The sequence below is a fragment of the Stenotrophomonas sp. SAU14A_NAIMI4_5 genome (genome assembly GCF_003086795.1).
Taxonomy (GTDB): domain Bacteria; phylum Pseudomonadota; class Gammaproteobacteria; order Xanthomonadales; family Xanthomonadaceae; genus Stenotrophomonas.
Genome location: NZ_CP026003.1, coordinates 19,430 through 134,772, shown reverse-complemented (window position 1 = coordinate 134,772; position 115,343 = coordinate 19,430). Strand labels below are relative to the sequence as shown.

At 67.5% G+C, this 115,343-nt stretch carries 92 protein-coding genes and 3 pseudogenes (1 of these 95 cut by a window edge); 36 read left to right on the top strand and 59 right to left on the bottom strand.

Going from position 1 to position 115,343, the window contains the following annotated elements; all coding sequences use genetic code 11:
• A protein-coding gene (locus C1925_RS00555) for an ATP-binding protein (RefSeq protein WP_343125659.1) crosses the window boundary here: on the bottom strand, positions 1-1,923 show its 5' portion. It extends 102 nt beyond the left edge of the window; only the first 1,923 of its 2,025 coding nucleotides appear in the window; the start codon lies at positions 1,921-1,923; its stop codon lies off the left edge, out of view.
• A gap of 210 nt (positions 1,924-2,133) precedes the next feature.
• Between C1925_RS00555 and C1925_RS00550 the strand changes: the two genes are divergently transcribed.
• Positions 2,134-3,006 carry a methylglyoxal synthase gene (locus tag C1925_RS00550; protein WP_108767228.1) on the top strand — a complete coding sequence of 291 codons (873 nt, stop codon included), beginning with the start codon at positions 2,134-2,136 and terminating at the stop codon, positions 3,004-3,006.
• Between the two features lie 579 nt (positions 3,007-3,585).
• The gene (locus C1925_RS00545; protein ID WP_108767227.1) at positions 3,586-3,987 is read left to right on the top strand and encodes a hypothetical protein; all 402 of its coding nucleotides are present in this window, start codon (positions 3,586-3,588) and stop codon (positions 3,985-3,987) included.
• Positions 3,988-4,046: 59 nt separating this feature from the next.
• Here the strand turns inward: C1925_RS00545 and C1925_RS00540 are convergent, their stop codons facing one another.
• Genes C1925_RS00540 through ttcA form a run of 3 tightly spaced genes read right to left on the bottom strand, consistent with a single transcriptional unit; the run spans position 4,047 to position 6,748 of the window.
• Positions 4,047-4,826 carry a SprT family zinc-dependent metalloprotease gene (locus C1925_RS00540; RefSeq protein WP_108767226.1) on the bottom strand — a complete coding sequence of 260 codons (780 nt, stop codon included), beginning with the start codon at positions 4,824-4,826 and terminating at the stop codon, positions 4,047-4,049.
• A 59-nt stretch (positions 4,827-4,885) separates the two neighbouring features.
• Positions 4,886-5,791: a recombination-associated protein RdgC gene (locus C1925_RS00535; protein ID WP_005411825.1), complete on the bottom strand. Its 906-nt coding sequence runs from the start codon at positions 5,789-5,791 to the stop codon at positions 4,886-4,888.
• Positions 5,792-5,827: 36 nt separating this feature from the next.
• Positions 5,828-6,748: a tRNA 2-thiocytidine(32) synthetase TtcA gene (gene ttcA / locus C1925_RS00530; RefSeq protein WP_174213472.1), complete on the bottom strand. Its 921-nt coding sequence runs from the start codon at positions 6,746-6,748 to the stop codon at positions 5,828-5,830.
• 92 nt (positions 6,749-6,840) lie between these two features.
• Here ttcA and C1925_RS00525 point away from each other — a divergent pair, with 92 nt between their 5' ends.
• The gene (locus C1925_RS00525; RefSeq protein ID WP_079224582.1) at positions 6,841-7,044 is read left to right on the top strand and encodes a YdcH family protein; all 204 of its coding nucleotides are present in this window, start codon (positions 6,841-6,843) and stop codon (positions 7,042-7,044) included.
• 68 nt (positions 7,045-7,112) lie between these two features.
• Here C1925_RS00525 and C1925_RS00520 read toward each other — a convergent pair whose 3' ends face one another.
• From C1925_RS00520 to C1925_RS00495, 6 genes are all read right to left on the bottom strand, one after another.
• Complete coding sequence (locus C1925_RS00520; RefSeq protein ID WP_108767224.1) at positions 7,113-7,478, bottom strand: hypothetical protein; 366 nt, start codon at positions 7,476-7,478, stop codon at positions 7,113-7,115.
• Entirely contained in the window at positions 7,475-10,111 is a 2,637-nt protein-coding gene (gene plsB, locus C1925_RS00515; RefSeq protein WP_108767223.1) for a glycerol-3-phosphate 1-O-acyltransferase PlsB, read from the bottom strand. Before plsB ends, C1925_RS00520 begins: the two co-directional genes overlap by 4 nt.
• Complete coding sequence (locus C1925_RS00510) at positions 10,111-11,064, bottom strand: hypothetical protein (RefSeq protein WP_108767222.1); 954 nt, start codon at positions 11,062-11,064, stop codon at positions 10,111-10,113. The genes plsB and C1925_RS00510 overlap by 1 nt, the downstream gene beginning before the upstream one ends.
• Before the next feature lie 315 nt (positions 11,065-11,379).
• A complete protein-coding gene (locus tag C1925_RS00505) occupies positions 11,380-12,198 on the bottom strand; it encodes a serine protease (RefSeq protein WP_108767221.1) in 819 nt (272 codons plus the stop codon).
• A 219-nt stretch (positions 12,199-12,417) separates the two neighbouring features.
• Positions 12,418-13,143, bottom strand: coding sequence for an orotidine-5'-phosphate decarboxylase (pyrF, locus tag C1925_RS00500; RefSeq protein ID WP_108767220.1), 726 nt, complete (start codon positions 13,141-13,143; stop codon positions 12,418-12,420).
• Positions 13,140-14,063, bottom strand: a complete 924-nt coding sequence (locus C1925_RS00495) for a 5'-nucleotidase, lipoprotein e(P4) family (RefSeq protein WP_108767219.1) — start codon at positions 14,061-14,063, stop codon at positions 13,140-13,142. Before C1925_RS00495 ends, pyrF begins: the two co-directional genes overlap by 4 nt.
• A 102-nt stretch (positions 14,064-14,165) precedes the next feature.
• On the opposite strand from C1925_RS00495, the gene C1925_RS00490 reads away from it, so the two are divergent.
• Positions 14,166-14,822 carry a DUF480 domain-containing protein gene (locus C1925_RS00490; RefSeq protein WP_108767218.1) on the top strand — a complete coding sequence of 219 codons (657 nt, stop codon included), beginning with the start codon at positions 14,166-14,168 and terminating at the stop codon, positions 14,820-14,822.
• 71 nt (positions 14,823-14,893) lie between these two features.
• On the opposite strand, the gene C1925_RS00485 is transcribed toward C1925_RS00490, so the two are convergent.
• Together C1925_RS00485 and C1925_RS00480 are read right to left on the bottom strand one after the other, a co-directional pair.
• The gene (locus C1925_RS00485) at positions 14,894-15,418 is read right to left on the bottom strand and encodes a GNAT family N-acetyltransferase (RefSeq protein ID WP_108767217.1); all 525 of its coding nucleotides are present in this window, start codon (positions 15,416-15,418) and stop codon (positions 14,894-14,896) included.
• A 106-nt stretch (positions 15,419-15,524) separates the two neighbouring features.
• Positions 15,525-17,501 carry a UvrD-helicase domain-containing protein gene (locus tag C1925_RS00480; RefSeq protein WP_108767216.1) on the bottom strand — a complete coding sequence of 659 codons (1,977 nt, stop codon included), beginning with the start codon at positions 17,499-17,501 and terminating at the stop codon, positions 15,525-15,527.
• Between the two features lie 101 nt (positions 17,502-17,602).
• Here C1925_RS00480 and C1925_RS00475 point away from each other — a divergent pair, with 101 nt between their 5' ends.
• The gene (locus C1925_RS00475) at positions 17,603-18,223 is read left to right on the top strand and encodes a thymidine kinase (protein WP_108767215.1); all 621 of its coding nucleotides are present in this window, start codon (positions 17,603-17,605) and stop codon (positions 18,221-18,223) included.
• 433 nt (positions 18,224-18,656) lie between these two features.
• Here C1925_RS00475 and C1925_RS00465 read toward each other — a convergent pair whose 3' ends face one another.
• The 6 genes from C1925_RS00465 to C1925_RS00440 form a co-directional block, all read right to left on the bottom strand.
• The gene (locus tag C1925_RS00465) at positions 18,657-20,261 is read right to left on the bottom strand and encodes a glucan biosynthesis protein D (RefSeq protein WP_108767214.1); all 1,605 of its coding nucleotides are present in this window, start codon (positions 20,259-20,261) and stop codon (positions 18,657-18,659) included.
• A 48-nt stretch (positions 20,262-20,309) separates the two neighbouring features.
• Positions 20,310-22,775 carry a serine/threonine-protein kinase gene (locus C1925_RS00460; RefSeq protein WP_108767213.1) on the bottom strand — a complete coding sequence of 822 codons (2,466 nt, stop codon included), beginning with the start codon at positions 22,773-22,775 and terminating at the stop codon, positions 20,310-20,312.
• Positions 22,776-22,791: 16 nt separating this feature from the next.
• Positions 22,792-23,358: an ECF-type sigma factor gene (locus tag C1925_RS00455; RefSeq protein ID WP_108767212.1), complete on the bottom strand. Its 567-nt coding sequence runs from the start codon at positions 23,356-23,358 to the stop codon at positions 22,792-22,794.
• Positions 23,359-23,426: 68 nt separating this feature from the next.
• Positions 23,427-24,239 carry a bifunctional DNA-formamidopyrimidine glycosylase/DNA-(apurinic or apyrimidinic site) lyase gene (gene mutM / locus C1925_RS00450; RefSeq protein ID WP_108767211.1) on the bottom strand — a complete coding sequence of 271 codons (813 nt, stop codon included), beginning with the start codon at positions 24,237-24,239 and terminating at the stop codon, positions 23,427-23,429.
• 139 nt (positions 24,240-24,378) lie between these two features.
• On the bottom strand, positions 24,379-24,708 hold the full coding sequence (locus C1925_RS00445) for an EF-hand domain-containing protein (protein WP_108767210.1): 330 nt from the start codon (positions 24,706-24,708) through the stop codon (positions 24,379-24,381).
• A complete protein-coding gene (locus C1925_RS00440) occupies positions 24,705-25,907 on the bottom strand; it encodes a fatty acid desaturase (protein WP_108767209.1) in 1,203 nt (400 codons plus the stop codon). Before C1925_RS00440 ends, C1925_RS00445 begins: the two co-directional genes overlap by 4 nt.
• A gap of 189 nt (positions 25,908-26,096) precedes the next feature.
• Here C1925_RS00440 and C1925_RS00435 point away from each other — a divergent pair, with 189 nt between their 5' ends.
• A complete protein-coding gene (locus C1925_RS00435) occupies positions 26,097-26,882 on the top strand; it encodes an ATP-binding cassette domain-containing protein (protein WP_108770568.1) in 786 nt (261 codons plus the stop codon).
• Positions 26,883-27,050: 168 nt separating this feature from the next.
• Here the strand turns inward: C1925_RS00435 and C1925_RS00430 are convergent, their stop codons facing one another.
• Positions 27,051-28,253, bottom strand: a complete 1,203-nt coding sequence (locus C1925_RS00430; protein ID WP_108770567.1) for a DUF4785 domain-containing protein — start codon at positions 28,251-28,253, stop codon at positions 27,051-27,053.
• Positions 28,254-28,264: 11 nt separating this feature from the next.
• On the bottom strand, positions 28,265-29,143 hold the full coding sequence (locus C1925_RS00425) for a hypothetical protein (RefSeq protein ID WP_108767208.1): 879 nt from the start codon (positions 29,141-29,143) through the stop codon (positions 28,265-28,267).
• A gap of 242 nt (positions 29,144-29,385) precedes the next feature.
• Here C1925_RS00425 and C1925_RS00420 point away from each other — a divergent pair, with 242 nt between their 5' ends.
• Positions 29,386-30,225, top strand: a complete 840-nt coding sequence (locus C1925_RS00420) for a phosphatase PAP2 family protein (protein ID WP_108770566.1) — start codon at positions 29,386-29,388, stop codon at positions 30,223-30,225.
• A gap of 32 nt (positions 30,226-30,257) precedes the next feature.
• Here the strand turns inward: C1925_RS00420 and C1925_RS00415 are convergent, their stop codons facing one another.
• The 3 genes from C1925_RS00415 to C1925_RS00405 all read right to left on the bottom strand — a co-directional run bounded on the left by C1925_RS00415 (position 30,258) and on the right by C1925_RS00405 (position 34,248).
• Positions 30,258-31,208, bottom strand: a complete 951-nt coding sequence (locus tag C1925_RS00415) for a hypothetical protein (protein WP_108767207.1) — start codon at positions 31,206-31,208, stop codon at positions 30,258-30,260.
• Complete coding sequence (locus tag C1925_RS00410) at positions 31,190-31,747, bottom strand: hypothetical protein (RefSeq protein WP_108767206.1); 558 nt, start codon at positions 31,745-31,747, stop codon at positions 31,190-31,192. Before C1925_RS00410 ends, C1925_RS00415 begins: the two co-directional genes overlap by 19 nt.
• Positions 31,748-31,980: 233 nt before the next feature.
• On the bottom strand, positions 31,981-34,248 hold the full coding sequence (locus C1925_RS00405) for a TonB-dependent receptor (RefSeq protein ID WP_108767205.1): 2,268 nt from the start codon (positions 34,246-34,248) through the stop codon (positions 31,981-31,983).
• Positions 34,249-34,409: 161 nt separating this feature from the next.
• Here C1925_RS00405 and C1925_RS00400 point away from each other — a divergent pair, with 161 nt between their 5' ends.
• Both C1925_RS00400 and C1925_RS00395 read left to right on the top strand, forming a co-directional pair.
• The gene (locus tag C1925_RS00400) at positions 34,410-35,462 is read left to right on the top strand and encodes a TIGR00266 family protein (protein ID WP_108767204.1); all 1,053 of its coding nucleotides are present in this window, start codon (positions 34,410-34,412) and stop codon (positions 35,460-35,462) included.
• A gap of 146 nt (positions 35,463-35,608) precedes the next feature.
• Positions 35,609-36,601 carry a patatin-like phospholipase family protein gene (locus tag C1925_RS00395; RefSeq protein ID WP_108767203.1) on the top strand — a complete coding sequence of 331 codons (993 nt, stop codon included), beginning with the start codon at positions 35,609-35,611 and terminating at the stop codon, positions 36,599-36,601.
• Positions 36,602-36,642: 41 nt separating this feature from the next.
• On the opposite strand, the gene C1925_RS00390 is transcribed toward C1925_RS00395, so the two are convergent.
• Both C1925_RS00390 and C1925_RS00385 read right to left on the bottom strand, forming a co-directional pair.
• Entirely contained in the window at positions 36,643-38,640 is a 1,998-nt protein-coding gene (locus C1925_RS00390; protein ID WP_108767202.1) for a hypothetical protein, read from the bottom strand.
• Positions 38,641-38,726: 86 nt separating this feature from the next.
• Positions 38,727-39,209 carry an Lrp/AsnC family transcriptional regulator gene (locus tag C1925_RS00385; RefSeq protein WP_079224542.1) on the bottom strand — a complete coding sequence of 161 codons (483 nt, stop codon included), beginning with the start codon at positions 39,207-39,209 and terminating at the stop codon, positions 38,727-38,729.
• A gap of 125 nt (positions 39,210-39,334) precedes the next feature.
• Between C1925_RS00385 and phhA the strand changes: the two genes are divergently transcribed.
• Positions 39,335-40,228 (top strand): phenylalanine 4-monooxygenase, encoded by an 894-nt coding sequence (gene phhA, locus C1925_RS00380; RefSeq protein WP_108767201.1) that lies wholly within the window; start codon positions 39,335-39,337, stop codon positions 40,226-40,228.
• Between the two features lie 9 nt (positions 40,229-40,237).
• Here phhA and C1925_RS00375 read toward each other — a convergent pair whose 3' ends face one another.
• Positions 40,238-41,440, bottom strand: a complete 1,203-nt coding sequence (locus tag C1925_RS00375; protein ID WP_108767200.1) for a Fic/DOC family N-terminal domain-containing protein — start codon at positions 41,438-41,440, stop codon at positions 40,238-40,240.
• Positions 41,441-41,575: 135 nt separating this feature from the next.
• Here C1925_RS00375 and C1925_RS00370 point away from each other — a divergent pair, with 135 nt between their 5' ends.
• Positions 41,576-42,244: a DUF4375 domain-containing protein gene (locus tag C1925_RS00370; protein WP_108767199.1), complete on the top strand. Its 669-nt coding sequence runs from the start codon at positions 41,576-41,578 to the stop codon at positions 42,242-42,244.
• Between the two features lie 46 nt (positions 42,245-42,290).
• Here the strand turns inward: C1925_RS00370 and C1925_RS00365 are convergent, their stop codons facing one another.
• From C1925_RS00365 to C1925_RS00320, 10 genes are all read right to left on the bottom strand, one after another.
• Positions 42,291-43,388, bottom strand: coding sequence for a GDSL-type esterase/lipase family protein (locus tag C1925_RS00365; protein WP_108767198.1), 1,098 nt, complete (start codon positions 43,386-43,388; stop codon positions 42,291-42,293).
• 103 nt (positions 43,389-43,491) lie between these two features.
• Positions 43,492-44,247, bottom strand: a complete 756-nt coding sequence (gene kduD / locus C1925_RS00360) for a 2-dehydro-3-deoxy-D-gluconate 5-dehydrogenase KduD (RefSeq protein WP_108745609.1) — start codon at positions 44,245-44,247, stop codon at positions 43,492-43,494.
• Positions 44,248-44,328: 81 nt separating this feature from the next.
• Positions 44,329-45,177 (bottom strand): 5-dehydro-4-deoxy-D-glucuronate isomerase, encoded by an 849-nt coding sequence (gene kduI, locus C1925_RS00355; protein ID WP_108767197.1) that lies wholly within the window; start codon positions 45,175-45,177, stop codon positions 44,329-44,331.
• A gap of 241 nt (positions 45,178-45,418) precedes the next feature.
• Positions 45,419-46,477: a LacI family DNA-binding transcriptional regulator gene (locus C1925_RS00350; RefSeq protein WP_108767196.1), complete on the bottom strand. Its 1,059-nt coding sequence runs from the start codon at positions 46,475-46,477 to the stop codon at positions 45,419-45,421.
• Between the two features lie 38 nt (positions 46,478-46,515).
• Entirely contained in the window at positions 46,516-48,066 is a 1,551-nt protein-coding gene (locus tag C1925_RS00345; protein ID WP_343125662.1) for a family 43 glycosylhydrolase, read from the bottom strand.
• A gap of 76 nt (positions 48,067-48,142) precedes the next feature.
• Complete coding sequence (gene pelA, locus C1925_RS00340; RefSeq protein ID WP_108770565.1) at positions 48,143-49,291, bottom strand: pectate lyase; 1,149 nt, start codon at positions 49,289-49,291, stop codon at positions 48,143-48,145.
• The gene (locus C1925_RS00335; protein WP_108767194.1) at positions 49,288-50,571 is read right to left on the bottom strand and encodes a TRAP transporter large permease; all 1,284 of its coding nucleotides are present in this window, start codon (positions 50,569-50,571) and stop codon (positions 49,288-49,290) included. The genes pelA and C1925_RS00335 overlap by 4 nt, the downstream gene beginning before the upstream one ends.
• Positions 50,572-50,574: 3 nt before the next feature.
• Complete coding sequence (locus C1925_RS00330; RefSeq protein WP_108767193.1) at positions 50,575-51,105, bottom strand: TRAP transporter small permease; 531 nt, start codon at positions 51,103-51,105, stop codon at positions 50,575-50,577.
• 10 nt (positions 51,106-51,115) lie between these two features.
• Positions 51,116-52,117, bottom strand: coding sequence for a TRAP transporter substrate-binding protein (locus C1925_RS00325; RefSeq protein WP_108767192.1), 1,002 nt, complete (start codon positions 52,115-52,117; stop codon positions 51,116-51,118).
• A 40-nt stretch (positions 52,118-52,157) separates the two neighbouring features.
• A complete protein-coding gene (locus C1925_RS00320) occupies positions 52,158-52,985 on the bottom strand; it encodes a 2-keto-4-pentenoate hydratase (protein WP_108767191.1) in 828 nt (275 codons plus the stop codon).
• Between the two features lie 174 nt (positions 52,986-53,159).
• On the opposite strand from C1925_RS00320, the gene C1925_RS00315 reads away from it, so the two are divergent.
• The 4 genes from C1925_RS00315 to C1925_RS00300 all read left to right on the top strand — a co-directional run bounded on the left by C1925_RS00315 (position 53,160) and on the right by C1925_RS00300 (position 57,367).
• On the top strand, positions 53,160-54,179 hold the full coding sequence (locus C1925_RS00315) for an alpha/beta hydrolase (RefSeq protein WP_108770564.1): 1,020 nt from the start codon (positions 53,160-53,162) through the stop codon (positions 54,177-54,179).
• Complete coding sequence (locus C1925_RS00310) at positions 54,176-55,801, top strand: carboxylesterase family protein (protein ID WP_108767190.1); 1,626 nt, start codon at positions 54,176-54,178, stop codon at positions 55,799-55,801. The genes C1925_RS00315 and C1925_RS00310 overlap by 4 nt, the downstream gene beginning before the upstream one ends.
• Before the next feature lies 1 nt (position 55,802).
• The gene (locus tag C1925_RS00305) at positions 55,803-56,660 is read left to right on the top strand and encodes a rhamnogalacturonan acetylesterase (RefSeq protein WP_108767189.1); all 858 of its coding nucleotides are present in this window, start codon (positions 55,803-55,805) and stop codon (positions 56,658-56,660) included.
• Between the two features lie 119 nt (positions 56,661-56,779).
• Positions 56,780-57,367, top strand: a complete 588-nt coding sequence (locus C1925_RS00300) for a cysteine dioxygenase family protein (RefSeq protein WP_108767188.1) — start codon at positions 56,780-56,782, stop codon at positions 57,365-57,367.
• Positions 57,368-57,633: 266 nt separating this feature from the next.
• Here the strand turns inward: C1925_RS00300 and C1925_RS00295 are convergent, their stop codons facing one another.
• The 3 genes from C1925_RS00295 to C1925_RS00285 all read right to left on the bottom strand — a co-directional run bounded on the left by C1925_RS00295 (position 57,634) and on the right by C1925_RS00285 (position 67,698).
• Positions 57,634-61,452: a LamG-like jellyroll fold domain-containing protein gene (locus C1925_RS00295; RefSeq protein ID WP_108767187.1), complete on the bottom strand. Its 3,819-nt coding sequence runs from the start codon at positions 61,450-61,452 to the stop codon at positions 57,634-57,636.
• A 75-nt stretch (positions 61,453-61,527) separates the two neighbouring features.
• On the bottom strand, positions 61,528-64,710 hold the full coding sequence (locus tag C1925_RS00290) for a TonB-dependent receptor (protein ID WP_108767186.1): 3,183 nt from the start codon (positions 64,708-64,710) through the stop codon (positions 61,528-61,530).
• A gap of 225 nt (positions 64,711-64,935) precedes the next feature.
• Positions 64,936-67,698 (bottom strand): TonB-dependent receptor, encoded by a 2,763-nt coding sequence (locus tag C1925_RS00285; protein ID WP_108767185.1) that lies wholly within the window; start codon positions 67,696-67,698, stop codon positions 64,936-64,938.
• A gap of 285 nt (positions 67,699-67,983) precedes the next feature.
• Between C1925_RS00285 and C1925_RS00280 the strand changes: the two genes are divergently transcribed.
• Positions 67,984-69,003 (top strand): sugar kinase, encoded by a 1,020-nt coding sequence (locus tag C1925_RS00280; protein WP_108767184.1) that lies wholly within the window; start codon positions 67,984-67,986, stop codon positions 69,001-69,003.
• Entirely contained in the window at positions 68,990-69,628 is a 639-nt protein-coding gene (gene eda, locus C1925_RS00275) for a bifunctional 4-hydroxy-2-oxoglutarate aldolase/2-dehydro-3-deoxy-phosphogluconate aldolase (RefSeq protein ID WP_108767183.1), read from the top strand. The genes C1925_RS00280 and eda overlap by 14 nt, the downstream gene beginning before the upstream one ends.
• 125 nt (positions 69,629-69,753) lie before the next feature.
• Here eda and C1925_RS00270 read toward each other — a convergent pair whose 3' ends face one another.
• A complete protein-coding gene (locus C1925_RS00270; RefSeq protein WP_254051361.1) occupies positions 69,754-71,640 on the bottom strand; it encodes a sigma-54-dependent Fis family transcriptional regulator in 1,887 nt (628 codons plus the stop codon).
• 238 nt (positions 71,641-71,878) lie between these two features.
• On the opposite strand from C1925_RS00270, the gene adh reads away from it, so the two are divergent.
• The 5 genes from adh to C1925_RS00245 all read left to right on the top strand — a co-directional run bounded on the left by adh (position 71,879) and on the right by C1925_RS00245 (position 78,445).
• A complete protein-coding gene (gene adh, locus C1925_RS00265) occupies positions 71,879-73,417 on the top strand; it encodes an aldehyde dehydrogenase (protein ID WP_108767181.1) in 1,539 nt (512 codons plus the stop codon).
• 75 nt (positions 73,418-73,492) lie between these two features.
• The gene (adhP, locus tag C1925_RS00260) at positions 73,493-74,521 is read left to right on the top strand and encodes an alcohol dehydrogenase AdhP (RefSeq protein WP_108767180.1); all 1,029 of its coding nucleotides are present in this window, start codon (positions 73,493-73,495) and stop codon (positions 74,519-74,521) included.
• A gap of 133 nt (positions 74,522-74,654) precedes the next feature.
• Positions 74,655-75,032: a DUF779 domain-containing protein gene (locus C1925_RS00255; RefSeq protein ID WP_108767179.1), complete on the top strand. Its 378-nt coding sequence runs from the start codon at positions 74,655-74,657 to the stop codon at positions 75,030-75,032.
• A gap of 98 nt (positions 75,033-75,130) precedes the next feature.
• On the top strand, positions 75,131-75,526 hold the full coding sequence (locus tag C1925_RS00250; protein WP_108767178.1) for a hypothetical protein: 396 nt from the start codon (positions 75,131-75,133) through the stop codon (positions 75,524-75,526).
• Between the two features lie 117 nt (positions 75,527-75,643).
• Positions 75,644-78,445 (top strand): TonB-dependent receptor, encoded by a 2,802-nt coding sequence (locus C1925_RS00245; RefSeq protein WP_108767177.1) that lies wholly within the window; start codon positions 75,644-75,646, stop codon positions 78,443-78,445.
• An 88-nt stretch (positions 78,446-78,533) separates the two neighbouring features.
• Here C1925_RS00245 and ligD read toward each other — a convergent pair whose 3' ends face one another.
• From ligD to C1925_RS00230, 3 genes are all read right to left on the bottom strand, one after another.
• On the bottom strand, positions 78,534-80,996 hold the full coding sequence (ligD, locus tag C1925_RS00240) for a DNA ligase D (RefSeq protein ID WP_108767176.1): 2,463 nt from the start codon (positions 80,994-80,996) through the stop codon (positions 78,534-78,536).
• Positions 80,997-80,999: 3 nt separating this feature from the next.
• On the bottom strand, positions 81,000-81,929 hold the full coding sequence (locus C1925_RS00235; RefSeq protein WP_108770563.1) for a Ku protein: 930 nt from the start codon (positions 81,927-81,929) through the stop codon (positions 81,000-81,002).
• A gap of 98 nt (positions 81,930-82,027) precedes the next feature.
• Entirely contained in the window at positions 82,028-82,426 is a 399-nt protein-coding gene (locus tag C1925_RS00230; protein ID WP_108767175.1) for a hypothetical protein, read from the bottom strand.
• 147 nt (positions 82,427-82,573) lie between these two features.
• On the opposite strand from C1925_RS00230, the gene C1925_RS00225 reads away from it, so the two are divergent.
• Positions 82,574-82,897 carry a hypothetical protein gene (locus tag C1925_RS00225; RefSeq protein ID WP_108767174.1) on the top strand — a complete coding sequence of 108 codons (324 nt, stop codon included), beginning with the start codon at positions 82,574-82,576 and terminating at the stop codon, positions 82,895-82,897.
• 104 nt (positions 82,898-83,001) lie between these two features.
• Here the strand turns inward: C1925_RS00225 and C1925_RS00220 are convergent, their stop codons facing one another.
• The 4 genes from C1925_RS00220 to C1925_RS00205 form a co-directional block, all read right to left on the bottom strand.
• Positions 83,002-84,390, bottom strand: coding sequence for an ATP-binding protein (locus C1925_RS00220; protein ID WP_108767173.1), 1,389 nt, complete (start codon positions 84,388-84,390; stop codon positions 83,002-83,004).
• On the bottom strand, positions 84,383-85,120 hold the full coding sequence (locus C1925_RS00215) for a response regulator transcription factor (protein ID WP_108767172.1): 738 nt from the start codon (positions 85,118-85,120) through the stop codon (positions 84,383-84,385). The genes C1925_RS00220 and C1925_RS00215 overlap by 8 nt, the downstream gene beginning before the upstream one ends.
• A gap of 62 nt (positions 85,121-85,182) precedes the next feature.
• Positions 85,183-87,498: a TonB-dependent siderophore receptor gene (locus tag C1925_RS00210; protein WP_216821984.1), complete on the bottom strand. Its 2,316-nt coding sequence runs from the start codon at positions 87,496-87,498 to the stop codon at positions 85,183-85,185.
• 122 nt (positions 87,499-87,620) lie between these two features.
• Entirely contained in the window at positions 87,621-89,744 is a 2,124-nt protein-coding gene (locus tag C1925_RS00205) for a TonB-dependent receptor (RefSeq protein ID WP_108767171.1), read from the bottom strand.
• 168 nt (positions 89,745-89,912) lie between these two features.
• Here C1925_RS00205 and C1925_RS00200 point away from each other — a divergent pair, with 168 nt between their 5' ends.
• Positions 89,913-91,115: an amino acid aminotransferase gene (locus C1925_RS00200; RefSeq protein ID WP_108767170.1), complete on the top strand. Its 1,203-nt coding sequence runs from the start codon at positions 89,913-89,915 to the stop codon at positions 91,113-91,115.
• Between the two features lie 191 nt (positions 91,116-91,306).
• A protein-coding gene (locus tag C1925_RS00195) for an IS3 family transposase (RefSeq protein ID WP_108767169.1) occupies positions 91,307-92,658 on the top strand; the annotation gives its coding sequence in 2 pieces (ribosomal slippage) (positions 91,307-91,754 and positions 91,754-92,658; 1,353 coding nt in all).
• 86 nt (positions 92,659-92,744) lie between these two features.
• Here C1925_RS00195 and C1925_RS00190 read toward each other — a convergent pair.
• Positions 92,745-93,979, bottom strand: a protein-coding gene (locus tag C1925_RS00190; RefSeq protein WP_254051360.1) for an IS3 family transposase whose coding sequence is annotated in 2 segments (ribosomal slippage) — positions 92,745-93,616 and positions 93,616-93,979 — 1,236 coding nt in all. Because the reading frame shifts where the segments join, the coding sequence is not laid out codon by codon here.
• A 53-nt stretch (positions 93,980-94,032) separates the two neighbouring features.
• Between C1925_RS00190 and C1925_RS00185 the strand changes: the two are divergent.
• From C1925_RS00185 to C1925_RS00170, 7 genes and pseudogenes are all read left to right on the top strand, one after another.
• Positions 94,033-95,988, top strand: a pseudogene (locus C1925_RS00185) (RHS repeat-associated core domain-containing protein); the annotation flags it as partial.
• Between the two features lie 117 nt (positions 95,989-96,105).
• Positions 96,106-96,471 carry a polymorphic toxin type 37 domain-containing protein gene (locus tag C1925_RS21260; protein ID WP_174213527.1) on the top strand — a complete coding sequence of 122 codons (366 nt, stop codon included), beginning with the start codon at positions 96,106-96,108 and terminating at the stop codon, positions 96,469-96,471.
• Entirely contained in the window at positions 96,468-96,779 is a 312-nt protein-coding gene (locus C1925_RS20845) for a hypothetical protein (protein ID WP_159097448.1), read from the top strand. Before C1925_RS21260 ends, C1925_RS20845 begins: the two co-directional genes overlap by 4 nt.
• Positions 96,780-96,807: 28 nt before the next feature.
• Positions 96,808-98,050: pseudogene (locus tag C1925_RS00180) on the top strand (RHS repeat-associated core domain-containing protein); the annotation flags it as partial.
• Positions 98,051-98,552: 502 nt separating this feature from the next.
• Positions 98,553-98,957, top strand: coding sequence for a hypothetical protein (locus C1925_RS20840; protein WP_159097447.1), 405 nt, complete (start codon positions 98,553-98,555; stop codon positions 98,955-98,957).
• Positions 98,958-99,497: 540 nt separating this feature from the next.
• Positions 99,498-99,989, top strand: coding sequence for a hypothetical protein (locus tag C1925_RS00175; RefSeq protein ID WP_254051359.1), 492 nt, complete (start codon positions 99,498-99,500; stop codon positions 99,987-99,989).
• A gap of 277 nt (positions 99,990-100,266) precedes the next feature.
• Complete coding sequence (locus C1925_RS00170; RefSeq protein WP_108767167.1) at positions 100,267-100,578, top strand: hypothetical protein; 312 nt, start codon at positions 100,267-100,269, stop codon at positions 100,576-100,578.
• 1,127 nt (positions 100,579-101,705) lie between these two features.
• Here C1925_RS00170 and C1925_RS00165 read toward each other — a convergent pair.
• The 11 genes from C1925_RS00165 to C1925_RS00115 form a co-directional block, all read right to left on the bottom strand.
• Positions 101,706-102,332: a hypothetical protein gene (locus C1925_RS00165; RefSeq protein WP_108767166.1), complete on the bottom strand. Its 627-nt coding sequence runs from the start codon at positions 102,330-102,332 to the stop codon at positions 101,706-101,708.
• Between the two features lie 154 nt (positions 102,333-102,486).
• The gene (locus C1925_RS00160) at positions 102,487-103,041 is read right to left on the bottom strand and encodes a hypothetical protein (protein WP_254051358.1); all 555 of its coding nucleotides are present in this window, start codon (positions 103,039-103,041) and stop codon (positions 102,487-102,489) included.
• 19 nt (positions 103,042-103,060) lie between these two features.
• Positions 103,061-104,323 carry a hypothetical protein gene (locus C1925_RS00155; RefSeq protein ID WP_108767164.1) on the bottom strand — a complete coding sequence of 421 codons (1,263 nt, stop codon included), beginning with the start codon at positions 104,321-104,323 and terminating at the stop codon, positions 103,061-103,063.
• A 115-nt stretch (positions 104,324-104,438) separates the two neighbouring features.
• On the bottom strand, positions 104,439-104,825 hold the full coding sequence (pcaC, locus tag C1925_RS00150; RefSeq protein ID WP_108767163.1) for a 4-carboxymuconolactone decarboxylase: 387 nt from the start codon (positions 104,823-104,825) through the stop codon (positions 104,439-104,441).
• Positions 104,822-106,279, bottom strand: a complete 1,458-nt coding sequence (locus C1925_RS00145) for an NAD-dependent succinate-semialdehyde dehydrogenase (protein WP_108767162.1) — start codon at positions 106,277-106,279, stop codon at positions 104,822-104,824. Before C1925_RS00145 ends, pcaC begins: the two co-directional genes overlap by 4 nt.
• 56 nt (positions 106,280-106,335) lie before the next feature.
• Positions 106,336-107,727, bottom strand: a complete 1,392-nt coding sequence (locus C1925_RS00140) for a cytosine permease (RefSeq protein ID WP_108767161.1) — start codon at positions 107,725-107,727, stop codon at positions 106,336-106,338.
• 195 nt (positions 107,728-107,922) lie between these two features.
• On the bottom strand, positions 107,923-109,392 hold the full coding sequence (locus C1925_RS00135; protein ID WP_108767160.1) for an aldehyde dehydrogenase: 1,470 nt from the start codon (positions 109,390-109,392) through the stop codon (positions 107,923-107,925).
• A 2-nt stretch (positions 109,393-109,394) separates the two neighbouring features.
• Positions 109,395-110,438 (bottom strand): LLM class flavin-dependent oxidoreductase, encoded by a 1,044-nt coding sequence (locus C1925_RS00130; RefSeq protein ID WP_108767159.1) that lies wholly within the window; start codon positions 110,436-110,438, stop codon positions 109,395-109,397.
• 1 nt (position 110,439) lies between these two features.
• Positions 110,440-111,357 carry a flavin reductase family protein gene (locus tag C1925_RS00125; RefSeq protein WP_108767158.1) on the bottom strand — a complete coding sequence of 306 codons (918 nt, stop codon included), beginning with the start codon at positions 111,355-111,357 and terminating at the stop codon, positions 110,440-110,442.
• A gap of 36 nt (positions 111,358-111,393) precedes the next feature.
• Positions 111,394-112,188, bottom strand: coding sequence for an alpha/beta hydrolase (locus C1925_RS00120; RefSeq protein WP_108767157.1), 795 nt, complete (start codon positions 112,186-112,188; stop codon positions 111,394-111,396).
• Positions 112,157-112,759 (bottom strand): amino acid synthesis family protein, encoded by a 603-nt coding sequence (locus tag C1925_RS00115; protein WP_108767156.1) that lies wholly within the window; start codon positions 112,757-112,759, stop codon positions 112,157-112,159. Before C1925_RS00115 ends, C1925_RS00120 begins: the two co-directional genes overlap by 32 nt.
• A gap of 284 nt (positions 112,760-113,043) precedes the next feature.
• Between C1925_RS00115 and C1925_RS00110 the strand changes: the two genes are divergently transcribed.
• The 4 genes and pseudogenes from C1925_RS00110 to C1925_RS00095 all read left to right on the top strand — a co-directional run.
• Entirely contained in the window at positions 113,044-113,715 is a 672-nt protein-coding gene (locus C1925_RS00110; RefSeq protein WP_108767155.1) for a GntR family transcriptional regulator, read from the top strand.
• Positions 113,715-113,996 (top strand): DUF1330 domain-containing protein, encoded by a 282-nt coding sequence (locus tag C1925_RS00105; RefSeq protein WP_108767154.1) that lies wholly within the window; start codon positions 113,715-113,717, stop codon positions 113,994-113,996. The genes C1925_RS00110 and C1925_RS00105 overlap by 1 nt, the downstream gene beginning before the upstream one ends.
• A gap of 220 nt (positions 113,997-114,216) precedes the next feature.
• Positions 114,217-114,861 (top strand): hypothetical protein, encoded by a 645-nt coding sequence (locus tag C1925_RS00100; protein ID WP_108767153.1) that lies wholly within the window; start codon positions 114,217-114,219, stop codon positions 114,859-114,861.
• 369 nt (positions 114,862-115,230) lie between these two features.
• Positions 115,231-115,343, top strand: a pseudogene (locus tag C1925_RS00095) (IS110 family transposase); the annotation flags it as partial.

Here is a 115,343-nt window from a genome sequence, read left to right as displayed (position 1 = left end):
GGTGCCCTCGTCGGGGACGCTGTGCAGCTGCAGTTCGCCGCCGAGCGCGGCGGCCAGTTCGCGGCAGATGGCCAGACCCAGGCCACTGCCACCGAAGCGGCGGGTGGTCGAGGCCTCGGCCTGGGTGTAAGGCGCGAACACCGCCCGCTGCCGCGCCGGGCTGATGCCCACGCCGGTGTCGGCCACCTGCAGCCGCAGATGCTGGCCGGCCGCCGCCTGGCGCAGCACCTGCAGGCGCAGCTCGACCCCGCCATGCGCGGTGAACTTGAGCGCGTTGCCCGCCAGGTTGAACAGGATCTGCCGCAGGCGCAGGCCGTCGACCAGCGAGCCGGCCTGCAGCGCCGGGTCCAGCACGCAGTGCAGGTGCAGGCCCTTGCTGGCGGCCAGCGGCGCCAGCAGGCGCTGCACGCCCCGCAGCAGCGCGGCCAGATCGGTCGGCACCGCCTGGGAGGGCCGGCCGCCACCGCGCTGCCGCTCGCTGTCCAGCACCTCGTCGAGGATCTGCCGCAGCATGACGGCCGCCTCGTCGAGGGTGGCCAGCAGCTGGCGCTGGCGCGCGTCCAGAGGCGTTCCCGCCAGGCCATCGAGCATGCCCATCAGGGTGTTCATCGGCGCACCGATCTCCTGGCTCATGCTGGCCAGGAAGTGGGCCTTGGCCACCACCGCCTGCTCGGCTTCGCGCCGTGCGTCGTTCAAGGTGGCCGCACGCATCTGCGCCTCGGTCACGTCCATCCAATAGCCTGTCCATTCGACGCTGCTGCCATCGCCGTCGCTGCTGGCCACCGGCCGCCCGTGGGAACGCACCCAGCGCCAGCCCATCCGCCCGCGGGCGCGGAAGGTGACGTCGATCGGCCCGCGCACCAGCGCCGCCGCATCGACATGGGCCATCACCGGACCGCGGTCGTCCGGGTGTACGGCCGCCAGCAGCCGCCAGTGCTCGACGCGCGCGGTGTCCACGCTCATGCCGAACAGCGCCTGCACGTCGCCGGTCAGGTAGAGCACGCTGTACTCACCCGTGGCGCTGCGCCGGGTCCGATAGACCACTGCGGGCAGACCCGCGCTGACCTCCTGCAGACGCTGCTGCAGGGCACGGCGGCGCTGCGCTTCGCGATGCAGCCGCCAGTAGCCGAGGGCATGCACCAGGCCCAGCCCGAGCAGGGCCAGCAAGGCAGCCGCCAGGCCGCGCAGCCACGGCGGCATCGCTATGTCCGTCGACCTCGATGCAGGTTTGCCCGGTGTGGCCAAGGCAATGCCGCGCACGCTGGACAGCGGTGCCAGCTGAGGATCGAACACGCCCAGCCAGTGCCGGCAGGCCGGCGTCGTGGCCAGCACCAGGGCATCGTCGAAGCCGGCCGGCGCGGCGACCTGCAGCGCGTTGTCGTTGCCCTCCCGCAGCAGGCGCTCGACGTCGACCAGGTTGGCCACCACCGCATCCACCTGCGAGGCCACCAGCAGGCGCAGGGCGGTGTCCACCGCCATCGGTGGCAGCAGCAGCGCGCCGGGCGCCTGCCGCTGCAGCAGGGGCGACAGCGATGCCGGATCGGGTGTGGCCACGGTCTGCCCGCGCAGGCCGCCCAGGTCGAGGATGGGCGGGGCATCGCGGCGGCGCACGATCACCTGCGGTATCTCGAGGTAGGTGGCGCTGGCCGGCCACGCCAGAGGCAGCTGCCCACGCGACCAGCCCAGCACGGCCTGCGTGCCGGGCGGCAGCTGGCCCTCGCCGAGCAGATCGGCGGCCACCGGCTGCACCTGCAGCGTCGGCTCTGCAGTGCGCAGCGCGGCCAGCATCGCGGCGATGCCCCCATGCACCGGCCCGGCCTGGCCGGCGGGCACCGACGACGGTGCCGAAGCATGCACCAGCCGCAGCGGGCCGCTGCAATCATCGGCGCGCACCGGCAGCGCCGCCAGCAGGGCCAGCAGCACGCCGCCACACCGCCAGCGGCGGCGCGCAGCGGCGACATCAGGACAAGCAGCGACACTCACGATTACTCCTCAGGCCGCAGGCTGCACGAAGCAGCGGCCACCTGCCACGCTAGCGACGCGGCCCGCAGCGACAATGAGGAAAATTGCAAAACGCTCCAGTGATACTGATAGCGACATACACTGCCGCTTCCACCACTGAGGACGCCCGCGATGCGCATCGGCCTGGCCGCCAACCGCCTGCACCACCATGACGCGCGTGCCGCGCTGTTCCGCTGGCTGCGTGCCAGCGAGCCGGGCCTGCGCGAGCTGGGCGTGTCCCTGCATGCGGTCGGCCGTACCCACGACGCGATCGAGCGCAACGGCTTCCTGTCCGGTTATGCGGGCCTGCATCGCTATCCCTACGGCCGCCAGGGCGGCCTGATGAAGCTGGTGGCCGAAGTGGTCGGCATGGGACCGGAACGCACCCTCGATGGCGCGATCTACCTGATCGATCCGGTCGACCCGTCATCGGTGTTCCCCGAGGCGACCGCGCTCAAGCGTCAGTGCGTGATCCACGGCAAGCCGTTCATTTCGACCGTGGCCACCGCGCGCGACTGGATCGAGATCGAACGCGTCCACGCCGGGTTGGCCGCCGATGCCGGTGCTGATGACCTGCACGCGTTCGAAGGACAGACCCTGGCGCTGATCGCCCACGATGCGATGAAGCCGGCGATGCTGGCCTTCGCCGACGAGCATTTCGATGTGCTGGCCCGCTTCGGCGAGCGCGTGGCCACCGGCACCACCGGCCAGCGCCTCAACGAGCTGGCGTGGAGCCGCGGCTGGCCCACCGATACGCCGTGGGTGACGCGCTACCAGAGCGGCCCGATGGGCGGCGATGCGCAGATTGCCGACCGGGTGTTGGAGGGTCGTTGCCAGCGCGCGATCTTCTTCGAGGATCCGCATGTGGCGCGCCAGCATGAGGCCGATATCCAGCTGCTGGAGCGGGCGGTGACGACGGTGACCGACGAGGCGGTGTGCATTACCGCACCGCGGGTGGCGGCGCGTTGGGCGGCGGCGGCGGCGTTGCGCGCAGCCCGGTCTTGATTGCGGCCAACGGTCGGTAGAGTCGACTGTCAGTCGACTGGCGTTGTGGCGTGGCAGGGCGGGGTGGGCTGCGCTGCGCGCGCTCCTGTAGAGCCGAGCCCATGCTCGGCTGCTTCTCGTCGGGCTGACTGAACACCCCGCGCTTGGCGCGTAAGCCGAGCGTGGGCTCGGCTCTACGCACTGCGTTCGGCTGCGCTGCGCGATGTCGCGATTCGCTTGTTCGCGGGCGGGTTCGTTCACAGGCGGAAGCCTGCGGTGATCTGCAAACTTTTCGAACTTTCCAACAATTCTCATTGGCAGCACGGGCGCTGCATGCAAATCATTCTGCGCCACCGACAACGGGTGGCGCGGGACTCCAATCCCGTTCTGATCTGAAGGTTGTTTACGCTTGTCAGCTGGCGTCGCTCATTCACCGTGGGCGACGCCGGCTGGCAATCCGTCTGCATTTCCATGGCGGGCGGTGCGTGGAGGGCTTCGGCCCGCCGGGTTCCTTCAGATCACCGGTATTGGAGCCACGCATCGTCCGCCACCTCCGCAGCTGCGGGGTGGCTCTCTCTGCAACATGCACAGGAGACCGCCATGAGCGCCCATCGTTATCCCTTCCTGTTCGCCGCATTGGGCGAGGCTGCCAATCAGCTGCCCAACGAAATCGCCCAGCCGCTGGAATCCACCCTGGCCGCCAACCAGACCGCCGACAGCATCTCGCTGCTGGGCAGCCTGCAGCGCATCGGCCAGAGCGAGGGCGCGGATGGTCAGCCACTGCAGCGCACAGGTCGTTCCCCTGGGCAATGCGTGGCCTTGTCCCGCATCCAGCGTGCCAGTGCAGGGCTGACCTTCCTGCTGGAGCTGGCGCATGCCATCGAGCGTGTCCGTGTGAGCGGCGACATCAGCCAGCAGTTGGGCGATGGAGCGAGGGACAGCCTGCTGCTGGCCTGCCGGGGGCTGTCGGAATACGTGGACATGCAGGTGGATGCCGCCTGACGGTGAACCGTTATTGGCCGCGCTTCGCGCGTCAGCCGAGCGTGGGCTCGGCTCTACCGTTACAGCAGCTGGCGAAGCATCGCCTTCAGGCGCCGGCCTTCAAGCTGGAAGTAATCGCGCTGTTCGCGCCACGCGGGGAAGCGTTGTTCCACTTCCTGCCAGAACGCGGGCGAGTGGTTGGCCTGGATCAGGTGGCAGAGCTCGTGCACCAGCACGTACTCGAAGGCCTCCGGGCGGCCCAGCACCAGCGCCAGGTCCAGCGCCATGCTGCCGTCCGGTGCCAGCGAGCCCCATTGCGAGGACATCACCTTCAGCCGTACGCGGCTGGGTGCGCGCGGCAGGCCGGGCAGGTACTTCGGCAGCCAGCGGCCGACGTCGGCGCGGGTCTGTGCTTCGTAGAACTCACGCAGCAGGCGGCGCAGGGTGGCGTCGCCGGCACGGGTCGGCCACTGCACGCAGGCGCCGTGCTCGTCGATCTCCAGGCGCGCGAAGCGGCCTTCCTGCCAGCGCACCGGCAGCAGCTCGCCACGCAGCGGCAGCAGGCCGTCCTCGCCCGGCTGCAGTGGTGCCGGCAGGCCGTTGTCCTGGTAGACGCGCAGCTGCAGCGCCAGCCAGTCGCGGTGCTGCTCGAGGAAGCGCTCGCCCATCACCAGGCTGGCCCGCGGCGGCAACGTCAGGCGCGCGCCGCGTTCGTCCACGCTCAGCTTGATGCGTCGCGCGCGCGGATCGCGCACGCGCAGCACCTCGATCTCGGCATCGTCCAGGCGCAGGCGGACGGTGTCGCGCTGCACGGTGGCGGGCGGGGTCGGGCTGATCAGGCGGCGCAGCAGGCGGCTCATGTGCCCAGCATAGCGCTGCGCGGGGCCGCTGGATGACCGGCGGCCCGCGCAGTGCCTGTTCAGTCAGCCTTGCTGAGCTTGAAGGCTTCTTCCAGCAGCAGGAACAGCCGACGGATCTCGGCGCTCTGCAGGGCGAAGCGGGCGTCGAACTCGGCGCGGCGGCCGTCTTCGTCGGCATGCTCCAGCTGGTCCAGGGCGCCGTCGAGGAACTTCAGCTTGCGCACGATCAGGTCGTCGCCGATGACGAAGGACAGGTTGTCCTCGAAGATCAGCGCCAGCTTGGTCACCTGCTTGCCGGCGTCCAGGTGCTTGTCGATCTCGTCGCAGCGCAGTTCCTGGTGCTGGCACTTGACCACCGCGCCACCCTCCACCGGGTCCTTCATCTCGCACTCTTCGCCCAGGCTCAGGCCGGTCGGCAGCGGCTCGCCGGCGATCCAGCCGGTCAAGATCGAGCGCGGTGCGACTTCGGCGTTCAGCGGCATCGCCGGGAAGCTGCCGAGCAGGCCGCGGATGTCGGACATGAAGTACTCGCCGGTCTTGCGGCTGGAGGTGTCCACCGCGACGTAGCCGTGCTGCAGGTCGATGAAGGCGTCGTTGCGCGAGGACTTCACGAAGGCGCGCGGCAGCAGTTCATGCAGCAGGTCGTCCTTCATGCGCTTGCGCTCGCGGCCACCGGGGCGGCGGCCTTCCTTCTCCTCGATCTCCTCCAGCTTGCGCTCGAGCAGGTCGTTGACCACCGCCGCCGGCAGGATCTTGTCCTCGCCGCCCACGGTCAGCCACAGGTGTTCGGCGATGCGGTGCGACAGCAGTTCCTTCTCCTCGCGGCCGAAGGGCGAGATGAAGCCACGCGAATTCATTTCCAGCGCACCGACCGGCTTGAGCAGGGCGTGCGGCAGCAGGGTGTCCACTTCGGAGAAATCGGTGGTGGTCGGGAAGCGGAAGAACGTCAGGTTGCGAAAGAACATGGAATTCCGGATGGCGAAGAGGAAGGGCGTCCCACCTTAAAGGGCGGGCGTCTCGGGTGCTGCGTCGGCATCGGCCGGTGAACCGGCCAGCCAGGCATGGGCATCGGACAAGGGTGCCTCGTCGCGACGGCCCAGCGCCATGAAATCGAACAGACTGGCATCGGCCAGCTGCGAGGGGTGGATCTGGCCCATGGCCCGGGCGATCTGGTCGATGCGGCCGGGATGGTCCTTTTCCCACTGCTGGAGCATCAGCCCGACCTGGCGGCGTTGCAGGTTTTCCTGGCTGCCACACAGGTTGCACGGGATGATCGGGAAATCACGTGCCTGGGCGTACTCGACGATGTCGCGCTCGCGTACGTAGGCCAGTGGGCGGATGACCACGTGGCGGCCGTCGTCGCTGCGCAGTTTCGGCGGCATGCCCGACAGCTTGGCGTGGTGGAACAGGTTCATGAAGAAGGTGGCCACCATGTCGTCGCGGTGGTGGCCCAGCGCGATGCGGGTGAAGCCGTGCTTCTCGGCATGGTTGTACAGCGCGCCGCGGCGCAGGCGCGAGCACAGCGAACACATCGTGCGGCCTTCCGGGATGACCCGGCTGACCACCGAATAGGTGTCCTGCTCGATGATCTGGTACGCCACGCCCAGGCTGGCCAGGTACTCCGGCAGCACGTGTTCGGGGAAGCCGGGCTGCTTCTGGTCCAGGTTCACCGCCACCAGCTCGAACGGCACCGGGGCCTTCTTCTGCAGCTGCAGCAGGAGGTCCAGCAGGGTGTAGCTGTCCTTGCCGCCGGACAGGCAGACCATCACCTTGTCGCCGGCCTCGATCATGCCGTAATCGGCAATGGCCTGGCCGACCTGGCGGCGCAGGCGCCGGCCCAGTGGGTGTTCCGCGCGCGGGCCCACGCGCGGTGCGACAGGCGCACGCGGCAAGGGATCGGGCAGGGAAATCACGGCGCTCATGGCTGCCATTCTACCGGCTTGGGACCGGCGTCGGCCGCGGCGCGGGGTTGCCCTCTCCCGATGGTCATCGGCGCTGTGTATGCTCGGAGGCTGTGGATACCTACAGCCCCGCCGAGATCGTCGAACGCCTCGTCGCCCTGCGCGCCGAACACCGCGTGCTGGATGAACAGATCACCCGGATGGCCGCCAATGGCGAGGACGAGCTGGAGTCGAAACGGCTGAAGCGGCGCAAGCTGCAGTTGAAGGACTGCATCGCGAAGCTGGAGAGCCTGCAGATTCCGGACGAGCCGGCGTAAGCGGGGGCCCATCCACGCGTGGCGTGGATCCATCGCCGGGCATGGCCCGGCGCTACCGTGTCGGGGCGTTACCCGTTCGGGATGACCACGTCGGCGTTCCAGGCCGGTTCGCCGTCGACACTCAGGTCGCAGCGGCGCACGGCGCCCTCCGCGCGGCAGTGCAGGCGCAGCGGGTGGCCGTACCAGTCCCCCTGCAGGCCCGTGCCGACCACCGCGTCTTCCTCGCCGGCGATGCGTTCGGCATCGGCCAGCCACAGCGTGTAGCGCGGCGCGCTGCCGTCAGTGGCGTCCACGCACAGGCGCACCGGTGCATCGGCCAGCCGGCCCGGCAGGGTGTCCTCCACGCAGGCCGGCGCGGCCTGGGCCGTCACCGCGGCGAGCAGCATGGCCGGCAGCAGCCACGCGGGGCTGATCCACCGGCCAGGGCGGCTCATGCCTGCGGCGTCGGCTCGTCGGGGCGTGCCGCTTCCGGGCTGACGCGCTCGATGGTGTGGCGCAGTTCGCGGCCGAGGATGAACTTGGCATCCTTGGCCCAGCTGTCCAGGCGGTCGTCGAACAACAGCTTGCTGTTCTCGTCCGGCCACACCAGGCGCAGCTCGCGCAGCTTCTGGATGAAGCCACGGAACAGCGACTTGTCGAAGAACTCCGGCGCGGCCGGCGCGTACAGCAGGCTGAGGCGCTGCGCGGCCTGCTGGCACAGGCTTTCCAGCTCGGCGGTACCGAGCGTGCCCGGGCCGTTCTTCACCAGCACCGAAATGGCGATGTAGTAACGCTCGAACGCCTGCTGCAGCGAATGGCCGATGGCACGCAGGCGGAACACCTCGTCGGTCTGCCCGGTATTGCGGGTCAGCATGCCGCCGTCATCGTCGGCGACCTGCTGCAGCAGGCCTTCGCGGATGAACACGTCGATGGTCTGCTCGATGCGCTGGGCGAACTCGTCCTCGCTCCACGGCAGGAACAGCTCGGCCTGCAGGAACGGGTACACGGTGCGGCCCAGGCGGACCAGGCCGGTGCGGCTCATGCGGCGGTTGTTCTGGAAGCAGCAGGCCACCCACGACGAGGCGGTGAACAGGTGCACCACGTTGTTGCGGAAGTAGCTGAGCAGCACCGCGGTATCGCCACTGACGCTGAGCACGTCGCCCAGCGGGTGCTTGATGCGGGTGAGGACGTTGATTTCCTCGGCGTGGGCGATGATCCGCTCCGGCGAGTGCGGGGTCACCGTCACCCGGCCCGAATACGGCATCTCTTCCAGCAGGGTCTTGCACAGCTCGATCTGCGCGATCAGGTCGGCCTCGCCCATCGCGTGCTTGGGCGTGGACAGCAGCGCCAGCGCCAGCAGGTTGATCGGGTTGACGTCGGCGGCGCCGTTGATGCGCACCTGGATGCGGTCGGCCAGGGTGTCGACGGTGGTCGACAGCCACGACGGCTTCTCGTCCTCCGGCACCGCCTCGCCGTTCCACTCCGGCGCCTTCTCGGCCAGCACGTCGTTCAGGGCGATCGGTTCGCCGAAGTTCACCACCACCTGGCCGTAGTTCTGCTTGAGCACCTTCGGGATGCCCCACAGCAGCGACCAGATCGACTCCTTCTCCTTCGGCCGCCCGGACAGTTCGTCCAGGTAGCTGCCACCTTCCATCAGCTTCTCGTAGCCGATGTAGATGGGCTGGAACAGCACCGGCTTGCGCGGCTGGCGCAGGAACGCGCGCAGGGTCATCGAGATCATGCCGCCCTTGGGCTGCAGCAGGCGCCCGGTGCGCGAACGGCCACCCTCGACGAAGTACTCGATGGAATAGCCACCGGCCACCAGCTGCGCGACGTATTCGCTGAGCACGGCCGAGTACAGCGCGTTGCCGCGGATCGAACGGCGGATGAAGAACGCACCGCCCTTGCGCAGCAGGGTGCCGACCACCGGCAGGTTCAGGTTGATGCCGGCCACGATGTGCGGCGGCACGATGCCACGGTCGTACAGCAGGTAGGACAGCAGCAGGTAGTCCATGTGGCTGCGGTGGCTGGGCACGTACACCACTTCGTGGCCCGGCGCGGCGGCCTTGAACTTGTCCAGGTGGTGCACCAGCACGCCGGCGTAGATGCGGTTCCACACGTGGCTGAGCATGAAGCTGGCCGAACGCACTACCGGGCTGGAATAGTCCGCGGCGATTTCCCAGGCGTAGGCGTGCGCCTTCTTCCAGGCGTCGGCCGGCTTGGAGTTGTCGCGCTTGGCCTGGGCGGCGATCGCCTCGCGCACCGGTTCAGCGGCCAGCACCTGGTCCACCAGCAGGCGGCGGGTGGACAGGTCGGGGCCGATGACCGATTCACGGATGCGGCGGAAATGGGTACGCAGCACGCGCTGCAGCTTGCGCACGGTGCGCTCGGGCTCCAGGCCCTCGTCCACGGTGCTGCGCAGCGAGATCGGCGGGGCGAAGCGCACGATGGTGCTGCGGCCGTTCAGCAGCAGGCCCAGCAGGCGGCGGAAGCGGCCGACCAGCGCCCAGTTTTCCGAGAACAGCACAGCGAACCAGCCGCTCTGCTTGTCCGGCGCGCGGCCAACGAAGATCGACACCGGCACCAGGTGCACGTCCAGGTCGTCGCGCACGCGGTGCGCCTGCAGGACCTTGGCCAGCGAATCGGAGTGGGTCTTGGCGCCGCGCTGTTCAGGGATCAGCGAATTGCTGGAACTGCGCCGCGACAGGGCCAGGTAGGCGCGCTTGCGGCCGGTCGGGTCACCGGCCAGCGGCACCAGCGGCGAGGGCAGACCGGCCTGGCGGCAGGCCTTGTCCAGGATCAGCGCGTTGGACAGGCCGTAGTCTTCCAGCACATACACGACCGGGCGGCCGTCGTTGTACTGGCCCGGGTCCTCCGGCTCGATCTTCAGCGCCAGCCACGGCTCGACTAGGCGGCCCAGCAGGCGCGCCCAGAAGGGGCGACGGCCAGCGGGACGGGCGTGCGCGGGCGGCGGCACCGGATTGGGGCCGGTGCCGGTCGAGGGAGACGCCGCGGCCGGATCGGCGGGCGTCTGCTGGGGTTCTTCGCCGGGGAACGGCAGCGGGTTCTGTTTCGACATCGGCGCCATTATGGCTTAGGCGGCGTGGTTGCCGCTTCCCCGCCGGCGGCGGGGGCCTCTGCGGGCTCCGGCGCGGCAGCCGCGCGGGCCGCATCGGCCTTGCGCAGCAGGGCATCGGTATCGGCCAGGGTGCGGGTCAGGTACCAGTGGCCTTCGCGCCGGCTCAGCGGCAGCTGCAGCTGCAGGGTGCGCCCGGCCAGCTCGTATTCCATGCGGACCAGGGCGTTGTCGCCTTCCACCGAAAGCAGCTCCCCGCGCAGGCTGCGCAGGGCGTCGTCCACGCCCAGCCCGTAGCTGGCCAGGACGGCCTTGACGGTGTGCAGGAACGGCGCCAGCTGCTGCAGGCTGCCCTCCATGCCGGCTGCACGCAGGCCGTCCTCGTTGTCGAAGCCGACCTTGGCGGCGGCCTCGACCAGCGCGGCGATGCTGCTGCGGGCGCGGGCCCGGTCGCTGATCGGCGCGCCCTGTGCCCAACCGGCCAGGGTTTCGACCAGGGCGATGTAATGCGTCTGCTGGCTGGGGGTGTAGCCCTTCTGGTGACGCAGATACTGCACGCCGAAGTTGCCCATCGACTGCGCCGCCTGGCGCACCGCGCTGGCCTGGCCGGCCAACTGGCGGTCGAAGCTGCGCTGCAGCTGGGCGGCGGCCTGGGGCTCGCGCAGCGCGGCCAGCATCGGCAGCATCTGGTCACCCAGCGGCAGTTCGCCCAGCGGCCACTGGCTGTGGCCGTCGGTCCAGGCCTGCTGCAGCCGCTGGTACTGGCCCGGCGGCACCGACAGGCGCGCGTAGCCGACCAGGTCATCCTCGACCAGGCGCTGGGCCATGGCCTGCACCGCCGCCACCGGCTCGGCCGCCGGCTTGGCCGGGTCGCTGCCGGATTGGCGGCACGCCGCCACCGCCAGCAGCACCATGGCTGCCAGCCCCCATCCACGCGCGGACCTTCCTCGCACTGCCAGGCTCATGCAATCGGACTCCCCGTACCGGCCCGCATCTTGCGGCCTGCAAGGTGACAGCGGCAAGCCGTGCGGTCACGGTTCCGCCAGGAAAGGGGGCCGATCGGCGGGGTCAGAGCCCTTTCGCGCGCGCAAGGGATCCGACCCCGGCGATAAAAAAAGAGCCCGGATCACAGGGATCGCAGGCTCTTCAAACCGGCGCGAGGCCGGTGGACAGTTGTGGCACATCTCCGGCCCAGGGACCGGATGGCGGCGATGCTACGCCGCCTCCGAAGTTAAGGCAATACGTCATGTAACATGACTTAAATATTTGATTTTATTGAATCAATCCTTCTGCCAGACCGCTTCAATGAAATCTACGGCATGTTTTTCGGCGATTCGGGCATAAACGCCGGGGTAGCCGGACCGCGCGCAGCCCTCGCCCCAGCTGACGATGCCGAACTGGGTCCAGCCGTCGCGCAGCTTGAGCATCAGCGGGCCGCCGGAATCGCCCTGGCAGCTGTCCAGGCCCTCGCGCCCGGCACAGATGACCTTGCCCCGCGCGAGCTCGCCGGCGTAGGCCTGCTGGCACTCGGCAAATGGCACGAACGGCACCTGCACCGTCTGCAGTTGGGTGGGCGACGTGTCGGCGCCCTCCTCGGTGGTGCCCCAGCCGATCACGGTGAAGTCGCGGCCCGGCTTGAGGTAGCTGGCGTCGGGGCGCAGGCGCAGGGTCACCGGCTGCGCGTCGGCCAGCGGCGCGTCCAGCTGGATCAGGGCGAGGTCGTGTTCCAGCGAATTGCCGCTGTTGAAGGCCGGATGCATATGGATGGCCTTGACGTTGGAGGCCCGCGGCGCGGCATCGGTGGACAGCGCGGTGAGGTTGCCGATGATGGTCAGGCCGGCGGGCGAATTGCCCTGCACGCAGTGCGCGGCGGTCAGCACCCACGACGGCGAGATGAGGGTGCCACCGCAGAAGTGGCGGTCGTGATCGGTGTCGCCGAAGGCCAGGCCCTGCAGGCTGACCATGAACGGGTACTGCCCCGGCTGGGCGTCCTCGCCGCCGATGATGCGCGGCGTTTCGCGCGGTTGCGATGCGGCGAAGGCGGGTGCCGCGAACGCCAGCAACAGGCCGGCAAGAACTGCAGAGGTGCTGCGATACATATCCGTGTACTCCCTCTTGGATGATTGGAACCGGCACGGCCGCGAGCGGCGCCGGTACATCGATTGGGAGGGAGGGACATCCGGATCCAGTGCGACCGCGCGCACGGTTCTTCGCTGCGGGGTCGACTGCGACAGCGCCGGGCGCACAAATGCGAACGCCATCCCGCACGGAGCGGGATGGCGTTCGGTATTGCGGTGTGACCGGCAGCGCCGGCCGGATCAGCGTGCAGCCAGAGCCGACGCGATTTCCTGCTGGATGGCCCGCGCAGCCGCCTGCGGATCGGCGGCCAGGCGGATCGGACGACCGACCACGATGGCATCGGCGCCGTCGGCGAAGGCCTGGGCCACGCCGACGGTACGCTTCTGGTCATCGCCGACCGGGCCACCCGGACGGATGCCCGGGCAGACGATCGAGAACCCGGCGCCGGTGGCGGCACGGATCGGGCCGGCCTCCTGGCCGGAGGCGATCACGCCATCAATGCCGGCGGCCTGGGCGGCCAGCGCGCGCTCGACCACCACGTCCACCGGCTCGCGGTCGATGCCCATCTGCGCCAGGTCCGGGCGCCCCATCGAGGTCAGCACGGTCACCGCCAGCAGGCGCATGTCGCTGCTGTTGGCGGCCGCGCAGGCCTCCATCATCGCCGGGTGCCAGCCATGGATGGTGGCGTAGCTGACCGGCCACTGCGACAGGCGCTTGATGACCGCCGCGGCGGTAGCCGGGATGTCGAAGAACTTCAGGTCGACGAACACGCGCTTGTCGCGGCGGGCCAGCTCGTCCAGCACCTGGAAATACTCGCCGGAGGCGAGCAGTTCCATGCCGATCTTGTAGAACGCCACGCTGTCGCCCAGGCGATCGACCCATTCCAGCGCCTGCACGCGGTCAGGCACGTCCAGGGCGAAGATCAGCCGTTCGTCATCGCGCAGCGGCAGCGGTACGCGGCTCACGGTGCGTAATCCAGCGCAGCGCGCTTGGCGTCATGGCGGGCCTGGCGCGACTGGGTGTAGTCGTTGTTGAACTGGGCCGGCTCGAAACCGCCGTAGGTCGGGTTCGGCAGCATCCACCAGCGCTCGCCGAACCAGTCGTGGTACTGCTGCAGCAGCGCATCGCGGCCTTCGTTGGTGTTGGCGGTCACTTCCACGAAGTCACCCATCTGGTCGCCGAACTGCATCAGCACGCGGTACTGCTGGCCGGCCAGGCGGCGGCGGCAGTTCTTCTCGCTGCCGTTCTGCTCGCAGTCCTTGACCACGGTGCCCAGGCCGAGGAACACGCTGTCGTCGGCCACCGGCAGGCCCTGCTCGCGCAGGTTGGCCAGGGTCGCGTCCTTCAGGTGCACGGCGCGGTTGGAGATGTACAGCAGGGTCACGCCCTTGGCGTTGGCGGCCTTGGCGAAATCAACCACGCCGGGGATGGCCTTGGCCTTCTTCTCGGCCACCCACTGGTCCCAGGTCAGCTCGTCGTATTCCTTGCCGTCGCGCACCAGGCGCGCCTGGTAGGGCGAGTTGTCCAGCACGGTTTCATCCACGTCCAGCACCACGGCCGGCTTCAGGCCCTTGGCCGCGTTGCCGCGTTCTTCCGGCACCAGCGCGTCCCAGTGGGCTTCCTTCAGCGCGGCGTCCAGGTGGTCGGCGGCGGCGCGGTAGGTCTGTTCGGTGATCGCCTTGTACTCCTGCGCGCGCTGCATCCACAGCACGGCATTGAGGTTGTCGTTGGCGGTCGCATCAAGCGCACCGTCGGCCTTGGCGGCCGCGGCCGGGGCGTCGGGGGCGGGGGCCTCGGCGGCAGGCGCATCGACGCGCTTGCAGGCAGACAGGCCGATCGCCGCAGTGGCGAGCAGGGTCAGGGACAGGGAAACGGGACGACGCATCAGGATTCACCGGCAATCAGATATACCCCGCCATTTTACCGGCAAAGATGACCGTGGCACGGCTATGCTTCGGGGTTGACCCGTTGCCTTGCGGAGGCCGCCATGACCGATCCCGTCCAGACCCCCGACGTCCCCCTGCTCGATGCCGTCCAGGCCCGCCTGCTGGGCTGCCTGGTGGAAAAGGAGGCGACCACCCCGGACACCTACCCGCTGACGGTCAACGCCGCGCAGTCGGCGGCCAACCAGAAGACCGCCCGCGAGCCGGTGATGAACGTCGATGCCGGCAGCGTGCAGCATGCCCTGCGCCAGCTGGAGACGCTGGGCCTGGCCCGCCAGCACTTCTCCTCGCGCGCCGACCGCTACGAGCACCGCCTGCAGGGCGCGCTGGACCTGACGCGGCAGCAGACCGTGCTGCTGGCCATGCTGCTGCTGCGCGGGCCGCAGACCCTGGGCGAGCTGGTCACCCGCAGCGAGCGCCTGTACCGCTTCACCGATGTGGACGAAGCCCGCCACGCCATCGAGCGCCTGCAGCAGCGCGCCCTGCTGGTGGTGCTGCCGCGCGCCAGCGGTCAGCGCGAGGACCGCTACATGCACCTGCTGTGCGGTGAGGTGGACGGTGCGGCACTGGCCGCCAAGTACGCGAGCAGCGGCGGTGGCAGCAGCGAAGCGGCCGACCCCGGCCTGGCCGAGCGCGTGGCCCAGCTGGAAGCCGCGGTGGCCGAGCTGCAGGCGCAGCTGGCGGAACTGCGCGGCGGTTGAGGGGGTGGGTGCCGACCGTTGGTCGGCACTGCATTTGAATCGTGCCGACCAACGGTCGGCACCCACCACAATCAAACCTCGGCCGCCCCCGGCGTGGCGTACAACCGGCTCGCGCTGTCCACGTTCGGCAGCTGGATCACGCCGCGTTCGTGCATGCCCAGCCCCAGCAGGATGCGCCCGGAGGCCACGTTGTCCAGGTCGGTGATGCCGTACAGATCCTCGATGTCCAGCTGCGAGCGCGCATGCGTGAACACTGCCCGCGCCGCCTCGCTGGCGTAGCCCTGCCCCGCGAATTCGGACAGCACCGCATAGCCGATATCCGGCCCCGGCAGGCCATCGCGCCGCACCAGGCCGGCGTTGCCCAGCCACGCGCCATCGGCCAGGCGCTCGATCGCGTACATGCCGAAGCCGTTCAGCGCATAGCTGTGCAGCACCCGCAGCGCGATGTACTCCCGCGCCTGCTCCTCGCTGCGCACGTTGCGGTCACCGATGAAGCGCATGAAACCGGGATCATTGAGCAGTGCCAGCATCGGCAGCGCATCCCGATCCGGCTCGATGCGGCGCAGCCGCAGGCGTTCGCTTTCGATGGGATGCACGCGAGGATCTCCGCTGGGATAGGCCGATTGTAGAGCCGAGCCCATGCTCGGCTTGCGCATCGACGGATCAGCCGAGCATGGGCTCGGCTCTACAGCTGCACTCCGCTCAATCAAACAGCGCCTCGATCGCCGCCAACCCCGCCGTCGCGCGCTCCTTCTTCCGCGCAGCATCGGCCACCGGGTCCGCGCCATCGCGCTGAATCTCCTCGGCCGGAATCTCCTCGAAGAACCGGCTCGGCTTCAGCCGCACATGCTCGCCGAACTTGCGCGTCAGCTTGCTGTAGCTCATCCACAGCTGGATCTTCGCGCGGGTGATGCCCACGTACAGCAGGCGCCGCTCTTCCTGCAGGTTGCCTTCGTCCAGGCTGACCTGGTGCGGCAGCACGCCGTCCTCGCAGCCGACGATGAAGACGTAGGGAAATTCCAGGCCCTTGGACGCGTGCATGGTCATCATGCGTACCTGGTTGCCGCCCTCGTCCTTGTCGCTGCGCGAGAGCAGCGCCAGCTGGCCGGCCAGGTCGGCCGCGGTGGCACCGCGCGGGCCGCCCTCGAACCACTGCGCCAGTTCCTCGATGTTGTTCGCCCGGCGCTGGTAGCTGGCCTCTTCCTTGGCCTGCTGGCGCAGCTCGCTGAGCAGGCCCGATTCCTTGGCGACCTTGCGGATCATGTCGCCGGAGCTGATCTGCCGGGTCTGCGCGCGCAGGTCACGCAGGATGTCGGTGAAGCGCGCCAGGCTGTTGGCCGCGCGCGGCGGCAGCTGCTGCAGCGCGCCGATCGACTCGGCGGCATGCGCCATCGGGATGTCTTTTTCCTGTGCCAACTCGGCCAGCTTGGCCAGCGTGCCGGCGCCAACATCGCGCTTGGGCGACTGCACCGCACGCATGAACGCGGTATCGTCGTCCGGGTTCACCAGCAGCCGCAGCCAGGCCAGCGTGTCCTTCACTTCCTGGCGCTCCAGGAACATGGTGCCGCCGGTCAGATGGTAGGGAATGCGCAGCAGCTGCATTGCCTTTTCCAGCGGCCGCGACTGGAAGTTGCCGCGGAACAGGATGCAGAAATCACTCCACGGCACCTTGCGCGACTGCGCCACGAAGGCGATCTCGGCGGCGACCTTCTCTGCTTCGTGCTCGCTGTTGCGGCACTCCCACACGCGGATGCGCTCGCCGTCGGCCTGGTCGCTCCACAGCTTCTTCAGGTGTTCGTGCGGATTGTTGGCGATGAGCGCATTGGCAGCGCGCAGCACGCGGTTGGAGCAGCGGTAGTTCTGCTCCAGCTTGATGATTTCCAGCGCGGGATAGTCGCGCCCCATCTGCTGCAGGTTCTCCGGGTTGGCGCCGCGCCAGGCGTAGATCGACTGGTCATCGTCGCCCACGCAGGTGAAGTTGCCCTTGTCGCCGGCCAGCTGCTTGAGCAGCCGGTACTGCGCATCGTTGGTGTCCTGGCATTCGTCCACCAGCAGGTAGCCGATGCGTTCGCGCCAGGCCACGGCGATGTCCGGGTTCTCTTCCAGCACCTGCACCGGCAGGCGGATCAGGTCGTCGAAGTCCACCGCATTGAACGCGGTCAGGCGCAGCTGGTAGCGCTCGTAGACGCTGGCCGCTTCCTTCTCGCGGTTGCTGCGCGCGGCGGCCATCGCCTGCTCGGGCGACAGGCCGGCGTTCTTCGCGCGCGACACCAGATTCTTCATGTCCTCGATGTCATCGGGTTTGGCGCCGGACATCAGATCCTTGATCTGCGCAGCGGCATCATCGGCATCGAAGATCGAGAAGCCGCGCTTGAGGCCGACGGCGGCGTGTTCGATCTGCAGGAACTTCAGGCCCAGGGCGTGGAAGGTGCAGATGGTCACCTCGTCGGCATCCTGCTCGCGCAGACGCTTGGCCACGCGCTCGCGCATTTCCTTGGCCGACTTGTTGGTGAAGGTGATCGCCGCGATCCGGCGCGCGGGATAGCGCCCGCAGCTGATCAGGTGGGCGATCTTCTCGACGATCACGCGCGTCTTGCCGCTGCCCGCACCGGCGAGCACCAGCAGGGGGCCCTCGATGTGGAGAACGGCGGCAGCTTGGGGAGGATTCAGACCGTGCATTGGAGGGGGATTGTAACGGGCCCGGGTAACGGCCACAGCCGGCGAGCGGTGGGGATGCTGAACGGCTTCGGCGTGCCGGGGCGGCGGCGTACAATCGGCCGATGGCCAAGCTCTATTTCTACTATTCGGCGATGAATGCCGGCAAGACCACCACCCTGCTGCAGAGCGCGCACAACTACCGCGAGCGCGGCATGCGGGTGGCGATCCTGACCCCGCGCCTGGACGACCGTGCCGGTGCCGGCGTGGTTGCCTCGCGCATCGGCCTGCGCGCCGAGGGCATGGCCTTCGACCGCGACAGCGACCTGCAGCTCTGGGTGGCCCAGGACCTGGCCGACAAGGGCCCGATGGGCTGCGTGCTGGTGGACGAGGCACAGTTCCTGACCCGCGCGCAGGTCTGGCAGCTGAGCGAGGTGGTCGACCAGCTGCGCATTCCGGTGCTGTGCTACGGCCTGCGCACCGATTTCCGCGGCGAGCTGTTCGAGGGCAGCCAGTACCTGCTGGCCTGGGCCGACGAGATGCAGGAGATCAAGACGATCTGCCACAGCGGCAAGAAGGCGACGATGACGGTGCGCGTGGATGAGCACGGCCACGCGGTGCAGGACGGCCCGCAGGTCGAGATCGGCGGCAACGAACGCTACGTGTCGGTGAGCCGTGCCGAGTTCAAGAAGATCACCCGTGGTGAAGGCCGCATCGACCCGGCGCAGGCGCCCCTGCCTCTGTAAGGAGGGGGTCTTCTGCAGGGCTTGCAGCCCTGCACCTGCTCAATGCAACGGCAACGTCAAAAGCCGGAGCGGCATTCCGTGGGATGGCGGGGCGGTGTGGGTGGGTGCCGACCGTTGGTCGGCACATCTGTCAGATATCGAAATTCATCTGGGGTCAGAGCCCGTGCCGACCAACGGTCGGCACCCACCAGACAGAACACCGCTCCGACAGATCGCGGAGAACTGTCGAAGGCGGGGTGGGTCCGGTTGAGGGGGTGTGAGCGCCATGGATGGCGCGACCAAGCCCCCATGGATGGGTTTACGGCGTCCCCCTCAACCGGACCCACCCCGCCATCCCACGGAAAGCCAGCTTTTGACGTTGAGGTTGCCGGCCAGCGGCCGGCACTACCGCTTCGGCGGGTGCAGGGCTGCAAGCCCTGCAATCCCAAACCACTCAGTACAGCGTGCGCTCCGGCGCGCCCGCCGGCGGCGGGGTGTACTGGTACAGCCAGGTCTCGGTGAGCGGCTTGCCACCACTGCGCAGGTACAGGCGGATGTCGATCTGCTCGGTACTGCCCTCCGGCGGCACCAGGTCGAACATCGCGCGGTAGCCCTTGATCTCGCGCAGCGGCCGCGCCGACACGATCTCCACCCGGCCGCGGCTGGCTTCCACCACCGCCTCCACCTCGCCCTTGTCGATCAGGCTGGCCAGCTCGCCGCCTTCGAAATCCACCGCGAAGCGCCAGCTGAAGTACTCGCGCTTCTTGCCCACCACGCCACCCAGGCCGGTGTGGGTCGCCACGCAGTGCGCCAGCGGCGTGCGTGCCGGCGGTTCGGCACCCCAGAACAGGCGGTAGCCGACCAGCAGCTCCTGCCCCGGCTGCGGCTTTTCCTTCGGGTTCCAGAACGCCACGATGTTGTCGAAGGTCTCATCCACGGTGGGAATCTCCACCAGCTGCACCGAGCCATCGCCCCACTCGCCCTTCGGTTCCACCCACAGGCACGGGCGTTTCTCGTAGAACACGCCGTCATCCTGGTAATGGTCGAAATTGCGGTCACGCTGCAGCAGGCCGAAGCCGCGCGGGCTGTGGTCGACGAACATGTTGAAGCGCAGGTTGCGCGGGTTCACCAGCGGGCGCCAGATCCATTCGCCGGCGCCGGTCCACATCGACAGGCCATCGGTGTCGTGGATTTCCGGGCGCCAGTCCCAGCCCATGCGGCGGTCGTTCTCGCCCACCTGGTACATGCTGGTGCACGGGGCGATGCCCAGGCGTTCGATGGCCTTGCGCGGGTACAGTGCGCTGTCGATGTCCATGAGCAGCACGTCGCCGTTGGTGATGGCGAAGCGGTAGGCGCCGGCCACGCTGGGCGAATCGAGCAGGCCGTAGACCACGATCGTGTCCGAGTCGGCCGAAGGCTGCTCCAGGTAGTAGGCGATGAAATCAGGGAATTCCTCCGGCTTGCCCATGCCGGTATCGATGGCCAGCGCGCGCGCGGACTGGCCGTACTGGCCTTCCTTGCCGACGGCGCGGAAGTAGCTGGCGCCGAGGAAGGCGGCGAAGTCGCGGTCGGCGTCCTTGCGGGTGTTCAGGCGGAAGCCGGCAAAGCCCAGGTCCGCCGGCAGCTCGCCGTTCTTCAGGCCGCTCTTGCCGTAGTTGAACGCCGCACCGTCGTAGGCCAGTTCCTGCGCCTTGCCATCGACCACGTCGAACATCCGCACCGGCGAATGGAAGTACAGGCCCAGGTGGAAGAACTTCGCCTGGAACTTGCCGGGCTGGTCGGCCCACAGCGCATGGTCCTGGCGGTAGCCAATCGACTGGTACTGGTCCCAGTCCAGGGCTTCCAGCGGCTTGGGCAGCACCCGCTTGTGGCTCTGGTAGGGCGCCTGCGCCAGCGCGCGGGCCTGGCCCTTCAGGGTGGCGAAATCGAACGGCTGCGGCTGGCCGAGCCGGCGCAGGCCGAGCTGTCCACTCTTCCCGGCCGCGCAGGCCGGCAGGGTCGGCAGGCCGAAGGCGGCCAGGGCCAGGGAGGCATTGCGGAGGAAGTCGCGTCGTTGCATGCAGGCGCGGAAGCAAGGGGAAGGTCGGCCATCATAGGCAGACAAACGTTAACGGGCAGCGGAGGGCTGTACGGCTGGTTCAGCCTGCGCCAGCGCGGCCAGCCTCGCATCCAGCTCACGCAGGGCCGGGGCCTGTGCCCCGCGCTGGGCCAGCAGCAGCTGGCGTGCTTCGGCCAGCGCAGCGTGTGCCGCGTCCTGCTGCCCGGCCTGCTGCAGCGCGCCTGCCTGCGCCAGCAGCGCCTGCGGCAGCAGGGCCATATGGTCGGGCTGGCGCCAGATCGCCACCGCCCGCGCGTAGTGCCTGGCCGCCAGGGCAGCATCGCCGTGATCGCTGGCCCACTGCCCCAGCGCGAACTCACCCTGGCCGACCTCGCGGTGGGCCGGGCCCAGCGCGGCCAGCAGCTGTGCCTGTACCTGCTGCAGTTCCTGTCCGGCGTGCTCGCCCTGCCCGCGCTGCAGGGCCAGCATCGCGCGCGCGCGGCGCACCACCAGCGCCTCGGGATGGCGCGGGCCCCAGGCATCCTGTGCCGCCTGCCAGGCCAGTTCCAGTTCGGTGGCGGCCGCCTCGGTCTGGCCCTGGCGTGCCAGCACCTCGCCCAGCTGGCGGTGCAGACCGATCACCTGCGGGCTGCGGCCATCGGCCGGCTGGTCCAGCAGCGCCAGTGCCTGCTGGTAACCGGCCAGCGCGGCAGCCAGGTGCCCGGCGCCGGCATCCAGGCCGGCGAGGTCGGCCAGCGACTCGGCGCGGCCAAAGCGCTGGCCGATGCCCTGGTGGCGTAGGGCGAGCGCTTGTTCGAACGAGGCACGCGCGGCGTCCGCGTTGCCCAGCTGCGCCTGGCAGCGGCCCAGCTGGCTGTGGAACTCGGCCACCGTCGCCGGCAATGCATCGGCCTCGCGGGCAGCCAACGGCTGCAGCGGCTGCAGGTGCGCCAGGCAATCGCGGTCACGGCCCAGCATGCGCAGCGCGCGACCACGCTGGGTCACCGCTTCCAGCTGCAGGGCCGGTGGTACTTCATCCACCTGCTGCAGCAGCCGGCGCTGCTGGTCCAGGGTCTGCAGGGCCAGCTGGTAATCGCCCAGACCGATCCGCAGGCGGCCGATCACGCCTTCCAGCTCGGCCAGCGCCAGCGGCTGGTCGGCCAGTTCGGCCTCGCCACGCTGCTGCCCGGTGGCCAGCAGCTGCGGCACGTCGAAATGGCCGTGGCGCTCACTGGCCGCCTTGTCGAACAGGCTGACGGTGAAATCCTGCATGGCCTGCGCGCGGGCCATTTCCACCTGCGCCTGGCGCGCCTGCCACAGCGCGATGGAGGTGGTGCCGAGCAGGGCCAGCACGGCCACCGAGGCCAGCGCCACGCCCCAGCGGTGGCGGCCGATGTATTTGTTCACGCGGTAGCCCACGCCGGGCGGCCGGGCCTGGATCGGCCGGCCCTGCAGGTAGCTCTGCAGGTCGCCGGCCAGCGCCTCGGCCGAGGCGTAGCGCTGCGCGGGATCCTTCTGCAGGGCCTTTTCCAGCAGCACGTCGAGGTCACCGCGCAGCTGCCGGGCCTGACGCTGCAGCGCGCGCCGCGCGGCGCCGGGCTGGTCGGCGAGCCGCAGCAGCAGTGACGATGCACGCGGCACCTGCACGTCGAGGATCGAGCGCTCCCATTCGGCATCGCTGTGCCGGCGCAGGCGGTAGGGCTTGTGCCCGGTAACCACTTCGAACAGCACCACGCCCAGCGAATAGACGTCGGTGAGGGTGGTGACCGCCTCGCCGCGTACCTGTTCCGGCGCGGCGTAGTGCAGGGTGAACGCACGTACTTCGGTGGGCGGGTGGGTGGCATCGGCGGCGTCGTGGTCGAGCAGCGCGGCGATGCCGAAATCCAGCAGCTTCACCGTGCCGTCGGCGCGGACCAGGATGTTGGAAGGCTTCAGGTCGCGGTGCACCACCAGGTTGGCGTGGGCGTGGCTGACCACCGCGCAGACCTGCAGCATCAGCTGCAGGCGCGTTTCCAGCGACGGTTCCAGGCGCCGGCAGTAATCACTGATCGGCTCGCCTTCCACGTAGTCCAGTGCCAGATAGGGCTGGCCATGCTGGTCCACGCCGGCATCCAGCAGCTGGGCCAGGTGCGGGTGCTGCAGCCGGGCGAGGATCTGCCGTTCGCGGCCGAAGCGCTGGCGCAGCCCGGGGTCGGCCACGCCGCTGCGCAGCAGCTTCAGCGCCACCTGGCGCTGGTACAGGCCATCACAGCGCTCGGCCAGCCAGACCTCGCCCATGCCGCCCTCGCCCAACGAGCTCAGCAGGCGGTAGGGGCCCACCTGGCTGCCCGCGCGCCCGGGGGGCGCCGCAGTCCACAGCGGCTGGGCCATGAACTCCTGGCTGTCGGCCTCCTGCAGCAGCAGGTGTTCCAGGTCGCGGCCCAGGGTCGGGTCGTGCTCGGCCAGGCGCTGCAGGCGCAGCTGCCGCGCCTCCGGGGCCAGCTCCAGCAGCTGGTCCAGCCAGGACGAAAGCAGCTGCCAGCGCGCGGCATCCATGGTCGGCCTGCGCGCCTCAGTCGCCGCGCATCGCCGCCAGCAGGAACAGCCGCGCCTTCTGCCAGTCGCGGCGGATGCTGCGCTCCGAGCGCTGGCTGAGTTCGGCGATCTCCTGTTCGGACAGGCCCGCGAAATAGCGCAGCTCGACCACCCGTGCCAGGTGCGCATCGACCGCCTGCAGGCGCTCCAGGGCCACGTCCAGGGCCAGCAGGTCCTCGTCCAGGCGCACGCCGCTGCTGCTGTTCTCGGGAATCTCGGCCACCCGTTTCAGGTCCCCGCCGCGCTTGCGCGCCAGCCGGTTGCGCGCGTAGTCGACCACCACGCTGCGCATGGCCGAGGCGGCATAGGCGAAGAAATGCGCGCGGTCCTCGAAGCGCGCCGCGCCGCGGCTGCCGAGCAGTTTCAGGTAGGACTCGTGCACCAGCGAGGTGGCGTCCAGGGTACGTCCCTGCTGGCCGGCCAACTGGCGCCGGGCCATTCCGTGCAGCTCCTGGTACAGCGTGGTCAGCACGCGGTCCAGCGCCGTGCGGTCACCGCCGCGCGCGGCGTCCAGCCAGACGGTGATATCCGGTCCTTCGTCCATCGCAACGTCCCCCCGCAGCGGATGCTGAGCGGACTATAGCGCTGCCGGTGTGCGCTGCATGAAGAGATTCAGCGCTGGCAGCGGCTGCACCACACGCTGGCGCGCTGGCCGATCATCGCGTGCTTGAGGGGGCGACCGCACTGCGGGCACGGCAGGCCGTCGCGGCCATAGACCAGCAGTTCCTGCTCGAAGTAGCCCGGAGCACCATCGGGGCTGATGAAATCACGCAGGGTGGTGCCACCGCGGGTGATGGCATAGCCGAGGGTGTCCTTCACTTCGCGGGCCAGCCGACGATAGCGTTCGCGCGAGACCTTGCCGGCTTCACGCAGCGGACTGATGCCGGCCTTGAACAGGCTTTCGGCGGCGTAGATGTTGCCCACCCCGACCACCACCGCCTGGTCCATCAGGAAGGTCTTCACCGGGGCGCTGCGGCCCCGGCCGCGCTCGAACAGGTAATCGCCGTCGAAGGCCTCGTCCAGCGGCTCCGGGCCCAGCCCCTGCAGCAGCGGATGCACCTCACCGGCCGGCTGCCAGAGCAGGCTGCCAAAGCGGCGCGGGTCGTTGAAACGCAGCAGGCGGCCGTTGTCCAGGCTGATGTCCACGTGGTCGTGGGTGCGCAGCGGGGTGTCGCCGGGCAGCACGCGCAGGCTGCCGGACATGCCCAGGTGCAGCACGGCGCTGCCCACGGCGGTGTCCAGCAGCAGGTACTTGGCCCGCCGGCGCACCGCGTCGATGCGCTGCCCCGGCAGCAGATCGGCCACCTCCGGCGGAATCGGCCAGCGCAGGTCGGCGCGGCGCAGGATCACGCCATGGACGCGGCGGCCTTCCAGATGCGGCGCCAGGCCGCGGCGGGTGGTTTCTACTTCGGGCAGTTCAGGCATGGGCTGATTCTACGCCGGCGCACCGCGCGATCCGTCACCGACCGGTGGCGCCGGGCCATGCCCGGCGGCGGGCCTTTCGCCCGCGCCCTGCGCTCGCCGGGCATGGCCCGGCGCTACCGGCGATCGCGGAACTGCAGATTCAGCGTGGCGGCGCAGAAAGTTCACGTGCATCCAGGTAGCCATCGCCGTTGGCATCCTGCTTGTGGAAGCGCTGCACGATCACCTGGCGCTGCTGTTCGCGGGTGATCGGCCTGCCCTTGCCACCCGGCAGTTCGTCGGCGGTCAGCACGCCGTCGCCGTTGCGGTCCATGTGGTCGAAGGCATACAGCATCCACTGCACGTACTCGGCTTCGCTGACCTTGCCGTCGCCGTCGCTGTCCATGCGCTGCAGGTAAGTGGCGGTGTCGGCGACCTGCGCGGAGGCGACCAGCGGCAGCAGGCACAGCAGCGGAACCAGCAGCTCCCTCATGCGCCCACCAGGGTGTAGCCCTTCAACCGCGCGGCGTAGGCCTGCAGGGCGGCAATGCCGCTTTCCTCGGCCTCGTGGCACCACGCCTGGAGGTGGCGCAGGCGCTCGGCGGCATCATGGCCGCGGGCTTCCAGCAGCGCGGCCAGGCGCGCGCGGTACTCCACCAGGGTGCGGATGCGCGGGCGCTGCGCGACCCATTCGCTGAGCTGGGCACGGCTGTCCGGCTGCAGCCAGCGGCCATCGTTGACCAGGCCCCGGCGCAGGCGGCGCGGCAGCAGGCGGCGCAGCTTGGCCCCGGCCTGGGTGGCTTCTTCGCGCAGGGCCGGCATGAACACGTTGCGCTGGTAATCGGTCATTGCCTGGAAGCGGTGCGACAGCAGCGCCTTCAGGGTCTCTGCATCGGGCACGGCGATGTTCGGGCGCACGTCCATGGCTGGCGCCACCCGCAGCACCTTGGCCAGGCGCAGTGCCTGCAGCAGGCGGATCGCGCTCCAGCCGATGTCGAACTCCCAGCGGCGCATCGCAAAGCGCGCCGAGCTGGGGAAAGCATGGTGGTTGTTGTGCAGTTCCTCGCCACCGATCCAGAACGCCCACGGCGTCAGGTTGGTGGAGGTGTCGGCCGACTCGTAGTTGCGGTAGCCCCACCAGTGACCCAGGCCGTTGACCACACCCGCCGCCCAGAACGGAATCCAGGCCATCTGGATCGCCCACAGGGCCACGCCGGGCAGGCCGAACAGCACGCTGTTGATGACCAGCAGCAGCACCGGGCCAAGGGTGGCGCGCGGGGTGTAGAGGTGGCGCTCGATGGCATCGTCCGGCGTGCCGCGGCCGTACTGATCGATGTCCGCACGCATGCCGCGGGCTTCGCGGTACAGCTCCACGCCATGCCAGAACACCTTGCCGATGCCGCGGGTGACCGGGCTGTGCGGGTCATCCTCGGTTTCCACCTTGGCGTGGTGCTTGCGGTGGATGGCCACCCACTCGCGGGTGATCATCGAGGTGGTCAGCCACAGCCAGAAGCGGAAGACATGTGCGACCGCCGGATGGAAATCGACCCCGCGATGGGCCTGGCTGCGGTGCAGGTACAAGGTGACCGAGAAGATGGTGAGCTGGGTGAATACCAGCAGCACCGCCAGCATGGCCCAGCCGCCCAGGCCGAGCACGCCACCGGTGAGCAGGGAGATCAGGGCATCGGGCATGGCGGCACTCCAGATCGACGCGGGGATGGCAGACATGATGGGCGCTTAAGTTGCAAACTGCACCCTCGCGGCGGTGTTCGTGCACCGTCATAAAGTGCCACCGTTCACAGTTGGGGACCTGAGTTGTCGAGCCTTGATCCGCGCGCCCATGCCGTTACCGCTGCCCCGTCCACCGGGGCGCTGCCCCCGCTGATCGAACTGGACCACGCCAGCGTGGTCCGCGGACAGGTGAAGGTCCTGCACGGGCTCAGCCTGCGCATCGCCCAGGGCCAGCACACCGCGCTGCTGGGCCCGAACGGCTGCGGCAAATCGACCTTCATCAAGCTGATCACCCGCGAGCTGTACCCGCTGGCCCAGGCCGACGGGCGGGTTGCGGTGAAGGTGCTGGGGCAGAACCGCTGGCAGGTTGATCGGCTGCGCTCGCAGCTGGGCATCGTCACCGGCGACCTCAGCAGCAACCTGTCCGATATGCCGGGCCTGACCGTGGAACAGGCCGTGCTGTCCGGCTTCTTCGCCAGCTATGTGGTGCCGGCGTTCCGCGAGGTGACGGCGGACATGCGGGCACGGGTGGGCGAGACGCTGGCGATGACCGGCGCGCTGGCCCTGCGCGAGCGTGCCTATGCCGAACTGTCGGCCGGCGAGACCCGCCGCGTGCTGATCGCCCGCGCCCTGGTCAACCGGCCGCAGGCGTTGCTGCTGGACGAGCCGTCGACCGGCCTGGACCTGGTGGCGCGCCAGCAGCTGGTGGCGACCATGCGCGTGCTGGCCCAGCAGGGCATCACCCTGGTGCTGGTCACCCACCATATCGAGGAAGTGATTCCCGAGATCGAGAGGGTGGTGCTGCTGCGCGATGGCCGCGTGCTGGCCGATGGCACCCGCGAGGAACTGCTGCGCGACGAGCCGCTGTCGGCGGTGTTTGGCGGTGCGATCAGCGTGGTGGAACAGAATGGGGTCTTGACCGCGTACGCGGGGTAATCCGGCGGGACGGCGGGACGGCGGTAGAGTCGACTGTTAGTCGACTATCGCGCGCAGCGCGGGGTTCTCGCGGTCTGTTGGGAGGGCAGTCGACTAACAGTCGACTCTACCCCGCGGTCATGTCATGCCGGTGCGGCGGGCCGGTGTATCCGGCCCGCCACGTTCTGCTCAGAACCGCAGCGCCAACGCGCGCGATTCGATCGGCGCCATCCGGCTCTGGTCCTGCAGCTGCAGGTCACGCAGCTCATACGGTGCGCCGAAGCCGGCCGGCAGCGCGGCCTGGTCGAACGGCAGCACCAGCACGCCACGGCCTGCACCTTCGAACCACGCCGCCGCATGCGCCTGTGCCACCGGCTTCAACTGGCCATCGGCGCCGGTGGCGTACAGCGTGCCGCGCGCCTCGTAACGGCCCGCGGCGGCCACCTGCAGCGGCAGGCTCACCTGGCGGCTGGCCGCATCGGGCGTGGCCTGGCCGCTGAAGCGTGCCGTAGGCTGCGCCACTGCGAAGGCAACCTTGCCATCGCGCAGCACGCCATCGGCCTGGGCAAACACCTGCAGTTCCCACAGGCCCTGCACCGTGCTGGCCTCTGCCGGAATGCGCACCTGCGCGCGCAGGCTGCCATCGGTGGTGCGCAGCAGGCGTTGCGGCCAGCTGCGGCCATCGGGTGCCACCAGCAGGGCTTCACCGCCCAGGCTGCCGCGGCGCGTGGCCAGCTTCGCGGTGCTGGCACCATCCTCCAGCAGGCGGGCCTGCAGCTGCACGCTGCCGCCGGCCAGTACCTGCGCCTGATTGGCCTGAACTTCCAGCCGCACCGGGCTGTTGGGTTCCAGCACCTGCACCACGTAGCGGCCCTGCGCCTGCGCGCTCTGCAGCCGGTAGGCGCCCACTGCGCTGCTGGCACCGGTGCGCAGCATGCTGCTGCCATCGTTCACCGCCATGCCCGCGGCCTGCAGCTGCCGCGCATCGACGCTGCGCGCCACGCTGGTGCGGCCGGCCGCATCGCGCACCTGCAGGGCGTCGGCGGGCAGCGCGCGGGCACCGGCGCCCGGACTGACCTGGATCACCGCATCCGGCGCGGTCAGCGGCAGGTCCAGGCCGCGTTGCAGCTCGGCGGCGTCGACCTGCTGCCAGTAGCTGCGGCTGACCGCGGCGTAGGCGCCTGGTGCCTGCAGCGGCTGCGCCGGGTCGAGCGCCCAGGCGAAGGCAAGCGGCACACGCTCGCTGTCATCGGCCGGCAGCGGCGCGGCCACCAGTGACGCGGGCACCTGGTCACCGGCAGCGGCGGCACGCAGCGCCTGCGCGGCATGCACCGGCGCGACAGCAAGTGCGGCCAGTACGGCCGCGGCCAGCAGGGTGGAATGGATCTTCATGGTCATCTCCCTCACTGGGTCAGGTCGTTGCGCAGGATCGTGCCGAGGCCGAAGCACTCGCGGCGGCTCTGGTTGTGGCTCAGCGGCTCGGCGCCCTGGGTGCGCGCCTTGTCGGTGAACCACAGGCTGCCCGCCGCCTTCTGGCTGCTGCATTCCAGGAAGCCGTCCGAGCAGGACGACAGCCAGTTCTGGGTGAACTCCAGGCCGACGTTGGCCGCGTAGCCGCCGCAGTAGCTGTTGCTGTCCCACACAGCCGATTCGACATCGCTGCCGACCACCGCGCGGAAGGGCTTGGGCAGTGCCGGGCGGCCTGCGGTGCCGTACAGGTTCTGCGCGTTGTAGGTGGCCATGTGACCGACCTGCTGCATGCGCACCGCATCGTTCTTGTAGCCCAGCAGCCAGCCCAGCGAGGTTTCGAAGGTGTTGCCGTTGAGCACCGCGTCGGCCAGCGGCGTGCCCGCCGAGGACGGCGCCAGCGCGGTGACCTTGCGCACCGTGCTGATGATCTTCGGGTAGCGGCTGTCGTAGGTGGGGTTGGACAGGATCCAGCGCACCACGTTGCCGCCGTTGGAATGGGTGATGACCACCAGCTGGGTGATGCCGCGGCTGTCGATGAAGCTGGTCAGCTGGTTGGCCAGGCAGCCGGCAGCTTCCGGCTTCCACATGTACTGGGTGAAATCGCAGTTGATGACCACGTAGTTGCTGCTGTTCGGCAGGCCCTGGCGCACGGTGTCGATGATCGCCGGCTGCCAGTAGTCCTGGGTGGCATCGGTCTGGGCGCCGGTGCCGTGCACGAAGGCCACGCCGTAGACATCGGCGGCCTGCGCCGGGGTGCAGGCCAGGCCCAGCAGCAGGGCCAGGGCGGTACTTCCTGTTGCGGTGCTGCGCATCGCATCTCTCCCTCGTCAGCGGATCCCCCCGGCCCGGCTGTGGCCCGATGCTGGCGCGAACGCGCGTGAAAGTCCGTGCGCTGCGCCCGTATTCGGGAGATTGGCGAAGATGGATGATCTTGTTGCAGGATAATGACTACCCAGAGCCACCATGCCGGGTCTGGCCGTATGACCCATGGACGCTGCGGGCGGCAGGAGGGGCTGCGATCATGGCCGCTGTGTTTCCTGTCTCGAGCCTGCCCATGTCTTTGCCTGCCCTCCCCGCCCGCCCCCTGCTCGGCCTGGCCATCGCCCTGTCGCTGGCCGGTTGCGCGTCCACCGCCACCGCACCGACCGCGGTGGAATCCAACGTCACCACCAAGGCGGTGGGCTACCTCGACAAGGCCGCCGTGCCGGCCAGCATCGCCCTGGTGCCGGCGCCGCCGGCAGCCGGTTCGGCCGGCTTCGCGCTGGATGAGCAAGTCAGCCGCGAAGCCCGCGCCCTGCGTGGCACGCCGCGCTTCACCCAGGCGACCCGCGATGCCGAACTCGGTTTCCCGGCCGGCGCCAACCAGTTCTCCTGCGCCGCCGACATCGACGTGGACGCGGTGAAGACCCCCGCCCTGTACCGCCTGCTGGAGCGCAGCCGCATCGATGCCAGCGCGGCCACCAAGGCCGCCAAGAACCAGTACCAGCGTCCGCGCCCCTTCATGGTCAACGGCGAGCCGACCTGCACGCCGGACGATGAAGCGGGGCTGCGCAGGAACGGCTCCTATCCGTCCGGCCACACCTCCATCGGTTGGGCGTGGGCGCTGATTCTTTCGGAGATCGCGCCGGACCGCGCCGACGCCATCCAGGCGCGTGGCCGCAACTACGGCGAGAGCCGCCTGGTGTGCAACGTGCACTGGCAGAGCGACATCCTCGAAGGGCGTTTCATGGGCGCCGCCGCGGTGGCGCGCCTGCATGACAACGCGGCGTTCAACAAGGATCTGCTGGCCGCGCGCAAGGAGATCGCCGACGCTCGCAAGGCCGGCCTGCATTCCAGCCGCGACTGCGCGGCCGAGGAAGCGCTGCTGAAGGTGCGGCCGGAAAGCGCGCTGTAAGGCATCGCCGCTGCGCTCGCCGTTCCGCGGCGCTACCGACTGCGCTGCGGAACGGCGGCATCGGCGATGGCCTTTGTCAGCGTCGCCTTGTTGCCGCCGCGTGGCCAGCCCACCACCCGCGCGGCGACCCCGCCGTCGCGCAGGATGTAGAACGTGGGTGTTCCCCAGTAGCCGACCTCTGAAAAGCCGGACTGACGGGCCACAATGTGGATCGGCAGGTCAGGATGACGGTCGTTCCAATCCCTGAAGATGCGCGGATCGAGCGTTCCATCCTGTGGCGACAGCCACAGGGCGCGTGGACCGGAAAGCACCCGCATGAGCTCGGGGTCTGTGCGGGCGGCTTCTGCGGCCGCCCGCGTGAAGCCGCAGGCAGGATGCGCGATGACGATGATGTCCAAAGACGCCAGGTCAGCCTGAGCGGAGCTGAAGCGCTCGCCATCGGGACCAGGCGTCCAGTACTCGAGCGGCCTGATGACATCGGGAAATCGCGGCACGGGACGACCATTGAACGCCGCCAGCCACGGCGATGCGGGCGTCAACGCAGTGGCATCACGGCTCAGCATGGCAATGGCTGCTCCGGCGCGTGCGTCGGCAGGATGCAGCTCGCCTCGCCTGCGCAGCTCGACGCCCACGCGCAGTGCAATGGTCGAGTAGCGCGGCTGTTTGCTTGCCACAGCGGCCGCGTGGGTCGCCCGCAGCAGTACCCGCAGGTCAGATGCAGCCAGCGAGGACAGCGTACCGGTGTGAGGCAGGACACTGGAGTCGAATGCACGATCAACCTGTGCCCCGCGCTCGCGCCAGTCATGATCCGGCCCCGAGAGGCTTTCCCACGTTTTCTGCACGATGGCGTGGCCCTCCTCCAGGGATTCGCCGGCAGCACAGGGAAAGGACAGGATCACCGCCATCAGGGTGGCGACGGGGAGCAACCCACGCGTGACGGTGCGTGGGTGCCGCAGGGCCCTGATCAGCAGTTGGACGTGCATATGTGCGCCGTCGATTCCTCGCAGGTCGCGTGCGAGATGCACTTGTAGCCGGGATAGTCCGCCTCGTTGCAGTGTTCTCCCACACCACAACGCAGGCTGCGTGCGGTGTCCAGTATCTGCAGAACCGTCTGGTCTTCCTCTGAATTGACCCTGACATCGGGCATGACCGCCACCAGATGCTCAAACCCAAACGGCTTCAGCACGCGATGGAGATCGGCCGCCCCCAGTTCCCGTGCCAGATCGGAGTAATCGAAAGTGGTCAGTCCGAGGTCATTGAACCGTAGCGATGCGGTGAAGCGCGCGCGCGATGCAGGCGTCAGTTTGTACAGGGGAAAGGTATCGGTATCCCCGAATGTCTTCGCATACGCATCGAATGATCGCTGATCGGTGATGGATGCTGTTCGCTTTTCCAGCTGCAGTCGCTGGTCGTCCAGGCGCGTCGTTGGTGCCGCTCCGTCAGCCTTGAACCCTGCAGATGCCTGCGTCGACAGCAGGAGCATGACGAAGCCGACTGTCAGCCGCGACGTTTTCCTCTTCATTGCAGTACCCCGGTTGCCCGGAAGATTCCGGTAGCCACGGTTGTACGCCGGTTCTGTCCGAGCGCGCCGACCCAGGGTCAGGTTCGCGGCAATTGAGACATATCTTTGCCTCCGCTCACACTTTTCAAGCCCTACCCGCATTGCGGACATGTCCATTTGCGACATGGTCGCGCATCAAAAGAAAGGGCCGGCATTGCGCCGGCCCTCTTCATTGCATCACGCCATCAACCGCATCAGAACTTCGCGGTGAACTCGACGCCGAACGTGCGCGGCTCGTTGAGGAAGCCGGTCAGGTTGTTGAAGTCGATCGCGCCGACCACGCGGGTCTGGTTGGTCAGGTTGCGGCCGAACACGGCCACGTCGTACTGGCCGTAATCCCAGTTGTAGCCCACGCGCAGGCCGCCTTCCAGCGAGCTGCGGCTGCGGAACTCCGGCGACTCGTACAGGAAGAAGTTCACCGCGCTCTTGTACGCCCAGTCGGTGTAGACGTAGACCTCGCTGGCATCGTTCACCGGGAAGCCGGCACGCAGGGTCAGGTTGTGGATCCACTTCGGCGCCTGCGGCAGCGGGTTGCCGTTGACCAGCGCGTAGGTGCCACCGTTGATGATGGTGGTCGGGTCGGTGATGGTGCAGCCACCGCCACAGATCGCCACGGCCAGATCCTTGTCCTTGATCTCGGTGTCGTTGTAGCTGCTGCCCAGGGTCATCAGCACGTGGTCGGTCAGGTACGCCTCGAAGTCCAGCTCGAAGCCTTGGCCGATGGTCTTGTCGGCGTTGAGCAGGGTGGCGGTGTTGTTGCTGCCACCCACCGCGATCAGCTGCTGGCCATCGACGTTGTAGCGGAACACGTTGAAGCCCAGGCGGGCGCGACGGTCGAACAGGTCGGCCTTGATGCCGGCTTCATACGAGATCACCTTCTCCGAATCGGCCTGGGTGACGCCGCCGAAGGCCAGGCGGCCCTGGATCGACGGTGCACGGAAGCCCTTGGCCACGCGCGCATAGGCGTTGATGTTGTCGGTGATCTGGTAGACGCCGCTCAGGTCCCAGCTGACATCGTCGACATCGCTGTTGGCCAGATACGGGCCGCTGACCGGCGTACCGCCCGGCACGGCCTGCAGCACGCTGGCGGTGAAATCCTTCTTGTCCTGGGTGTAACGCACGCCGGCGCGCAGCTTGAAGCGATCGGTCACGTCCAGGTCGCCCGAGGCGAACGCGGCCCAGGCCTTGTTGCGCTGGCTCTGCACGGCGTGGCCGGTCTGCGGGTTGCCCGGGGTCAGCGAGTCGTAGTTGAAGCTGTCGATGGTCACGTCTTCATCGAAGTAGAAGACGCCGGCCTGCCAGTCGAAGCGGCCCCACTCGTTGGATTCGACGCGGAATTCCTGCGTCCACTGGCGGTGGTGCGGCAGGCCGTCAGCCGATTCGGACGGGAACGGAATCAGGCCCGGGCCGGAGTTGCCGGCGCCCAGGAAGGCCGCACCGTAGCCGCCATCGACGTCGCCGTGGTTCAGCGATTCGGCGGTTTCATAGCCGGTGATCGAATGCAGGGTGACGCGGCCCAGGTCCCACTTGATGCGTGCGCTGCCGCCCCAGGTTTCCAGGTTGGAGAAGTTCAGGCCGTCGGTGGAGACCTTGTCGCGGTCGAAATTCTCGACCAGCGCGTTGCTGCCCTTCTGGATGATGTTGGCGCGGAACAGGCGCGCAGTGCCGTTGAGCTTGCGCTTGTGCAGGTTGAACAGCGCTTCGACATCATCGCCTTCGTACAGGAACTGCACGCGGCCAGCGGCTTCGTCATAGCCTTCGAAGCCCGAGCTCGGCGCGTTGGCGACGGTGTTGTCGACGTAGTTCTCGCGGCGCTGGTACAGCGCCGACACGCGCGCCGACCAGCGGCTGGTCAGCGGACCGCCGTAGGCGCCCTGCACGTTCCAGGTGTCATACGTGCCGTAGGACATCTTCACGTAGCCGTCGGCGTCCTGCGACGGACGGGCCGAATCGAACTTCACCACGCCGGCCGGGGTATTGCGGCCGAACAGCGTGCCCTGCGGGCCACGCAGCACTTCCACGCCGGCCAGGTCGAACAGCGGGAAGCCCTTCAGCAGCGGGCTTTCCTGCACCACGTCGTCATACACCAGCGACACCGGCTGCGAAGCGTTGAGATCGAAGTCGGTGTTGCCCAGGCCGCGGATGTAGAAGCGCGGGAAGGCACGGCCGTACGACGATTCGATGTTCAGGCTCGGCACGCGCGCGGACAGGAAGCGGATGTCGTCGCCAGCGGAGCCGAGCACATCCAGCTTCTCGCCCTGGATCGCGGTGATCGCGACCGGCACGTCCTTGGCGTTCTCGACGCGGCGCTGCGCGGTGACCTGGAGGGCATCGAGGGCAACCGGATCCTTGGCAGCGGGGGTTTCCTGGGCGGCTGCTACCAGCGGCAGCAGGGCGGAAAGAGCGGCAACGAGGGGACGCGCGACCGGAGTGCGGCCACGGAAAGTGCGGGTCGGAGACATGGCGGTAGGCTGTGTTTGGAGGGGTGGTGAAACGGCGCTACCAGATAATTGTTGCAATACAGCACCTACGCCGCAAATGCCGATCGTTCATGGCCCCTCACCGGCAGTGCCCCCGGCGGGCCGCTACACTCGGCATTTCCCCTTGCCACAGAGCTGCTGCGATGACCCAGTGGTACTTCCATGCCGCCGGCCAGGCCGAGCGGATCGGCCCGCTCGACGAGGACGCTGCGCGCCATTTTGCGCAGGCCAACCCGCACGCGCTGGCCTGGCGCCAGGGCATGGAAGGGTGGACACCCGTGTCCGAAATCAGCGTCCTGCATGGGTCTGCGGCAGCGCCTGCCGCACCCGCCCCGGCACCGCCGGTCCTGCCCGCTGCCGCACCGGCCACGACTGAAACCGTCAGCAGCAGCGGCGGCCACGGCGATCCGATCGATTTCCGCATCGTCGGCCATGAAATGCAGTTCGTGGAAATCGGCCTGGACCCGGGTGAAAGCGCGATCGCCGAAGCCGGCGCGCTGATGTTCAAGGAATCCACGGTGCAGATGGACACCGTGTTCGGCGACGGCTCGCAGGCCAGCAGCGGCTTCATGGGCAAGGTGATGGCCGCCGGCCGCCGCGTGGTGACCGGCGAAAGCCTGTTCGCCACCGTCTACACCCAGACCGGCACCGGCCGCGGCAAGGTCGCCTTCGCCGCGCCCTACCCCGGCACGGTGCTGCCGATGAAGCTGGACCAGCACGGCGGACGCCTGATCTGCCAGAAGGACAGCTTCCTGGCCGGCGCGCGCGGCGTGCGCATCGGCGTGCAGTTCCAGCGCAGGATCATGACCGGCCTGTTCGGCGGCGAGGGCTTCATCATGCAGAAGCTGGAAGGCGACGGCTGGGTCTTCATCCATGCCGGCGGCTGCGTGGTCGAGCGCGAGCTGGCGGCCGGCGAGCGTCTGGACGTCGATACCGGCTGCGTGGTGGCCTACCACCCGACGGTGGAGATGGACGTGCGCCGGGTCAGCGGCATCAAGAGCATGCTGTTCGGTGGCGAAGGCGTCTTCCTGGCCACCCTGACCGGACCGGGCAAGGTCTGGCTGCAGTCGCTGCCGTTCTCGCGCCTGGCCGGGCGCATGTGGATGGCCGCGCCGCAGGGTGGCGGGCAGAGCCGTGGCGAAGGCTCGATCCTGGGCGGCCTGGGCCGCACGCTGGGCGGCGACAACCGGTTCTGACCCTGCACGGTAGCGCCGGGCCATGCCCGGCGAGCACAGCGGCACCTGAACCATCCGCCGGACATGGCCCGGCGCTACCCATGGATTTTGCATCCTTCGGTATGCTGGCGCCCTTTCCTGAATCCGGCGCCCCGAGCGCATTGCCGATGAGCCTGTTCCGCCCCCGCGTGCTGCTGTCCGTCGCCCTGCTCGGCCTGCTGGCCGGTTGCGGTGGCGAAGAGGTCCGCCCCACTCCGCCGCCGCAGCCGACCATGGTGCCGCAGGCCAAGCCGATCAAGATCGGCATCGCCCTCGGTGGTGGTGCGGCCAAGGGCTTTGCCCACATCGGCGTGATCAAGATGCTGGAAGCCAACGGCTTCGAGCCGGTGGTGGTGTCGGGCACCAGCGCCGGCAGCGTGGTCGGCGCGCTGTATGCCAGCGGCATGGACGCGTTCCAGATGCAGAGCAAGGCCGTGGCACTGGATGAAGCCAGCATCCGCGACGTGCGCCTGTTCTCCGGCGGCCTGGTGCAGGGCCAGAAGCTGCAGGACTACGTCAACGAACAGGTGGCCAACCGCCCGGCCGAGAAGCTGAAGAAGCCGTTCGCCGCGGTCGCCACCCAGCTGGAAACCGGCGAGCGCGCGATCTTCGTGCGCGGCAACGTCGGCCAGGCCGTGCGCGCGTCCAGCAGCATCCCCGGCGTGTTCGAGCCGGTGAAGATCGGTGGCCGCAACTACATCGACGGCGGCGTGGTCAGCCCGGTGCCGGTCGATGCCGCGCGCCAGCTGGGCGCCGAGTTCGTCATCGCCGTGGACATCTCCAGCAAGGCCAGCGGCAAGGCGCCGACCGGCATGCTGGGCATCGTCAACCAGTCGATCTCGATCATGGGCCAGCGCCTGGGCGAGCAGGAACTGGCACGCGCCGACATCGTCATCCGGCCGAAGGTGCTGGACATCGGCGCCGCCGATTTCAGCCAGCGTGGCACCGCCATCCTCGAAGGCGAGAAGGCCGCGATGGCAGCGATGCCGCAGATCCGCGCGAAGATCCAGCAGATGCAGAAGGCACGCGCCGCTGCGCTGGCACCGGCCGCACCGGTGGTGCCGAAGTGCGATGAGCCCTCGCGCCTGGGCAAGCTGGTGGGTCGCAAGGAAAAGTGCTGAGTGTTCCGGCGCGCCGCTGCTGAGCGGCGCGTGATCGTGTCCTAACGCGCAGGCCGGTAACCGCTGGCCTGCTGCCGCTCGCGCCTGCGGGCCTGGCGCGCCTGTTCCTGCAGCGCCGCGGTGTGCTGCAGCTGCTCCATGCCATCGGCCGGCACGTGCAGCTGGCGGCGGGCACGGGTCAATGCCAGGTACACCGCGCGCACCGGGTTATGCCAGATGCGCGCGCCCTGCCCCGCACTGAAGCACCCCGGCGACAGCGAGACCACATCGAACTGCAGGTTCTTCGCGTGTTCGGCCAGGCACAGCACCACGCGCCCATCGGCGGGCGTGTCCTGGTCATCCAGTGCCTGCAGCAGTGACTGCACGCGGTCGGCGGAGGCGAACAACGCCTGCAGTGCGCCCTGCCCTTCGCCGGCCTGTGTGGACAGGAAACGCTCCTGCGTCTGGTTCGACCCGCTGTCGCGACGGCGCCATGCATCCAGCGGCCCCTGCAAAGCGCTGCGCAGCGCGCGCAGCGATGCCGGGTGCAGGTAGGGCCGCAACCCGTGCGCGTGCAGCTGTGCCGCATCCAGGGCCAGATCGGCGACGTTGCCGTGGATGCGCAGGCCTTCGCGTGGCACCTGCGACCAGTCGCGGTAATGCAGCACGCCGGTGGCGCGGTCGGCGGCACCGACGAACGGACCGCTGTCCTGGCCCAGGCCGTCCAGCGCCAGCGTCTGGTTGACCAAACCATCGACCTGGTTGCCTTGGCGCACCGACTGGTGCATTTCCAGCACCTTCGATGCGGCCCAGCGCGGCACGGTGCCGGACAGGCACTGGTGCGGATCACCGAGGCTGACCACGCCGGGCGCATGGCCGGCCAGCAGCTGCTTCCACGACGGGCTCAGATCGTGCGCCTCGTCCACCAGCAGCATGCCCATGTCCTGTGGCGGGGTGACGCCGCGCAGCGCCAGCCACTTGCCGATGTGCGCGGGGCTGAGGCTGAGCAGCGTGCTCCGCTGCAGCTCGGCATCGAACATGCTGCGCCAGACGTGCTCGGCGGCCGCCAGGTAAGGCGCCACGTCGAGCATCGCGGCCGGCACCGACCGGTCGAAATGCTGGAAGGCCATGCGCGGTGCGGACGAGGCGCACCAGCGGTTGATGGCCTCGAAGGCGGTCAGCAGCACCTGCTCGGGGCTGCGCCCGCCGATGCCCTGCAGGCCGATGCGGCCGGCGATCTCGCGCGGGGTGCGGGTGCTGCGCCGGTAGCTGGCGACGAAGCCGCCGGTCTGGCCGCTGCGCGCGGCGTGCTGGGCCACGCGGTTGGCGAATTCGATCTGGGTCAGCAGGCGCACCGCGGTGCTGGCCGGCACGCGGGCGCGGAAGGCTTCGACCTGCCCGCGCGACGGCGCGATGTAGGTGTAGCGGCCCGGCCGCGCGTCCATCAGCGCCAGCACCAGATGGCCCTTGCCGGTACCGGCGTAGCCATCGAGGTCGATCAGTTCATCCGGGTTGGCGGCGATCGCCCGCAGCACGCGGGCCTGCTCGGAGGTGTACAGGCCATGGTGTTCGACCGCCCGCGCATCGCTGGCAACGGCCTCGTCCTGGTCGTCGTCCTCATCATCGCTGGCGAACGCGGCCGGGAAACGGATCTCATGTTCGGCCAGGGTTTCCTGGCAGGCCTGCTGCAGGGCCAGGCCGGGGTAGTCGCTGGGCGACTGCACAGTGAAGTCCTGCAGGATCTCCGCCGGGGCCAGCAGCACGCCATGGGCGGCGAGCGTCGCCAGCCAGGCATCGAGTTCCGGCTGGCCACCACCTCCGGCGCCGGCGAGCTGCGCGGCCGCGCCGTCATGGCTGGCGAACAGCGCGCAGGCCTCGTGCAGCAGGCGCTCGATTTCCGCGGGTGTGTGCAGGCGCGCGCGGCACAGCTGCGCAGCCATCAACCCGGCCTGTTCCAGCGCGGTCTGCGGCGGCGTGCCATGGGCGATGAAGCGCGCCAGCGACTTGCGCTGCAGCGGCAGGAAGGTGGTGGTGAGCACCGGGTGCTGAAGTTCGGACATGCCTGGAACCGGAAAGGAACGCTGCGGCGCGCGCAGGGCGGTGATGCTCGGCTACCCGCCCGGCGCCGTCAAATCGCGGCGGCCGTTCATTCCAGCTGCGACAGCGGCAGCGCCTGGAAGCCCTTCACCGTGCGCAGCACGAAGCTGGAATTGGCATCGGCCACGCCGCCGGCGTTGAGCAGCCTGTCCAGCAGGAAGCGCGAGAAGTGTTCAAGGTCGCGCACGTAGACGTGCAGCAGGTAGTCCATGTCGCCGGTCAGGGCATGGCAGGCCACCACCTCATCCCAGCCCTGCACGCTGTCCACGAAGTGGCCGATGGCGGCCTGGTCGTGCTTTTCCAGCTGCACGCGAACGAAGGCCTGCAGGCCCAGGCGCAGCTGGCGCGGCTCCAGGCGCGCGCCGTAGCCGACGATCACCCCTTCGCTTTCCAGCCGCTGCAGGCGGCGCAGGCAGGCCGACGGCGACAGGTTCACCCGCGTCGCCAACTCCGCGTTGGTGGCGCGACCATCACGCTGGATCTCGGCCAACAGGCGTATATCCGTGCGATCGAACTGGACTTCTCCGGCCATTGCTGCTCCGCAACACGGTGAGTACGCAAGGATATTGCGCCACGAGGCCTGTTACGCGCAACTTTTGCAACCCTGTTGCGCGCGCCCTGCCCTAGCATCACCGGTATCCCTTCAAGGAGTGCCCCATGGACCTCGCCCAGCCCCGCCGTGTCGAACACCAGCAGACCGACAAGGGCTACGTGCCGGTGTACACCACCGCGCTCGTCGAGCAGCCGTGGGAGACCTATACCGCCGACGACCACGCCACCTGGAGCACGCTGTACCAGCGCCAGCGCGAACTGCTGGTCGGCCGCGCCTGCCAGGAGTTCCTGGACGCGCAGGACGAGATGGGCATGAACGCGCACATGATCCCGCGCTTCGACCAGCTCAACGAAGTGCTGGGCGCGGCCACCGGCTGGACCCTGGTGGGCGTGGAAGGCCTGCTGCCGGAACTGGATTTCTTCGACCACCTGGCCAACCGCCGCTTCCCGGTGACCTGGTGGATCCGCCGCCCGGACCAGATCGACTACATCGCCGAACCGGACCTGTTCCATGACCTGTTCGGCCATGTGCCGCTGCTGATGAACCCGGTGTTCGCCGACTTCATGGAGGCCTACGGCCGCGGCGGCGTCAAAGCCCACGCGATCGGCCCGGACGCGCTGCAGAACCTGACCCGCCTGTACTGGTACACGGTGGAGTTCGGCCTGATCGACACCGCCGACGGCCTGCGCATCTACGGCGCCGGCATCGTCTCGTCCAAGGGCGAATCGCTGTACTCGCTGGAATCGGCCGCGCCCAACCGCATCGGCTTCGACCTGCAGCGGATCATGCGTACGAAGTACCGCATCGACACCTTCCAGAAGACCTACTTCGTCATCGACAGCTTCGAGCAGCTGATGCAGGCGACGTCACCGGACTTCACCCCGATATACGCTGCGCTGGCCGACCAGGCGCACCTGCCGGCCGGTGACGTGCAGGCCGACGACCACGTGTTCCAGGCCGGTACGGGTGAGGGTTGGGCGGACGGCGGCGACGTGTGAAGCGAGGGCTCAGCGCAGGCGATCAGGAAGTGCCGTTGGCAATTGATTGAGTCGTTGCAGGACCGCGTGCGCGTGATAGGTGCGCCCCCAGCGACGATCACTGCCGGGGACGAGGATGCCTTCTGCCTCAAGCGCGTAGATCCCTGTCAGGGCTGAGCGATCAGACACCCCCAACAAGGCAGCCACCTGGCCTGCCGTCACCACCGGGTGGCCGATCAGCAACGGCGGAAGCCTGCGCGCCACCGAGTCGCGACGATAGCCTTGAAGTTCAATCTCCCACGCTGCAGTGAGCCGTGACATGTCATCGGCGATGGATATCGCGTCGTGCGCAGACTCGACCACGGCCTGGCACAGCATATCCATCCATGGCCCCCACTCACCGCGAATCTGCACCTGGTTGAGCGCGTCGTAGTAGGCGCTTTTGTTGCGCAACAAGGCGCCTGACAGATAGAGCGGCGGGTGGCCTTCGGCGGCGAGGATCAACGGCAGCAGCAGCCTTCCCGTGCGCCCATTGCCGTCCTTGTAGGGATGGATGGTTTCAAACTGGGCGTGGGCAATCGCGAGCTGCGCGATGATGTTGAGTTCGAACTGCTCTTCCTCGGCGGGCTCGTACTTCAACATGGCGCGCTCGAGTTCACGCATCGCTGCGTCGATGCGGTCGGGCGGCGAAGGAATGAAACGGGCATCCTCGGGTCGTCCCCCCAGCGGACCGATGGTGGCCTGCTCCTGGCGGTACCGTCCCTTGGGAAAATCGTCCGGGGCATCCTGCATCAACACCGCGTGGAGCTGATTGACCAGTGCGAGATCGAGCGCCTCGCGACCGCTGGCACGCACGGCATCAAGGCCCTCTTGCAGTGCCTGCACGTAGCGCTCGGTCACCACGACATCGGCAGGCAGACCATCCAGGCCGAGCGTGGCCTCAAACACCAGCAGTTCGTCCAGGTTGGTCTGGGTCCCCTCGATCTGGGAGCTCTGGACGGCTTCGCGTCGCGCGAGCGTCCGGGTCACCATGTCAGGGGCTGGCCATTGCCGCATCGCCTGATCCAGACGGTCCAGCGATGCATTTGCAGCGATGAGGCGCTGCCGCGAGCCCGTATGCCCTTCCGGCAACCGACGAGGCGTCGGAGGAGGCGTCGTGGCCAGCAGATTGGGCCGACCTTCCACGGGAACGAGGTAGGCCTGCAACGGCCCTGCAATGTCTGCGCGACGCATCGGTAATCTCCGCTGGGATCACCCCTATCCTTCAAAAGCCTCCCATGCTTTTGAAGTTTATGCAACTAAACTTCAAAAGCGTTCGGGTGTTTTGAAGTTTCCGGGTAGGCTGGCAGCGCCGCTATCCTGCACGGCATGACTGAAGAATTTGCCGGCCTGCACGTAACCGACGTCGCCTTCAACGACGACTTCATCCTGCTGACCCTGGCCGATGGCCGCCGCACCCGCCAGCCACTGCGCTGGGCGCCCGCGCTGTTTGAAGCCTCGGCCGAACAGCGCGCGCACTGGGTTGCCACCGCCAACGGCCTGGGCGTGAACTGGCCGGCGCTGCTGCCGCCTAGCGAGACAGGCGTGGTCGATATCCCCAACCAGGTGTGGGATGACCGCTACGAGGCCGCGCTGGCGCGTCTGAAGGCAGCCGCGTGGACGCTGGATGCGCTGTCCGACGAAGACCAGCAGCTGGTGGCGCTGTGGCGCATGGAAGCGGACATCAACAACGGCGGCTTCATGCAGTTCCTGTGCAACTGGGGCGACCCGACCTGCCAGCTGGCGCTGCGTGCGCTGCAGGCGATGGGCGCGGTGCAGACCCACGCGATCCTGGCGGGCATGCGCGGGCTGCTGGACCGGCTGGAGGACGACCCGGCGATCAAACAGCTGCACGACCTGTACGGCGCGATGACCGAGGACGAGCAGGCCGCCCTGCACGCCTTCGACGAAGCCTATTTCGAGCGGCCGGAAGACCTGGCGCGGCTGGGGCTGAAGCATTTCAGCCCGGAGCCGGTAGAGTCGAGCTTGCTCGACTGACGCTTTGCCAGGATAAGGAGCAGTCGAGCAAGCTCGACTCTACGGTTCAACGCGGGTACGCCAGCAGCACCACCAGATCCTCCTCACCCACCTGCTGCAGCGCATGCGTGCTGCCCGTGCGGGTCAGCAGCGCGTGGCCCGCGCGCACGTCGTGCTGCTTGCCATCCAGCACGTAGCTGCCCTGCCCGCTCACGATGTAATAGATCTCATCCTTGTGCTGCGGGTGCAGGCCGATGCCCGCGCCCTTGTGCAGCACGCGCTTGCGCAGCACGAACGGCAGGTCCGTCGCGTCGGCGAAGAACGGGTACGCGGTGGTCGGACCGGCGCCGCCATGCGGGCCGGGCTGCATGCGTGCAACCGTGTCTTCATGCAGCACCTGCGAGGGTCGCTGCGCATCGGCGCCCTGCCCTGCGCCCATTACATCGCAGTCGATGTCACGCACCAGCGCCGGTTTCAGCGCCGGCAGCAGCGGCACCGCCTCGCGCAGCACCAGGCAGGCCACCGCATTGGCACCGGCCACGCTGAAATGAGTGCCGTCGGCCTTGTTCTGCTCGGGCACGAACAGGAAGTACGGACGTGCGCCCTGCTCGCCCAGTGCACGGATCCAGCGCGTGCTGCGATCGTTGAGCTCGATCAGCGCGACGTGCTCGCGCGCCGCCAGCTGCTGCATCGCCAGCGTGTAGCGCGCGTGCGTATCCAGCAGTGAACCGAAGTCGTACAGCAGCCGCGCCACCGGCGTGACCAGCACCGGCGTGGCGCCCTTGTCGCGCGCCACCTGCACATAGCGCATCAGCAAACGCGGGTAGTCGGTGTCCGGATCGGTATAACGCGTGCGGTCTTCGAACTTCGCGTCGTTGTGACCGAACTGGATCAGCAGCACATCGCCGCGAAGAAGCTCGCTGGCGATCGCCTCCAGGCGCCCTTCGTCGATGAAGCTGCGCGTGCTGCGCCCGCCCCTGGCGTGGTTGTGTACTTCGAAGCGCGCCGGGTCCAGGTAGCTCTGCAGCGCCTGGCCCCAGCCCGCCTGCGGCGCACGTTCCGGCCCGTACTCGGCGGCGGTGGAATCGCCCGCGATGAACAGCCGCACCGGCGCCGCCTGCGCGGTGGTGCACGAGAGCAGCAACAGCAGCAACAGCCTTCGCATCGCGGGCCCCCGGTAGTGTCGGCCGCTGGCCGGCAACCTCATGAACGATGGACGCATCGCCTTGATGCCGGCCAGCGGCCGGCACTACGCAGACACGTGCGCCTCAGCGCGCCAGCCAGCCACCATCGACCGGCAGCACGGCACCGTTGATGTAATCCGATGCCGACGACGCCAGGAACACCGCCGCACCGGCCAGGTCTTCCGGGTTGCCCCAGCGGCCTGCCGGAATGCGCTCGAGAATCGCCTTGTTGCGGTCCGCATCGGCACGCAGGGCGGCCGTGTTGTCGGTGGCCATGTAGCCCGGCGCGATGGCATTGATGTTCACGCCCTTGCCCGCCCACTCGTTGGCCAGCAGACGGGTGATGCCGGCGATGCCGCTCTTGCTGGCGGTGTACGACGGCACGCGGACGCCGCCCTGGAACGACAGCATCGAGGCGATGTTGATGATCTTGCCGTGGCCCTGTTCGATGAAGTGGCGGCCGGCGGCCTGCGAGATGAAGAACGCAGACTTGATGTTGACGTTCATCACGTCGTCCCAGTCCTGCTCGCTGAAGTCCACCGCATCGGCGCGGCGGATCAGGCCGGCGTTGTTGACCAGGATGTCCAGCCCGCCCAGGCCTTCGATGGTTTCGCGCACCACGCGCGCCACCGGCTCGATGCTGATCAGGTTGGCTTCGATGGCCAGGCAGCGGCGGCCCAGCGCGGTGATCTTTTCGATGGTCTCGGTGGGCGGGGCGATGCCGGCCACGGCGACGTCGGCGCCAGCGGCAGCCAGTGCCACGGCGATGCCCTGGCCCAGGCCGGTATTACCACCGGTTACCAGAGCGACTTTGCCTTCCAGGCTGAAGGGATTGGCCATTGCGTATGCGTTCCTTGGTAGAGGCGAGCGGGGAGTGCGGCGACGGCCGCCGGCACGCGGTGCGCGGCGGCCGGGCAGGGCTTACTTGAGCTGGCAGATGTCCAGCACGTGCATGTCGGTGTAATCCAGGTTCTCGCCGCCCATCGCCCAGATGAAGGCGTAGTTGCTGGTACCGGCACCCATGTGGATCGACCACGGCGGCGACACCACCGCTTCGTTGTTCTGCATGACGATGTGGCGCTGCGCGTCCGGTTCGCCCATGAAGTGGTAGACGCGGTCGTTGGCGCCCAGGTCGAAGTAGAAATAGACCTCGCTGCGGCGGTCGTGCAGGTGCGGCGGCATGGTGTTCCAGACGCTGCCCGGCTTCAGCACGGTCAGGCCCAGCAGCAGCTGCGAGGACTGGCAGGTGGCCGGCACGATGTACTGGTAGATGGTGCGCTCGTTGCTGGTTTCCAGCGCGCCGCGGTCCAGCGCCACGGCATCCTTGATCGACAGCTGCTTGGTTTCGAAGCGCGCGTGGGCCGGGGTCGAGGCCAGGTAGAACTGCGCTGGGTTGGCGGCGTCCTGCGAAGCGAACACGACGTCCTTGCTGCCCATCGCCACGTACAGGCCGTCTTTCGGCCCCAGGGTGTAGACGGTGCCGTCGACGGTGACCGTACCGGTGCCGCTGCCGACGTTGATCACGCCCAGCTCGCGGCGCTCCAGGAACGGGTGGCCAGCGGCCGAGGCCGGTTCGGTCTGTGCCGGCAGGGCCAGCGGGGCATCGACCGGGGCCGCGCCGCCGAGCACGAAGCGCTCGTAGTGGGTGTACTTCAGGGTCACCTGGCCGGCATTGAACAGGCCGTCGAGCAGGTACAGCTCGCGCAGCTGGTCGTTGCTGGCGCCCTTGATGGCGTCGGGATGGGTGGCGTAGTGGGTCTTGCAGTACATGGCTTCTCCAGAGCAGGGGGCGGGCCGAAGGGTTCGGCCCCGGCGCGGTTCGCGGTCGATTCTAGCGACGTTGGTAACCGGTGTCATTTTGCGCCGCACGATAGCGGGGCTGGCCGGGTGGGGTGAGGTGGTTGGGGGGCAGGCAGGCGAAGTGTCACGACCAACGGTCGTGACCTACCGGATTGAGGCCCTAAGGTGTCGCGACCAACGGTCGCGACCTACAGGACTGATGCCGCAGGCATCAGTCCTCCGGCGGCTGGCAGGAGTCGCGGACGATCAGGTGCGGGCGCACGCTGGCGATCTGCAGCGCGGCCTGGCTGTCGGGCTGGATCAGCATCGCCGCGGCGGTGCGGCCGGTGTCGCGGGTATGGCGGCGCACCGAGGTCAGCGACGGCCACAGGCGCGAGGCCAGCGGGCTGTCGTCGTAGCCGACGATGGACAGCTGGCGCGGGATGTTGATGCCCGCACGCAGCGCCACCTTGTAGATGCCGGCGGCCATTTCATCGTTGCCGGTGAAGATGGCGGTCGGCCGGCGCTTGCCCAGCAGCAGCTTCTCGGCGGCGGCCACGCCCGATTCGAAGGTGTAACCCGCCTCGATGATGCGGTCCTTCGGCAGCTCGATGCCGCGCTGGGCCAGCGCGTCGATGAAGCCGGCGGTGCGTTCGTGCGCCGAACGATAGGCGCTGGGGCCGGTCACCAGGGCGATCTCGCGGTGGCCCAGCGAAAGCAGGTAATCAGCCGCTTCGGCCGCACCGTCGCGGTCGTGGGTGACCACCATCTGCGAGGTTTCATCCAGCGGCAGCGCGGCCACGCGGGTGAAGCGGCAGCCGATCTCGTCCAGCATGTCGGCCAGCGCCTGGTCTTCGGAGGCACGCGGCACCAGGATCACCCCGTGCAGCTTCTGCTGCTGCACGAAGCGGCGCACGCCGTCGATGTAGCCCGGGCTGCGGCTGTCGCAGGGGTGCACGACCAGTTCGAAGCTGGAACCGCGCAGCGCGTCCAGCGCGCCGTACTGCATGTCCACGATGTACTGGGCGGTCGGGTTGTCGTAGACCATGCCGATCAGGAAGGAGCGGCGGAAGGCCAGGCCACGGGCCAGCGGATCGGGCGTATAGCCGACCTCGCGCATCAGCGCCTCGACCTTGTCGCGCGTGTCCTTGCGCACCAGGGGCGAGTTGTTGATGATCCGTGAAACCGTTTTCTTCGATACTCCCGACAGTCGCGCGATGTCGTTGATCGTGGCGGCCTTGCCCTTCGCCAATGCCGGCGTGGCGGCATCGTTCTTGTTGCGCACTGACATGTAGTGAACCCGGTAAGTCTGGGGATTCCAGCGCGCGCTCAGTCCAGCGCGCGATAGCGGAAGCTGCGGAAGGTTACCGCACCGTCGCCGGCCGCATACAGCGCCGGTTTCAGTGCCAGGAACTTGCCAGCCACATTGTGATGGTAACCGGACACTTCCATCTGAACCGGGTACTTCTCCCAGCGCTGGCCATCGGTGCTGGAGTGGATCGTCACGATGTGGCGGTTGTTGGTCACCCGCAGCCACAGCTTGCCGCCCTTTGCGCTGGCCGCCAAGCGGGTGGGGCGCTCCTCGCCGTAGCGATGCATGATGAACTTCTCGCCGTTGCTGCCCACGCCCACGTACAGGCGGTCGCTGTAGAACAGCAGGGCGCCGCCCACCGCGCCCGGGGCGATGTCCATCTCCACCTCGAACTGGTAGGCCTTGTCGCCGGCGATGGCGGTCAGCGGCGAGCTGTCGCGAGGGGTCTCGCCCTTGCCCTGCAGCACCAGGCCCTGGCCGCTGAAGCCCAGTCGCCGGTACTCGTCCTGGGCCGGGTTGAAGAACGACCACTGCGGGCCGAGCGCCGTGCCGCGGAAGTCGTCGGACAGGGCCATGCCATGCGTGCCCACCGATTCACCGGACGGCTTGCGCAGCGGCTGGCCGAGGTCGCCGCCCTTGGCCACGAACCAGCCATCGGCGGTCCACTCGATCGGCTCCAGCAGGGCCTGCCGGCCCAGCGTCCAGTACCCGTTCTCGTAGCCGTGGTACATCATCCACCAGCGCCCGTCGGTGCCTTCGATCACCGTGGCATGGCCGCGCGACCACCAGGGTTCGGCGGCCGACTGGGTGCGCATGATCGGGTTGTTGGGCGCGTTCACCCACGGCCCATGGATCGAGCGCGAGCGCGCGGTGATCACCATGTGCCCGGTCGGCGGGCCAGCAGTGCCGCCCACGGCGGTGGTCATGTAGTACCAGCCGTCGCGGAAGTGGATCTTCGGGCCTTCCTGCGCATAGGCCTCCACGTCCCAGCTCTGCGGGTACTTCCAGCCGTCGTAGACGTGCTTCGGCGTGCCGACCACGCTCAGACCGTCGTCGGCCAACTGCACGTAGTCGCCGCCACTGAGGAACAGGTAGCGCTTGCCGTCCTCGCCCACGGCATGGCCGGGGTCGATGTAGCCGCCCAGGCCGATGTCGATCGGCTCGCTCCACGGCCCCTTGATGCTGTCGGCCCAGACCACGAAGTTGCTGCGGCTGTCGCCGGTGCGGGCCGGGAAATAGATGTAGTAGCGGCCGTCGTGCTTGACGATGTCCGGCGCCCAGATCGCGCCCACGTTCTTCGTGATCGCATGGCCCAGCGGCTGCCAGTTCACCAGGTCGCGCGAATGCCAGATCGGCAGGCCGGGGTAGGCATCGAACGAGGACAGGGTGAGGTAGTAGTCCTGGCCGTCCTTCAGCACCGACGGATCGGGGCGGTCACCGGCGAACACCGGGTTGAGGAAGGTGCCGTCGCCGAGGTCGGCCTGGCGCTGGTTCTCGATGCCACGCTTCCACGACGTGGCGGGTGCCTGCGCCTGCGCTTGCGCGAGGGCGGGCACGGCCAGCAGCAGGGTGGCGGCAAGCAGGGACTTCAGAGCGGTGCGCGACAGCATCGGGTTCCTCCGTGGTGCGGGTGCAGTGTCAAAGTCAGGGGGCAGGGCGGCCAATGCGGGCGCGCCAGGCGGGCGCGTCGCGGTCGAGCAGGGCCTGCGGCCAGGTGCCATACCAGTGGTAGCCGGTGCGGCGCTCGCGGCCGACCTGTTCATAGGTCTGCAGGCGTTCGCCCTGTCGGTTGGCCAGCACCACGCTGTTGTCGGCCAGGTCGTGGAAGCGGCCCCACAGCAGCGGTGCGGCCGGGTCGGCCAGCAGGCGGCGATCGACGGTGCTGCGGTGGTGGGCGAACTGTTCGGCCGGTGCGTCGACGGTCTGCAGGCGCAGGCCGTGCAGGGCGTTGGCCTGGAACCACGCCAGCGCGCCCTCGATGGCCTGCACCGTCTGCGGCGACGGATCGGGAATGGACATCAGGTAGCGCACCACGCCCACGCTTTCGTCGGTCACCAGCGCGGCCAGTTCGAATCTGCGTCCGGGCGCCGGCTGCAGCGTGGTGGCATCGTACTGGCCGGCCCAGAGCGTCGGCTGGCCGTGCTGGCGTACCTGCAGGCGCAGCAGGCAGGCATCGCCGCGCTGCACCGCCGCGGCCACCCGCGCGCGGCGCGCGGCGTCGACGAAAGCGAAGCGCGGTGCGTCCTGCACCTGGCGCAGGGTGGTCAGCACGCCGCTGGTGACGTCATCGGCGAAGGTGATGCGGTCGTGGTAATCGGTGCGCGCCGGCACCGAATGTGGCCAGCCGCCACAACTGCGGATCTGCTGGTCGAGGATGAAATCCAACCCGCGCAGTGCGGCGTCGCGATAGCGGCGGTCGTTGCTGCGGGCGAAGGCTTCGGCGAGGTAATCGACCTGGGTGTAGGTGGTGCGGTTGTCGAAGCTGCCGCCGGGCTCATCCTGGGCCGCGCGGGCCGCCTCGCGCGCGGCGGCGTCCAGCACCCGCAGCGGGTCCTGGTTGACCGGCCAGCCGCCGGAGCGGCGTTGCAGCAACAGCAGGTTGTCGGCGATCTCCCGGTACTGCTCTGGATCCAGCCGTGCGTAAGCGTCCGCATGGCCGCTGCGCCAGTGGTTTACCCCGTCGTTGAAGCTGCCCACCGGGATGGCAGGCGTTGCCGCCGGCGGCGCGGCATGGGCCGCCGTGGCGGCCATGCCCACACCCAGCAGCAGCGGCAGCGCGCGGCGCCGGATCATGCGCGCAACGCGGCCGGCAGCCACAGCGACAGCTGCGGGAAGAAGGTGACGATCAGCAGCACCGCCAGCGCGGCGAACCAGAACGGCCAGATGGTGCGCATGCTCTGGCCGACAGTGATCTTGCCGATCGACGTACCGATGAACAGCACCGAGCCCACTGGCGGCGTCACCAGGCCGAGGCCACCGGTCAGTACCAGCACCAGGCCGAAGTGGATCGGATCGATGCCATAGGCCTTGGCCACCGGCAGGAAGATCGGCGTGCAGATCAGGATCATCGGCGCCAGGTCCATGAAGGTGCCCAGCAGCAGCAGCATCACCACGATCATCAGCAGCACCATGAACTGGCTGTGCGCGAACGACTGCAGGAAGTCCACCGCAGCGGTCGGCACCTGCAGGTAGGCCAGCAGCCAGCCGAATACCGCAGCGGTGGCGATGACGAACAGGATGACGCCGGTGCTGCGCGCAGCATGGATGACCGTGTCGAAGAACTCGCGCCAGCGCAGCTGCCGGTACAGCACGGTGGTCACCAGCAGGGCGTAGACCACGGCGATGGCCGCGCTCTCCACGGCGGTGAAGATGCCGGCACGGATACCGACGAAGATCAGCGCCACCAGGCCCAGGCCGGGCAGGGCGGAGATCACGCGCAGCAGCACCGCGCGCCAGCCCGGGAAGATTTCCACGCCATAGCCGCGGCGGCGTGCCACGGCGTAGCCGGTCAGCATCAGGGCGACGGTCATCAACAGTGCCGGCACGATGCCCGCAGCGAACAGGTCGGCGATGGACAGGCCACCACCTGCCGCGGCCGAGAACAGGATCAGGTTGTGCGAGGGCGGCACCAGCAGCGCCACCAGCGCGGCGGTGATGCTGACGTTCACCGCGAAGTCGCGGTCGTAGCCGCGCTTGACCATCTGCGGGATCATCGTGCCGCCGACCGCCGAGACATCGGCGATGGCCGAACCGGACACGCCGCCGAAGAACAGCGACGACAGGATCGACACCTGGCCGAGGCCACCGCGCATGCGGCCGACCAGCGAGGACGCCAGCGCGATCAGGCGCTCGGAGATGCCGCCGCGCATCATGATCTCGCCGGCGAAGATGAACAATGGAATGGCGATCAGCGAGGCCGAGCCGGTGCCGGCCGAGATCTGCTGCACCAGCACGATGCTGGGGATGTCCAGGTAGAGCAGGGTGGCCAGCGCGGCCGCGGCCAGTGCGTAGGCCACCGGCACGCCGAGCAGTAGCAGCACGGCGAATACGGCGAACAGGATGGTGATGCCCATGGGTCAACGATCTCCTTCAGCGTCGTCGCTGCCAGCGTCGCTGGCCTGCAGCGCTTTCCACGCACGGTTGAGTGCGAACAGCACCATCAGCGCACCACCCACCGCCAGCGGCAGGTAGTTGATGCTCTGCGGCAGGTTGGCGCCGGCGGTCTTGATGTCCATCCCGTCCAGCAGCAGGTCGGCCGACCAGAAGGCGATGAAGCCGCCCAGCACCGCCACCACCAGCTGCACCAGCACGTCCACCGCGCGGCGCAGGCCGGGGCCCATGTAGGCGTGCAGCAGGAAGAAGCCGAAGTGGCGGTTGGTGTGCACGCCACAGGCCGCACCCAGGCTCATCGCCGTGGCCAGCAGCAGCAGGGTGACCGGCTCGGTCCAGCTGGGCGAATCGTTGATGACGTAGCGGGCGAACACCTGCCAGCCCTGCACCACCACCAGCCCGAGCAGGGCGGCGACGGCGCAGTAGATGGCGATGTCGGCGATGCGGTCCAGCAGGCGCTGTCCCGGCCCGGCGGCGGGCGACAAGGTCTCGGTCATGGCAGGTTCCTCAGGCAGCGCGGATGCGGTCGACCAGCGCGGCGATGTCCGGCTGTTGCAGGTACTCCTTCAGCAGCGGCTGGGCCGCGGCGCGGAAGGCGGGCATGTCCACTTCGTTGGCTTTCACCCCGAAGTCGAGCACCGCGCGGCGCGCAATGCTTTCCGATGCATCCCACTGTTCGCGCATCACGCCCACCGAAGCACGCGCGGTGTGCAGCAGCAGCTGGCGGTCATCCGGCGAAAGGCGTTCGAAGCTGGCGCGCGACATCAGCAGCACGTCCGGCGCGTAGGAGTGATCGCTCTGCGACCAGTAGTGCGCGGCCTCGAAATGACGGCTGGAGTGGAAGCTGCGCATGTTGTTCTCGGCACCATCGATCATGTGCGTTTCCATGCCCGAGAACGTATCGCCCAGCGACATCGGCGTGGGGTTGGCACCGAGCAGGCGCATCAGCTGGATGAAGATGTCCGAGGAGGCCACGCGCAGCTTCAGGCCATGCAGGTCCTTCGGCGAAACGATCGGATGCTTGGTGTTGTAGAAGCAGCGCGCGCCGGAATCGTAGATCGCCAGGCCGATCAGGTCGCGGCTTTCGAAACCGCGCAGCACGGCCTCGGCCACGCCGTCGTCCAGTGCGGCGCGCTGGTGCGCCACCGACTTGAACACGTACGGCAGGCACAGCGCCTGGGTCAGCGGGAAGGCGTTGTTCAGTGCACCGGCGTAGACGCGGGTGATGTCGATGGCACCGAAACGGGCCATGTCGATCGCTTCCGACTCGCGGCCGAGTTGGCCCGAGTGGTACTGGCGCAGCCGCAGGCGGCCGCTGGTCTCGCGTTCCAGCGTCTCGCCGATCCACTTCACCGCAGTGACGGTGGGGTAGTCGGCCACGTGCACGTCGGTGGCGGTCAGCAGGGTGCCGCCGTCCACGCCAGCGGCCGGCCCGCGGCCACAGGCCGCGAGCATCGGCGTGGCCAGGGCTGCAGCGCCACCGGCCAGGAAATTACGTCGTGTGATCATCTGCGCCCTCCCGCGCGTGTTCACCAGGGCTGGCCGGCGGTCATCCCGCTGGCACGGCCCGGCAGGCAATGTCGCCGAAGCCGGCGAAACGCACCAGCGCGGTCTGCCCGGCGGTGATGTCATGGATGCCGGTGGCGTTGCCGGTGGCGATCAGGTCGCCCTTGCGCAGCGGCCGGCCACGCAGCGCCGAACGGGACAGCGCGAACGCATAGGCGGCGCGCAGGCCACCCGGCAGGCGCGTCGCACCACCGGTGCCGACCACTTCGCCTTCGATCAGCGTCTCGGCACGCAGCGAGGTTTCGTCGCGTGCGGTCCAGTCGACGATCTCCGGCCCCAGCACCAGGCCGTTGTTGTTGCCGAAATCGGACACCACCACGCGCGGGCCGAGTTCGTTGATGGTGGCCAGCGGGCTGCTGGCCACTTCCACGCCGATGTACAGGCGCGCGGGCAGGGCTTCAGCCTGTTCCGGCGACCAGTGCAGTTGTCCGGCCGGAGCGTCCTCCAACAGCTCCAGCACGTACTCCGCTTCGACCGCGGCAAAGCCGCCGACGAACACCGGAATGTCCGTTGTTCCACCGGTAGCATTTTTCAGTTGACGAGAGAAAACCGGGCCCAGCAGGCGGTCATCCGCGGAGACATCACGGCGCTCGGCGGCGATGTAGCCCACTTTCCAGCCGACCACGCGGTCATCCCAGGCGGCGATGGCCAGGTCCTGCACCTGGTAGGCACCCACCAGGGTGTCCGGGATGGTGCCCGGGAATGCGGCCAATGACTGCCCGGCGCGGCGGGCGGTGGTGAAGGCCTGGGCGATCGCGGCCGCATCGTCCGGCGGCGGCGTCTGCCCATGTGTGCCGTGTTCGTTGCTCAAGAACGGTCTCCCTGTGTTTGTTGCACTGCCCATCGACAGCGTCTGCAGGAGGTGTATATGGTAAACCGGTGTCATCGTGCAAGCCGCAGCGCATCACGTGCTGCCACCGGATGCACCAGGCACCCTGTCCCCGTCCTGCCGGAGCCGTTGCCTGCCATGCGTCTGCGTCCTGTCGTGCTGTTGTTGTGCGGGCTGTTGCTGGCCCTGCCGTTGACCTCCACCGCCGCGCCGCCGCGCGACAACGAACGCCCCGGCCAGGAGCTGGCTGGCGAGCGGATCGCCCTGTGGCCGGACGGCCAGGTTCCCGGCGAGCAGGGCCCGGCGCGGCCGGCGCGGGTGGTCGAGCGCAGCAGCGACCCGGCCCACCCCGACCGCTACGTCGACCAGGTCGATGCGCCCTACCTGCTGGTGCATGCACCGGCACGGCCGAACGGGCGCGCGCTGCTGGTCATCCCCGGCGGCGGCTACCAGCGCGTGGTGATCGACAAGGAAGACAGTGCGCTGGTGCCGGAATGGGTGGACCGCGCCGGCTACACCCTGTTCGTGCTGCGCTACCGCCTGCCGCAGCCCGGCCGCGACCGCCAGGCCGCGCTGGCCGACGCGCAGCGCGCGCTGCGGGTGGTGCGCGGGCAGGCCGCGCGGCGCGGTCTGGATGCCGGCAGCGTCTCGGTGATGGGCTTTTCCGCTGGCGGCCATGTCGCCGCGCGTCTCGCCACTGGTTTCGATACCGCGGTGTACCCGGCACGCGATGCCATCGACCGGCTGAGCGCGCGCCCGGCGCGCGCGGTGCTGGTCTATCCGGTCATCGACATGGGCGCGCATGCGCACAGTGGCTCGCGCGGGCGCCTGCTCGGCGAGCACCCCGATGCGGCGCTGGCCGCGCAGTACTCGATGCAGCAGCAGGTGCGCGCGGACATGCCGCCGACCCTGCTGATCCACGCCAACGACGACCGCGTGGTGAGCGTGCACAACAGCGAGCTGATGGCTGCGGCACTGGCCGACGCCGGGGTCGAGCACGAGCTGCACCTGTTCGCCCACGGTGGGCATGGTTTCGGGATGCGCGTGCCGGCGGGGTCGACGCTGGCGGTGTGGCCGCTGCTGGCGGAGGCGTGGCTGGCAGCTGCGGGTGAGACGGGGGTGGGGTCAGAGCCCCTCTCCTCTGGCGAGGGGATCCGACCCCGGGGTAGCCGATGAACACCGCGCCGAACGATCTGCAGCGCCGCCGTTTCCTGCGCGACAGCGCGCGCTGGGCACTGGCCACGGCCACCGTGGCGGCACTGCCGGCCGCGCTGGCGGCACCCGGCCCGCGCGATGACGCCCAGGTGCTGGCACGGGTGCGTGGCGGGCGGGTGCGCGGCCAGCGCGAACAGGGCGTGCTGGTGTTCCGCGGCCTGCGCTACGGCGCGGACACGGCCGCCTACCGCTTCCAGCCGCCGCGGCCCGAAGCGGCCTGGCGCGGCATCGCCGACGCGCTGGAGTACGGCGCGGCGGCAGCGCAGGGGGGCGCCGAAGGCCCCGGCAGCGAGGACTGCCTGTTCCTCAACGTGTGGACGCCGGCGCTGGATGCGCGCGCGCGGCGGCCGGTGCTGGTCTACATCCATGGCGGCGGCTTCAACAACGGCTCCGGCAGCGACCCGCTGTACGACGGCAGCGCGCTGTGCCGGCGCGGCGACGTGGTGGTGGTCACCCTCAACCATCGCCTGAACACCTTCGGCTACCTGTACCTGGGCGCGCTGGGCGACCCCCGCTACGCCGCGTCCGGCAATGCCGGCCAGCTGGACTTGGTGCAGGCGCTGCAGTGGGTGCGCGAGCACGCCACGACCTTCGGCGGCGACCCGGGCAACATCACCGTGTTCGGCCAGTCCGGCGGCGGCGCCAAGATCGCCACGCTGATGGCGATGCCGGCCGCACGCGGCCTGTTCCAGCGGGCGTGGACGATGAGCGGCCAGCAGGTCACCGCCGCCGGCCCACGCGCGGCCGCACAGCGCGCGGCGGTGGCGATGGAGGCGGTGCACGCGCCGGACCTGGCCGCGCTGCTGCGCCTGCCGGCCGCCGATCTGCTGGCCGCCACCCGTGCCCGCGATCCGTCGCGGGTGGAGGACACCGCGCTGTACTTCGGGCCGGTGCTGGACGAGGTGGTGCTGCCGGTGCATCCTTTCTGGCCACAGGCACCGGCACAGTCGGCCGCCATCCCGATGGTGATCGGCAACACCCACGATGAAACCCGCGCCTTCCTCGGCAACGACCCGGGCAACTTCGCGCTGGACTGGAACACCCTGCCGGCGCAGCTGGAAAAACAGCAGTTCGTCGACCTGCTGCCGTCGGTGGTGATCGAGCACTACCGCCGCCTGTATCCGCACTACACGGCGTCGGAGGTGTTCTTCGCGGCCACCACTGCCGGGCGCTCCTGGCGTGGCGCGGTGGAGGAACTGGAAGCGCGTGCGCGGCAGCCGGCCGCGGCGGCGCCGACCTGGTCCTACCAGCTCGACTGGCCCTCGCCGGTGGAAGAGGGACGCCTGCGCGCCTTCCACACCTTGGACATCCCGCTGGTGTTCGACAACGCCGGCCTGCCCACGGCGCGCACCGGCGGTGGCGAAGACGCACGTGCACTGGCGGCGACCATGAGCGACGCGCTGATCGCCTTCGCCCGCCACGGCGACCCCAATCATGCCGGGCTGGCGGACTGGGCGCCGTACACCCTGCCGCAGCGGCGCACGATGCTGTTCGACGTGCGCAGCCGCGGCGCCGACGACCCGCGCGGTGGCGAGCGCGAGCTCTACCAGCGCGTCCCCTTCCTGCAACGAGGTACTGCCTGAGATGCGCCTGCTGCCTGTCCTGTTTGCCCTGGCCGTGGCCGGCGCGGCCCACGCCGCGGTCGACCCGTCGATCAGCGACCGCCCGGCACCCACGCCGATCCGCGCCAGCAAGATCGTGCTGGTCGGCGATTCCACCACCGCCGTGCAGGGCGGCTGGGGCCCGGCCTTCTGCGCCGACCACGTGACCTCGTTCGCCGCCTGCCTGAACCTGGCGCGCGGTGGCCGCAGCACCTACAACTATCGCGCCGAGGGTTCGTGGGCGCTGGTCGAGGCGGAGATGCGCACGCCGGGCTACGCCGCCACCTGGGTGCTGATCCAGTTCGGCCACAACGACCAGCCTGGCAAGCCGGGGCGCTCGACCGACCTGCAGCATGAGTTCCCCGACAACCTGCGCCGCTATGTGCAGCAGGTACGCGCGGCCGGCGCCAAACCGGTGCTGCTGACCCCCCTGACCCGACGCCAGTTCGCCGATGGTGTGCTGGTGGACGACCTGGCACCGTGGGCCGACAGCGTGCGTGCGGTGGCGCGCGAACTGCAGGTGCCGCTGGTGGATCTGCATGGCCGCAGCCGCGCCCTGGTGCAGGCGCTGGGGCCGGTGGCGGCGATGCGGCTTGCGCAGGCACCCGCCACGCAGGCGCAGGTGGCCAGCGCCCTGGGCGGCAGCACGGTCGGCGCCAGCCCGTCCCTGGCCGGCGCGCCAGCTTCGGTGCAGAACGCCGCGCTGGAACCGATGGGGCAGGCCAAGCAGGCCTTCGATTACACCCATCTGGGCGACGAGGGCGCACGGGTGTTCGCCACCCTGGTGGCCACGGAACTGGCGCGCGAGGTGCCGGAGCTGCGCGCACTGCTGCTGCCATGATGGCGGCAATATCGCTTAATTGCATCTAATTGCGCCTAACGTTGTCGCAATTCGCATTATCTAGAAAAGATGAAGGTCTGAAAACATTCTGTTAACCCGGCTCGCCTAGACTGGCCGACATGGGAGCGACGTTCACACCACTGCCGTTCACGGGCCGGGATCGCCTGCTGGCGGCCATCGACGGCGCGGTCTGCCTGGCGGATCCGGCGCTGATCACCCACGCCCTGCAGAAGGTGCTGCGCGAGGCCATCATCGATCCGCTCATCGAACTGCCGCCATGCGTGCGCCGTCCGGTGGACGGCCACTACGCACGCCGCGAACTGCACCGCAGCCCCACCCTGGGCTACAGCGTCATCGCCATGTGCTGGGGCCCGGGGCAGGGCACGCCGCTGCACGACCACGATGCGATGTGGTGCGTGGAAGGCGTCTGGCAGGGCGAGCTGATTGTCACCCCGTATGCGCTGCTGGAACGGCAGGGCGACCGCCACCGCTTCGCCGCGCAGGAAGCCCTGTACGGCTACCGCGGCAGCGCCGGCAGCCTGATCCCGCCGCACGAGTACCACACGCTGCGCAACGCCAGCGATACCGACGTGGCAGTGTCGGTGCATGTGTACCAGGGGGTGATGGAACGCAGCGCCGTGTTCGATCCACTCGCCGATGGCTGGTACCAGCGCCGGGTGAAGATGATGGAGACCGACGCGGCCTGACCGCGCCACGCCCCAGGTAGCGCCGGGCCATGCCCGGCGGCGCCGCCTCCCATCAACGCGGCACGTCGGCCACGTTGTTCAACCGGCTGGGCGCTGCGCCGCTTCGTAGAGTCGAGCTTGCTCGACTGCTGTTGGTGCCATGCGAAGAGCAGTCGAGCAAGCTCGACTCTACGAACGCCGGGCGTTGCCGCATCCGTGCGCCTCCTCAACGCAGTACGTCGGCCACGTTGTTCAACGCCAGGGCGTTGCTGCGTCCGTGCCTCCCATCAACGCGGCACGTCGGCCACGTTGTTCAACCGGGTCACTTCCTCGCCGCCATCGGCCAGCGCCACGCGCACGCGCAGGGCACTGCGGTCACCCGCTGGCAGCGGCAGCGACACCACCACCGTCTTCGGCTGCAGATCCACCGGTGCGGCCATGGCCGGCACCTCGGTGCGGGCGATCTCGCGGCCACGCGCATCCTCCAGCACCGCCACGCCCACGCCGCTGCCGGCATGGCCCAGGCTGTGCACGGTCACGTGCACCTGGCGGCCATCCACCCGCACATCGCCACGGCCAATGCCCAGGTCCGCGCGGGTCTCCACTGGCGTGCCAGCGCTGATCCGCTCGAACTCGAACACCTCGGTGCGGCCCGGGCGGAACTGCATCGGTACCGAGGCGCTGGTTTCCAGCTGCACGCTGCGTTCGGCGGCGGTGCCGTCGATGCGGCCATCACCATCGGCGTCCACGCCGCTGCGCACGCGCCAGGTGCCACTGGCTACGTTCCAGCCGGTCATGTCGGCGGCGATGGTGCGCGTGCCCAGGTTATGGCTGGTCACGGTGAAGCGTTCGCGCGAGGGCGCGTGCACCAGCAGGGCAACCTGCTCGGCAGCACCGTCGCGGTCGAAGCGCCAGCTGACCGTGTGGCCGGGCCAGCTCTGGTTGCGCTTCAGTGCGATGCCACCCAGGCGCGCGCGCTGCAGGAACTCGCTGGGCGCTTCCACGCGGTCGGACCACCAGTGGCCCTCGGTGTTCATGTAGGCGCGCTGCACCTTGGCCTGCAGGCCGTCGGCGTGCAGCGCGTCGATGTACTTCGTATCGCCGCTGGCCTGCCAGGCCATCAGGCTGGCGAAGCCGGTCTTGCCGGCGTCGGCCTCGGCGGTGAGCTTCGGGTACCAGTCCTGCTGCCGGCCCAGGACGTCGACGTAGTTCTCGCCGAGGTTGGCCAGCGCGCCCGGCCCGCCCCGGGCCACGCGGTAGTCCAGCGCCTGCAGGTACTTCGCATCGCCGGTCCAGCGCCACGCGGCCCAGAACGTATGCATGGTGTCGCCGCCGCCGGAGCCGTTGTTCAACTCGCCGCCACGGGTGGCACCGGTGGCCCAGTTGATCTCGTTGGGCAGGGTGAAGCGGCCCTTCTCGTCGGTGCCGGCGTGGGCCAGGTAGCCATCGGCCAGGCCGATCACCAGCTTGCGGCCGGTCGGGTCGGCGTTGTACTGGCCGAGCAGGAACGCCGGGTGCAGCACCGGGAAGGAGTAAGGCTTCTGCCACTGCCAGTTCGGCTCGCGGTAGACCTTGTTGCCACCGAACCAGTTGCTGGAGAACAGCAGGTTGCCCTGCGGGTTGCGCAGGATGATGCGCTCGTCGAAGGCCTTCACCGTTTCCATCAGGCGCTCCACGGTCAACGGGTCGCCCCAGTTGAGGTAGAGCATCGCGCTGTTGGTGTTGATGCCTTCCTCGTAGGAATGCAGTTCGTCGGTCTCGATCGTGCTCAGGCCATTGCTGAACATGCCATTGCGGTACACCGCATCGGACAGCGCGGTCAGCGAGGCGTTCAGGCGATCCGGCTGTACGCCCATCAGCGCCAGCCCCGGCCACTGTTGGGTCAGGTCGGAATCATCGGAGATGCCACCGCCAAAATCGCCATAGGCCACCTGCCGCTCGTCGATCCACCAGTCGACGAACTGGCGTACCTGGGCCAGATCCTGCACCTGGTTGAACGCCCACGCCGGCATGCCCTTGGGCACGGCCGGTGCGGTGTAGGGCGGGCGGCCCTGGCTGTTGTAGCTGATGTAGTTCCAGTACAGGCGGCCGAGCTCATGGTCCGGATCCACCCGCAGCAGGTCGCTGAGGTCGGCGTACACGCGCGCATACAGGCGCTGGCGCTTGGAAGTGGTGTGTTCCTCGACCAGGAAGCCCCAGTTGTCGCGCACCTGGTTGAAGCGGTCGGCTACGTGTTCCTTCAGCGCTTCGGCGCGCGGCTTGAACACCAGGCGGATCTGCGCGCCGTCCAGCGCGGCGGCATCGAAGCCCGGCGCGGCCGAGGCGATGCTCAGCCACAGGCTGTCGGGGGTGAGGATGCGGTCGCGCAGGTCCAGCCACAGCGTGCGCTTCTGCCCCGGCTGCACCGACACCGAAACATCGATCATGTCGCGTGCCGGCCAGATCGGATCCTTGATGCGGAGGTTCAGCGGAATCAGTCCGTCGTGGGTAGCCGGCAGGTCCAGCGCGGGAAGGTCGATGGCCACGCCGTCCAGGCCGTCATGCATGTTTTCCCAGCTGTAGGCCCAGCTGCGGATCAACGGCTGGTTGGCCGGAGCATCGCCGACCCCCGAGGGGATCAGCACGTGCACGATCGGCCGCGGCTGCGTCGGCAGGCTGTCGGCACCACGGCGACGCGAGCCTGCGCCCTTGGGCAGGGCCATCACCGTGCTGCGTTCGGCGGCCGGGAAGCGGCCATCGATGTAGTGCCGCAGCGCATCGAGGTTGGTGTAGTCGGGCAGGGCCTGGCTGTCGATCACGTAGGTCTGCTTGACCGTGCCTTCCGGCTCGGCGCCCTCGCTCACGTTGTAGGCCCAGACTTCCTGGATCGGGGTTTCCTGTTCGACGTTGCTGAAACGCAGCACGCCGCCCTGCTGCGCGGGAATGTCCTGCACGCTGCGCACCACGCCGCGCGGCCGCGTGGCCAGCACCTCGGTGGCATGCTCGGCATCGGGCCCATGCGCCAGGCTGCCGAAGGCCGCACCGCGGATCTCCATGCGGTTCACCGTCTCGCCGGCCGGCAGGGTCAGGTCCAGGTGCTGGCCGCTTTCCACGTAGGTGTTCCAGTCCGGCAGCTGGAAGTAGTCGTTGCGGCCGGGCAGGCGCGAGCGGTTGTAGACGCCCGGCCAGGTGGTTTCCGCGATGCCGTCGGTAGCCTTCCACATCCACGCCTTGTGGTCGCGCGTATCGGCGAACTCGATCTTGCGGATGCGCGTACCGGCCGACGCCAGTGCCGGCGGTGCCGCGCCTTCCCAGCCGAAGCGATGGCGCCACGCGCGCTCGTCGCTGGCCGGCGCCACCGCGCTGGCCGGCGCCTTGCCACCCGCCAGTGCCTGCACGGCGGGGGCGTCGAGCATGCGGTCGTACACGCGGATGTGCTGGAAATCGCTGCCACGCAGGAAGTTGTAGCGGCTCTGCACCTGGTAGGGCGCCATCACCCGCCCGGCCAGCCCCAGCTGGTCCAGCGCAGCATCGTAGTCACCGGTCGCCTGTGCACGCGCCACTTCGCGGCCATCGACGAACAGGCGCACGCCCTGGTCCTCGTCCCAGGCGAAGGCCAGGTGCAGCCACTGCTCCGGCCGCGGCGGCGTATCCATGCGGAACGACACGCGGCTCCGTGCGAGGTTGGCATCGGTGACGAAGGCATCGAAGCCGTGCCCGTTCCAGTCGATGCGCAGCCAGGCCATGTCCCAGCTGCTGTGGTCGGCATAGCCGACGCGGAAGATCACGAACGGCGCTTCGCCCACTGCGTAGCGCGGGCGCCAGTCGAAGGCCAGGGTGCCGCGCTGGGCCTGGATGTTGCCCGGCGCATCCCAGGCCAGCACGCCATCGTCCTCCCACTGGATCGCCTTGCCGCGTGCACCGTCATCGACCACCGCCGCCTTGTCGCGGAAGTTCGGCACCGCTTCGCCCTGCGCCGTCACGGCAGTCAGCCCCTGGTTGGCGTCGACGTGGAACAGCAGCGTCGGCGACGGTGCGGCCAGCGCGGGCAGCGCGGTGGCCAGCGACAGCGCGGCCACCAGCAGGCGACGGCGTGGGCGGGGCAGGACAGAAGCGGTACGGTGCATGGAACCTTCCTTTCAGCAGCATTCGACGGTGCAGCGGCATGGCGGCGGTGCGGTACGGCGGGGCAGGGCGTGCGCTCAGAACTTGTAGCGCAGCCCCAGGTAGTACTGGCGCCCGGTGTGGGTGTAGCGGTCGGGCAGTGACAGCGCCGAATCGACGTAGCGTTCGTCGGCACTGTCCAGCAGGTTGATCGCCTCGAAGCTGACGGTCAGCTGCTTGTTGAACTTCCAGGACATGTTGAAATCCACGTTCTTGACGCTGTACTTGCCGGTGACGTCGGCGGTGGCGTACTGGTTGCCGTCCAGGTCCCAGACGTTTTCCTGGGTCAGGATCTGGTTGATGTAGGCATCGCGGTAGCTAGTGGACACGCGTGCGCTGAAGCGGCCGTCGTCGTAGTACACGGTGGCGTTGTACGAGTTGGGCGACAGGTTCAGCAGGTCGTTCTCGGTGTAGGTGGTGACGATGGTGTCGCCACTGCCGGAGCTGAAGAGATATTTGATCTTCGAATCGACGTGGGTGTAGTTCAGCTGCACGCCGAAGTTCTTCCAGAAGCCGGGCAGGAAGCTGAAGGGCTGCTGGTAGGTCAGCTCATAGCCCTTCAACGGACCGCCCGGGGTGTTGAAGTAGCTCTGCACGTTGAACAGCGTGTTCGGGCTGAAGCCGGCCGGCAGCAGGTCCAGCGAATAGCCCATGTCACCCCAGGTGGTCAGCAGGCGGGTGCGCTGCACGTAGGTTTCGATGTCCTTGTAGAACACCGCCGCCGACAGCAGGGCGCCTTCCTGGAAGTACCACTCCGCGCTCAGGTCGTAGTTGGTGGAGCGGAACGGATCCAGCTTCGGGTTGCCCAGGTTGATCGAGTAGTAGCGGTCCTCGTCGAGGAAGCTGGTCGGGCCACCGCTGACGCTGGGCGAGAGGTTGGACAGGGTCGGCCGGGCCATCGTCTTGGCCGCACCGAAGCGCAGCACGACGCTGTCGGTCAGGTCCCAGGCCAGGTTCAGCGAGGGCAGCCAGTCGTCGTAGCGGTGCCCGACGGTGGTGGCCACCAGCAGGCGCTCGCCGGCATCGGCGGTGGCGCTGGCCACGCCCAGGAACGGTTCGCAGGCTGCCGACAGATCGCTGCTGCTGGCCGCCTGGCACGGCGCGTAGCCGCTGGCGTCGATCTCGGTGCGCACGTAACGCAGGCCGAGGTTGCCGCGGAACGGGCGGTCCCACAGCTCGGTGTTGAAGTCCAGCTGCAGGTAGCTGGCGTAGCTCTTTTCGGTCACGTCGAAGTTGTTGTTCGATGCACCGAAGTGGCCAACGCCGGCCAGGCGGTAGTCACCGCCAAGAGTGCCGGTGTTGCAGTTGCAGTAGATGTCCAGCAGCTCGGCGATGCGGTTGAAGTCGGGGATCAGCCAGCTGCCCGGCGTGCTGCCGTCCAGGCCCTTGCCGAACCCATCGAGCGTGGTGGACAGGTCACCCACGCTGACGCCGTCGGGCAGCGCCTGCGACATGCGGCCATAGCTGATGTTGCGGTACTCCTGCGTGCGCATGCCGTAGTCCTTGTAGGCCAGGCCGCCGCGCAGGGTGAAGGTGGGCGACACGTTGAAGGTCAGGTCGACCTTGGCGGTGTCGAAGCTGTTGTCGACGTACTGCGGGTTCAGGCGCACTTCGCTGATGTTGCCGCCACGTGCGGTCCCGTTGGCATTCACCGGCGCGGTGCCGTAGCCCAGCCACTGCCACGACGCCGCATCGCCCAGCGCGAAGGGGAAGGTCATCGACGGCATGCTGGCGCCGTTGCGCATGTCCAGCACGAAGCCATCCAGGTTGCTGTTGTCGAAGCTGACCATGGAGAACACCGGCCGCTCGAAGCTGGACGAGGAATGGCCGACCAGCGCATCCAGACGCAGCGCATCGTTGAAGCGGTGTTCGAAGTTCAGGCTGGCCTGCTTGAACTCGGTGCTCTCTTCGATCGCGGTCGACTCGGTGCGGAAGTCGACGTTGTCGAACACGCCGTAGACCAGCCGGTTCTGCGCATCCACCTGCGCCTCGCGCACCACGATCTGGGTCTTGCCGCCGTACTGCGCGGTGCGGTGCAGGTTGGCGCCGATCGAATCCTCGCGCTGGTCCTTGTCCAGCTTCGAATACATCAGGTCGAGGTTGAGCAGGCTGTCCGGGCTGAAGCGGAACTGCAGCGCGCCGGTGACACCGAGCCGTTCGATCTCATGCTCGGTGCGGATGTAGCGCGGGTAGCGCGGGATCCACGCATTGGTGGCCGTCTCGTAGGCGGCGATGTTCCCGGCGGTCGCTTCCGGGCGGTCGATGCCGGTGCCGCAGTGGGTGGCATCGATGCCGTAGCTGCCCCAGCCGTTGCTGCGCGCCTGGTTGGCGGCGCTGCCGACGCCCTGCGCGGCTTCATTCGCGGCCGGGTTGCGCGGCGTCTGCGGGTCGTAGCCGGCCGGGCTGCAGAAGCCGTAGGTGCCGTTGTTGGCGGCGGTGGCCTGGTTGGAGTTGCGGTAGTTGCCGTGCTCCCAGCGCACCGGGTTGTAGCCTTCCTCGAAGATCGTGCGCTTGCTCCACGCCACCGACATCAGCGCACCGAAGCGTCCATCGGCCCAGGTGTTGCTCAGCAGCGCCGACACGCGCGGGTCCTTCGAGCGCGACAGTTCGTTGTAGCCGTACTGGCCGTTGAGCGAGGCCTGGAAGCCTTCGAAATCGAACGGCCGCGATGCACGCAGGTCGACGGTGGCGCCGAGCGAGCCTTCGTCCATCTGCGCCGACTGGGTCTTGTTGACCTTGACCCGGCTGAAAAGTTCGGAGGCGAAGGTGTTGAAGTCGAAGCCGCGGCTGCGGTTGACGCCGGTGGTGCCGCTGCCGGCGGTGGACAGCGCTTCCAGGCCGTTGATGCGCACGCGGGTGAAATCCGAACCCAGGCCGCGCACCGAGATCTGCTGGCCTTCGCCGCCTTCGCGGTCGATGGAGACACCGGCGATGCGCTGCATCGATTCGGCCAGGTTCAGATCGGGAAACTTGCCGATGTCCTCGGCGTAGATCGCATCGACCTGCTCGACGCTGTAGCGCTTTTCATCCAGCGACTGCTGCAGGCTTTCGCGGTAGGTGGCCTTGACCTCCACCTTGTCCAGGTCGACCGCATCAGGGGCGGCAGCAGCCGCTTCCGGGGTCTGCTGTGCATGCGCGGTGTGGCTCAGCACCAGTCCGATCGACAGGGCAAGCACGGTGAGCGGCGCGCGGCCGCGGTGAAGCGCGAGCGACGAATCCATCTGAAATCCCCTCCCAGGGTGTCCTCAAGCGTTGCGAAGGCGTTCTAGCGTGCGTACCGGCCTCCTCCGGTACGACGCAGGTGCAACGACTTGCTGACACCGCTGGTCACGCGTGAACGTAACAAAGCACAGGGCGCGCGGCATCTTGCGCCGCAGCAGCTGCAGCGGCGTTTCTTCGTTGCACTCGAAGTGCGGCGGCGTGACTGCACGCCGCCGCGTCAGCGGTCAGAACTTGTAGCGCACGCCCAGCAGGAACTGGCGGCCGGTTTCGGTGTACTGCAGCGGCAGGCGACCGGTGAGCGGCGAGTACACCCACTCGTCCGACGCTTCGTTGGTCAGGTTGATGCCTTCCAGGCTCAGTTCCAGCTGCTCGCTGATCTTGTAGCGGATGGACGCATCGATGACCGTGGTGCCGGTCATGCCGTGGTAGCCATCCAGGTTGAAGCCGGTTTCCTGGCCCGGTGCCTGGGTCAGGTAGTCATCGCGGTTGGTGGCCGAGACGCGGCCGGCGAAGGTTTCGCCTTCGTAGAACAGCGTCGCGTTCCAGGACGACTTGGACAGACCGGTCAGGTCGGTCTTCATCACCGGCTGGCCAGCGGAGTTCAGGTACTGGATCTTCGATTCCACCCAGGTGTAGTTCAGCTGCACGCCGAGGTTCGACCACTTGCCCGGCAGGAAGCTGAAGGGCTGGGTGTAGTTGGCTTCCACGCCATGCAGTTCGCCACCGGGGGTGTTGACCGGACGGGTATAGGTGAAGTCATCGCTGGCCGACGCGCCGGTGCCGGCCAGCAGCGATTCGGGCAGGCCGCTGTCGCTGAAGGGACGGACTTCGCGGGTGGTCTGCACGAAGCTCTCGATGTCCTTGTAGAACAGGCCGATGCCGGCCATCGCGCCTTCGGCGAAGTACCACTCGAAGCCGAGGTCGACGTTGGTGGCGCGGATCGGGTCCAGCGTCGGGTTGCCGCTGGAGATGGTGCGCGCACCGCCGGCCACTGCCACGGTCGCGCCCGGGGTCAGGCTGCCCAGGCCCGGGCGGCTCATCACCTTGGCCGCGCCGAGGCGGATCAGAAAGTCCGGGGTGACTTCGGCCACCAGGTTGAACGAGGGCAGGGTGTCGTCGTAGCTGCGGCTGACGGTGGTCTGCGCGGTGCCGGTGGACAGCGTGGACAGGCCGGTGGACGACTGCTTGGTGCGCACGTAGCGCACGCCGAAGTTGCCCGACAGCGGCAGCGAGCCCAGCTCGGTGGAGAACTCGCCCATCAACCACGCGCCGCGGTCCTTCTCTTCCACGCTGCGCACGTTGTTGGCGCGCGGCGCGACGGCGAAGGTGCCGCTGTTGCTGTAGATGTCGAACTGCTCGGCGATCGCATCCAGGTCCGGCACCACCCAGTTCGACGGGCTGCCCTGGATGCCCTTCAGGCCGGCCTGACTGGTCAGGTCCACCGGCACGATCTTCGTGCCATCGGCGAAGGTGGGCACGGCCAGTTCGCTGGCGCGGCGCAGTTCGGTGGTCTTGAAGCTGTAGTCCTTGGCCAGCACGCCGCCCTTCAGGCGGAAGCCGGGGCTGATGTTCCAGTTGAAGTCCAGCTGGCCGGTGTCGAAATCGTTGTCCACGTACTGCGGACGCAGGCGGATCTCGGCCAGTTCCCAGTCACTGGGATCGGTCGGATCGATGCCGTAGTTGATGACCGGGAAACGGCTGTTGCCACGGTAGTCGTAGCTGTAACCCTTGACGTCGTACTTGTCCATGATGACCGTGGTCTGCACCGGGTTCTCGTGCTTGGAGCGCGAGATGCCGATCTTGCCGGACAGGGTGAAGTCATCGCCGAAGCGGTGCTGGCCGTTCAGGCTGAGCTGCTTGAACTCGGTGCTCCACTCGTCGTGGCGGTTCTCGGTACGGATGTCGACGTTGTCGAACTCGCCGTACAGCAGCGCGTTGTCGCGGATCTCGCCGTTCTTGACGATGGTGCTCGGCTTGCCCACCAGGCGCGGCGTGGTGCTGGTGCCGCGGCTGAAGGAGATCGCTTCGATGTACTGCTCGTCACGGGTGGCGTCGATCTTGGAGTACAGCGCGTCCAGCGAGATCTCGGTGGCATCGCTCGGCTTCCACTGCAGCGAGCCGGTCACGCCCAGGCGCTTCTGTTCGTGTTCCATCTGCACGTAGCGCGGGAAGCGCGGGTGGAAGACATCGGCTGCGCGCGCCGCGGTGAACGGCGAGGCGGCGGAGAAGTTGCCGTTGCTCGGGCCGTTGGCCCAGCGCCCGGTGTTGGAGCCTTCTTCCAGCGCCTGGCGCTCGGAGTAGGCCACCGACAGCAGTGCGCCGAAGGTGCCATCGGCGAAGGTGTTGGAGATCAGCGCGGACAGCCGCGGGTCGGCCTTTTCGGCCATGCCGTTGTAGCTGGCCTGGCCGCTGGCGGCGAAGGTGAAGCCGTCGTAGTCGAACGGCCGCGCCGTGCGCAGGTCGACCGTGGCACCCAGAGAGCCTTCCTCGATGTCGGCCGAGGCGGTCTTGCGCACGATCAGCTGCGAGAACAGGTCCGAGGCGAACACATTGAAGTCGAAGCCGCGGCCGCGGTTGGTGCCGCCGCTCTGGTCACCGGCGCCGACCGTGGTCAGCGCTTCCATGCCGTTGATGCGCACGCGGGTGAAATCGGGGCCAAGGCCACGTACCGAGATGTTGCGGCCTTCACCGGCCTCGCGGGTGATGACCACGCCCGGGATGCGCTGCAGCGACTCGGCCAGGTTGAGGTCGGGGAACTTGCCGATGTCTTCGGCCACGATGGCATCGACCACGCCGGATTCACTGCGCTTGATGTCCAGCGCCTTCTCCACGCTGGCGCGGTAGCCGGTGACGTTCACCGTATCCAGGTTGGTGGCGCTGGGCGCCTCGCTCTGCTGCTGGGCAGCGGCGCCTGCCGACAGGGCCAGGCTGACCGCCATGGCGAGCAAGGTAACCGGTGTCTTTTTTGCGTGGTTCCGAGAATGCATGCCTTTCCCCTCTCCCAAAGGTCTGGTCTCGCGAGTGTTTCAGCGGAATGACACCGCTGGTCAGAGTCGACGGTAACAGCACGTTCCCTCGGCGGCATCTTGCACCGCAACAGACCTGTAATGTCTCCAAGACGCTTGCGGGACAATGGTTCCGACAGTTTGATAGGCTGTGCCCACGGCCGGTCGGTTTCTTGATGACACCGATGGTCAACCGCCACGCGGGTGCGTGGCGCGATTCCACGCCGCCCAGCAGTTGCTGCTGGCGGCCAGCGTAAGGGAGCGGAAATGGGTCGTGTCGTATGTTTCGGGGAATTGCTGCTGCGCCTGGGCGCACCGGGTAACGAACTGCTGATGCAGTCGCCGCAGCTGCAGGTGCACGTGGGCGGGGCGGAAGCGAACGTGGGTGTCTCGCTGTCCCGCTTTGGACATGAGGTCGCCATGGTCAGCACCGTGGCCGGCAACGCACTGGGTGCCCACGTGCTGGGTGAACTGCGCCGGCACGGAGTCGACACGCGCAGCGTGCGGCAGGACCCGGACGGGCGCATGGGCCTGTACTTCCTGACCACCGGCGCGGTGCAGCGCGCCAGCGAAGTGGTCTATGACCGCGCCGACTCCGCCTTCGCGCGCAGCACCGCGGCCGACTACGACTGGCCGGTGCTGCTGCAGGGCGCGCAGTGGCTGCACCTGTCCGGGGTCAGCCCGGCGCTCGGCCCCGACGTGGCCCAGGCCACCCTGGCGGCGGCGCGCGCGGCGCGTGCGCTGGGCGTGCGCGTGTCCTTCGATGGCAACTTCCGGCCCAAGCTGTGGCAGCGCTGGGGTGGCGATGCGCAGGCGATCCTGCACGAGCTGTTCGCCCAGGCCGACATCGTCTTCGCCGACTACCGCGACATCGAAGTCATCCTCGGCCAGCGCTTCGAGCAGGCCGACGTGGTGGCCAAGGTCGAGGCCGCGGCCGCTGCGGCGTTTGCCGCTTTCCCGCAGCTGCAGTGGATGGCGTGCACCCAGCGCCAGACCCACAGCGTCGACCACCATGCGCTGGGCGCGCTGCTGCTGGGCCGCGATGGCACCCGCGCCCAGGCACCGGTGCGCCAGCTGCAGGGCATCGTCGACCGCATCGGCGGTGGCGATGCATTCGCCGCGGGCATCCTGCATGGCATCCTGTCCGGCTTCGATGCCGACGCCACCGTGCGTTTCGGCCTGGCCGCCGGTGGACTGAAGCACTCGATCCCCGGCGATTTCAACCCCGTCAGCGAAGCTGACGTACTGGCCCTGGTGGGCGAGGAGCGATTCGATGTCCGGCGCTGATCCGCGCGTACGTGCGGTACTGAAACTTGCACCGGTGATCCCGGTGTTCACCCCCGATGACGTGGACGATGCGGTGCAGGTGGCACAGGCGCTGTTCCGCGGTGGCCTGCCGGTGATCGAAGTGACCCTGCGCACGCCGCGTGCACTGGACGCGATCAAGGCGATGGTCGAGGCCGTGCCGGATGCGGTGGTGGGTGCCGGCACGGTGCTGACCCCGGCGCAGATGGACGCGGCCAAGGCCGCCGGCGCGCGCTTCGCGGTGTCGCCCGGTGCGACGCCGACGCTGTATGCGGCCGCGCGCGATGCCGACCTGCCTTACCTGCCTGGCGTGGCCACCGGTTCGGAACTGATCCTCGGCCTCGAGGCCGGCCTGGACACGTTCAAGTTCTTCCCGGCGGTACAGTCCGGCGGCGCGCCGCTGCTGTCGGCATGGCACGGCCCGTTCGCCGATGTGCGCTTCTGCCCGACCGGTGGCATCAGCGCGCAGACCGCGCCGCAGTTCCTGCACCTGCCCAACGTGCTGTGCGTGGGCGGTTCGTGGCTGACCACCGCAGCCCTGATGCAGTCGCGTGACTGGGACAGCATCGAGCGCCTGGCCCGCGAAGCAGCGGTGCTGGCCGGCTGAGCTGCGCGCGGGTGGCCGTCGCCCCTGCGCGACGGCCGTTGCGTCGTAGAGTCGAGCTTGCTCGACTGGCTTCTGGCGAACAGCAATCGAGCAAGCTCGACCACTACCAGGCCCGCTGCGCGTGCTCAGCGCGCGGCGGGCTGGCCCAGCCGCCGGTACAGCGTGCTGCGGCTGATGCCCAGCTGCCTGGCTGCGGCGGTCACATTGCCGTCGGCGTCCTGCAGGGCCTGCCGCATCGCGTCCTCGGCGATGTCACGCAGCCCGCCCGATGCAGTGCTGGCGTTGGCCGCCTGTACCATCGGCACCTTCAGCAGTTCGGCAGGCAAGTGCGCAGGCGTGATCTGCTCACCCGGGTCGCTCAACGCCACCAGCGTGCGCAGGCAGGCCTGCAGCTGGCGCAGGTTGCCTGGCCAGCGCTGCCGCTGCAGCACCTGCAGGACTTCCGCCTGCAGCACGCGGCCCTGCGCCATCGGTGACCACAGCGCCTGCAGCAGGGCACCGCGCTCGTCCAGCTCACGCAGGGCCGGCAGATGCACGACATGATCGGCAATGCGGTAGTAGAGATCAGCCCGGAAGCGCCCCTCGGCCACGGCCTGCTGCAGGTCGCAGTGGCTGGCACAGACCAGGGCGAAGTCCAGTTTCACCGGGCGGCCACCGCCCAGCGGTGACAGCTCGCGTTCCTGCAGCACGCGCAGCAGGCGCGGTTGCAGGGCCAACGGCATGTCGCCGATCTCATCCAGGAACAGCACGCCGCCCTGCGCCTGCCGCAGCAGGCCGGTACTGCCCTGCCGGCGCGCGCCGGTGAACGCGCCTTCCTCGTAGCCGAACAGTTCGGCTTCGATCAGGCCTTCAGGCAGTGCCGCGCAGTTCACCGCCACCAGCGGTTGGCCGGCACGCGCGCAGCGGCGATGCAGCTCGCGCGCGAAGACTTCCTTGCCGGTGCCGGTTTCGCCCTGCACCAGTACCGGCAGCCCCGCATCCAGCACCCGCACCGCCTGGCGCAGCTGCTGCTGCACCGGCGCCGCCAGCACCGTGCCGGGTGCCGCCAGCAGCGCGGGCGCGGCGGCGGCAGGGTCCACGCGGGGCGTGCGCGCAACCACGGCGCCAGCGGCACGCGTGTGCCGCCTGCCGTCGCTGTGGCCGTACAGCGCACGCCCCTGCCGGTCCAGCAGCATGCCGTCGTCATGCAGGCGCGACAGCGGCTGGTCGAACAGGGCCTCGTAGGACGCGTGGCCGATGTCGTGGCGGTCCAGCCCGAACAATCCCAGGCCGACCCGGTTGGCGGCCACCAGCCGGCCGTTGCGGAAGCCGAGCAGGGCTTCGCGCGGGCTGCCCAGCAACAGCGGCTGCGCATGCAGGTGCAGCAGCTCGCAGTCATCCAGCCCGTCGGCGAAATAGCGGTGCTCGATCTGGTCCACCGCATGGCGGCCCAGCGCCAGCGCATGCAGGTGGGCGTGGCGCGCATCGCCGGAAATATCGAGCACGCCGACGCGCTGCCCGAACGGATCGAAGATCGGCGTGGCCGAGCAGGTCAGGATGCCGTGCGGGGCGAAGAAGTGTTCGCCGCCGCGCACCTGCAGGGCACGGCCTTCGACGATGGCCGTGCCGATGGCATTGGTACCGACCGTGCCTTCGTCCCAGCGCACCCCCGGCATCAGCGCGACCTGTCCGGCGCGGTCGAGGAAGCTGTTGCTGCCCTCGGCGTCCAGTACCCAGCCTTCCTCGTCGGTGAGCAGCACGATGCCATCGCTGCTGGCCAGCGAGCTTGCCAGCCCTTCCAGCTCGGGACGGGCCAGCCGCCACAGGCGCTCGCGGCGCTGGCGCAGTTCACGCAGCGACAGCTCGGGTACCGGGGCCACGTCGGGACGCGCGTCCACCGACAGGCCCTGGCGCTGGCAGCGCCGCCATGACTGCAGGATGGCATCGGGCACCGCCCCGGCCGGCGATGCGCCGCGCTCGAAGAAGGCACGACGCGCGCCACCTACGCGCTCGGGAAGAATCGGCTGGGACACCCTGACGCTCCTGTGTCGCATTCTGCGACAGTTGTTGCGGGCACTGTTCCGATTAAAAGCACATCCGCGCTTCAGTTGCGATGACGACTGCTGGTGCGCCGCCGCATTCCACGCGGGGGCCGCCAGCAACTGCGCTGCCGCAGCCCGTGACGCGCCGCAGCACGCGCGCGGTTGGCACGCTCGTTGCGGTAGGGGAGGCAGGCCCCGGGTTGTCCGGGCCATCCAAGGAGTGCCCACGATGAATGCCGTTGCCTCGCCCTCGACCGACCCGGCCGACCCGGCCGACCCCAGCGCCCTGTTCAAGCCCCGCTACGACAACTACATCGGCGGCCAGTGGGTGGCCCCGCGCAGCGGCCAGTACTTCGACAACACCACGCCCATCACCGGCAAGGTGCTCACCTCGGTGGCGCGCTCGAATGCCGAAGACATCGAGGCCGCGCTGGATGCCGCGCACGCCGCCAAGGATGACTGGGGCAAGCGCTCCACCACCGAGCGCGCCAACATCCTCAACCGCATCGCCGACCGCATCGAGCAGAACCTGGAGCTGATCGCGCGCGCCGAGACCTGGGACAACGGCAAGCCGATCCGCGAAACGCTCAACGCCGACATCCCGCTGATGGTCGACCACTTCCGCTACTTCGCCGGCGCCGTACGCGCGCAGGAAGGCAGCCTCTCGGAGATCGACAAGGACACCGTTGCCTACCACTTCCACGAGCCGCTGGGCGTGGTCGGGCAGATCATTCCGTGGAACTTCCCGCTGCTGATGGCCGCGTGGAAGCTGGCCCCGGCGCTGGCCGCCGGCAACTGCGTGGTGCTCAAGCCGGCCGAACAGACCCCGGCCTCGATCCTGGTGCTGATGGAGATCATCGGCGACCTGCTGCCGCCGGGCGTGCTCAACATCGTCAACGGCTTCGGCCTGGAAGCGGGCAAGCCGCTGGCCAGCAACCCGCGCATCGCCAAGATCGCCTTCACCGGTGAAACCACCACCGGCCGCCTGATCATGCAGTACGCCAGCCAGAACCTGATCCCGGTGACGCTGGAACTGGGCGGCAAGTCACCCAACATCTTCTTCGCCGACGTGATGGCCGAGGACGACGATTTCCTCGACAAGGCAGTGGAAGGCTTCGTGCTGTTCGCGCTGAACCAGGGCGAGGTGTGTACCTGCCCGTCGCGTGCGCTGGTGCAGGAATCGATCTACGAGCGCTTCATGGAACGCGTGCTCAAGCGCGTGGCCGCGATCAGGCAGGGCGACCCGCTCGATCCGGACACCATGATCGGCGCGCAGGCGTCGTCCGAGCAGCTGGAGAAGATTCTTTCCTACATCGACATCGGCAAGCAGGAAGGCGCCGAAGTGTTGATCGGGGGCGAGCAGAACACGCTCGGCGGCGAACTGGCCGGCGGCTATTACGTGAAGCCCACCGTGTTCAAGGGCCACAACCGCATGCGCATTTTCCAGGAGGAAATCTTCGGGCCGGTGGTGGCGGTGACCACCTTCAAGACCGAGGAAGAAGCGCTGCAGATTGCCAACGACACGTTGTACGGCCTCGGTGCCGGCGTGTGGAGCCGCGATGCCTCGCGCCTGTACCGCATGGGCCGCGCCATCCAGGCCGGGCGCGTGTGGACCAACTGCTACCACGCCTACCCGGCGCACGCGGCGTTCGGTGGCTACAAGCAGTCGGGCATCGGCCGCGAGAACCACAAGATGATGCTCGACCATTACCAGCAGACCAAGAACCTGCTGGTCAGCTACTCGCCGAAGAAGCTGGGCTTCTTCTGATGGATTGATCGGGATCAAGGCGCGGGCATGGGGCCCGCGCCATCCTGTCTGCAAGCGCACTACGGAGTAACCCGCATGAATAGAACCATGAAGGCTGCCGTCGTCCGTGAGTTCGGCAAGCCGCTGGTCATCGAGGAAGTCGTGGTACCGCGCCCGGGGGCGGGCGAGGTCCTGGTCAGTATCGAGGCCTGTGGCGTCTGCCACACCGACCTGCACGCCGCCGAGGGCGACTGGCCGGTGAAACCGAACCCGCCATTCATCCCCGGCCACGAGGGCGTGGGGCACGTCGTGGCCGTGGGAGGCGGGGTAGGGCACGTCAAGGAAGGCGACAGGGTCGGCATCCCCTGGTTGTACTCGGCGTGTGGCCATTGCGAACACTGCCTGGGTGGCTGGGAGACGCTGTGCGAAACGCAGCGCAACACCGGCTACTCGGTCAACGGCGGCTTCGCCGAGTACGCACTGGCCGATGCCAACTATGTCGGCCTGCTTCCGAAGGAAGTGGGCTTCGTGGAGATCGCGCCGGTGTTGTGCGCCGGCGTGACCGTCTACAAGGGCCTGAAGGTCACCGATACCAAGCCCGGTGACTGGGTGGCGATCTCCGGCATCGGCGGCCTGGGCCACATGGCGGTGCAGTACGCACGTGCAATGGGCCTGAACGTGGCGGCCATCGATGTCGACGACGGCAAGCTGGCCCTGGCCCGGCGGCTGGGCGCGCAGGTCACCGTCAACGCACGCACCACCGACCCGGCCGCCTTCCTGAAGAAGGAGATCGGCGGCGCGCACGGCGCACTGGTCACCGCGGTCTCGCCCAAGGCGTTCGAACAGGCGCTGGGCATGGTCCGCCGTGGCGGCACGGTCTCGTTGAACGGCCTGCCGCCAGGCAACTTCCCGCTGGACATCTTCGGCATGGTGCTCAACGGCGTGACCGTGCGCGGCTCGATCGTCGGCACCCGCCTGGACCTGCAGGAATCGCTGCAGTTCGCTGCCGAAGGCAAGGTCGCGGCGACGGTCAGCACCGACCGCCTGGAAAACATCAACGAGGTGTTCGCGCGCATGCACGCCGGCACCATCGAGGGCCGCGTGGTGCTGGACTTCGCCGCCTGATCATCCCGCGCATGGCTGCCGCGCCCGTCCCCCTCTCCCGCGGACGCGGCGGCCGTGCAACGGAACCCTGCAAGGGGTCGGATCCCTCCCACTCCGCCAGGAGTGGAGGGCTCTGACCCCGGACGAGGCACTCATGAACGAACTTCCGCACCAGGTCATCGCCACCCTCGCGGCGCTGCAGCTGATCGACAGGCTGCGCGCGCGCCATGGCCCGCTGATGTTCCACCAGTCCGGCGGCTGCTGCGATGGCTCCTCGCCGATGTGCTTCGCGCAGGGCGACTTCATCGTCGGTGATCGCGATGTCTGCCTGGGCGAAATCGGCGGCGCGCCGTTCCATATCAGTCCCTCGCAGTTCGAATACTGGAAGCACACCCAGCTGATCATCGACGTGGTGCCCGGGCGCGGCGGCATGTTCTCGCTGGAGAACGGCGAAGGCGAGCGCTTCCTGGTGCGCTCGCGGCTGTTCAGCGACGAGGAATTCGCCGCGCTGCAGGCCGCCGGCAAGGCCTGAGCCCCTGTAGAGTCGAGCTTGCTCGACTGCAGCCGCACGGAACAGAGCAGTCGAGCAAGCTCGACTCTACGCAGCCCGGAGCGCCGTACAATGACGGCATGCCCGAGATGCTCAAGACCGTTTTCCTGTCCGTCGTCGCCCTGGTCGGCGCGCTGCTCGCGCTGGCCCTGGTCAGCAGTGCCGGCGGCTGGCTGCCGTCGTTGTTCGGCCTGCACCCCGGCAGCGAAGCGCAACTGGGTTGGGACCTGGCCTTCACCGTGCTCGGCGGCATCGCCGGCATCGCCTTTGCCACCTACTACGCACCGTGCTGGCCGCGTGCGCATGGCACCTCGATCTGGACCCTGCTGGTACTCGGCAGCGGCTACGGCCTGTGGGTGATGGGCGGCGATTTCCCGCGCTGGTTCGCCATCGCGCTGCTGGTGTCGCTGCCGGTGCAGCTGCTCGGTGGCTGGTGGTTTGGTCGTCGTCCGTCCCGCAGCGCAACACAGGCTTAACAATTCCCCCCTAGGCTCGGTGCCCGCCGAACGTCGGCAACGCGGCGCAGGGGCCTGCACCCACGGAACACGGGCAGGCGCGGCGTAAGTCACCACAGGGAACCGGGAAATCATCCGATGCGTTACCAGAACCGGGAGGCCGCCGCTGCGGCCCCCCATGCGAAGCTTTTGTCCCGCGCCGTGCATGCGGTGCTGATCGGCGGCCTCGCCGTACTGCCCCTCGATGCAATGGCTGAAGAAGCCGCCGATGGCGATACCCGCGAACAGCTGCAGCAGCTGGACACCGTCACCGTCTCCGGCAGCTATGCCAAGAGCCTGGAACGCGCGGTCGACCTCAAGCGCGCCAACATCGGCTTCTCCGATTCGATCGTCGCCACCGACGTCGCCGATTTCCCGGAACAGAACCTCGCCGAAGCGCTGCAGCGTATGCCGGGCGTGACCATCGAGCGCAACAAGGGCCTGGGCAGCAAGGTCAGCGTGCGCGGCCTGCCCAGCGAGTTCACCCTGGTCTCGATCAACAACCTGGCCACCGCTTCGGGCAGTGGCGGGCGCGATGTGCAGTTCGACATCTTCGCCGCCGACGTGGTGCAGACGGTCACCGTGCAGAAGTCGCCGACCGCCGCCGACGAGGAAGGTGGCATCGCCGGTTCGGTCTACATCGAAACGGCCAAGCCGTTCGACTTCCCCGAGCCGAAGTTCAGTGCCTCGGCCGAAGCCTCGCACAACTCGATCAACGGCAAGATCGACCCGAAGATCTCCTTCCTCGCCAGTGACACCTGGGGCGACTGGGGCGGCCTGGTGTCGTTCTCCAAGGCCAAGCGCACCAACCGCACCGACTCCAACTCGGGCATCAACTTCCGTCCCATGGGCCGCTTCCTGGAAGCGTCGGGCACGCGTGGTTCGCAGGCCGCCGCCGTGCTGGCGCGTGATGCCGGCATCGTCGTGCAGGACCGCATGGACAAGGACGAGACCAGCCGCATCATCTTCCAGGACAAGGTCGGCGACCGCGTCTACCTCAACGAGCAGGACCAGTGGGGCGCCACCGCGTCGCTGCAGTTCAAGCCCAGCGACACGTTCTCGCTCAGCTTCGATGCGATGCTCGGCGGCTATGACACGCACGAGGACGAGTACGATGCCGCGGCGTACTCGGCGTCCAGCCGCAGCACGCTGGACACCATCCACGACTACGACAGCGACACGCTGTCGGCCTACGGCATCACCGTGCTGAAGGACGTGTCCTACACCGCCACCCAGCACGAGATCCTCAGCAAGGAACGCAACGCCAACACCGACTACCGTCAGTTCAGCAGCAAGCTGGACTGGAAGGTGGGTGGCTGGGACATCGACGCGCTGGTCGGCTATTCCGGCGCGCGCAAGGATTCGGACTACGCCAACCTCAAGCACGTGGCCTACGCGCCGTCGCGCACGCGCTGGACCAGCAACGGCGGCGAGACCGTGCCGAGCACCACCGGCGGTTTCGACATGTACAACGCCGCGGACAAGTACCTGTTCGAAGCGTACGAAACCGAGCTTGAGAAGGTGAAGGATGACAAGTACGCCGCGCAGCTCGACCTGCGCCGGCAGATGAACCTGGCCTTCTTCCCGGCACTGAGCGGCGTGCAGTTCGGCGCGCGCTACACCGACAAGACCAAGGAACGCGAGTTCGGCAGCGGCAAGATCCAGGGCCCGACCGCCGGCAGCGCCGCGTGGGTCAACACGCGCACGCTGGCCGACAGCAACCCGGTGTGGATCAGCCAGCTGGCACCGGGTGGTGCGTATCGCCCCAGCGACCTGGACTGGCAGCAGGTGTCCAACGCCTATGCGCGCGCCACGTTCCGCTACCCGGGCTATGAAACCCCGATCGATCCGGGCCAGTACTACGAGGTGAAGGAGAAGACCCTGGCGCTGTATGCCATGGCCGACTTCTACTTCGACATCGGCACCGTACCGGTGTACGCCAACCTGGGCGTGCGCTCGATCGACACTGATGTCGACTCGGCCGGCTTCCACCCGGTGCAGAACGCCGTTGGCAGCAACGGCTACACGCCGACCCCGATTTCCAGCAGCGGCGACTACAGCAAGATCCTGCCCAGCTTCAACATGACCGCCGAGATCGCCGACGGCCTGGTGCTGCGCGGTGCCGCCTCGGAAACGCTGATGCGTCCGTCGCTGACCGACATCGCCTACCGCCGCACCGTCAGCTGGAGCAGCTTCCGCTTCATGGACGGCAACCCGGCGCTGAAGCCGACCACCGCCAAGCAGTGGGAAGTGGGCCTGGAGAAGTACCTGCAGAACGGTGGCCTGCTGGCCGCGTCGTACTTCTCCAAGAAGATCGACGGCGTGGTGCGGCAGTCGCTGACCGGCATCGTGCCGAACGTGGAGAAGCTCAACGCCAACGGCTCGCTGGACGGCTACTACGACTTCGAGGTCTACCAGCCGGTCAACGCCGACGGTTCCTACAAGGTCACCGGCGTCGAGCTGGTCGCGCAGCTGCCGCTGTCGATGCTGCATCCGGCACTGGAAGGCTGGGGCATCAACGCCAACTACACCCAGCTGGACAACTCGCTGACCGGTGCGTCGGACCTGGACATCCCGACCCCGCCGGAAGGCCTGGCCGAGAAGGCGTACAACTTCACCCTGTACTACGAGAACGACCGCTTCAGCGCACGCGCCTCGTACAACTACAAGGACAAGTACGTCGAGTACATCCACCTGAACATGTATCCGGTCTACCGCGATGCCTATGGCCAGCTGGATGCCTCGATCGGCTTCCGCCTCAATGACACCTGGAAGCTGAACCTGGAAGCGATCAACCTGCTGGACGAGAAGACCAGCGGTTACACGATCGACAAGGCGTTCCCGACCCAGTACGAGTTCTCCGGCCGCCGCGTCACCTTCGGCATCCGCGCGGACTTCTGAGCCACGCCACATTGATCTGGTAGCGCCGGGCCGTGCCCGGCGACAGGCAACGTATCCGCGCTGCGCGCTCGCCGGGCGTGGCCCGGCGCTACCGATTACCGGTCGGCAACACCTGCTGCAACCGTTCCATGCCGCGCCACGGGTCGTCCTTCAGGCGCTTCGCGCGGGCCAACGCCTTGTCCATCGGGAACGCATCGGCGGCGCCCACTCTCGCCAGCTCTTCCCAGCGCAGCGGCACCGCCACGCCTGCGCTCTCCCGCGCACGCAGCGACCACGAACACACGCTGGTGGCGCCCCGCGTATTGCGCAGCCAGTCGATGAAGATCACGCCCTCGCGCCTGGCCTTGCTCATCGTTGCCACGTAGCGGTCGGGCTGCTCCAGCGCCATCGCCTGGGCGAAGGCTTCGCAGAACGCCTTGACCTGTTCCCAATCGGCCTTCGGCTGCAGCGGCACCACCACGTGCACACCCTTGCCGCCGGACAGCCGCACGAAGCTCTGCAGGCCGACCTGCAGCAGGCGGTCGCGCACATCGCGCGCACCCGATTTCACCTGCGCCCAGCTCACGCCGTCGCCGGGGTCCAGATCGAACACCAGGCGGTCCGGATGCTCGGGATCCTCGATCGTCGCGCCCCACGGGTGAAGCTCCAGAGTGTTCATCTGCACCAGCTGCAGCAGGCCGCGCGCGTCATCGATGTAGACGTAGTCCTCGCGGCCGCTCTTCTGCTGCAGCGGCACCGCATGCACGGCGTCGCCCAGACCGGCGCCATGATGCTTCTGGAAGAAGCAGGCCTTGCCGACGCCATCCGGGCAGCGCAGCAGTGACAGCGGGCGGCCGGCGATCTCCGGCAGGATCCAGCGCGCCATCTGCCGGTAGTAGTCGGCCACGTCGCCCTTGCTGAGCTTGCGCTGCGGGTACACCACCCGTTGCGGATGGCTGATGGCCACCGCTACGTCATCGCTGCCTGCTGCCTGCGTCACGCCCAGGTCCTGCGTCTGCTTGTCGCTGCGCAGGCGCTTGAAGCTGGCCTGGCGCAGCAGCCCTTCCTTGCCCCAGCCACGGAAGGCCACTTCGGCCACCACCACCGGTTTCACCCAGCGCACGCTGGCCGCGCGGAAGGGAACATGCGCCGGCAGCTCCAGCACCGCTTTCTTCACCGCCAGCGGCTCCAGCGCGCTGCTCAGCGCCTTCAACGCCGCATCGTCGAAACCGGTGCCGACGCGACCCACATAGCGCAGGCCGCCGGCGTCGGGCGTGGCCAGCAGCAGCGAACCGAAGCCGACCCGGCTGCCCTTGGGCGCGGTGTGGCCGACGATGACGAATTCGTCGGTGTCCTCGTGCTTCACCTTCACCCAGCTGCGCGCGCGGGCGTTCGCATAGGGCGCATCGACCTGCTTGCTGACGATGCCTTCGAAGCCGGCCTCACCGCTGGCGGCGAACACCGCAGGGCCGTGGTCGAGCACGTGTTCGCTGTAGGCCAGCGTGCCCGGCTCCGGTCCGATCAGGTCCTTCAGCAGGGCCTTGCGTTCCAGCAATGCCGCGCGGCTGATGTCCACGCCGGCCACACCGGGCAGATCGAACACGATGTAGCGCAGCGGCTGTTTCGAACTGCCATCGATGACACGCTGCAGGGCCGCGAAGTCGCTGCGTCCCTGTTCGTCGAGCACGACCAGCTCGCCGTCCAGGCGCGCATCACGTACCGGCAGCGCGCGCACGGCCTGGGCGACTTCGGGGAAGTCGTCGGTCCAGTCCAGGCCATTGCGCGAGCGCAGTTTCAGCTCGCCGTCGTGCAGGTCGGCCAGCAGGCGATAGCCATCCCACTTGATCTCATGCAGCCAGCGTTCGCCATCGGGTGCGGTGTCGCGGTGATCGGTCAGCTGCGGCTTGAAGCCGCGCGGATACGGATGGTCGCGTGCACCGGCGAGCTTCAGCGCGCGCGCATGCCAGCGTGCGTCTGCCTTGCGGGGCGCGGCGCGCGTTGCCTTTTTCGCCTTCTTTGCTGCGGCCCTGGATGCAGGCATGGCGTTCTCCAGAAGATCATCGGCCTCGGCGTCGCGCGCGTCGGCATCGTCACGCTTGATCAGCAGCCACTGCACCTGCCGCCCTTTCATGGCCGTGCGCACCAGCTTCCAGCCGCCACTCAGGCGCTGCCCATGCAGCACGAAGTCGAGCTTGCCATCGGCCAGCGCCTGCAGCGGGTCGCCTTCGCAGGCCCAGCTGCCATGGTCGAACACCTGCACGTGGCCTGCGCCGTAATGGCCTTCGGGAATATCCCCTTCGAAGCCGGCGTAGGACAGCGGATGGTCCTCCACTTCCACCGCCAGGCGCTTCTCGCCCACCCGCAGCGACGGGCCCTTGGGCACCGCCCAGCTCTTCAGCACGCCGTCCATTTCCAGGCGGAAATCGTAGTGCCGCGAGCTGGCGTGGTGCAGCTGGATGACGAACTGCGGGCGCCGCTTCGGATTGCCTGCGGCCGGGCCATCATCCGGCTCCGGTGTCTGCCCGCTGCCACCGCCAAAACGGCGCTTGCGGCGGTACTGGTGCAGCGACATGGCTCAGCCTGCCTTGCGGCGCGGTGCGGCCTTCTTCGTCGCCTTGGCGGCCTTGCCGGCGGTCTTCTTCGCGGCTTTCTTCGCAGCCTTTTTCGCCGGTGCCTTGCGCGTCGCGGTCTTCTTCGCCGGCGTGCGCTTGTTGGCATCCAGGCTCTTCTGCAGCAGCGCCATGAAGTCCACCACGTTGGTGCTGGCATCCTCGTGCGCCACCGGCTCCTCCTCCACCTGGGTGGTGCCGCCCTTGGTCTTGATGCGCTTGTTCAACACCTGCTGCAGGCGCTCGCGGAATTCATCGTGGTACTGCGACGGGTCCCAGTCGGCGGCCATCGATTCGATCAACTGCCCGGCCATCGCTGTTTCCTTGGCGGTGATGCGGTAGTCGGCCAGGCTGCCGGTGGGCAGCTTGTAATCCTCCGGATCAACCAGCTCCTGCGGATAGCGCAGGATCATCAGCACCAGCGCGTGGCCCTGCGGCATCACCGCGCACAGGTATTCGCGGGTACGCACCACCACCCGCGCGATGCCGGCCTTGCCGGTATCGCGCAGGGTTTCGCGCAGCAGCACGTAGCCCTTCTCGGCCTTCTTGCCGGGCAGCAGCAGGTAGGGCTTCTCGTAGTAGCGCGGATCGATCTGGCTGGCGTCGACGAAGGCCTCCACCTCCACCGTTTCATGGCTCTCCGGCGCGGCCGAGCGGATGTCGCCTTCTTCCAGCACAACGTAGCTGCCCTTGTCGTACTCGTAGGCTTTGACGATGTCCTTCCACGGCACTTCCTCGCCGGTATCGGCGTTGACCCGTTCGAAGCGGATCGGCTTGCGGTCGCGCGAATCCAGCATGCGGAACTGCAGGTCGACCTTGCGTTCGCCGGACATCAGCGAGACCGGCACGTTCAGCAGGCCGAAGGAGAGGGTACCGGTCCAGATCGGGCGGGCCATGGCACGCACCTGCATTGCGGCGGGGCGGCCAGCTTCGGACGCCCACCGTGAAACGGCCGTGTCGGCCCCGTGCAGGCCAGGTGGCCCGCGGCGACGGGTTACTGCAGCAGCGGGCGCACCGCGGCGGTGGGAATGTGGTCCAGCGCCCGCCAGGCGTCTTCCACCACCGGCCGCGCCTGCGCCCAGCCCAGCCGGGACTGCCCACGCATCTGTTCCCAGTGCGCGGCCAGCTCCTCGCCGGTATCGGCATCACCGCCGCGCGGCCAATCGGCGGCATGGGTGGTCAGGGCGAAGGCATACACCGGGCACAGGTCGCGCCAGTTGCGGTGGCCGTTGGCGCGGCGTCGCTCGTAGTCGTTGAGCATGTACTGCAGGTAGTCCTGCGCCACCGCCTGCGGGTCTTCACGGCGGCGGGCCCGACGCAGGGGCGTTCGTGCGCCCAGGGGGTCGAGCAGGGCGTTGAACACGGACGGGGCGGGGCGTTCAAGACGGGCCATGACCGGCTCCTGCAGCAGGGCGGGTGGGCAGGAATACCGGCGGTGCCGTTATCCAGCCGTGACAGATGTGTTCATGACGCCGGGTTCGCGGCGGCTTTACCTGTGCCGCGCTGTAGTGGAGCCCCCCGCCAACGCCAGGTAATCGCCATGTCCAACCGTGACCCGCTGCGCCAGACCCATGCCCCCGTGCCGGGCGAATCCCGCGCCAAGCACGACCTGGCCGATGCCGAGGACCGTGGCGCCGGCATGAGCGTGCCGCACGAAGACGCGCTGCCGGCGGTGCATCACCCTGAACAGGCCGCGCTGGACCGCAAGGACTGCGGCGACCGCCACCGCGGTGGGCAGGAAAGCCCGCTCAAGCGCCGCGAGCGCAAGCAGCACGCCAGCGACAACCAGGACCAGGCGCTGGAAGAGACCTTCCCGGCCAGCGACCCGACCTCGCCGTTCGTGCCGGCCAAGGCGCCGGATTGACCCTGCTACCGCCGGGCATGGCCCGGCGCTACCGTCCTGCCAGACGTAGAGTCGAGCTTGCTCGACTGGCGGTTACCCGCACGAGCAGTCGAGCAAGCTCGACTCTACGATCGGGGCAGGGTGATCCGCACGCACAGCCCGCGGCCGCCGTCGCCATCCTCCAGGGCCAGCTGGCCGCCGTGCGCCTGCACCACCGCCACCGCGATGCTCAGGCCCAGCCCGGTGCCGCCATGGCGCGCGCTGCGTGAAGCCTCCAGCCGCTGGAACGGCTGCAGCATCCGCGCCCGTTCTCCGGCCGGTATGCCCGGGCCCTGGTCGGTGATGCGGATGTGGATGGCCTTGGCGTCGCCCGACGCCTCGACCTGCGCGCCGCCGCCATAGCGCCCGGCGTTGTCCAGCAGGTTGGCCAGCGCGCGCTTCAGGCTGCGCGGGAAGCCGGGATAGGCCACGCCCACCCGGCCCGTCAGCTGCACGGCATGGCCGGCCTCGCGTGCATCGTCGACCACCGTACGCAGCAGCGCGTCGATATCGATCGGCTCGCGGTCGCCGCGCAGCTGGGTGGCGCTGCTGTAGTCGAGGATGGAATCGACCAGCTCCTGCATGTCGTCCAGGTCCGCACGCCAGCGCGTGCGCACGGCCTCGTCGGCCAGCAGTTCGGTGCGCAGGCGCAGGCGGGTCAGCGGCGAGCGCAGGTCGTGCGAGACCGCCGCCAGCAGTTCCTCGCGGCCCTGCGCGGCCTGCTGCAGCTGCTGCTGCATCTGGTTGAAGGCCTGCGCGGCCTGGCGCACCTCGCGCGGCCCTTCCAGCGGCAACGGCGGAGCATTCAGATTGCGCCCCAGCGCCTGTGCGGCGTCGCCGAGGCGGGTCAGCGGCCGGGTCAGCCAGCGCACCACCAGCAGGGCCAGCAGCACGATCAGCAGGGTGCGCAGGCCGTAGATGCGCAGCAGGTAGTCGCCCAGCGCATGTGCCGGTTCCAGCTGCAGGCCGGCCTGGCCTTCGCGCACGTCGAACTGCAGCCAGTGCCCCTGCGCCGTGCGCACGCGCAGCTGGAACTGGCCGGCGACGTGGCGCGCCGACAGCACCTTGTCGTCCTCGCGGCCCTGCGCGTCGTACAGGCGCAGGCGCTGCAGGTGCAGCTCGCGCGGCGTGCCCAGTTCGCCCTGCAGCGATGCACGCAGCAGCTGCTCCACGGCGCGGTCACGCGCGCGCAGCGAGACGTGGCCGCCATCGTCGACGGCCCGCACCGTCAGGTCGGCCGTGGACAGCACCGCAGGGTCGGCACCGGCCAGCGGCGAGTCAGGGGCTTCCAGCAGGCGCAGGGTCTGCGCCACGTGCGCGGCGGTCAGCCGCGCGGGTATCTCGGCCACGCGCTCATAGCGGGCGTCGTGCCACACGGTGCCGGTCAGCAGCTGCGCCAGCAGCATGCCCGCCACCAGCACCAGCACCAGCCGCCCGTACAGCGTGCGCGGCCAGCCCAGGCGCGCCTCAGCCATCGGCCTGCACCGGCCCGGCCAGGCAGTAGCCGCGGTTGCGCACGGTGCGGATCAGCAGCGGCGCGCGGCTGTCATGTTCCAGCATCTGCCGCAGCCGGCTGATGCACATGTCGATGCTGCGATCGCTGGGCATGCGGTCGCGGCCGTACACCTGTTCCACCAGGAAATCGCGCTCGAGCACTTCGTCGGGATGGCGCAGGAACAGCTGCAGCGCGCTGAAATCGGTCTCGCCCAGCAGGTGGCGGCGGCCATCGTCGGCCTGCAGCAGGTGGGTGCGCGGGTCCAGGGTCCACCCGGAGAAACGCAGCCGTGCCACCTCCGCCGTGGCGGCCGGGGCCGCCTGCACGGGCGCCTGCCGCCGCAGTACCGCACGCAGCCGCAGCAGCAGCTCGCGCGGGTCGAACGGCTTGGCCATGTAGTCATCGGCGCCCACTTCCAGGCCAAGGATGCGGTCGGCCGGGCGGCCACGCGCGGTCAGCATGATCACCGGCAGGGCGGTCTGCTCGCGCAGCTGCTGGCACAGCGCCAGCCCATCCTCGCCGGGCAGCATCAGGTCCAGCACCACCGCGTCGAAGGTCCCGGCAGCCAATGCCGCGCGCATGCCATCACCATCGCCGGCGACGACGGTCTGCAGGCCCTGTTGGCCCAGGTACTGGGCGAGCAGGGCGCCGATCTCCGGATCGTCATCGACGACCAGGATGCGGGCGGGCGGGGTTTGGGACTCGGGCATGGACGCATCTTCCCAGATGCAGCACCGGCCTGCAGGGCTGCAGGCCGGTGCCACGGCCACGCTTAGAAGCGTGCGCGGATGCTGAAGGTGGTGGTACGCGGCTCGCCGAAGATCAGCCCGTCGTAGAAGCCGTACTGGGTGTAGTACAGCTTGTCGGTCAGGTTGTTCACGTTCACCGCCAGCTGCACGGTGTCGGTCAGGTCATAGCGCGCCATCAGGTTGACCAGGGTGTAGCCCCCCATCGGCAGGTTGCTGGCGTCGTACTTGCCGCCGCCCAGCGGGCGACCCGGGTTGGTCGACATCACCGTGCCGCTCTGCATCGACAGGCCCCCGCCCACGGTCAGCTTCGACAGTGCGCCGGGCAGGGTCCACGAGGTGTTCAGGCGCAGCAGGTGACGCGGGTCCTGCTGGTAGGACAGGCCGTCGACCTGCAGCCAGGTGTAGCCGGCATACACGTTCCAGCCCTGCGCCAGGCGACCGGACACTTCCAGGTCCGCACCCTTGGACACCACGCCGTCCACCGCACGGTAGATGTTGAAGCCGGTCACCGGGTGCACTTCACCGGTGCTCTCGGCCACGTTGTTCTGCTCGTTGCGGAACACGGCCAGCGCGGCATTCAACGCACCGTCGGCCCACTCACCCTTGATGCCGGCTTCGTAGCTCTTGCCGGTCACCGGGTCGAGCAGGGTGTCGTTGGCATCACGCACGTTGCCCTGCGGGCTGAACACATCGGTGTAGCTCACGTACGCCGAGTAGTTCGCAGCGAAGTCCCACACCAGGCCCGCGTACGGGGTCACCACCTGCTGGTCGCCCGTGGCGGCACCGCGGGTGCGCACGTCGGCCTTGCTGTAGGTCTGGGTGTAGGTCTTGTAGTTGCTCACGCGGGTGCCCAGCACCAGCGACAGCGGCTCGGCCAGGCTGAAGCGGCCGGCCAGGTAGCCACCCACGTTCTGGGTGATGGTCTTGGTGCGGGCCGGGGTGCGGAAGGTCTCGAACGGCGCGTAGCTGCCGTCCCAGGTGCGCCAGTCGTCGATCGGTAGGCCGACCGCACGGTACTGGCAGCCGCTCCACGGGGCGACGCCGGCGATGGTGCAGTTGCCCAGCGCGGCGCTGAAGGCGTAGTCGGTGATCTCGCTGCGGTAGCCGTTGAAGCCGGCCATCAGCTGGTGCTCGCGGCCGAACAGCTGCAGCGGGCCGCTGACGCTGATGTCGAGGTTGTCGCGGCGGGTTTCCGATTCGTTGTGGATGGCGTTGAGGAACGCGCCGCTGCCATCAGGGTTCCAGAAGCCGGCGAAGCCCTTGCCCGGTGCGGCGTTGTTGACTTTGGCCACGCCGTAGTTGGTGTAGCTCTCGCCGCTGTCATGGGCGAACGCCACGCGCAGCTTCCAGTCCGCGCCCAGGCCCTGTTCCACGCTGCCGAACACGGAGGTGTTGTCACGCTTGGCCACGCTCCAGTCGGCGGCCGGGTTGGTGCTGCGCGACAGGTTGGTGCGGGTGCCGTCGGCCCACCAGATCGGCACGTTGCTGCCCCACGAACCGCCACCGTTGCGGGTGCGCTCGTACTGCACGCCCAGGTTCACCACGGTGGCATCACCCAGGTCGGCTTCGAAGCTGGCCAGGCCGCCCAGGCGCTGCACGTCCTCGCGCTGGCGGAAGGTGTCCGAATCCTCGGCGCTGACCACGAAGCGGCTGCGCACGCGGCCATCGGCGGTCAGCGGCACGTTGACGTCGCCCATCAGGCGGCGCTTGTCGTGGCTGCCCAGGGTCAGCGAGGCGGCACCACCGAACTCACGGGTCGGGCGCTTGCGCTCCAGGTACACCGTGGCCGACGGGTCACCGGTGCCACCGAGCAGGCCGTTGGCGCCGCGCACCACCTGCACGTGGTCGTACAGGTCCATGTTCAGGCCGGCACCGCCGCCGCTGAAGCTGCTGGCGCCGTTGATCAGCATGCCATCGACCTTGAAGTTGCCGACGTCGAAGCCGCGCGCACGGAAGGTGGTGCGGCCGGCGTTGTCCAGCGAATAGGTGGTGATGCCGGTGGTGCTGGTCAGCACGTCGTTGATGGACTCGATCTGCAGGTCATCCATCTGCTGGCGGGTGACCGTGGTCACCGACTGCGGGGTCTGCCGCAGGCTCAGGTCCAGGCCAATGGCGGCCTTGCTGATCGGCAGGGTGTAGCTGTCCGCCTGTGACTGGCGACGCGCGGTCACTTCCAGACCATCCAGGGTGGTCGGGTTGGCATCGGCCGGTGCTTCGGCGTGGGCCGCCAGCGGCAGCGCCAGGACGACAGCCAGGGCAAGAGCCCGTCGGCCAAGGGCAGACGGGCACGGCAGGGCAGCGCGCGGCAGGCCCGCGCGGGTGAGGGCATCAGCAGTCACAGGGGGAGTCCTTATCGGAGATTCAAATGGGATCGATTCCCATTTGCGTCATGATAGCGACGCGCCCTGCGTTACCGGTTCGTGAAGATGTAAGCGTATGTAACGCAGCGCGTCCGAATGGATCAGCGCCACGACCACTGCAGGCCCACGCTGGCGCGCCGGTCCGGGGCTGGCTCGTAGAAACGGCCGTTGCCATCGTTGACGATCACCGAGCCGATGTAGGCCTGGTCGAGCAGGTTGTCCAGCCGCGCGAAGGCACGCAGGTCACCGCCGGGCAGGGTCCAGCGGCGCCCGGCTTCCAGGTTCAGCACGGTGTAGCCGGGCGCGCGCTCGGTGGCCAGGTCGTTCACCACCGTGTCGCTGCTGGCATTGGCTTCCAGCGCCCACTGCCAGTCGCCGGGCGACCACTGCAGGCGGGCGAAGGCCTGCTGCCGCGGCACGCCGGGCAGGCGGCTGCCGGCCGCCACCACCGTGTCGGGCACGCGGCAACCACTGCCACCGCAGGTCAGGTACGGCGAACGCACCTGTGCCTGCAGCCAGGTCCAGGCCAGCTGCAGTTCCCACTGCTCGGCCAGTGGCTGCTGGTACTGCAGTTCCACGCCCTGGCGGCGGGTACGGCCGATGTTGCGGTAGGTGCTGCGGCCATTGGTGTTGCTGGCAACGGCCAGCTCATCGTCGGTAACGGCGCGGAACACGCTGACATCGAGCTGGGTTCCGTTCTGCGCGTGCCACTTGCTGCCGACCTCGAAGTTGCGGCTGCGCGCGGCCGACAGGTCCAGCGCCAGGCCGGCCTGGCCGTCGCTGCGGTAGCCCAGCTCGTTGAAGGTGGGGGTTTCGAAGCCGCGTCCGACGGCGGCGTGCAGGCGCCACTGCGGGGTCGCCTCGAAGCTGACCCCGGCCACCGGCGTGGTCGCCTGGTAGCGGCGGCGGCCACTGTCGTCGGGGTTGCTGCCGGTGATGTAGCGGTCATCGGATTCGAAGCGCACGGCACTGTGGCGCACGCCGGCCAGCAGCGACCAGCGCGGGCTCCACTGCCACCACGCCTGGGCGAACTGGTCGACGTTCTGCACGGTGTCGATCTGGTCGCGGCGCAGGCGGCCGCGCACGCCCAGGGTGCTGCCGACGAAGTTCTCGTAGCCGGTGCGGTGCTGGCGCTGGCGGTCGGCACTGATGCCCGCCACCACGTCCAGCGGGCGCCCGGCCAGGTCACCGTTCCAGCCCCAGCGCGCGTCCGCGCCGCCATAGCCGCCGTCCAGGTCGATCACGCCGCCGGCGTGCAGCGGGTTGGCCTGCGCGGTGGGCGGAATCGGCAGGAACTGGGTCACCGCGCGCTGCCCGGCGTAGCCCATCAGCTGCCAGCGCTGGGCGCCGCTTTCGCGGGTCCAGCGCAGGCCGGCCTGCTGCTGCCGCACGGATTTGCGGGTGTTGTACTGCTCGGCCACGGCCGTGGCCTGGCGCGGGTTGGCCGCCACCTGGGCGCGGGTCAGGCCCAGCGGGTCCTGCGCATCAGGGGCATCCAGCGCGTTGAGCAGCAGCTCCAGGCGGCCGCCGCCGACTTCAGCGCCCAGCCGTGCGTTGAGCGACTCACGCCGCGCCTCGCTGTGGTCGCGCCAGCCGTCGGTGTGGAAGTGGTTGGCGGCGATGTTGTAGTCGATCACCGGGCCGGCACCGCGCAGCTGCGCGCCGACGCTGACCGTGTTGTCGGCACCGGCGTTCACCCGCAGCCGCCACGGATCGCCGGCCTGGCCCTGCGCGCTCCACACCTGCAGCACGCCGCCGGAGGAGTTGCCGTACAGGGCGGAGAACGGGCCGCGCAGCACCTCGATGCGCTCGGCACCAAGCAGGCTGGCGTGCGACAGCTGGCCCTGGCCATCGGGCATGGTGGCCGGCACGCCATCGATCAGCACCCGCACGCCGCGCACGCCGAAGGTGGAGCGCGCACCGAAGCCGCGGATCGACAGCTGGGTGTCCTGCGCATAGTTCTGGCGATCACGGGCCAGCACCCCAGGCACCCCGGCCAGCGCCTCGGACACCTGCACCCCGGGCCCGCTGCGGTCGTCGCCCACCCACACCGTGTCCTGGCTGGCCGGCAGCGCGAACGGATCGATGCCCTGCACGCGTGCGGCCTGCACTTCCACGGTCGGCAGCTGCTGCGTGGCAGGGTCGGCGGCGTTCTGGGCCAGCACCGGCAACGGCAGCAGGGCGATCAGCAGGGGCAGGCGGCGGGGCTCCAGGAAATCGTTCATCGTTCAGCTACACGCACGGCGGGGAAACAACACGCCATGGTACGGGCTGCGGCGTGACGATGGCCGCCGCGCGGGTGGCACGCTTTGTTACGATGGCATGGCTGTGGCCGACGGCCGCTGCTTCACGACCCGCGCTTCTTCTCCCCCTCAAATAGAACGAGTACTGCCGTGTCCTTCTTTGCAAACGTGGAACTGGTCCCGGGCGACCCGATCCTGGGCCTGACCGAGGCGTACAACGCCGACAGCCGCCCGACCAAGGTCAACCTGGGTGTGGGCATCTACTACGACGAGAGCGGCCGCATTCCGCTGCTTCGCGCCGTCAAGCAGATCGAGCAGCAGCTCGCCACCGAAGCCAAACCGCGTGGCTACCTGCCGATCGACGGCCTGCCTGCGTACACGCAGGCGACCCGTGAACTGGTGTTCGGCAAGGATTCGCCGCTGCTGGCCGCCGGCCGCGTCACCACCGCACAGACCGTCGGTGGCAGCGGTGCGCTGCGCGTCGGCGCCGACGTGCTGAAGAAGCTGCTGCCGCACGCCACCATCGCCATCAGCAACCCGAGCTGGGAAAACCACCGCGCGGTGTTCGGTGCTGCTGGCTTCGACGTGGTCGAGTACACCTACTTCGACGCCGCCACCCATGGCGTGGATTTCGACGGCATGCTGGCCGATCTGCAGAAGCTGCAGGCCGGCACCGTGGTGCTGCTGCACGCCTGCTGCCACAACCCTACCGGCGCCGACCTCACCGTCAGCCAGTGGAAGCAGGTGGCCGAAGTCCTGAAGGACAAGCAGCTGTTCCCCTTCATCGACATGGCCTACCAGGGCTTCGACAAGGGCATCGAGCAGGATGCCGCCGCCGTGCGCATCATCGCCGAAGCCGGCATCGACAGCTTCATCGTCGCCAACTCGTACTCCAAGTCGTTCTCGCTGTATGGCGAACGCGTGGGTGCGCTGTCGATGGTCGCCCCGACCGCCGCTGATGCGAAGGCCGTGCAGTCGCAGGTCAAGCGCGTGATCCGCACGATCTACTCCAGCCCGTCCACCCACGGTGCCGCGCTGGTGGCCGGCGTGCTGACCAACCCGGACCTGCGTGAGATGTGGGAGCAGGAACTGACCGAGATGCGCGAGCGCATCCACGCCCTGCGCCAGGGCCTGGTCGAAAAGCTCGCCGCCGCCGGTGCCCCGCAGTTCGCCTTCATCAACGAACAGGCCGGCATGTTCTCCTACTCCGGCCTGAGCCGTGAGCAGGTCGAACGCCTGCGCGACGAGTTCGGCATCTACGCCGTCGGCACCGGCCGCATCTGCGTGGCCGCGCTGAACCAGAACAACCTGGAGTACGTCGCCAAGGCCGTGGCCACCGTCGCCAAGGGCTGAAGCAACACCGCAAAGTTGACCCGTCCTGCCATAGGTTGACACCTACGGGGTGGATGAACCGGCCGCCATCAGGCGGCCAAGGACGCCCGATGCATCGCATCGGGCGTCTGCATTTTAAGGGACAGGTGGGGGCGTTCGGCGTTTGAAGTGACCCCCTGGAGTTGGACACCTGATCCAACCCAGAGGGTTATATGAATAGATATGAGGTTCGTTTCAAATTGCAGGTGGCCAAAGAGGCCTGCAAGACCTCCACATCGGTCAAGGCGGTTGCTCGCCGCTATGGTCTGGAGTTCTCCACGGTGAGGCGGTGGGCAGCGACCTTCCGGTTGCATGGTCGACAGGGGTTTCACCGCAAAGCCCGATCCTACGATCTCCAGTTCAAGCTGGCTGTCCTGGAGAAGATGAGCCAGGACGGCATGTCCGCACGGGAGGCCACCACCCACTTCCAGATTGGCGATGCCGGCGCGGTGGGACAGTGGCGGCGGCTGTATGCTGAGGGCGGCGCCCAAGCGTTGGCGCCTCCACCATTACCGCCTGAAAAGCCGATGAAAAAGACCCGCTCGTCCAAGCCAGCCGAGGACATGAGCCGCGATGAGCTCCTCAAGGAAGTGGCCTATCTGCGTGCGGAGACCGCTTACCTAAAAAAACTCGATGCCTTGATCCGGGAAGAGCAGGCAGCGCAGCGTGCAAAGCGCAAGCCATCGAAGGGTTGAGGCATAACTACGCACTGCCGCTGTTGCTCGAGGCGGCCGAGCTTTCACGCAGCACGTTCTATTACCAGGTGAATGCCTTAGCCCATCCAGGTGAGGGCGAGGAGGAACTGCGCGAGCGCATCCGTGCGATTTACGATGAACACGAAGGGCGCTACGGCTACCGCCGCGTAACGCTGGAGCTGACCAATCAGGGCGAAGCCATCAACCACAAGCGGGTGCAGCGGCTGATGGCCGAGCTGGACCTGCAGTCGCGGGTGCGCATCAAGCGCTACCGCGCGTTCAAGGGTGCGGCCAACGTCGTGGTGCCCAACGAAATGGACCGTCAATTTGAAGCCCAAATGCCCAACCAGAAGTGGGTGACCGACGTAACCGAGTTCAAGGTGCAGGGCATGAAGCTCTATCTTTCGCCGATCATGGACCTCTACAACGGTGAAATCGTGGCCTACCAGATGAAGCGCCGACCGGTGTTCGACTTGGTGGGCGAGATGCTGGATCAAGCGATCAAGAAGCTCTCGCCCGAAGATCGACCGATGATCCACTCCGACCAAGGCTGGCATTACCAGCACGAAAAATACCGCCACACGCTCGCAAAGCACTCGCTGAAACAGAGCATGTCCCGGCGCGGCAACTGCCTGGACAATGCGGCCATGGAGAGCTTCTTCGGGACGCTGAAGTCGGAATTCTTCTACCTGAAGACCTTTGACAGCATCGAAAGGCTGGAAGCCGGGCTAATGGAGTACATCCGGTACTACAACGAAGACCGTATCCGATTGAAACTAAAGGGCCTGAGCCCGGTAAAGTACCGGCAGCAGGCCGCGTTGGCCGCCTGATCCCCCAACTGTCCAACTTTTGGGGGTCACTTCATGACCCGTCCTGCCATAGGTTGACACCTACGGGGTGGATGAACCGGCCGCCATCAGGCGGCCAAGGACGCCCGATGCATCGCATCGGGCGTCTGCATTTTAAGGGACAGGTGGGGGCGTTCGGCGTTGTAGATACCTACTGCCTCAGCCACCATCTGGCGGGCCTGTCCAAGATCCCGCGGGCGATGAAGCAGAAACTCGCATTTCAGGATCCCGTTGACTCGCTCTGCCAGAGCATTCTGATAGCAGTCATAGCCGTCGGTCATCGAGCAGGTCAGGCCATGCTTGGCGTGGATACGCTGGTAGTTGTCCGAGCAGTACTGGATGCCCCGGTCCGAGTGATGGATCAGCCGCTGCTTCGTTTTCCGGGCTTTCAGGGCCATCTCCAGTGCTTGCACGGCATGTTCGGTCTGCAACGTCTCATCCACGCTCCAGCCCACAATCTTGCGTGACCAGGCATCGGTAACCAGGCTCAGGTAAACGAATTTTCCATCTGTGGGCAGATAGGTGATGTCAGCCACCCACACCTGTTCGCAACCATTAGGAACTACGCAGCCTTCTCCGGGTTTGAGCAGGTTGGGATGTTTGCGGAAGCGATGATGGCTATCGGTGGTCTTGTGATACGCGCGACGTTGCGGCACCAGCAGGCGTGCCTCTCGCAGCACGTCAAATAGCCGGTCACGCCCGAGATCGATCCCCGCCGCCTGCAGTTTCGGCTCAATCAGATGGTGCAGTTTGCGCGTACCTACTCGAGGCTGGCGCGCGCGGCAGTCGTTCACAAGCGCCAGTGCCGTGGCATCGGCAGCGTCTCGCTGCTGCTGACGGTGTCCAGCCTGATAGAACGCCTGCCGACTGATGCCGAAGTGGCGGCAAGCCCTGGCCACGCTTACGCCTTTGAGGCGCCTTTGCGTGAGGACTTGCCGGAAGGCTTTTTTACGATTTTCACCCCGTAATCCTCTTTGAGAACGTCCACGATGGCCTCGAAGAGCTGCGCCTTCTCGTTTGCCTCCCGCAACTGGACCTGCAGGGCCTTGATCTGTTGTTCCGGCGTAAGCGGCTTGGCCGCCCCGGCTTTGGGGACAGTGCTCATGGGAGGCAATGATGCCCCAGCCGACCAATCTTGCCGACCATGCCGGCGAAGCCAAGAGAGCACCGTGCTGCGCCCTTGGATCCCGTAGCGCTCCTGGGCCTTTTTGTAGGTCAGTTCGCCGCGCTCGACCTGATCGACCACCGATAACTTGAAGGCCAGCGAGTAATCCCGCTGGCTGCGCCTGATTGTTGATTTCATTGAACATTCCTTTTCCAGAGGGAAAAGGTGTCAACCCAATTCAGGACGGGTCAACCGAGCCCGATGGCAGCAGCGTGACCTATGTCTACGACGCTGCGCAGCGGCTGACCGACGTGGCTGACAGTGCCGGCAACACGATCCATTACACGCTGGACAATGCCGGCAACCGCCTTGACGAAAATACCGTGGATGCAGGCGGCACGCTGCGGCGTACCTTGGCCCGTACCTACAACACCCTGGGCCAGCTGACCGTTTTGAAGGATGCCAGCGGCCACGCCACCGGCTTCACCTACGATGCCAACGGCAATCCGCAGACGGTCACCGACGCCCTGCAGCGCGTGACCCGCCAGCAGCATGATCCGCTGAACCGGCTGGCGCAGACCCTGCAGGACGTGGGCGGCGTGGAGGCGGAGATCCGCAGCCAGTACAACGCGCTGGACCAGGTGACCCAGGTGACTGACCCAAAGGGCCTGCATACCACCTACGCCTACAACGGCTTCGGCGACCTGACCACACAGATCAGCCCGGACAGCGGCAGTACCGGTTTCACCGTGGACAGTGCAGGTAACCGCAAGACCCGCACCGATGCGCGCGGTATTACCGCTACCTACAGCTATGACGCGCTCAATCGTCTGGTTGGCGTGGCCTACCCTGACCCCAACATGGATGTGGGCTATCACTACGACGTGGCCCCGGCGGTGTGTGCAAGCGACGAGAGCTTTGCTACCGGCCGGCTGGGGCAGGTGCTGCATGCCAATGGCAGCACCCAGTACTGCCATGACCGCTTCGGGCAGATCACCCGCAAGGTGCAGACCGTGAACGGCGTCAGCAGCACCTTGCGCTACACCTATAGCAAGTCCGGTCGCCTCGCATCGCTGACCTATCCGGATGGCAGCGTGGCTGACTACGTGCGGGACACGCTGGGCCGCATCAATCAGATCGGTCTGACCCGGCCAGGGCAGGCGCGGCAGGTCGTGGTCAACGACGTGACCTATGCGGCATTCGGCCCGGCCACTGGCTGGACCTATGGCAACGGCCGGCAACTGAAGCGCCCGCTGGATCTGGACTATCGCCCGCAAGCTGTGCACGACCCGGCTGCCGGTGGCCTGTCCCTGGGCTTTGGCTATGACGCCGTGGGCTCGATCACCGAGTTGAAGAACGGCACCGGTTCAGCCGTGCTTGCGAAATACGCCTATGACACGCTGGGTCGCCTGACCCAGACCCAGGACGGTGCAACGGCCACGCCGATCGAAACCTACGGCTATGACGCCACCGGCAATCGCACCTCGCTGACCACGTCGGCGGGTACTTCGACCTACAGTTACCCGGCTGACAGCCATCATCTGGTGGCGGTGGGCGGCGAAGCGCGTGGCCACGATGCTGCAGGCAACACGACCAGCATTGGTGGCAAGGCCTTCACCTACAACGACGCCAATCGCATGAACGCGGTCAAGCTGGGGGGCGTGGTGGCCGAGCGCTACGGCTACAACCATCGCGGCGAGCGCGTACTGCGCGCGCCCGAAGGCGGGGATGCGCAGATCACGGTCTACGACGAAGCAGGGCAGTGGCTCGGCAACTACTCGGCAACGGGGCAAGCCCTGCAGCAGGCGATCTGGCTGGACAACTACCCGGTAGCACTCATCTATGTGGCTGATGCCGGTGTTCCGGAGCTTGCTTACATCCAGCCCGATCACCTGGGCACGCCGCGCGTGGTGATCGATCCGGTGCGCGATGTTGCGATCTGGGAGTGGAACAGCAAGAGCGAGGTGTTTGGCGACCAGGCGCCGGCCAATGATCCCGACGGGGATGGTGTGGCGTTTGACCTCGCGATGCGTTTTCCGGGGCAGCAGGCGACGGATGCGAGTGGGATGTTCTACAACTACCAGCGGGAGTATGACCCGACGGTGGGGCGGTACTCGCAGAGTGATCCGATTGGGTTGAAGGGAGGAGTAAGTACCTTCTCATACGCTCTGGCAAGACCGACTAGCGATCTCGATGCGCTGGGCCTCCAATCTGCAGCGGCCCGCCAAGCGGCAATACAGCGTGCCCATTCAACAGGCTTCCCATCCTCGAGCGGAGACTACTACCACCCTGACCTCGGATACGTCCCTGCAGACCAAGGACCGATGCTCTACCCGCACGACTTCCTGATTCCGGGGTACATTGCTCTGGAGACTATGTTCCCTGCGCTGCCACTTGGCATTGACATCTTTGCGCGAAAGGAGCCAAAGGATGCTCGTGACCCGAGCGGCGCGAAAGCTCCCGGACTTCCGGGCGATTCAGAAGGCTTCTGTCCGGGCAAGAAGGGCCCGAAATGGGTGAAGGCTCCGAATGGCCGAGGTTACGGTTGGGAAGATAGCTCAGGCAATGTCTGGATCCCGACGGGACCCAAGACGGATGCTCCCAATGATGCGCATGGTGGCCCACATTGGGACGTGCAGTTGAAGCGGGGCGGATACATCAATGTATACCCAGGGGGACTTCGTCGATGAACGATCAAAAAGTTGTGCTGAACGCGGAACGAGTAGTCTTCTACTCGATGACAGATGAAAGGTCATTCTTTGAGTGGCTTGACAAGATGCCATTCGTATTGGATGTCGTAGGTCGAGGCCTTGTGATTGAAATAACGGTCGATACGTCGATGGTGGATGACGATGGACTCAGGGAGCTAATCGCATTTTTTCAGCGTTACCGAGTATCGATGCGACAATTGCGTGTATTCGATTGTGAGCAGTTCTCCCATTGGTTCAAGCGTCGTAATACGTTCTGGTACAAGAAAGTATTTTCTGATCCTCACTGAATCGCGCAGCATCATTCCGATCTAAAGCTATGAAGCGCTTAAACGTCCGTTGAGGGTGGCGCACCCCGACGACAACACGGCCATGACCGCTTCGGCCAGATCACCCGCAAGGTGCAGACCGTGAATGGCGTCGCCAGCACCTTGCGCTACGCGTACAACAAGTCCGGTCGCCTCGCATCGCTGACCTATCCGGATGGCAGTGTGGCTGACTACGTGCGCGACACGTTGGGCCGCATCAGCCAGATGGCCTGACCCGGCCGGGGCAGGCGCGGCAGGTGCTGGCCAATGGAATTACATATGCAGCCATCGGCCCAGCCACCGGCTGGACCTACGGCAACGGCCGCCAGTTGCAGCGCCCCCTGGATCTGGACTATCGCCCGCAGGCTGTGCACGACCCGGCTGCCGGTGGCCTGTCCCTGGGCTTTGGCTATGACGCGGTGGGCTCGATCACCGAATTGAAGAACGGCACCGGTTCAGCCGTGCTTGCGAAGTACGCCTATGACACGCTGGGTCGCCTGACGCACACCCAGGACGGCGCAACCGGCACGCCAATTGAAACCTATGCCTACGATGCAACGGGCAATCGCACCTCGTTGACCACCTCGGCGGGTACGTCGACCTACAGCTATCCGGCTAACAGCCATCATCTGGTGGCGGTGGGCGGCGATGCACGAAACCACGACGCAGCAGGCAACACGACCAGCATCGGTGGCAAGACCTTCGCCTACAACGACGCCAATCGCATGAATGCCGTCAAGCTGGGTGAGATTGTGGCCGAACGCTACGGCTACAATCATCGTGGCGAGCGCGTACTGCGCGCGCCCGAAGGCGGGGATGCGCAGATCACGGTCTACGACGAAGCCGGGCAGTGGCTCGGCAACTACTCGGCAACGGGGGAAGCCCAGCAGCAGGCGATCTGGCTGGACAACCACCCGGTAGCACTCATCAATGTGGCCGGCAGCGGTGTTCCGGAACTTGCTTACATCCAGCCCGATCACCTGGGCACGCCGCGCGTGGTGATCGACCCGGTGCGGGATGTTGCAATTTGGGAGTGGAGCAACAAGACCGAGGTGTTTGGCGACCAAGCGCCGGCCAATGATCCTGACGGCGATGGCGTGGCGTTTGATCTCGCGTTGCGCTTCCCGGGGCAGCAGGCGACGGATGCGAGTGGGATGTTCTACAACTACCAGCGGGAGTATGACCCGGCGGTGGGTAGGTACTCGCAGAGTGATCCGATTGGGTTGCTGGGAGGAGTGTCTACGTATTCTTACGTTGGAGGACGGGTGCTATCGTCAGTAGATCCACTCGGGCTTATCGCATATGTTTGCGTAAAGAACGGCACAAATGTCGGCATTTCGCTCCCTATCAATTTCCAAGGCGCATCTGGTGAACAGGTAAGAAGTGTTTCACAAGCGATTGAGAAGGCTTGGACCGGTCGATTTGGCAAGTATCAAGTGACGACCGTCGTGACCCCAATTGCGCGCTACGATGAGGTGTCGACAAATGCAGTCGTTCTCAGGGATGGCGTTGGCGAGTAGTGGGTTAACCGAGTATTCATGAATGAAGGGCTTTGGTATACGCCTGGCCAGCTTGGTGAAACCACGTTCGCGCATGAGGCTGGGCATCTCATGGGCCTTGGAGATTACGGGCCGGGCATAAAGGGAAGAAGGATAGACATGAGTTCGGTGAATGAGGAAAACGTCAAGGACGTACGTAGAGCGGGAAACGGCGCGGTAAGGAGGGGGTGCGGCTGTGAGTAGGATAGTCCTCCTCGTGGTTATTGCTGCATTGCTTTCGTCATGCAGGAGAGATGAGTTAAGTGTTTTAAGTGGTCGCTACGATGTCTGCGCCAAGCTCGGCAACGCGACCTACTCAGTACTAGAGCCGGGCCTCGACTATGACGTCGGTGAGATCATGGAGTCAGGCAGAAGGATTGAAGTGCTGATGGGTGGGCATCCAGGATTTTCTACGTCTACTTTGGTGAAAGGGCTTTCGGCCGTTGATGGCTTCGAAATAATTGCGCAGTCCCGTCAACGTGATTCGGATGTGGTTCTTTTCGCATTAGCTACTGGTTCTCCTCAGGGACCGACCTACGTCAGGCTCTCTTCTCGTGACCTGAGTGGTGACTGGGGGCCCATCAAGAACGGATTTCTAGTAAGTTGCAATCGACAAGGTTAGCGCGCTGGCCTGTGGGTCCGCGCGGGAGGAGTCGGCGAGCGTCTGGCGTATGGATGATTTATTTGCAGATTTAAGCCCTTGGATTGTCGCCTGAAGATCTTGGGATTCAGGTTGGATGCGCCTCACCCGTGCTCGCTAAGCCTCGCTATGATCGCCTGGATATTCTTGGCAGTGTTGGCGATTTTCTGGTGAGTTGGCGCTAAAAATGATGACCGTACCGCTCCGAGTTATTGGAATTTCTATTGATTTCGTAATCTTGGCGTGGGGTCTGTTTGTTATGGACAGGATCCTGGTCGAGACCGAGCCCTGAGGAGAGCCTGTTCGTGCAGGGCAGTTCTCGTGACGACGTCTGGAATTACCTGGTGATGTAAGTGCTGGGCGTAGACGAACAGACCTTCGACCTGAGCTTGCTGGACAATGCAGAAGCCGCAGAGGAGCGTGTGCTGCGGGAATGCCGTACGCGGTTGGAAGGGGCGCCAAGGCTGATCATCTGTGTCTACCAGATGATCGGGTTCGGAAGAGCATTAAGAGGAGATCTAAGTGCAAGTAGAAGCCATACTGCGCGCAGCGCTGCTGCTCTTGCCAATGCTTGGGGGGTGCAGCATCAACAAGGTTCAACACGCGGAGTGGAAATCGAACTGGGTAGATGTTTCATCCGATGCGATCATCCCTGGAAATTCCATGGCTCTACCGCTTGATCGCATTTCCACGCTTGATCCGGATAGTGAAGGTGCCATTGCGGAGTGGATGTTGAGGAATTCGGTGATCGTGGTATCAGCATCAGAGGTTGAAGGGAAGATTGATTCGATGCCGTCGATTGGCCTGAAGCCAGCATCCGGGGAGAGCGTTTATCTCGTCAGGACCGCTTCGGACGAAGGACATGGCAAGTTCATAGGCTTCGTCAACGACAAGGGACTTCTCATCATGTATGGGGTCATGGGCGGGTGCGGTGAGCAGAAGCACCGGGTGGTTGCCGTGAGTCTGCGGGAGAAGCCCGCCAACGTGTTCGGCAGGTGCTCGGCAGCGCTTTAGTGCACTGAAGATCGAGCAGCGGTAAAGATCGACTGGCTGGGCATCCACTCGATCCATCTGGTGCGCCCGGAGATCTTCCTGATGCTGGTGTGGGTACCCGTTGGCTGGGGAGAGACGAGCCTCGCCGTCATGGTGTGTGACGTCGAAGACGTGGTCCGAGGGCGGCCCTGCAACTGGGATGCGGATAGCCGAGCTGACATCGATACCGGTGCAATAAGGGCAATGCATGAAATGCTGGGGAACCGGCCCAAGGGCTGCGGCTGCGGAGGATAGGTTGATGGCGTGGGTGTTGGTTGCATTCTATGTGGTTCTCTCGGTGCTTACGTACTTCGCAATGGTCGGCAGAACTCCTACCAGGAGGCTCTTTCCCGCGTTTGGAATCATCGCTGTTCAGATAGCTGCGCTGGTATGGATCCAGATCATTGCTAGAGCCCTGGGCTCGCATTCCGGCCGCGGGTCCTATTCCCTTGGAGTCGGCGAGCTCTATCTCGCCATCCGGCCCATCCTCTTGTTCCATGTTGCTGTATGCGTGGCGCTTGTCCTGATACTTCTGGTTACTCTGACCGGAAAGAAGCCGGGTAGCGATTGACTATCGGCCCCAACGCCGACTGGTACCGGCTATCGTTACGCTCCGGGGCTGGAGGCCCAGCAGTTGCATCGAGCTTGCTTGACTGAATCGCTGAGATGTTCCAAAACAACTATGCGGGGCTATCGCACCGAATGAAATTTCCCACGTCGTTGACTGGCAAGCTTTCGAGAAACGCACATAGATTTCTGCCGGTCATTGTGTTGGCATTTACAGTCTCTGGCTGCATGGAAGTTGCAAGCACTGAGTATGCTGACCGTAACCACGCCATCTCTAGGGATGCAATCGGCAAATCGAAGTGGTTGCCTGAGTGGTTGCCCAAAGATGCTGTCGACATACGCGAGGCGCATGACATGGACACCAATGAGTCTTGGTTGATCTTCCGTCCGACCAGTGGGACGCTGACGTTGCCCGAAGATTGCAGGCCAACAGGCAGGGCAGAGATGCCCGACGCGCCAACCATGCGGCGATTTCCTCAGTTCGCCCGTAATTCCTGGTCGCGTGCATCTGACCATGCTGGGGTGTTCTATTCGTGTCCAGAGAGATCTGCTGGTCGCTGGATCATGCACGATGAGGAGCTGGGCCTCGTCTACAGTAGGGTGAAGTACTGACTGACCTGAGCGAAATGGACTCCGAGTGAGTGATCAATCCTGCTTCGCCTGAAGATGCGTGCGCTTGCCATTCGGGGGGAATATCCAGCGAGCGTCGCATTGAGTTGGCGACAAAAGTCCGCCCAAGTGCTGACGGCTGTCTTTTACATTATTGATGGGCCGCGCACCCATGTGGCGGTCACCGCCGTCTATTCAGTTCACCAGGGATGTCGAACGAGATCTGGGAACGGGTGCAACTGGCTGCCAGGTCAAGCCAAGTGGCTCATTGCAGTCCCAGCGACGCGAACTCTTCGGCCATCCCGATGGCCGGTTGCGTCTGGGTGGACCCATACGGGTAACCTGCCCATGACCGTTATGGCCTACTGAATGGCGGCCTGCAGCTGGTCCAAGCGACTGCCTTTTACCAAGCCACGGGCCGTCAGCGTAAAGCGGGCATCGCGCCTGCTCGACTGCTGTTGAAAAAGCAATCGAGCAAGCTCGACTCTACCGGGGCTGATACATGCCCGGCGACGCGCCGGATCACCCCTTCTGGCGCTGCTCCTGGATGGCCTTGTCCAGTGCGTCAACGTCGTCGGTGGACGACTGCAGCCACTGCGGATACTCGGCGGTTTCAACGAAACCTTCGCCACGCAGGACATCGTCCAGGTCCGGATCGTCATTGCCGCCGTGCTGCAGGAAGCCCGCCATCAGGCCCGACAGGCGGTGCGCGGCCTCGAAGGCAGCCTGCAGTGAACCGGCCGGCTCCACGATGGTGCCGAGGAAGGCCGCGTAGGCGGCGTGGTCGACCTCGAAGTCGTCACGGTTCTTGAAGGCCTCGGCACCCAGCTGTGCCTCGCCGGAATTGTGACGGGCGAAGCCCCAGGTCCAGATGTCGAGGAAATGCAGCGCTTCCAGCTTCTGGCGTTCCTCCGCACTCAGATCGATCGCGCCGGACAGGGCGTATTCCATGGTGGCGGCCGAGAAGGCTTCGGTGCCGGAGTTTGCGTGGAAATCGCTGAGGCTGCGCAGCGCATCGGGATGATGCGGGTCGAGCTGCAGCGCTCGGTAGATCACGCGCGCGCCTTCGATGTGGCGGCCCTCGGCGATGAAGATGTTGAGGGCGTGGTTGGCCAGCTGGGCGGCGTTGAGTTCGGCGTAGGTCGTCATCGGGGCGGGGATCGGGAAAGGGCGGTCCGATGGTAGGTGCAGTGTTCCGCCGCAACAAGGGATTGTAGGGCATGGCGGCGGGGCATGGCTCCGCTCTACGCAGGGCACGTGCAACGTGACGACCTGGCGAAGGGTCGGGATGACGGCGCGCGCATCAATCCTGGTAGGTGCGCCAGAACAGCACCTGATCGCCGGAGCTGCTGATGGCCGCGAAGGTGGCGCGGCCGTAGTCCGGCCCACAGGTGAAGACGGTGTAGGACATCTGCAGCAACGGCTCCGGCGGCCACCAGGTGCGCTGGATGGACGCGCGGGCGCTGGACGTATACCTCGTCTTCCGGCAGTCCGCGGGAAGCTGGATCTGCGTGGCAACAGGCTTGCGGAAGGCCAGTTCGCTCACGTTCGAATCCAGGTCATGCACCTCACGCAGATCGGTCGCATCCGGCGGCACCCATTCGGGTACCCAGCCCTTGCGCACCATGTCCTGCTCACGTGCGGCCTGCAGTGTGTCGAAACGGCTGTCCATCACCAGGCCGCAGGCGGCCATCGTGCAGCACAGCGCGCCGATGATCGATGCGCGCAAGGTGGCTTGGCCCTGCGGGGATCTGCTTCTGCCCGGCATCCCTGGCGTCCTTGTCGGGTCCTCGTCCGCGTCGATGGTAGGCGGTAGCATTGGCACCAGCAACCCGGTCGCCCTGTAGATCCACGCCATGCGTGGATGCCCGCGTGCCCTAGAACCGGTACCCGACAACCGTGAACAGCGACGTCTTGTAGCGGTCGTCGCCGCCCTCGGCAGCGCCGCTGATGTATTGCCCGGCACCCACGAACGGATCGTTGCGGCCGACCAGCAGTTCACTGGAAACGCGCAGGCGGCCATGGCTCCATGCAGCGCCAAGGGTCAACCGTTGGCTGTCCGTGAAGTCGGCCTCGTCCTTGATGAAACGTGACAGGCTGGCATACAGGTCGAACGGTTGCCCGGCGACCGTCAGCGGCCGTCCCACTTCGGCGAACACAACCGTGCCCTTGGTGGCGATGTTGTAGGACGCATCGAAGCCGCCCACGGTGATGACGTGGGTGTCGCGCGAAGCCGGCAGGCTGATGTCCTGCCGTGCGACCAGGACCTTGCCGCGCCAGGTGCCATTGCTGACCTTCACGCTGGCTGCGAGAGCGCGCCGCGTGCCGTCGCCCTGCGGCGTGCCGCTCTCGTCCTGCAGGCGCGAGTACAGACCGGATACCGCGGCAGACACCGTGACGTCGTCATGCTTCAGCAGATCCCAGTCGACGGTGGCCGCCACCAGGTCGCGCTCGGAGGTGCTGGTGCCATTCGGCACGTAACTGTCGCCCTGCACGAAAGCAGTGGAATAGCGTGCGCCATCGCGACTGATGCCTTTGCCGTCGGGCGTAGAGATGGGGTAGTAGCCTGCGGCCAGGCGGTAGCCATCGCCGTCGTGACGGTAGGTGATGCCCGGTGCATAGACCTCTTCCAGGCCCACCACAAAGCCGATGCTGCCCAGCACCTGCGCGCCCCAGTACTGCTCATCCAGCACCACTGGCTGCAGGCCGATGGCCACGCGATCGCCATTGGCAAAGCGGCGGCCGGCATAGGCCTGCAGCGGGAAGCTCACCTCGCCGGGGTAGTTGCGGTAGCCGCCGGCACGCGAGTACAGCACGCTGCCGCCATAGAACCGGTACTGCGCCGAGGCGAAGTAATCCTGGCCGTCATAGTCGGCCTTGAGGATGAGCGTGTCGAAGGACAGGTGGTTGGAAGTGCGGCGGCTGCCATCACCGTGCGCGTCGTTGAAGCGCACATCCCAGCGGCCGCGCAGGACGCCGCCAAGTGTCCAGCCGGTGTGCGCCGGTGCCGGCGTTGCGGCAGGGGCGTCGGCAGGCGTAGTGACCTCTTCGGCGGGGGCTTCGGCATGTGCAAGCGAGGCACACGCCAGGCACAGGGCCAGGACAAGAGGCGAACGGGCGAAACGGAACGCAGGATGCATGGCAGGTTCCCAGGCAGGAACAGCAGGAAAGGGGCAATCGGCACGCCATCGGGCAACAGGGCGCCCACCGCGCCGCGGGGCACGGGCAGGGCGCACCGATGGCTGCTGAAAGGGCTTACGTCTCGGCGGCGTCGAACTCGGCGATGGCCTCGCGGGCCACGCGGAAGCTGTCCACGGAGGCAGGCACGCCGCAGTAGATAGCCACCTGCAGCAGCACCTCGCGGATCTTCTCGCGGCTGACGCCGTTGCGCAGCGCGCCCTTGACGTGGATCTTCAGCTCGTGCGGACGATTCAACGCGGAAATCATCGCCAGGTTGATCAGGCTGCGTTCGGCCAGGGCGAGATCGCTGCGTGCCCAGACGGTGCCCCAGCAGTACTCGGTCACCAGTTCCTGCAGCGGCTGGCTGAAGGCATCGGCCTGGGCCAGGGCGCGGTCCACGTACTCATCGCCCAGCACGTGGCGGCGGATCTGCAGGCCTTTTTCGAAGCGGGAATCGCTCATGCGCTGATGCCTCCGAACAGGGTGTACTTGATGTCCAGGAAATCCTCGATGCCGTAGCGCGAACCTTCACGCCCCAGCCCGGACTGCTTGATGCCGCCGAACGGCGCCACTTCATTGGAGATGGCGGCGCGGTTGATGCCGACCATGCCGTAGTCCAGCCGCTCGCTCATGCGCCAGGCGCGGCCGAGGTCGCGGGTGTAGCAGTAGGCGGCCAGCCCGGAATCGGTGGCATTGGCCAGGCGCACGGCCTCGGCTTCGTCGTGGAAACGGAACACGGCGGCCAGCGGGCCGAAGGTTTCATCGGTCGCCACCTGCATCTCGGCGGTCGCATCGACCACCAGGGTGGGCAGGTAGAAGCACTCGCCCTGCGCGCCGACGTCGCCGCCCAGCAGCACCCGACCGCCCTTGGCCACCGCGTCATCCACGTGCGACTGCACCTTGGCCACGGCGGCGGTGTTGATCAGCGGGCCGATCTGGGTGCCCTCGGCGTCGCCCGCACCCACCTTCAACGCGGCGATGCGTGCACGCAGCGCCTCGACGAAGGCATCGTGGACGGCGTCGTGCACGAGGAACCGGTTGACGCAGACGCAGGTCTGGCCGGCGTTGCGGAACTTGGCCAGCATCGCGCCATCGACGGCAGCGTCCAGGTCGGCGTCGTCGAACACGATGAAGGGCGCGTTGCCGCCCAGTTCCAGCGAGACCTTCTTCACCGTCTTCGCGGCCTTGCCGTACAGCATGCGACCGACCGGCGTGGAGCCGGTGAAGGTAAATTTGCGCACCTCCTCGCTGTCGAAGAACGCATCGCCGATGGACGCCGCATGGCCGGTCACCACGCTGAACATCGCCGCCGGCACACCGGCCTGCAGGGCGAGGTCGGCCATCGCCATGGCGGTGAACGGGGTTTCCGCCGCAGGCTTGACGATGCACGGGCAGCCGGCCGCCAGTGCCGGGGCCACCTTGCGGGTGATCATCGCCGCCGGGAAATTCCACGGCGTCACCGCGGCGACGATGCCGATCGGCTGGCGGGTCACCATGATCCGCGCATCGGGGTAGGGACTGGGGATGATGTCACCGTAGACCCGCTTGGCTTCCTCGGCGAACCATTCGACGAAGCTGGCGGCATAGACGATCTCCGCACGTGCTTCGGCCAGCGGCTTGCCCTGTTCGGCGGTCAGCAGGCGGGCAAGGGTTTCGGTGTTGTCGATCAGAAGGCGGTGCCAGGCCTTCAGCACGCGCGAGCGGTGCTCGGCGGTGGTGGCCCGCCAGTCGGCCCAGCCGGCCGAGGCCGCGGCGATCGCGCGCTCGGTTTCGGCGCGGCCCAGGCGCGGCACGGTACCCAGCACCTGCTGGGTGGCCGGGTCGAGGATCTCATCGACTTCACCGCTGTCGGCGGCGATCCATTGCCCAGCCACCAGCGCACGCTGGTGGAACAGCGCGGACGTTTCAACGTTCATGCATACCTCGTGGTTCGTGTCGGGCGCGGGCAGCCGGTGCCCGCGCCGGGAGGGAATCAGGTGGCCGCGACGCTGGCGCCCTGGGGCGCACGCACGGCCAGCAGGTAGTAGGCGAGGGCGCTGACCAGCAGGCCGATCACCCAGGACACATCGACGCCACCGAACAGCTGCGCCCACGAACCCTGGAAGAAGGCGTTGCTGATGAACGGCACCTGGGCGATCGCACCCAGTGCGTAGGCCAGCAGGGCGCGGCCGTTGAACAGGCCGTAGCGGCCGCCATCGCGGGCGAAGATCGAGGCGATGTCGTAGCGCCCGCCGTTGACCACGTAGAAGTCCAGCAGGTTGATCGACACCCACGGCGCAAGGATGAACAGCAGCGCGAACACCGCGTTGATGAAGATCTCGATGAAGTTGGCCGAGGCCCACAGCGCACACAGCGTAGAGGCCACCAGCAGCGCGCACGACAGGGTGATGCGGGCCAGCCGCGCCGGCGTCCACGACGGGGAGAAGGTCTGCAGGGAGGTCACGCAGGACAGCACCGCGCCGTACAGGTTCATCGCGTTGTGGCCGATGATGTTGACCAGGAACAGCACCATCAGCACGTAGCCGAACCAGCCGGTGTGCAGGCGCACCGCTTCCATCGCATCGGTCTGCCCGCCACCGCTCACCGCCAGCATGCCGAAGGTGAAGGCCAGGATCGGACCCAGCGCGGAGCCCAGGTAGGTGTAGATGAAGGGGCGGAACACGCCCACGCTGCGTGGCAGGGCACGCGAGTAATCCGAGGTGTACGGCGAGAAGCTGATCTGCCAGACCGAGCAGATGCCGAACATCGAGAACCAGCCGGCCGGCGAGAAGCTGCCGTGGCTGAAGGCATCGGCGCCCAGGCGCGGCAGCATGATGGCCAGGCCGATGGCCAGCGCACCGCCCATGAACCAGATGCCGATGCGGTTGAAGCCGTGGATGAAGTTGTAGCCGATGATGCCGATGGCCGTGGCCAGCGCGGCGCCGATGATGGTGGCCAGCGGCAGCGGCACCGCCGGAATGACCGTGTGCAGGGTCTTGCCGGACAGGATGATGTTGGAGATGAAGTAGCCCAGGTAGATCAGCGTGGTGAAGCCGACCACCAGCAGCGAGCCGAAGCGGCCGAACTGCGCGCGGCTCTGGATCATCTGCGGAATGCCGGCCAGCGGGCCTTGCGCCGAGGCAAGGGCGAGGATGGCCGCGCCGAACATGTGGCCGGTGACGATGGCCAGAAGCGCGCTGACGATATCCAGCTTGAACGTCAGCACCGACATCGCGCCGGTGATCACCGCCAACGGGGCGATGTTGGTACAGAACCACAGGGTGAACAGGTCACGGGGGTTGCCGTGGCGCTCCTGTTCGGGGATGTAGCCGATGGAGTGGCCCTCGATGGAGAAAGCGCCATCCTGCTTGTTTGCATTGCTCATGGGCGGATTTCCTGAGCCAGCCGGTCGCCCGGCAGGCGTGCGTCGGGATCGGTCGCGCGCGCCCGGCTGTGCAGGGGGCGCAGGAACGATCCGGTCATGGAACCGGGCTGCGCGACCTCGCCCATCGAGGGGGGGGGGGGAGGTGAGGGCGCGCGGGCCGGAGGCGGGAACGGGTGTGGGTGCCGGGCGCGGGGCCTAGCGCATCACGAACGGGTCATCCATGGGGACATCGGACGTACGCAGCCACACCGTCTTGGTCGTGGTGTATTCCAGGGCGGCCGCGGCGCCGCCTTCCCGTCCATGGCCCGAAAGACCGAATCCACCGAACGGAGCCAGCGGTGAAATCGCGCGGTAGGTGTTGATCCAGACCACGCCCGAACGGATCGCCCGGCTCAGCCGGTGCGCGCGCGTCAGGTTGCGGGTGAAGATGCCGGCGGCCAGACCGAACGCGGTGCTGTTGGCCTTGTGGATCGCCTGCGCCTCATCGTCGAACACATCCACCGACAGCACCGGGCCGAACAGTTCGGTGGTGATGCTGTCCGCCTGCGGCGAAGCGCTGCAGTCGACGATGGTGGGCGGGAAGTAGATGCCGGCGCGCTCGCTGCGGATACCACCGCAGAGCACGCGGGCACCCTGGGCGACGGACGCGGCCAGCACCGCTTCGATGTTCTGGCGCTGGCGCTCGGTGCACAGCGGGCCGAACTCGGTGGCCGCATCATCGGGCGGGCCGATGCGGATGGCCGCCACCTTTTCCAGCAGCCGGGCCAGGAACGCATCCTTGATGCCGGCCTGCACCAGCAGGCGCGAACCGGCCACGCAGCTCTGCCCGCTGGCGGCGAAGATCGCGGCCAGCTGCGCGTTCACCGCGCTGTCGAGGTCGGCATCGTCGAACACGATGAACGGCGATTTGCCACCCAGCTCCAGCGAGACGCGGGCCAGATTCCCGGTGGTGTTGGCCACGATGTGGCGCGCCGTGGCCGGGCCACCGGTGAAGGCCACCTGGGCGACCTTCGGATGGCTGCTCAGCACGGCGCCACACTCGGGGCCGAAGCCGGTGATGACGTTGACCACGCCCGGCGGGAAGCCGGCCTGGTGCAGCAGCCGGGCAAACGCCAGCAGCGGGCCGGGCGCTTCCTCGGACGCCTTCAGCACCACGGTGCAGCCGGCGGCCAGGGCCGGGCCCAGCTTCACCGCCGACAGGAACAGCTGGCTGTTCCAGGGCACGATGGCGGCGACCACGCCGATCGGCTCGCGGCTGATCCAGACCTGCATGTCCGGCTTGTCCACCGGCACGAAGCTGCCTTCGATCTTGTCGGCGATGCCGGCGTAATAGCGGTAGTACTCGGCGATATAGGCGATCTGGCCGCGGGTTTCGCGGATGATCTTGCCGGTGTCGCGGGTCTCGATGGCGGCCAGTTCCGGCGCCGCCTGCTCCAGCAGGTCGGCCAGCCGGTACAGCAGCTTGCCGCGCTGGGAAGCCGTCAGCGTGGCCCAGGCCGGATCGTGCAGGGCACGGTCGGCGGCCTCGACCGCGCGTTCCACCTGCTCGCGGCGCGCCTCGGGCATGGTCGCCCACGGCGTGCCGGTGGCCGGGTCGATGCTTTCAAACGTACCGGCACCGGCTTCGAAACGGCCGTCGATGTAGAGCTCGAACGGGCTGTCCATGGTCATTCCTGGGCGAAGGCGGGCATGACGTCGTTGATCATACGCAACAGCGAGGCCTTCTTGCGCTCGAAGGACATGCCGGTGTCGATCCAGAACGAGTACTCGTCAAAGCCCATGGCCTCGTAGGCCTTAAGGCGGGCGATGACTTCCTCGGCCGGACCGATCACGTTGTTGCTGCGCATCGCCTGTGCCGAATACATCGGGTGGGCGGCAATCTCCTCATCGCTCAGCTTGGCGATCAGGCCCTGGCTGATCGGGCGCTCGTTCTTGAACCATGCGCCGAAGTAGTTGTAGAACACGTTGATCTCGTCGGCGGCGACCTGTGCGTCGGCTTCCGAGTCGGCCACGTAGGTGTGGCGCAGCAGCATGATCTTCGGACGCGGCACCTCGCTGAACTTCTCGCAGGCCGCGTTGAAGTGGCCGATCAGCTTCTGCACTTCGTCGTCGCCGAAGTGCAGCGGGGTCACCTGCACGTTGCAGCCGTTCTGCACCGCGAATTCGTGGCTGTTGGGATCGCGCGCGGCCACCCAGATCGGCGGGTGCGGCTGCTGCAGCGGCAACGGTGCCGAGGTGGTGCTGGGGAAGGACCAGAATTCGCCCTCGTGGGCGTAGTCACCCTTCCACAGGCCCTTGATGGCCGGAATCAGCTCACGCATGCGCTGGCCGGCGCCCCAGGCGTCCATCCCCGGCACCATGCGCTCGTATTCGAACGAGTAGGCGCCGCGGGCGATGCCCAGGTCGAGGCGGCCGTTGGAGATGATGTCGGTCATCGCCGCTTCGCCGGCCAGCTTGATCGGGTGCCAGAACGGGGCCACCACGGTGCCGGTGCCCAGGCGCACGTTCTTGGTCTTGTTGGCGATGTCGGCGAGGTTGAGCAGCGGGTTCGGCGCGATGGTGAAGTTCATGCCGTGGTGCTCGCCGGTCCAGATGGCATGCATGCCACCCTCATCGGCGATCTGGCACAGCTCGATCATCTCGTCGTACAGCTGCTTCTGCGACTGCTGGTCCGAGACGCGTTCCATATGGATGAACAAAGAAAACCGCATTTCAACTCTCCCTTGCAATCAGTTCTTTGACCACACCGCAGGTGTGGTTGCCGTAATAGGTGCCGTAGGTCTTCAGCGCGCTCTCGCGGCAGTAACGCTGCAGCATGCTCTTGACCGCAGCGTCCGGAATGGCCAGCCCTGGTACATCCCGAAGCGGGATGTACTCGCCCTGCTGGGCCGTGGCTTCCGGGGTGCTGCACAGGAACGTGACGAACTGCCGGTGAGTGTCGGTGTCCGTATAGACGGAGTACACGAAGCTCGGCGAGGCACCAGGCTGATGCCGGGCAAAGATGCGTTCCAATGCGTTGTCCGCACCCTCGTTGCCGATCTCGACAGTGGGCAGGGCCCAGCCGCCTTCCGGCGCTGGCACCAGCAGCAGGCTGTCGTCGTGGGCGATGATCGCGCTGATCAGACCCTTGGTATCGGTCATGACCTCGGTGGCCACCTTGGCGGGGGTGAAGTAGCCACCGCGGTAGTAGCCCAGCCCGGGCAGGCCGGCCGTATGGAAGTGCTCCACCTGCCCGATCAGGACGGCATGGTCACCCGCCTCCACCACCGTGTGCATGGTGCAGTCGAACCACGCACTGACCTCGTCCAGGAGCGGGCTTCCGAGAGCGCTGTTGGTCCAGGACACCGCGGCAAACCGATCCGGATTGCGCCGGGCAAAGGTATTCGATGCGTCGGTCTGTGCCTCGGACAGAATGTTGATGGCAAAGCGCTTGGCGCCCACGAAGTTGTCGTAGTTGCCCGATGCGTTGGCGATGCTGACCAGCAACAGCGGCGGATCGAGCGACACCGAAGCGAACGAGTTCGCGGTGAAACCAATCGGTTCACCGTCTGCGGTGGTGGACGTCACGATGGTGACGCCGGTCATGAACGAGCCGAAGGCTTCCCTCAGCTCTTTTGGATCGATAGCCATATGTTCCCTCCAACCGATGGCCTGGAATGAGTGCAGCTAGTTCGTTGCGGTGCCCAGCCATTCCGCCAGCGCCGCGTTGACCTTGGCGGGGGCGGTCAGGTTGACCATGTGGCGTTCGTGCGGGATGACCACGGCCTTGCCGTTGCGGGCCAGCGCTGCCATCGACAGGGCCATGGCCGGCGTCGAATTGGCATCCTCGGCGCCGGTAAGCGCCAAGGCAGGGCAGCCCACTTCCGACCAGCGCTCTGCGTAGGTCTCATCACCACGGGCGAAGGCGCGGTAGGCATCGGCATAGCCCTGCATATCCACGTTCTGCAGCCATGAGCGCACGTCCTCCACCAGCGAGGCTTGCGTGGTGCCCTCGTCGAACCAGCGCTGCAACGGGGTTTCCACGTCGATCCGGCCAGTGGCCAGTTCATCCGAACGGGTCACCACCGCGTGGCGGGCGGCATCGGTACGCAGGTGGACACCATTGATGACCGCGAGGCGGCGCACCAGGTCCGGCCGCTCGATGGCCACGCCGGCGGCGATCAGGGCGCCCATCGAGTGCCCGGCCAGGTTGACCGGGCCCAGCTGCAGGGCACTGATGAACTCCACCATCCACGCCACGTAGTCGGTCAGCGCGGGTTCGCCCGGCAGGCGCGTGCTCTGGCCGTGGCCGGGCATGTCCACCGCGATGACCCGGTACTGCTGGGCGAAGGCGGCGATCTGCGGACCCCAGGCGGCGGCCTGCATGCCGACACCGTGGATCAGGACCAGGGGCTCTCCCGCACCCTGGTCCAGGCAGTGCGCCTGTTGGTTACTTGACAGCGGCAGGGTTCGAGACGTCATGGCCGAGCTCTTTCAGGTCCTGGTAGCGGTCACCGATGCGGTGGTGCGGGCGGCCGGCGGTGGCCGCGCCCAGCACGACCACCAGTTCGTCGGCGGCCGGGGCATCGGCGATGGCGAACTGCACGGTCAGGTAGTGCGAACGGCGGCCTTCGTCGTTCTTGTCCATCATCGGCAGCACGATCGGCGCATTGGCCGGGCCGCGGGTATTGGTGAAGGCCAGGTAGGACTTGGCGCGCACCGCGTTGCGGTAGATGTTGCCGAAGTGCAGGGTGTGGATCAGCGCCGAGGCGTGTTCCAGCTCACCGGCCAGGCCGACCACCGCGCTCTTGCCGAAGGCCTCCACCGCATCGCCCGAGCCGACCTCACCCAGGATCAGGTCGGTCAGGTGCTGGCTCAGTTGCGGGCCCAGTGCCCGGATCTCCGGCGACAGGTCCTCGACGTAGCCACGGCCGGCCCACGGGTTACGGATCACGGCGGCGGCGGCCACCATCTTCAGCGGCCTGGCCGCGTCACGGCCCCCGTCCACATGCACGGTCTCCACGTGGAGAACGGTCTTTCGTATCAGGCTCATCTGGTCCTTCCTCGCCGCCGCTGGCGGTCACAATATTGGTGTACGGTATGTTGGTATACCATTGGCAGCGACAGTACACCCTCCAAAAACGCCCTGCAATATGTCTATGCGCATTCATTTTTAGCCCGCGACGAAAGTCGCAGACGGGGGTGGTGAGGTCGGGTTGGAGCGGGCTGCCGGGGTGCGCTATTCATGATCCGTGGTTGAATAGCGTGGACGTACACGAACTACCGGCAGCGCGCCCGCCATGGCGTGGCTGCCACCTAAAGGGATTGCGAAACACGATGAACCTGAGAATCGACCACTCGCCGGTCACCCTGCGCGAGAAGTGCCTGGAAAAGCTGCGCAACGCGATCATCACCGGCTACTTCCCGTCCGGTGCGCGCCTGGTCGAACGCACCCTGTGCGAGCAGCTGGGGGTCAGCCGCACGGTGGTGCGTGAAGTGATCCGCTACCTGCAGGCCGAAGGCCTGGTGGAAGTGCTGCCGCAGAAGGGCCCGATCGTGGCCGTGCTCAACTGGGACGTGGCCAGCCAGGTCTACCGCATCCGCCTCGTGCTGGAACAGAGCGCGGTGGCCGACTGCGTGCGCAACCTCACCGACGAGACCGCCGCGCAGATCCAGCAGGCACTGGAAACCCTGCGCACCTCGTATGGCACGCCGGATATCGCGCCGGTGCTGGAAGCCTCGTCCACCCTGTACGAAACCATTTTCCGTGCCGGCAACAACCACATCGCATGGGAAATCGTGCAGCGCCTCAACGGCCGCATCAGCCGCCTGCGCGCGATGACCCTGACCCACGTGGACCGCGAGAAGACCGGTTTTGAACGCATCAAGGCCATCTGCGATGCCATCTGCGTGCAGCGCGACGAAGCGCTGGCGCGGCAGCGCGTGGCCGAACACATTGGTGAGGCCGAGGCGATTGCCCATGCCTTGCTCGAACAGGAGCAGAAGTGATGGCCGCCTATTGGATCGCCCACGTTCAGGTGCTGGATGCGGAGAAGTACAGCGGCTACACCGCGCTGGCGCCTGCGGCATTCGCAAAGTACGGCGCGAAGTTCCTGGCCCGTGGTGGCCGTTCGGTGGTGCTGGAAGGCGACCTGCCTGACCGCCACGTGGTGATTGAATTTGCAGATCTGGAAACCGCGCAGGCCTGCTATGCCTCGCCGGAGTACCAGCAGGCCAGGGCCAGGCGCGAAGGGCACTGCATCGCCAGCGTGGTGATCGTCGAAGGCTGACCGCGCGTTTGTAGATCCACTCCATGCGTGGATGCCCGCGCAACGAGGAGCACGCCGGTAGATCCACGCCATGCGTGGATGCCCGCGCAACGAGGGGCACGCCGGTAGATCCACGCCACGCGTGGATGGCCGCGCGACACGTGGACGCCGACCACTTCACAACCCACAAGCACCGCAACCGCGACCATGGGCCACCCCACGCCCATGAGTTCCGCCGAGGATGCTGCAGAACCTGCTCCATTTCGCACCGCTGCTGACCGCGGTGATGACCTGCGTGACCGCCCTGATCTGGGTGGTCTACCTCAACTTCTTCCTGCGCAGCTACCGCCGCCAGCAGCGGCCCTCCATCCTCATCACCTCCGGCGCCGGCCGGCACCTGGATGCGCACTGTTTCGTGACCAACCTCGGCCTGGAGCCGGTGTACCTGCTGGACGTGGTGATCGACCTCATCGAGCCCGATGGCACGGTCGTACGTGCGGTCATCCCCGAGCGCACCGAGCACTGGAGCAAGGCCACGCCCAGCGAGGACGACGACATCCGCCGTGCCACCAATGTCGGCCCGCTCAGCAGCGGCGGCGAGCGCGACCTGGGCCGGTTCCGCACCCTCATCGACCGCGCCAGTACCGAGAACCCGGATATCAAGACCGGCAACGCCTTCACCAGCCTGGAGATCACCGTGGTGATCGTCACCGCCAGCCAGGCCGAGCTCTGCGGCGCATCGCGCTGCTACCGCATTGAATACGGGGACGATGGCGCGCCGAAGCTGAAGGCACGGACCATCAAGGCCGCGCAGCTGCAGGGGTATTTCGCGCGCCGGAACCTGACCCGGCTGCTGACCACGCAGTTGGAAGGCTCGCGCCGGTAACGTCGGGCCATGCTCGACGGCTCCGCTTTTGTAGAGCCGAGCCATGCTCGACTGGTTCGCGCGAAACGCAGCCGAGCATGGCTCGGCTCTACAGAAGAGCGAAACGCAGCCGAGCATGGCTCGGCTCTTGTGTCTTGGAATGGCGCCCTGATCAGGCACAATTCCCCCGGTGACCCCGGGAGGCTCCGATGACGCTGCCTCGGCTCTTAAGCCTTCGAGCTTGCAAAGTAGATTCAGCGCGTCGGCGGCCTGACACCGCCTTGGAACTTGAACGGTATCTTAGGCCCACCTTCGGGTGAGAGCCTGCACTCACAAGGGCAAGTCTGGCGGCTTCCGATCACGATCGTAAGTTCAAGCTGGAGCAAGATCATGCAAGTAATCGGCAATGACATGGCCAAGGCGACCTTTGATGTTGCCCTGCCACTGTCCGACGGCAAGTACCGCACCAAAGCCAAATTTCCCAATACGACCAAGGGTTATAC

Bases quoted from the DNA above. Each gene is read 5' to 3' on its own strand.
- C1925_RS00550 (WP_108767228.1), top strand. From the start codon at position 2,134: ATGCGCATCGGCCTGGCCGCCAACCGCCTGCACCACCATGACGCGCGT.
- C1925_RS00545 (WP_108767227.1), top strand. From the start codon at position 3,586: ATGAGCGCCCATCGTTATCCCTTCCTGTTCGCCGCATTGGGCGAGGCT.
- C1925_RS00540 (WP_108767226.1), bottom strand. From the start codon at position 4,826: ATGAGCCGCCTGCTGCGCCGCCTGATCAGCCCGACCCCGCCCGCCACC.
- C1925_RS00535 (WP_005411825.1), bottom strand. From the start codon at position 5,791: ATGTTCTTTCGCAACCTGACGTTCTTCCGCTTCCCGACCACCACCGAT.
- ttcA (WP_174213472.1), bottom strand. From the start codon at position 6,748: ATGAGCGCCGTGATTTCCCTGCCCGATCCCTTGCCGCGTGCGCCTGTC.
- C1925_RS00520 (WP_108767224.1), bottom strand. From the start codon at position 7,478: ATGAGCCGCCCTGGCCGGTGGATCAGCCCCGCGTGGCTGCTGCCGGCC.
- plsB (WP_108767223.1), bottom strand. From the start codon at position 10,111: ATGGCGCCGATGTCGAAACAGAACCCGCTGCCGTTCCCCGGCGAAGAA.
- C1925_RS00510 (WP_108767222.1), bottom strand. From the start codon at position 11,064: ATGAGCCTGGCAGTGCGAGGAAGGTCCGCGCGTGGATGGGGGCTGGCA.
- C1925_RS00505 (WP_108767221.1), bottom strand. From the start codon at position 12,198: ATGTATCGCAGCACCTCTGCAGTTCTTGCCGGCCTGTTGCTGGCGTTC.
- C1925_RS00495 (WP_108767219.1), bottom strand. From the start codon at position 14,063: ATGCGTCGTCCCGTTTCCCTGTCCCTGACCCTGCTCGCCACTGCGGCG.
- C1925_RS00490 (WP_108767218.1), top strand. From the start codon at position 14,166: ATGACCGATCCCGTCCAGACCCCCGACGTCCCCCTGCTCGATGCCGTC.
- C1925_RS00480 (WP_108767216.1), bottom strand. From the start codon at position 17,501: ATGCACGGTCTGAATCCTCCCCAAGCTGCCGCCGTTCTCCACATCGAG.
- C1925_RS00475 (WP_108767215.1), top strand. From the start codon at position 17,603: ATGGCCAAGCTCTATTTCTACTATTCGGCGATGAATGCCGGCAAGACC.
- C1925_RS00465 (WP_108767214.1), bottom strand. From the start codon at position 20,261: ATGCAACGACGCGACTTCCTCCGCAATGCCTCCCTGGCCCTGGCCGCC.
- C1925_RS00460 (WP_108767213.1), bottom strand. From the start codon at position 22,775: ATGGATGCCGCGCGCTGGCAGCTGCTTTCGTCCTGGCTGGACCAGCTG.
- C1925_RS00455 (WP_108767212.1), bottom strand. From the start codon at position 23,358: ATGGACGAAGGACCGGATATCACCGTCTGGCTGGACGCCGCGCGCGGC.
- mutM (WP_108767211.1), bottom strand. From the start codon at position 24,239: ATGCCTGAACTGCCCGAAGTAGAAACCACCCGCCGCGGCCTGGCGCCG.
- C1925_RS00445 (WP_108767210.1), bottom strand. From the start codon at position 24,708: ATGAGGGAGCTGCTGGTTCCGCTGCTGTGCCTGCTGCCGCTGGTCGCC.
- C1925_RS00440 (WP_108767209.1), bottom strand. From the start codon at position 25,907: ATGCCCGATGCCCTGATCTCCCTGCTCACCGGTGGCGTGCTCGGCCTG.
- C1925_RS00430 (WP_108770567.1), bottom strand. From the start codon at position 28,253: ATGAAGATCCATTCCACCCTGCTGGCCGCGGCCGTACTGGCCGCACTT.
- C1925_RS00425 (WP_108767208.1), bottom strand. From the start codon at position 29,143: ATGCGCAGCACCGCAACAGGAAGTACCGCCCTGGCCCTGCTGCTGGGC.
- C1925_RS00420 (WP_108770566.1), top strand. From the start codon at position 29,386: ATGTCTTTGCCTGCCCTCCCCGCCCGCCCCCTGCTCGGCCTGGCCATC.
- C1925_RS00415 (WP_108767207.1), bottom strand. From the start codon at position 31,208: ATGCACGTCCAACTGCTGATCAGGGCCCTGCGGCACCCACGCACCGTC.
- C1925_RS00410 (WP_108767206.1), bottom strand. From the start codon at position 31,747: ATGAAGAGGAAAACGTCGCGGCTGACAGTCGGCTTCGTCATGCTCCTG.
- C1925_RS00405 (WP_108767205.1), bottom strand. From the start codon at position 34,248: ATGTCTCCGACCCGCACTTTCCGTGGCCGCACTCCGGTCGCGCGTCCC.
- C1925_RS00400 (WP_108767204.1), top strand. From the start codon at position 34,410: ATGACCCAGTGGTACTTCCATGCCGCCGGCCAGGCCGAGCGGATCGGC.
- C1925_RS00395 (WP_108767203.1), top strand. From the start codon at position 35,609: ATGAGCCTGTTCCGCCCCCGCGTGCTGCTGTCCGTCGCCCTGCTCGGC.
- C1925_RS00390 (WP_108767202.1), bottom strand. From the start codon at position 38,640: ATGTCCGAACTTCAGCACCCGGTGCTCACCACCACCTTCCTGCCGCTG.
- C1925_RS00385 (WP_079224542.1), bottom strand. From the start codon at position 39,209: ATGGCCGGAGAAGTCCAGTTCGATCGCACGGATATACGCCTGTTGGCC.
- phhA (WP_108767201.1), top strand. From the start codon at position 39,335: ATGGACCTCGCCCAGCCCCGCCGTGTCGAACACCAGCAGACCGACAAG.
- C1925_RS00375 (WP_108767200.1), bottom strand. From the start codon at position 41,440: ATGCGTCGCGCAGACATTGCAGGGCCGTTGCAGGCCTACCTCGTTCCC.
- C1925_RS00370 (WP_108767199.1), top strand. From the start codon at position 41,576: ATGACTGAAGAATTTGCCGGCCTGCACGTAACCGACGTCGCCTTCAAC.
- C1925_RS00365 (WP_108767198.1), bottom strand. From the start codon at position 43,388: ATGCGAAGGCTGTTGCTGCTGTTGCTGCTCTCGTGCACCACCGCGCAG.
- kduD (WP_108745609.1), bottom strand. From the start codon at position 44,247: ATGGCCAATCCCTTCAGCCTGGAAGGCAAAGTCGCTCTGGTAACCGGT.
- kduI (WP_108767197.1), bottom strand. From the start codon at position 45,177: ATGTACTGCAAGACCCACTACGCCACCCATCCCGACGCCATCAAGGGC.
- C1925_RS00350 (WP_108767196.1), bottom strand. From the start codon at position 46,477: ATGTCAGTGCGCAACAAGAACGATGCCGCCACGCCGGCATTGGCGAAG.
- pelA (WP_108770565.1), bottom strand. From the start codon at position 49,291: ATGATCCGGCGCCGCGCGCTGCCGCTGCTGCTGGGTGTGGGCATGGCC.
- C1925_RS00335 (WP_108767194.1), bottom strand. From the start codon at position 50,571: ATGGGCATCACCATCCTGTTCGCCGTATTCGCCGTGCTGCTACTGCTC.
- C1925_RS00330 (WP_108767193.1), bottom strand. From the start codon at position 51,105: ATGACCGAGACCTTGTCGCCCGCCGCCGGGCCGGGACAGCGCCTGCTG.
- C1925_RS00325 (WP_108767192.1), bottom strand. From the start codon at position 52,117: ATGATCACACGACGTAATTTCCTGGCCGGTGGCGCTGCAGCCCTGGCC.
- C1925_RS00310 (WP_108767190.1), top strand. From the start codon at position 54,176: ATGAACACCGCGCCGAACGATCTGCAGCGCCGCCGTTTCCTGCGCGAC.
- C1925_RS00305 (WP_108767189.1), top strand. From the start codon at position 55,803: ATGCGCCTGCTGCCTGTCCTGTTTGCCCTGGCCGTGGCCGGCGCGGCC.
- C1925_RS00300 (WP_108767188.1), top strand. From the start codon at position 56,780: ATGGGAGCGACGTTCACACCACTGCCGTTCACGGGCCGGGATCGCCTG.
- C1925_RS00295 (WP_108767187.1), bottom strand. From the start codon at position 61,452: ATGCACCGTACCGCTTCTGTCCTGCCCCGCCCACGCCGTCGCCTGCTG.
- C1925_RS00290 (WP_108767186.1), bottom strand. From the start codon at position 64,710: ATGGATTCGTCGCTCGCGCTTCACCGCGGCCGCGCGCCGCTCACCGTG.
- C1925_RS00285 (WP_108767185.1), bottom strand. From the start codon at position 67,698: ATGCATTCTCGGAACCACGCAAAAAAGACACCGGTTACCTTGCTCGCC.
- C1925_RS00280 (WP_108767184.1), top strand. From the start codon at position 67,984: ATGGGTCGTGTCGTATGTTTCGGGGAATTGCTGCTGCGCCTGGGCGCA.
- eda (WP_108767183.1), top strand. From the start codon at position 68,990: ATGTCCGGCGCTGATCCGCGCGTACGTGCGGTACTGAAACTTGCACCG.
- adh (WP_108767181.1), top strand. From the start codon at position 71,879: ATGAATGCCGTTGCCTCGCCCTCGACCGACCCGGCCGACCCGGCCGAC.
- adhP (WP_108767180.1), top strand. From the start codon at position 73,493: ATGAATAGAACCATGAAGGCTGCCGTCGTCCGTGAGTTCGGCAAGCCG.
- C1925_RS00255 (WP_108767179.1), top strand. From the start codon at position 74,655: ATGAACGAACTTCCGCACCAGGTCATCGCCACCCTCGCGGCGCTGCAG.
- C1925_RS00250 (WP_108767178.1), top strand. From the start codon at position 75,131: ATGCCCGAGATGCTCAAGACCGTTTTCCTGTCCGTCGTCGCCCTGGTC.
- C1925_RS00245 (WP_108767177.1), top strand. From the start codon at position 75,644: ATGCGTTACCAGAACCGGGAGGCCGCCGCTGCGGCCCCCCATGCGAAG.
- ligD (WP_108767176.1), bottom strand. From the start codon at position 80,996: ATGTCGCTGCACCAGTACCGCCGCAAGCGCCGTTTTGGCGGTGGCAGC.
- C1925_RS00235 (WP_108770563.1), bottom strand. From the start codon at position 81,929: ATGGCCCGCCCGATCTGGACCGGTACCCTCTCCTTCGGCCTGCTGAAC.
- C1925_RS00230 (WP_108767175.1), bottom strand. From the start codon at position 82,426: ATGGCCCGTCTTGAACGCCCCGCCCCGTCCGTGTTCAACGCCCTGCTC.
- C1925_RS00225 (WP_108767174.1), top strand. From the start codon at position 82,574: ATGTCCAACCGTGACCCGCTGCGCCAGACCCATGCCCCCGTGCCGGGC.
- C1925_RS00220 (WP_108767173.1), bottom strand. From the start codon at position 84,390: ATGGCTGAGGCGCGCCTGGGCTGGCCGCGCACGCTGTACGGGCGGCTG.
- C1925_RS00215 (WP_108767172.1), bottom strand. From the start codon at position 85,120: ATGCCCGAGTCCCAAACCCCGCCCGCCCGCATCCTGGTCGTCGATGAC.
- C1925_RS00205 (WP_108767171.1), bottom strand. From the start codon at position 89,744: ATGAACGATTTCCTGGAGCCCCGCCGCCTGCCCCTGCTGATCGCCCTG.
- C1925_RS21260 (WP_174213527.1), top strand. From the start codon at position 96,106: ATGCTCTACCCGCACGACTTCCTGATTCCGGGGTACATTGCTCTGGAG.
- C1925_RS20845 (WP_159097448.1), top strand. From the start codon at position 96,468: ATGAACGATCAAAAAGTTGTGCTGAACGCGGAACGAGTAGTCTTCTAC.
- C1925_RS00170 (WP_108767167.1), top strand. From the start codon at position 100,267: ATGGCGTGGGTGTTGGTTGCATTCTATGTGGTTCTCTCGGTGCTTACG.
- C1925_RS00165 (WP_108767166.1), bottom strand. From the start codon at position 102,332: ATGACGACCTACGCCGAACTCAACGCCGCCCAGCTGGCCAACCACGCC.
- C1925_RS00160 (WP_254051358.1), bottom strand. From the start codon at position 103,041: ATGGCGTGGATCTACAGGGCGACCGGGTTGCTGGTGCCAATGCTACCG.
- C1925_RS00155 (WP_108767164.1), bottom strand. From the start codon at position 104,323: ATGCATCCTGCGTTCCGTTTCGCCCGTTCGCCTCTTGTCCTGGCCCTG.
- pcaC (WP_108767163.1), bottom strand. From the start codon at position 104,825: ATGAGCGATTCCCGCTTCGAAAAAGGCCTGCAGATCCGCCGCCACGTG.
- C1925_RS00145 (WP_108767162.1), bottom strand. From the start codon at position 106,279: ATGAACGTTGAAACGTCCGCGCTGTTCCACCAGCGTGCGCTGGTGGCT.
- C1925_RS00140 (WP_108767161.1), bottom strand. From the start codon at position 107,727: ATGAGCAATGCAAACAAGCAGGATGGCGCTTTCTCCATCGAGGGCCAC.
- C1925_RS00135 (WP_108767160.1), bottom strand. From the start codon at position 109,392: ATGGACAGCCCGTTCGAGCTCTACATCGACGGCCGTTTCGAAGCCGGT.
- C1925_RS00130 (WP_108767159.1), bottom strand. From the start codon at position 110,438: ATGCGGTTTTCTTTGTTCATCCATATGGAACGCGTCTCGGACCAGCAG.
- C1925_RS00125 (WP_108767158.1), bottom strand. From the start codon at position 111,357: ATGGCTATCGATCCAAAAGAGCTGAGGGAAGCCTTCGGCTCGTTCATG.
- C1925_RS00120 (WP_108767157.1), bottom strand. From the start codon at position 112,188: ATGACGTCTCGAACCCTGCCGCTGTCAAGTAACCAACAGGCGCACTGC.
- C1925_RS00115 (WP_108767156.1), bottom strand. From the start codon at position 112,759: ATGAGCCTGATACGAAAGACCGTTCTCCACGTGGAGACCGTGCATGTG.
- C1925_RS00110 (WP_108767155.1), top strand. From the start codon at position 113,044: ATGAACCTGAGAATCGACCACTCGCCGGTCACCCTGCGCGAGAAGTGC.
- C1925_RS00105 (WP_108767154.1), top strand. From the start codon at position 113,715: ATGGCCGCCTATTGGATCGCCCACGTTCAGGTGCTGGATGCGGAGAAG.
- C1925_RS00100 (WP_108767153.1), top strand. From the start codon at position 114,217: ATGCTGCAGAACCTGCTCCATTTCGCACCGCTGCTGACCGCGGTGATG.